General features: G+C 68.8%; 79 protein-coding genes. 37 read left to right on the top strand and 42 right to left on the bottom strand.

Translation table 11 applies throughout. The features are described from left to right. Nucleotides 1-156: 156 nt before the first annotated feature. From PUT80_RS30275 to PUT80_RS30255, 5 genes are read right to left on the bottom strand one after another with little or no spacing between them, the layout of a single operon-like run. Entirely contained in the window at nucleotides 157-2646 is a 2490-nt protein-coding gene (locus tag PUT80_RS30275) for a LamG-like jellyroll fold domain-containing protein (protein ID WP_275294232.1), read from the bottom strand. Between the two features lie 52 nt (nucleotides 2647-2698). Continuing rightward, nucleotides 2699-3682 carry an ABC transporter permease gene (locus PUT80_RS30270; protein WP_275294231.1) on the bottom strand — a complete coding sequence of 328 codons (984 nt, stop codon included), beginning with the start codon at nucleotides 3680-3682 and terminating at the stop codon, nucleotides 2699-2701. Beyond that, complete coding sequence (locus PUT80_RS30265) at nucleotides 3679-4638, bottom strand: ABC transporter permease (RefSeq protein ID WP_037818333.1); 960 nt, start codon at nucleotides 4636-4638, stop codon at nucleotides 3679-3681. The genes PUT80_RS30270 and PUT80_RS30265 overlap by 4 nt, the downstream gene beginning before the upstream one ends. Further along, complete coding sequence (locus tag PUT80_RS30260) at nucleotides 4610-6187, bottom strand: sugar ABC transporter ATP-binding protein (protein ID WP_275294230.1); 1578 nt, start codon at nucleotides 6185-6187, stop codon at nucleotides 4610-4612. The genes PUT80_RS30265 and PUT80_RS30260 overlap by 29 nt, the downstream gene beginning before the upstream one ends. After that, nucleotides 6187-7263 (bottom strand): ABC transporter substrate-binding protein, encoded by a 1077-nt coding sequence (locus tag PUT80_RS30255; protein ID WP_037818335.1) that lies wholly within the window; start codon nucleotides 7261-7263, stop codon nucleotides 6187-6189. The genes PUT80_RS30260 and PUT80_RS30255 overlap by 1 nt, the downstream gene beginning before the upstream one ends. Nucleotides 7264-7466: 203 nt before the next feature. Here PUT80_RS30255 and PUT80_RS30250 point away from each other — a divergent pair, with 203 nt between their 5' ends. Further along, the gene (locus PUT80_RS30250; RefSeq protein WP_043839563.1) at nucleotides 7467-8471 is read left to right on the top strand and encodes a LacI family DNA-binding transcriptional regulator; all 1005 of its coding nucleotides are present in this window, start codon (nucleotides 7467-7469) and stop codon (nucleotides 8469-8471) included. On the opposite strand, the gene PUT80_RS30245 is transcribed toward PUT80_RS30250, so the two are convergent. After that, complete coding sequence (locus tag PUT80_RS30245; RefSeq protein WP_275294229.1) at nucleotides 8468-9064, bottom strand: LysE family transporter; 597 nt, start codon at nucleotides 9062-9064, stop codon at nucleotides 8468-8470. The two genes, PUT80_RS30250 and PUT80_RS30245, sit on opposite strands and share 4 nt — an antisense overlap. A gap of 161 nt (nucleotides 9065-9225) precedes the next feature. On the opposite strand from PUT80_RS30245, the gene PUT80_RS30240 reads away from it, so the two are divergent. Continuing rightward, nucleotides 9226-9555 (top strand): hypothetical protein, encoded by a 330-nt coding sequence (locus PUT80_RS30240; RefSeq protein WP_275294228.1) that lies wholly within the window; start codon nucleotides 9226-9228, stop codon nucleotides 9553-9555. 3 nt (nucleotides 9556-9558) lie between these two features. Here the strand turns inward: PUT80_RS30240 and PUT80_RS30235 are convergent, their stop codons facing one another. The 3 genes from PUT80_RS30235 to PUT80_RS30225 form a co-directional block, all read right to left on the bottom strand. Next, the gene (locus tag PUT80_RS30235; protein ID WP_275294227.1) at nucleotides 9559-10242 is read right to left on the bottom strand and encodes an alpha/beta hydrolase; all 684 of its coding nucleotides are present in this window, start codon (nucleotides 10240-10242) and stop codon (nucleotides 9559-9561) included. Nucleotides 10243-10424: 182 nt separating this feature from the next. Continuing rightward, nucleotides 10425-10985: a snapalysin family zinc-dependent metalloprotease gene (locus PUT80_RS30230; RefSeq protein WP_037818340.1), complete on the bottom strand. Its 561-nt coding sequence runs from the start codon at nucleotides 10983-10985 to the stop codon at nucleotides 10425-10427. Between the two features lie 147 nt (nucleotides 10986-11132). Continuing rightward, on the bottom strand, nucleotides 11133-11744 hold the full coding sequence (locus PUT80_RS30225) for a YbaB/EbfC family nucleoid-associated protein (RefSeq protein WP_275294226.1): 612 nt from the start codon (nucleotides 11742-11744) through the stop codon (nucleotides 11133-11135). Nucleotides 11745-11869: 125 nt separating this feature from the next. Between PUT80_RS30225 and PUT80_RS30220 the strand changes: the two genes are divergently transcribed. From PUT80_RS30220 to PUT80_RS30205, 4 genes are all read left to right on the top strand, one after another. Next, nucleotides 11870-12487 (top strand): TetR/AcrR family transcriptional regulator, encoded by a 618-nt coding sequence (locus PUT80_RS30220; RefSeq protein ID WP_107051187.1) that lies wholly within the window; start codon nucleotides 11870-11872, stop codon nucleotides 12485-12487. Between the two features lie 151 nt (nucleotides 12488-12638). Beyond that, a complete protein-coding gene (locus tag PUT80_RS30215) occupies nucleotides 12639-13847 on the top strand; it encodes a cytochrome P450 (RefSeq protein ID WP_275294225.1) in 1209 nt (402 codons plus the stop codon). A 13-nt stretch (nucleotides 13848-13860) separates the two neighbouring features. Further along, a complete protein-coding gene (locus PUT80_RS30210; protein ID WP_037818343.1) occupies nucleotides 13861-14055 on the top strand; it encodes a ferredoxin in 195 nt (64 codons plus the stop codon). 49 nt (nucleotides 14056-14104) lie between these two features. Beyond that, nucleotides 14105-14905 carry a TetR/AcrR family transcriptional regulator gene (locus PUT80_RS30205; protein WP_275294224.1) on the top strand — a complete coding sequence of 267 codons (801 nt, stop codon included), beginning with the start codon at nucleotides 14105-14107 and terminating at the stop codon, nucleotides 14903-14905. Here the strand turns inward: PUT80_RS30205 and PUT80_RS30200 are convergent. The 9 genes from PUT80_RS30200 to PUT80_RS30160 all read right to left on the bottom strand — a co-directional run bounded on the left by PUT80_RS30200 (nucleotide 14871) and on the right by PUT80_RS30160 (nucleotide 23511). Beyond that, nucleotides 14871-15623: a class I SAM-dependent methyltransferase gene (locus PUT80_RS30200; protein WP_275294223.1), complete on the bottom strand. Its 753-nt coding sequence runs from the start codon at nucleotides 15621-15623 to the stop codon at nucleotides 14871-14873. The two genes, PUT80_RS30205 and PUT80_RS30200, sit on opposite strands and share 35 nt — an antisense overlap. A gap of 10 nt (nucleotides 15624-15633) precedes the next feature. After that, a complete protein-coding gene (locus PUT80_RS30195) occupies nucleotides 15634-16095 on the bottom strand; it encodes a hypothetical protein (RefSeq protein ID WP_275294222.1) in 462 nt (153 codons plus the stop codon). A gap of 14 nt (nucleotides 16096-16109) precedes the next feature. After that, the gene (locus PUT80_RS30190) at nucleotides 16110-16610 is read right to left on the bottom strand and encodes a MarR family winged helix-turn-helix transcriptional regulator (protein ID WP_158714556.1); all 501 of its coding nucleotides are present in this window, start codon (nucleotides 16608-16610) and stop codon (nucleotides 16110-16112) included. A gap of 27 nt (nucleotides 16611-16637) precedes the next feature. After that, nucleotides 16638-16841 (bottom strand): hypothetical protein, encoded by a 204-nt coding sequence (locus PUT80_RS30185; RefSeq protein ID WP_037818347.1) that lies wholly within the window; start codon nucleotides 16839-16841, stop codon nucleotides 16638-16640. Further along, nucleotides 16838-17077: a glutaredoxin domain-containing protein gene (locus PUT80_RS30180; RefSeq protein ID WP_037818348.1), complete on the bottom strand. Its 240-nt coding sequence runs from the start codon at nucleotides 17075-17077 to the stop codon at nucleotides 16838-16840. The genes PUT80_RS30185 and PUT80_RS30180 overlap by 4 nt, the downstream gene beginning before the upstream one ends. After that, entirely contained in the window at nucleotides 17074-19194 is a 2121-nt protein-coding gene (locus PUT80_RS30175; protein ID WP_275294221.1) for a phage holin family protein, read from the bottom strand. The genes PUT80_RS30180 and PUT80_RS30175 overlap by 4 nt, the downstream gene beginning before the upstream one ends. Beyond that, nucleotides 19191-19778, bottom strand: coding sequence for a DedA family protein (locus tag PUT80_RS30170; RefSeq protein WP_037818351.1), 588 nt, complete (start codon nucleotides 19776-19778; stop codon nucleotides 19191-19193). Before PUT80_RS30170 ends, PUT80_RS30175 begins: the two co-directional genes overlap by 4 nt. Next, the gene (locus tag PUT80_RS30165; protein WP_134732744.1) at nucleotides 19775-20566 is read right to left on the bottom strand and encodes an MBL fold metallo-hydrolase; all 792 of its coding nucleotides are present in this window, start codon (nucleotides 20564-20566) and stop codon (nucleotides 19775-19777) included. Before PUT80_RS30165 ends, PUT80_RS30170 begins: the two co-directional genes overlap by 4 nt. Nucleotides 20567-21210: 644 nt before the next feature. After that, nucleotides 21211-23511, bottom strand: a complete 2301-nt coding sequence (locus PUT80_RS30160) for a germacradienol/geosmin synthase (protein WP_275294220.1) — start codon at nucleotides 23509-23511, stop codon at nucleotides 21211-21213. Nucleotides 23512-23918: 407 nt separating this feature from the next. On the opposite strand from PUT80_RS30160, the gene PUT80_RS30155 reads away from it, so the two are divergent. Further along, nucleotides 23919-25571, top strand: coding sequence for a ricin-type beta-trefoil lectin domain protein (locus PUT80_RS30155; RefSeq protein ID WP_275294219.1), 1653 nt, complete (start codon nucleotides 23919-23921; stop codon nucleotides 25569-25571). Nucleotides 25572-25618: 47 nt separating this feature from the next. On the opposite strand, the gene PUT80_RS30150 is transcribed toward PUT80_RS30155, so the two are convergent. The 4 genes from PUT80_RS30150 to PUT80_RS30135 are packed head-to-tail and all read right to left on the bottom strand — an operon-like array spanning nucleotide 25619 to nucleotide 30888. Beyond that, nucleotides 25619-27673, bottom strand: coding sequence for a glycoside hydrolase family 2 TIM barrel-domain containing protein (locus PUT80_RS30150; protein WP_275294218.1), 2055 nt, complete (start codon nucleotides 27671-27673; stop codon nucleotides 25619-25621). Between the two features lie 5 nt (nucleotides 27674-27678). Further along, nucleotides 27679-28554 carry a carbohydrate ABC transporter permease gene (locus PUT80_RS30145; protein ID WP_037818355.1) on the bottom strand — a complete coding sequence of 292 codons (876 nt, stop codon included), beginning with the start codon at nucleotides 28552-28554 and terminating at the stop codon, nucleotides 27679-27681. A gap of 1 nt (nucleotide 28555) precedes the next feature. Continuing rightward, a complete protein-coding gene (locus PUT80_RS30140; protein ID WP_037818356.1) occupies nucleotides 28556-29506 on the bottom strand; it encodes a sugar ABC transporter permease in 951 nt (316 codons plus the stop codon). Further along, on the bottom strand, nucleotides 29503-30888 hold the full coding sequence (locus tag PUT80_RS30135; RefSeq protein ID WP_037818357.1) for an extracellular solute-binding protein: 1386 nt from the start codon (nucleotides 30886-30888) through the stop codon (nucleotides 29503-29505). The genes PUT80_RS30140 and PUT80_RS30135 overlap by 4 nt, the downstream gene beginning before the upstream one ends. Nucleotides 30889-31017: 129 nt before the next feature. On the opposite strand from PUT80_RS30135, the gene PUT80_RS30130 reads away from it, so the two are divergent. From PUT80_RS30130 to PUT80_RS30110, 5 genes are all read left to right on the top strand, one after another. Further along, complete coding sequence (locus PUT80_RS30130; protein WP_275294217.1) at nucleotides 31018-32049, top strand: LacI family DNA-binding transcriptional regulator; 1032 nt, start codon at nucleotides 31018-31020, stop codon at nucleotides 32047-32049. Between the two features lie 10 nt (nucleotides 32050-32059). Next, entirely contained in the window at nucleotides 32060-32359 is a 300-nt protein-coding gene (locus PUT80_RS30125; protein ID WP_238608122.1) for a GNAT family N-acetyltransferase, read from the top strand. A gap of 186 nt (nucleotides 32360-32545) precedes the next feature. Next, entirely contained in the window at nucleotides 32546-33562 is a 1017-nt protein-coding gene (locus PUT80_RS30120; protein WP_134663354.1) for a S1 family peptidase, read from the top strand. Nucleotides 33563-33659: 97 nt separating this feature from the next. Next, entirely contained in the window at nucleotides 33660-34502 is an 843-nt protein-coding gene (locus PUT80_RS30115) for a hypothetical protein (RefSeq protein ID WP_275294216.1), read from the top strand. Nucleotides 34503-34570: 68 nt separating this feature from the next. After that, a complete protein-coding gene (locus PUT80_RS30110) occupies nucleotides 34571-35326 on the top strand; it encodes an SDR family oxidoreductase (protein ID WP_275294215.1) in 756 nt (251 codons plus the stop codon). 185 nt (nucleotides 35327-35511) lie between these two features. Here PUT80_RS30110 and PUT80_RS30105 read toward each other — a convergent pair whose 3' ends face one another. From PUT80_RS30105 to PUT80_RS30095, 3 genes are all read right to left on the bottom strand, one after another. Then, nucleotides 35512-35928: a VOC family protein gene (locus PUT80_RS30105; RefSeq protein ID WP_134663351.1), complete on the bottom strand. Its 417-nt coding sequence runs from the start codon at nucleotides 35926-35928 to the stop codon at nucleotides 35512-35514. 33 nt (nucleotides 35929-35961) lie between these two features. Further along, nucleotides 35962-37248, bottom strand: coding sequence for a GGDEF domain-containing protein (locus PUT80_RS30100; protein WP_199818059.1), 1287 nt, complete (start codon nucleotides 37246-37248; stop codon nucleotides 35962-35964). Between the two features lie 1229 nt (nucleotides 37249-38477). Then, nucleotides 38478-39728 (bottom strand): MFS transporter, encoded by a 1251-nt coding sequence (locus PUT80_RS30095; RefSeq protein WP_275294214.1) that lies wholly within the window; start codon nucleotides 39726-39728, stop codon nucleotides 38478-38480. Between the two features lie 136 nt (nucleotides 39729-39864). Here PUT80_RS30095 and PUT80_RS30090 point away from each other — a divergent pair, with 136 nt between their 5' ends. Next, nucleotides 39865-41364 (top strand): serine/threonine-protein kinase, encoded by a 1500-nt coding sequence (locus PUT80_RS30090; protein ID WP_275294213.1) that lies wholly within the window; start codon nucleotides 39865-39867, stop codon nucleotides 41362-41364. Here PUT80_RS30090 and PUT80_RS30085 read toward each other — a convergent pair. Beyond that, nucleotides 41361-41939 carry an HAD family hydrolase gene (locus tag PUT80_RS30085; RefSeq protein ID WP_134732755.1) on the bottom strand — a complete coding sequence of 193 codons (579 nt, stop codon included), beginning with the start codon at nucleotides 41937-41939 and terminating at the stop codon, nucleotides 41361-41363. The genes PUT80_RS30090 and PUT80_RS30085 overlap by 4 nt on opposite strands. A 98-nt stretch (nucleotides 41940-42037) precedes the next feature. On the opposite strand from PUT80_RS30085, the gene dinB reads away from it, so the two are divergent. Beyond that, the gene (dinB, locus tag PUT80_RS30080; RefSeq protein ID WP_134663346.1) at nucleotides 42038-43255 is read left to right on the top strand and encodes a DNA polymerase IV; all 1218 of its coding nucleotides are present in this window, start codon (nucleotides 42038-42040) and stop codon (nucleotides 43253-43255) included. 870 nt (nucleotides 43256-44125) lie between these two features. Here dinB and PUT80_RS30075 read toward each other — a convergent pair. Together PUT80_RS30075 and PUT80_RS30070 are read right to left on the bottom strand one after the other, a co-directional pair. After that, entirely contained in the window at nucleotides 44126-45010 is an 885-nt protein-coding gene (locus PUT80_RS30075; protein ID WP_275294212.1) for an NAD(P)-binding domain-containing protein, read from the bottom strand. A 123-nt stretch (nucleotides 45011-45133) separates the two neighbouring features. Further along, nucleotides 45134-46072 (bottom strand): alpha/beta hydrolase, encoded by a 939-nt coding sequence (locus PUT80_RS30070; RefSeq protein WP_275294211.1) that lies wholly within the window; start codon nucleotides 46070-46072, stop codon nucleotides 45134-45136. Nucleotides 46073-46201: 129 nt separating this feature from the next. Between PUT80_RS30070 and PUT80_RS30065 the strand changes: the two genes are divergently transcribed. Further along, complete coding sequence (locus PUT80_RS30065; RefSeq protein WP_275294210.1) at nucleotides 46202-46855, top strand: helix-turn-helix domain-containing protein; 654 nt, start codon at nucleotides 46202-46204, stop codon at nucleotides 46853-46855. Between the two features lie 210 nt (nucleotides 46856-47065). Here PUT80_RS30065 and PUT80_RS30060 read toward each other — a convergent pair whose 3' ends face one another. Both PUT80_RS30060 and PUT80_RS30055 read right to left on the bottom strand, forming a co-directional pair. After that, complete coding sequence (locus PUT80_RS30060; RefSeq protein ID WP_275294209.1) at nucleotides 47066-47623, bottom strand: hypothetical protein; 558 nt, start codon at nucleotides 47621-47623, stop codon at nucleotides 47066-47068. Between the two features lie 316 nt (nucleotides 47624-47939). After that, a complete protein-coding gene (locus PUT80_RS30055) occupies nucleotides 47940-48932 on the bottom strand; it encodes a LysR family transcriptional regulator (RefSeq protein WP_275294208.1) in 993 nt (330 codons plus the stop codon). Nucleotides 48933-48942: 10 nt separating this feature from the next. Here PUT80_RS30055 and PUT80_RS30050 point away from each other — a divergent pair, with 10 nt between their 5' ends. Next, nucleotides 48943-49782: an EamA family transporter gene (locus PUT80_RS30050; RefSeq protein WP_275294207.1), complete on the top strand. Its 840-nt coding sequence runs from the start codon at nucleotides 48943-48945 to the stop codon at nucleotides 49780-49782. On the opposite strand, the gene PUT80_RS30045 is transcribed toward PUT80_RS30050, so the two are convergent. Next, nucleotides 49763-50533: a TetR/AcrR family transcriptional regulator gene (locus PUT80_RS30045; RefSeq protein ID WP_037818373.1), complete on the bottom strand. Its 771-nt coding sequence runs from the start codon at nucleotides 50531-50533 to the stop codon at nucleotides 49763-49765. The two genes, PUT80_RS30050 and PUT80_RS30045, sit on opposite strands and share 20 nt — an antisense overlap. Before the next feature lie 61 nt (nucleotides 50534-50594). On the opposite strand from PUT80_RS30045, the gene PUT80_RS30040 reads away from it, so the two are divergent. Together PUT80_RS30040 and PUT80_RS30035 are read left to right on the top strand one after the other, a co-directional pair. After that, complete coding sequence (locus PUT80_RS30040; protein ID WP_275294206.1) at nucleotides 50595-51374, top strand: ATP-binding cassette domain-containing protein; 780 nt, start codon at nucleotides 50595-50597, stop codon at nucleotides 51372-51374. Next, on the top strand, nucleotides 51371-52171 hold the full coding sequence (locus tag PUT80_RS30035) for an ABC transporter permease (RefSeq protein WP_275294205.1): 801 nt from the start codon (nucleotides 51371-51373) through the stop codon (nucleotides 52169-52171). Before PUT80_RS30040 ends, PUT80_RS30035 begins: the two co-directional genes overlap by 4 nt. Before the next feature lie 60 nt (nucleotides 52172-52231). Here the strand turns inward: PUT80_RS30035 and PUT80_RS30030 are convergent, their stop codons facing one another. Further along, nucleotides 52232-53623 (bottom strand): sugar porter family MFS transporter, encoded by a 1392-nt coding sequence (locus PUT80_RS30030; protein ID WP_078870702.1) that lies wholly within the window; start codon nucleotides 53621-53623, stop codon nucleotides 52232-52234. Between the two features lie 22 nt (nucleotides 53624-53645). Here PUT80_RS30030 and PUT80_RS30025 point away from each other — a divergent pair, with 22 nt between their 5' ends. From PUT80_RS30025 to PUT80_RS30005, 5 genes are all read left to right on the top strand, one after another. Further along, nucleotides 53646-53870, top strand: coding sequence for a hypothetical protein (locus tag PUT80_RS30025; RefSeq protein WP_275294204.1), 225 nt, complete (start codon nucleotides 53646-53648; stop codon nucleotides 53868-53870). Between the two features lie 183 nt (nucleotides 53871-54053). Then, nucleotides 54054-54347: a hypothetical protein gene (locus PUT80_RS30020; RefSeq protein WP_275294203.1), complete on the top strand. Its 294-nt coding sequence runs from the start codon at nucleotides 54054-54056 to the stop codon at nucleotides 54345-54347. After that, a complete protein-coding gene (locus tag PUT80_RS30015; protein WP_275294202.1) occupies nucleotides 54344-55843 on the top strand; it encodes an alpha/beta hydrolase in 1500 nt (499 codons plus the stop codon). Before PUT80_RS30020 ends, PUT80_RS30015 begins: the two co-directional genes overlap by 4 nt. A 71-nt stretch (nucleotides 55844-55914) precedes the next feature. Further along, entirely contained in the window at nucleotides 55915-56457 is a 543-nt protein-coding gene (locus tag PUT80_RS30010) for a hypothetical protein (protein ID WP_037818378.1), read from the top strand. Between the two features lie 47 nt (nucleotides 56458-56504). Beyond that, complete coding sequence (locus PUT80_RS30005) at nucleotides 56505-57092, top strand: TetR/AcrR family transcriptional regulator (RefSeq protein ID WP_275294201.1); 588 nt, start codon at nucleotides 56505-56507, stop codon at nucleotides 57090-57092. 72 nt (nucleotides 57093-57164) lie between these two features. Here the strand turns inward: PUT80_RS30005 and PUT80_RS30000 are convergent, their stop codons facing one another. Continuing rightward, a complete protein-coding gene (locus PUT80_RS30000) occupies nucleotides 57165-57722 on the bottom strand; it encodes a YceI family protein (protein ID WP_037818380.1) in 558 nt (185 codons plus the stop codon). Nucleotides 57723-57818: 96 nt separating this feature from the next. Between PUT80_RS30000 and PUT80_RS29995 the strand changes: the two genes are divergently transcribed. After that, on the top strand, nucleotides 57819-58307 hold the full coding sequence (locus PUT80_RS29995) for a MarR family transcriptional regulator (RefSeq protein ID WP_134663340.1): 489 nt from the start codon (nucleotides 57819-57821) through the stop codon (nucleotides 58305-58307). Nucleotides 58308-58328: 21 nt separating this feature from the next. Then, nucleotides 58329-59315 carry a glutathione S-transferase C-terminal domain-containing protein gene (locus PUT80_RS29990; protein WP_238608104.1) on the top strand — a complete coding sequence of 329 codons (987 nt, stop codon included), beginning with the start codon at nucleotides 58329-58331 and terminating at the stop codon, nucleotides 59313-59315. A 15-nt stretch (nucleotides 59316-59330) separates the two neighbouring features. On the opposite strand, the gene PUT80_RS29985 is transcribed toward PUT80_RS29990, so the two are convergent. Then, nucleotides 59331-59873, bottom strand: coding sequence for a CGNR zinc finger domain-containing protein (locus PUT80_RS29985; RefSeq protein WP_238608103.1), 543 nt, complete (start codon nucleotides 59871-59873; stop codon nucleotides 59331-59333). 37 nt (nucleotides 59874-59910) lie between these two features. Here PUT80_RS29985 and PUT80_RS29980 point away from each other — a divergent pair, with 37 nt between their 5' ends. Together PUT80_RS29980 and PUT80_RS29975 are read left to right on the top strand one after the other, a co-directional pair. Then, nucleotides 59911-61305, top strand: coding sequence for an MFS transporter (locus PUT80_RS29980; protein ID WP_238608102.1), 1395 nt, complete (start codon nucleotides 59911-59913; stop codon nucleotides 61303-61305). Further along, the gene (locus tag PUT80_RS29975; RefSeq protein ID WP_037818385.1) at nucleotides 61271-62392 is read left to right on the top strand and encodes an epoxide hydrolase family protein; all 1122 of its coding nucleotides are present in this window, start codon (nucleotides 61271-61273) and stop codon (nucleotides 62390-62392) included. The genes PUT80_RS29980 and PUT80_RS29975 overlap by 35 nt, the downstream gene beginning before the upstream one ends. 7 nt (nucleotides 62393-62399) lie before the next feature. Here the strand turns inward: PUT80_RS29975 and PUT80_RS29970 are convergent, their stop codons facing one another. Genes PUT80_RS29970 through PUT80_RS29960 form a run of 3 tightly spaced genes read right to left on the bottom strand, consistent with a single transcriptional unit; the run spans nucleotide 62400 to nucleotide 65845 of the window. Next, complete coding sequence (locus tag PUT80_RS29970) at nucleotides 62400-64661, bottom strand: hypothetical protein (RefSeq protein ID WP_275294200.1); 2262 nt, start codon at nucleotides 64659-64661, stop codon at nucleotides 62400-62402. Next, nucleotides 64658-64954 carry a hypothetical protein gene (locus tag PUT80_RS29965; RefSeq protein ID WP_275294199.1) on the bottom strand — a complete coding sequence of 99 codons (297 nt, stop codon included), beginning with the start codon at nucleotides 64952-64954 and terminating at the stop codon, nucleotides 64658-64660. Before PUT80_RS29965 ends, PUT80_RS29970 begins: the two co-directional genes overlap by 4 nt. A gap of 51 nt (nucleotides 64955-65005) precedes the next feature. Further along, on the bottom strand, nucleotides 65006-65845 hold the full coding sequence (locus PUT80_RS29960; protein ID WP_275294198.1) for a helix-turn-helix transcriptional regulator: 840 nt from the start codon (nucleotides 65843-65845) through the stop codon (nucleotides 65006-65008). Nucleotides 65846-65948: 103 nt separating this feature from the next. Here PUT80_RS29960 and PUT80_RS29955 point away from each other — a divergent pair, with 103 nt between their 5' ends. Beyond that, nucleotides 65949-67364 (top strand): MFS transporter, encoded by a 1416-nt coding sequence (locus PUT80_RS29955; protein WP_275294197.1) that lies wholly within the window; start codon nucleotides 65949-65951, stop codon nucleotides 67362-67364. On the opposite strand, the gene PUT80_RS29950 is transcribed toward PUT80_RS29955, so the two are convergent. Then, a complete protein-coding gene (locus PUT80_RS29950; protein WP_275294196.1) occupies nucleotides 67314-70376 on the bottom strand; it encodes a BTAD domain-containing putative transcriptional regulator in 3063 nt (1020 codons plus the stop codon). The two genes, PUT80_RS29955 and PUT80_RS29950, sit on opposite strands and share 51 nt — an antisense overlap. A 117-nt stretch (nucleotides 70377-70493) precedes the next feature. On the opposite strand from PUT80_RS29950, the gene PUT80_RS29945 reads away from it, so the two are divergent. Next, complete coding sequence (locus PUT80_RS29945; RefSeq protein WP_275294195.1) at nucleotides 70494-71129, top strand: TetR/AcrR family transcriptional regulator; 636 nt, start codon at nucleotides 70494-70496, stop codon at nucleotides 71127-71129. Nucleotide 71130: 1 nt separating this feature from the next. After that, nucleotides 71131-71430, top strand: a complete 300-nt coding sequence (locus PUT80_RS29940; RefSeq protein ID WP_275294194.1) for a DUF6204 family protein — start codon at nucleotides 71131-71133, stop codon at nucleotides 71428-71430. Here PUT80_RS29940 and kynU read toward each other — a convergent pair. After that, nucleotides 71402-72700, bottom strand: coding sequence for a kynureninase (kynU, locus tag PUT80_RS29935; protein WP_275294193.1), 1299 nt, complete (start codon nucleotides 72698-72700; stop codon nucleotides 71402-71404). The genes PUT80_RS29940 and kynU overlap by 29 nt on opposite strands. 176 nt (nucleotides 72701-72876) lie before the next feature. Here kynU and PUT80_RS29930 point away from each other — a divergent pair, with 176 nt between their 5' ends. The 4 genes from PUT80_RS29930 to PUT80_RS29915 all read left to right on the top strand — a co-directional run bounded on the left by PUT80_RS29930 (nucleotide 72877) and on the right by PUT80_RS29915 (nucleotide 76693). After that, nucleotides 72877-74244, top strand: a complete 1368-nt coding sequence (locus tag PUT80_RS29930; protein WP_158714557.1) for an APC family permease — start codon at nucleotides 72877-72879, stop codon at nucleotides 74242-74244. Continuing rightward, nucleotides 74241-75080, top strand: a complete 840-nt coding sequence (locus PUT80_RS29925) for an MBL fold metallo-hydrolase (RefSeq protein WP_134732768.1) — start codon at nucleotides 74241-74243, stop codon at nucleotides 75078-75080. The genes PUT80_RS29930 and PUT80_RS29925 overlap by 4 nt, the downstream gene beginning before the upstream one ends. Nucleotides 75081-75143: 63 nt before the next feature. Further along, the gene (locus PUT80_RS29920; RefSeq protein WP_134732769.1) at nucleotides 75144-75707 is read left to right on the top strand and encodes a hypothetical protein; all 564 of its coding nucleotides are present in this window, start codon (nucleotides 75144-75146) and stop codon (nucleotides 75705-75707) included. Beyond that, on the top strand, nucleotides 75704-76693 hold the full coding sequence (locus tag PUT80_RS29915) for a hypothetical protein (protein ID WP_134732770.1): 990 nt from the start codon (nucleotides 75704-75706) through the stop codon (nucleotides 76691-76693). Before PUT80_RS29920 ends, PUT80_RS29915 begins: the two co-directional genes overlap by 4 nt. Here PUT80_RS29915 and PUT80_RS29910 read toward each other — a convergent pair. Continuing rightward, nucleotides 76690-77205 carry a GNAT family N-acetyltransferase gene (locus PUT80_RS29910; protein WP_275294192.1) on the bottom strand — a complete coding sequence of 172 codons (516 nt, stop codon included), beginning with the start codon at nucleotides 77203-77205 and terminating at the stop codon, nucleotides 76690-76692. The genes PUT80_RS29915 and PUT80_RS29910 overlap by 4 nt on opposite strands. Nucleotides 77206-77247: 42 nt before the next feature. Between PUT80_RS29910 and PUT80_RS29905 the strand changes: the two genes are divergently transcribed. After that, entirely contained in the window at nucleotides 77248-77808 is a 561-nt protein-coding gene (locus tag PUT80_RS29905) for an XRE family transcriptional regulator (protein ID WP_275294191.1), read from the top strand. Nucleotides 77809-77820: 12 nt separating this feature from the next. Continuing rightward, nucleotides 77821-79290 carry an MFS transporter gene (locus PUT80_RS29900; protein ID WP_343076908.1) on the top strand — a complete coding sequence of 490 codons (1470 nt, stop codon included), beginning with the start codon at nucleotides 77821-77823 and terminating at the stop codon, nucleotides 79288-79290. Here the strand turns inward: PUT80_RS29900 and PUT80_RS29895 are convergent. Further along, on the bottom strand, nucleotides 79181-80770 hold the full coding sequence (locus tag PUT80_RS29895; protein WP_275294190.1) for a DNA polymerase ligase N-terminal domain-containing protein: 1590 nt from the start codon (nucleotides 80768-80770) through the stop codon (nucleotides 79181-79183). The two genes, PUT80_RS29900 and PUT80_RS29895, sit on opposite strands and share 110 nt — an antisense overlap. A 15-nt stretch (nucleotides 80771-80785) precedes the next feature. After that, nucleotides 80786-81265: a MarR family winged helix-turn-helix transcriptional regulator gene (locus PUT80_RS29890; protein WP_037818398.1), complete on the bottom strand. Its 480-nt coding sequence runs from the start codon at nucleotides 81263-81265 to the stop codon at nucleotides 80786-80788. 84 nt (nucleotides 81266-81349) lie between these two features. Here PUT80_RS29890 and PUT80_RS29885 point away from each other — a divergent pair, with 84 nt between their 5' ends. Then, entirely contained in the window at nucleotides 81350-81982 is a 633-nt protein-coding gene (locus tag PUT80_RS29885; protein WP_275294189.1) for an NAD(P)H-dependent oxidoreductase, read from the top strand. Nucleotides 81983-82344: the final 362 nt, after the last annotated feature.

Below are 82344 nucleotides of genomic sequence, written 5' to 3'. Positions count from 1 at the left end.
GCATCCAGCAGGTGCCCTCTCCCTCGGTGACAATTGCTCTGTCGCAAGAACAATCATCCCAGGCCAGAGGGCACCTGCCCGACCGGACACGACCCACAACACCAATTCACACCGGTGGATCCAGGTCAGATTCCCTCAAGGAGCCCTTCACGGACATCAGGACGCGTACAGCTTCGCCACCTCCGCAGCCGACAACGCCCGGTCGTACAGATGCACCTGGTCCACCGCCCCGTTGAGGAAGTCGACCGGGTTGCCGCCGTACTTGCCGCGGCCGATCACGGTGTGGCCGGTCGACGCCTCGCCTAGGCAGACGCTCTTCGACGCCGCCAGTTGACCGTCCACGTACAGCGCGAGCTGTCCGGTAGCGGCATCCCTAACCCCGACCAGGTGGTACCAGCGGCCGGGTTCCGGGGTGAGCGGGGCGAGTGCCCGCGTGCCCACGAAGCTGAACGCCAGCTTGTGGTCCGCGCCGGAGTACTGCAGGAAGAACGCACTGTGGTCGTTTCCGTCCTGGCTCACCACGGTCTGGAAACCGTCGCCGACCGCGTTGAACTTGACCCACGCGGCGACGCTGTAGCTCAGGTCGGTCTTCACCAGCGGTGCCCCGGTGTCCGCGTACTGGCCGGAGCCGTTCACCGCCAGTGCCGAACCGCTGTGTCCCGCGGTCCAGGAAGCGCCGCCGACGAGCGTGGCGTCGTGCTGGCCCACGGTGTCCGCTGCCGTGGTGCCGCTGTTCTCGTCGAACGGATACGCGGCGATTCCGTCGATGCCCGGGGTGCCTGGCGGGATCACTGGACCCTGTTGCGGCGAGCCGTCGACGCCGTTGATCACCGACAGGTTCGCGGCTCGGACGGCGGCGAAGTCCATCTTCTTCACCTGCCGGTCGTAGGTGAAGAAGCCGTTGACCTCCTTCTCCACGTCGGTGGTCTGCGTGTACACGCCTGCCGACACTCCGCATTGCCGTCCGGCGAGCAGCAAGCGTTGCTGGAGTTCGGCGTAGCGGCGCGTGAGCGTGGCGCTGTCCGGTTCCATCTCGTAGGCGAAACTGCCGGCCGGGTCGAACTGGTGTCCGTCGACCTTCAGGCCCAGGCCGCCGTATTCGCCGTCGACCGCGGCGCGGGTGGCGTCTGGCACGGGGGTTCCGGGGCCGGTGTACGTGTGGTCGTCGTAGATGTCGCCGCGGCCGCTGTCCGGTTCGGAACGGCAGCAGTTGACGCCGGACTCCGCGTCCACGAGCCGCGTCGGGTCCCAGGCCTTGACCTGGTCGGCGATCCGGCCGACGGCGTAGTCGCCCCAGCCTTCGTTGAACGGGACCCACGTGACGATCGACGGGAAACTGCGGTGCTGGTCGATCATCCGGTGCAGTTCGGATTCGAAGTTCGCCTGCGACGCGGGCGTGGCCTCGATGTCGTCCTTCATCGCGGGCATGTCCTGCCACACCAGGAGCCCGAGCTTGTCCGCGTAGTAGTACCAGCGATCAGGCTCGACCTTGATGTGCTTGCGCACCATGTTGAACCCGAGCGCCTTTTCCTGCTCCAGATCGAACTTCAGCGCCGCGTCGGTGGGCGCGGTGTAGATGCCGTCCGGCCAGAAACCCTGGTCCAGCGGGCCGAGTTGCATCACGAACTTGCCGTTGAGCATCATCCGTTGCTTGCCGTCGGCGGTCTTCCCGATGGAAACCGACCGGAGGCCGAAGTACGAGCCGACACTGTCCCCGGAGGTCAGTGAGACCCGCAGGTCGTACAGGAACGGATCGTCCGGCGTCCAGAGGTGCGGCTTGTTCACCTTGAGTTTCAACGGGGTGTTCGCCGGTCCGGACGCGAAGCCGACGACGCGGCCGTGGTCGTAGGCGATGGCTTGCACACGTTGTTTAGTCGGTCCGCCCACCACGGCGTTGACGGTGACCGAGCCGCTGGCGACGTCCGGCGTGGTGTCGACCCGCGAGATGTAGGCCGGGGTCACCGGTTCCATCCAGACGGTCTGCCAGATGCCGGACGTCGGGGTGTAGAAGATTCCGTCGCCGGGTTTGCGCTGTTTGCCGAGCGGTTGTCCGCCCGCGTCGTTGGGGTCCGTAACGCCGACGACGACTTCCTGGTCTTTCCCGGTGGTCAACGCGTTGGTGACGTCCGCGGAAAACGCGTCGTACCCGCCGGTGTGGCGGGCGACTTGATGGCCGTTGACCCACACGGTGGTGTCATAGTCGACCGCCTGGAAGTGCAGGATGAGTCGCTCGCCCCGGCCGCCGACGTGCCAGTTCTTCGGCACCTGGAACGTCCGCCGGTACCACATCGACGTTTCGTGCCGCATGATTCCCGACAACGCCGATTCGACCGGATACGGCACGAGGATGCGTTCGTCGAGACTGCGTTTGATCGGCGGGGAATCGCCCGGTTTGGCGGCGGAGAATTCCCAGACGCCGTTGAGGTTCTGCCAGTTGTCGCGGGTCATTTGCGGCCGCGGGTATTCGGGAAGGGCGTTGTCCGGCGAGACCTGGCCGGTCCACGGGGTGGTCAGGGGAGGGGTGAGGCGGTGCCACTGCGGCGGATCGGCCGCGGCGGCGGGGACACTCGACAACCCGGACACGGCCACGGCGAGCGCGGCGGCCGCCGTGGCCAAACGGCCGGGTCTGCGGGCAGGACGGACCATCGTCGAACCTCCTACTAACAGGTGGATCTCCTGCGAAGGGGGACTGCGCGGATCAGGATCGGCGGGAGCGGGCCAGCAGTCGCTGGATCACGACGACGACCAGCAGGAACGCGCCGCTGACCACCGTCTGGTAGTTGGAATCGAGGGTGCCGACCTGGTTGATGACGTTCTGGATCAGCGTCTTCAGCAGCACGCCGACGAGCGTGCCGATGACGGTTCCCGCGCCGCCGGTGAGCAGCGTTCCGCCGATGACCACGACGGAAATCGCGTCCAGTTCCGTGCCGACGCCGAGCACGGTGACGCCTGATTGCAGGTACGCCGCGGTGAGCACGCCGGCGAATCCGGCGAGCGTGCCGCTGAGCGTGTAGAGGGTGATTTTGGTGCGGGCCACCGAAAGACCCATCAGCAGCGCGGACTGTTCCGAGCCGCCGAGTGCGAAAATCGACTGGCCGAACCGGGTCCGGCGCAGCAGCAGACCGCCGAGTCCGAAAAGGACCAGAGCGAGATACACCGGTACGCCGATGCCGAAGATCTTGCCCTGTCCCAGCCAGAGCAACGCCGAACCTGGCTCTACTTTGTACGTCGTCGCGCCCTCGTTGGTCAATGCCAGCAGGAGACCGCGAGCGAACAACAGCGAGGCGAGCGTGACGATGAACGGCGCCATCTTCGTGCGAGCGATGAGAAGCCCGTTGATGAAGCCGATCAGTCCGCAAACGACTAATGGCAGCAGGATCGCCACGACTAGGCCGTATTGGGAACCGTACGCGGCCAGCACGCCGCCGAGCGCGTACACCGAGCCGACGGACAGATCGATCCCGCCGGAAATGATCACGAACGTCATGCCCAGCGCGATCACTGCCAGGAAAGAACTTTGCAACGCGAGGTCGCGCAGGTTGTCGGCGGACCCGAAGCGGGGGAAGGCAAACCAAGCGGCAGCCACGCCGAGCACCAGCACTACGGCCGCGCCTTGGCGTTGCAGGACTGCCGCGAACGCCGCGCCGCGTTCCGACGGCGGGGCGGCGGTGGTCGCGATCATCGCGTGCTCCGTTCCCGGGCGACGTACACCGCGGCGACGATGATGGCGGCCTGCACCATTTGCGCGGCGGAATCGGGCAGGTTGTGCTTGATCAGCGTCGCGTGCACCAATTGCATGAGCAGCGCGCCGAATACCGTGCCGAGCACGCGCACGCGGCCGCCGGTAAGTGGAGTCCCGCCGACCACCACCGCGGTGATCGCGGACAGTTCCATCAGCAGACCGAGGTCGTTGGGATCGCTCGCGGCGAGCCGTGCGGTGGACAGCACGCCCGCGATTGCCGCCAGCGCGCCGGACATGGCGTACACGCCGATCAGGACGCGTTTCACCGGCAGTCCGGCGAGTGTCGCAGCGGGACGGTTGCCGCCGACCGCGACTAGGTGCCGGCCGAAAGTGGTGCGCCGCACCAGCAATCCGGCCAGTACCGAGAGGACTGCGGCCACCAGGACCATGATCGGCACGCCGAGCACGTCGCCGGTGCCGAGCGCGAGGAAGTCCGGGTTGTGCAGCTGCACCAGCTGCCCGTGCGCGATCACGAGCGCCAGCCCGCGACCGCCGACGAGCAAGGCCAGGGTCGCGATGATCGGCTGAATGCCCAGCTGGGCCACCAGGAATCCGCTGAACAGCCCGGAAGCGACCCCGGCGATCAGCGCGACCACGATCACCATGACCGGCCCGGCCCCGAGATACAGCGGGACGAGCGCCGCGGCGACCGACATCACCGAGCCCACCGACAGGTCGATGCCCTCGGTGCCGATCACCAGCGCCATGCCGAGCGCGACGATGCACACCGGCGCGGCCTGCACCAACTGCGTGCGGAAGTTGGCCGCGGAGAGGAAGTTCTGCGTGAACGCGATGTTGAACAGCAGCAGCACGACCACGGCCAGGTACACGCCGTAGTTCTGCAGCCAGCTCGTGACGCGGGCGCGGTCAGGTCTCGTCAGTGTCGCGGTCGACATCGTTGTCACCCCCTGCAGCTATCGCCGCCAGCACGTTGTCTTCGGTGACCGCGTCGCCGGCCAATTCGGTGGCGACGCTGCCGTCGCGCAGGACGACCACCCGGTCCGCGCCGTCGAGAATCTCTTCCAGTTCGGACGAAATCAGCAGCACGCCGAGCCCGTCCTGCGCCAGTTCGTCGATCAGCGCCTGCACCTCGGCCTTCGCTCCGACGTCGATACCGCGCGTCGGCTCGTCCAGCAGCAGCACTTTCGGTCCGGTGGCGAGCCAGCGCGCCAGCAAGACCTTCTGCTGGTTTCCGCCGGACAGTTCCGACACCTTCTGCTCCGGACTGGAGGCCTTGATCCGCAACCGTTCCATGAACGTCTTCACCACTCGGTCCTGTTTGGACCGGCTGACAAAGCCGAAAGTGGACAGTCGCGGCAACGCGGCGAGCACGATGTTCTCTCGCACGGACAGGTTCGGAATGATCCCGTCCGCCTTGCGGTCCTCCGCCAGCAGCGCGATCCCGGCCCGCATCGCCGCGGAGATCTTCCCGCGTTTCAACGGTTTCCCGGCCAGCAGCACAGTACCGCCGTCGAGCGGGAACGCCCCGACGACAGCCCGCGCGGTCTCGCTCCGACCGGACCCGAGAAGTCCGGCCAGCCCGACGACCTCGCCCGGCCGCACGCTCACCGAAACGTCGTGCAGTTTGTTGCCACCGGAAAGATTCGAAGCCTGCAGCAACGGTTCCTTCTCCGCATGATGCTCCTCGCCGAACGCTGTGACGCCCTCAGCGCGAATCTGCCGGATCTCCCGGCCGAGCATCATCGACACCAGTTCGATGCGCGGCAACGGCTTCAGCGGTCCACTGTGGACCACGCGGCCGTCGCGCAACACGGTGACGCTGTCGCACACCCGGTACAGCTCGTCCAACCGGTGGCTCACATAAAGCACCGCGATGTCGTCCGCGTGCAACCGGGCCAGTACCTCGAACAAGGTGTCCACTTCGCGCGGTTCGAGCGACGACGTCGGCTCGTCCATCACGACCACACCGGCCTTTGTGGACACCGCACGAGCCAGCGCGACCATCTGCTGCGCACCGACGGCGAGCGTGTGCAGCGGACGCCGCACGTCGGTGTCGATTCCGTACCCGCTGAGCAGTTCGCGGGCCTGCTCGTTCATCGCGGACCAGTCGATCAATCCGGTGCGGGTGCGCGGTTCTCGGCCGAGGAAGACGTTGCTCGCCACGCTCATCAGCGGGACGAGGTTCACCTCCTGGTAGATGGTGGAGATCCCGGCGCGCTGCGCGTCGATCGGCCTGCGGAACTCGACCGGTTCGCCGAGATGGCGCACCTGTCCCTCGTCCGGCCGGTACACGCCGGTGAGGACCTTGATCAAAGTGGACTTGCCCGCGCCGTTTTCCCCGACCAGCGCGTGGACTTCGCCGCGGCGCAGGCTGAAGGAGACGTTGTCGAGGGCCACGGTGCCGGGGAACCGTTTGGTCACCCCGGTCACCTCGAGCACCGGTGCGGTCATGGTCGCCACCTGGGTGTCGGCCGTGCTCGTCATCAGTACGCGTTCCCGACCTTCTGGGCCGCGTTCGATTCGTCGTACGAGTCGTCGGTGATGACGATGCTCGGCGGGATCGGCTTGCCGTCCTCGAACTGCTGCAGCGTCTGGAACGCCAGCTGCCCGAACCGCGGGTTGGACTCGATGACCGCGTTGTAGCTGCCGTCGACGATCAGCTGCACCGCGTTGCGGGTGCCGTCCACGGACACGACCTTCACGTCCTTGCCGGGGTTCTTGCCCGCGGTCTTGAGGGCGTTGACCGCGCCGATGCCCATCTCGTCGTTCTCCGCGTACACCGCGGTGAGGTCCGGATGGCTCTGGATCAGCTGTTCCATCACCGACTGGCCCTTGGACCGGTCGAACTCGCCGGTCTGCTCGGCGACCACGGTGAGGCCTGGCGTCTTCGCCAGCTCGTCCTTGAACCCCTTGGTGCGGTCGGTGGTCACGTTGTTGCCTGAGGAACCGAGCAGGATCGCGACCTTGCCGTTGCCGCCGGTGGACTTCGCCAGCGCGGCGGCCGCGCGGTGGCCCTGTTCGATGAAGTTGGAGCCGATGAAGGTGAGGTAGTCGGTGCACGGCTTCGACGTGACCTGCCGGTCGATGGTGACGACCGGGACCTTCTTCGCCTTCGCCGCGTCGAGCGCGGGCTGCAGCCCGTCGGAGTTCAGCGGGGCCACGATGAGCAGCTGCGCACCCCGGTCCAGCAGCGATTTGATGTCCGAGATCTGCTTGTTGAGGTCACTCTGCGCGTTCGTGGTGAGCAGGTGGTCGGCCGGGATGCCGAGCTTGCCCGCCTCGGTGCGGATGGACTGCGTCTCGGCGATCCGGAACGGGTTCGCCTCCTTCTCCGACTGGGAGAAGCCGACGATCGCGGTCTTCGGGTCGAGTTTCGGGTACCCGGTCTTGTCGAGGGTGCAGCCGTCGGCGGCCGGCGCGGCGGACGCGGCCGAGGCGGCGGGGCCGGAGCCATTGCTTTGCGCGGCCGGGGTTTCCTCGCGGCTGGTGCAGCCGGCGAGCACGAGTGCCGTGGCGGCCCCGGCGACGAGGGCGAAGCGGGCAGGGACGGACGGGGACACGGCGGACTCCTCGCAGCCGACGACTGGGGCAACCCGCTCGGCGGAGTGACGGCCGTCACCCCGCTGAGCTCCGGCTATTTTTACATCGTTGGAACAACGTTGTAAACAGGCAAAACGTCGCTACACTACGTGGTCGTCGGGGCTGGTGCGGAGAGCTTCGCGGGCTCGTGATGGGCTCTGGGCGAACGAGATGAGGAGTCAGCGTGGCCGTGACCCTGAAGGACGTCGCGACGCTGGCGGGCGTTTCGGTGAAAACCGTGTCGAACGTGGTGAACGGCTACGCGTTCGTGAAGCCCGAGAACCGGCGGCGCGTGGAAGAGGCACTGGCCGCGACCGGGTACCGGCCGAACGTCGGCGCGCGCAACCTGCGCCGCGGGCGGACCGGGTTCCTGGCGTTGATGGTGCCGGAGCTGAGCATTCCGTACTTCGGCGAAATGGCCGGGCTGGTGATCACCGCCGCGCAGCGCCGCGGGTGGAGCGTGCTGATCGAGCAGACGCAAGGGACTCGCGACCGGGAACGGGCCACTGTGGACTCATTGGGTCCGCATCTGGTCGACGGCGCCCTCGTGCATCCCGAAGCGCTCGAAGCGGACGATTTCCCCGACGCGGAAGGGAAAATCCCGCTGGTGCTCCTGGGTGAGCACGCGGTGGACGTCGCGCTGGACCGGGTGGCGATCGACAACGTGCGGGCCGCGCACGTCGCGGTGTCGCACCTGGTGTCGCTCGGCCGCCGGCGGATCGCGGCGATCGGCGCGAACCCCCAGCGCGGGACGTCGTCGCTGCGGCTCGCCGGCTACCGGGCCGCGTTGGCGGACGCTGGGTTGCGGTCGGCGGATTCCCTGGTGGAACCGGTGGCGAAGTACCACCGCGCCGAGGGAGCGGCGGCGATGAAACGGTTGCTGGCACAGGAAGAACCGCCGGACGCGGTGTTCTGCTTCAACGACCTGCTGGCCGTCGGCGCCTTGCGCTCGGCGGCGGAGCACGGGCTTCGGGTCCCCGAGGACATCGCGATCGTCGGCTTCGACAACACCGAGGAGAGCGCGTTCAGCCTCCCCGCGCTCACCACGATCTCGCCGGACAAGGCGGCTATCGCCGAGGCCGCGATCGACCTGATCGACAGCCGCCTCGCCGGTACGGAGAGTGCTGCGCCGCGCTCGGTGCAGCCGCCGTTTTCCCTGGAGGTAAGGGAAAGCACGGTCGTTTCCTAAAGGAGCCGCACCGCCAGCACGAGGATTACCGCGCTGGACAGCAAAGCGGTGCCGAGCCGTCCGCGCGGACCGGTGAGGCCGCGTCCGAGCAACGCTCCGCCGACGGCCAGCACCAGTTGCCAGCTGGCCGAAGCGGCGAACGCGGCGGCCGCGAACACGGTGCCGTTGGCCGGTCGGTCGCCGAGGACGAGCGCGGTGAAGTAGATGATGGTGGACGGGTTCAGCAGGGTCAGGCCGAGCAGCGTCGCGTACGCCCGCAGCGGATGCGGTTCCGTTGCCAGCAAAGGAGTTTCCGGGGAACGATAACGCCGGATCGCCCGGACCGCGGTCCACGCGGCGAGCAGGAACAACGCGACGGCGGAGGTCAGGCGCAGGGGAGTGGTGATCGGGGCGAGCAGCGGGGCCAGCGCGGCTCCGCCGGTGGTGGCGAGAACGGCGTAGACGCCGTCCGCGGTAGCCACGCCCATCGCCGCGGCCGCTCCGACCCGCCACGACGTGCGAGCGGTGAGTTCGACCAGGTAGACGCCGATCGCGCCGACCGGCATGGCGATCCCGTACCCGGCGACGAGCCCCGCGACGAGCGCGGCGCTCATCGCACTGCCTGGCGGATCCCTTCCTGCGCCGTCTGCTGCTTGCCGCGCGCGGCGAGACAGCGGGACGGGCAACGACGGGCGGGTTCGGTGGTCATGACCGGAATACTCGGCTGCCTGGGCGGGACTGCGCAACTGAATTTCCGCCGTGCCAGGATGGGCGGATGCCGGTTGAACTGCCTGTGCCGCTTGTGGTCCGGTACCGCGCGGTGGATCGCGAAACGGTGGGCTCCGCGCTGGTGGACACTCCGAGCCACCTCGACGCCCTCGCCGAGGACATCGCGCGGAACGGAATCCGGACGCCGTTGCGGCTCGGATTTTGCGAAGACTTCGGCACGCTCGACGGCAATCACCGGATCCCCGTCGCACTGCGGCTCGGCCTGACCACGGTGCCGGTCACCGTGGTCAGGGAGCCGAGCACTCCGCGCCCCGCGCACGCGCGACCGATGCGGGCAGCCGATTTCGCGGTGCTCGCGGCCGCGGCGGGCGAGTAGCCGCTACTTGCCGCGCGCCGCCACCTTGTCGATCACCGTCGCCACCGCGTCCGGTTGGGACCACAGCGAATAGTGACTGGCCGCCAACTCGACACAGTCCGCCCCAGCCCGCTCGGCGAGCCAGCGTTGCAAGTCCGGGTTGAGGATCCGGTCCTCTGTGGACACTGCGTAAGCGGTCGGCAGGTCGTGCCAGGCGCCAGGACCCGCGGGCACGGCGAAGCACTCGGCACGCGCACGGCGTTGCACCGCGGCCAGTGCGGTGGCTCGTTCGGGAGCCACGTCGGCGGCGAAGGCGCAGTGGAAGCGGTCCGGGTCGGGCGACGACCAGCCGTCCTCGGTGAACACCATCGCGTCGTTGCCGGGCGAGTCCGGGAACTTGCCGTTCAGCGCAGGCACGTTCTCGCCTTCGTCCGGGACATACGCCGCGAAGTAAGCCAGGGCGTTGACCTGCGGATTGTTCTTCGCCGCACCGGAAATTACTGCGCCGCCGTAGGAATGGCCGGCCAGCACGACCGGGCCATCGAAAGCGGCGGCTTCCCGGCGAACCTCGGCGATGTCGTCCGCGAGCGAGGTCATCGGCAGGTGCGCGGCACGGACCCGGTGTCCTTGCCGGTGCAGCGCGGGGATCACCTCCAGCCACGCCGACCCGTCGCTCCAAGCGCCGTGAACCAGAACGATCTCCGCCATGAATGCCTCCCCTTCGTCTGAAGGCAAGCCAACCACGGGCGGTGTCCGGGGATTCCCGGTCCCGGCGGAAAGAGGAGGATTCCGACCTCAACCCGGGCCCGAACGGCGCTATCCGACTCGGCGCCCTTGACAGCGAAGCGGCGGCCGGGACGTGCCCGGCCGCCGCTTCGCTCAGCTGTGCGTCAGCCGACCGGCGAGTGGTCGTAAATCCGCTGCTGCGGTCCGGAGACCGCGCTGAGCCCGTTGGCCCACAACCGCTGCACGCGGGAGGCTTCCTGGGAATTCGGGTTGGCGTTGTGGCAGGACGGGCCGGGGCCGCCGCCCGACATCAGTTCGGAGCACGGGCCCGAGTAGTGGTCCGGCAGGCCGAGCGCGTGGCCGGTCTCGTGCGCGGTGATCCGCGTGTTGTCGTATTGGCGGGCCTGGGTGTAGTCGATGAAGATGGTGCCGTGGCCGTGCCCGTCGGTCTGCGCGTACGAGCCGCGCGGGTCGTTGCCCTCGACGTACCGCAGCGTGGCCCCGGACGAACGCTCGACCAGCTTCACGTTGGTGACCGCGCGGTTCCAGTTCGCCGCGCCCGCGTTGATCGCGGCCCGGAACGACGGTGCGCCGGACGTCGAGTAGTAGACCGTGGCGGACGCGACGGCGGAAGGAGCCGGAGCGGCGACCGCCACGGCGCCCGAAAGCGGGGCGGCGGCCAGCGCGAGCGCCACCGCGCCGGACAGCACGAACTTCCTGGACATAAGAAAGCTCCTGGGGGGATCGGGGAGTTTTGCCGGTTTTGCGCGCGCTCAACCCAAAGTAGGCAGAAGCTCCCGGTCTGTGACCCCCCATTCGTACGGTCCGGCAACTGGTGATTTCCCAACACTAACGACGGGTTGACAATCCGGTCACCACGGCTGCATCTCGTCGTCGTCCTCGCCGGCGGCGCGCCTGCGATGCGGACCGGACGTCGGCCGGGGCGGTTCGGGCGCGGCCGGGGGCGGCGGCGGGGTGGTGCCGGGAGGCGGCACCGGCGGACGGCTGTGCGTCGCGCCGCCCGGCGGCGGCATCGGGCGTCCGTAGGCCGCGCTGCCCGGCGGGGTGGTGCTGCCCGGCGGAGGTCCCGCGTAACGGGCGGGCGGTTCGGGCCGCGGCGGCTCGGCCGGAGGTTCCGGCTCTTCCTCGGGCTCCGGCAGGTACGACTTGACCACGTTCATCATCTCGCTGTCGCCGGCGATCGGCTCGAACGCGTCGATGACGTCGCGCGACACCTGGCGCTGCGCCTTCCCGTAGGCGTCCATGATCGCCGCGGTCAGCCGGGCGCCGCCGTGCCGCAGGGCGCGGTCGTCGATCTCGAGGTTCTTGAGTGCGCCGTTCGGGGTCACCGCGACCGACACCAGCCCGTCGCCCGACTTGGCGCGGCCCTCCGCGGTGCTCAAGGTTTCCTGCAGGGCAACGCTTTTCGCCTGCATCTCGTCAATCCGCCGCTGGAAGTCGTCCAGCCACCCCTGATCGTCCACCGGCGAACGCTATCGGCCGCCCGCGCCCAGCCGGTGAACCTCGGATGGCTGACGGGCTACGAAACGACCGACATCCGCGGCGGGCCGGAGCGGTGCGGGGCAGCGCGAGCGGTAACAATGGGCAAGTGTCCGAAGAAGTCCAGGCCCGCACGCGCAACCGCTGGGGCGAGGGCGAGCGGCTGCGCGGGGAAATCCTCGCCGCGGCCAGCAGGCTCCTGTCGGAACTCGACGGCGAGGACGCGCTCACCATCCGCGGCGTCGCCCGCGCCGTCGGCATCGCCCCGGCCAGCATCTACCAGCACTTCAGCGACCGGGCCGCGCTCGTCACCGGACTCGCCGAGCACGAGTTCGGCCGGCTGCGGCTCGCGATGGAAGCCGCCGAATCCCAGGTGCCCGCCGACGACGCGGTGGGCAGGCTGCGTGCGCTGCTGCACGCGTACTGCCGGTTCGCGATGGACAACCCCGGCCATTACCGGCTGATGACCGCCAACGGGTCGAGCCGCACCTCGCCGGACGTCCGGCCGCACGGTCCGACGATCGATTTCGTCGACCAGATCAGCGCCGCGTTCGCCCGCTGCGCCGAGGCCGGGGCCGCGCTCCGGGTGCCCGCCGACCGGGCCGGGGTGATCGCGTTCGTCGGCGCGCACGGCCGCGTCGCGCTGTTCCATTCGTCCGGGAGGCAGCCGGGCGAGGACGCCGTGGTGAGCTTCGCCGACGAGCTGCTGGCGCTCATTTTCGCTTGAGCCACGGGCGGTTTCGCCCGCTTTCCCCCTCTTGTCCACGGCCATCCCGGTGATCTTTGGACCCGAGTCTGGGCAATTGTTCACGAAGTCGCCTAACATCTGTTCGGTAAGTATCCGAACACTCGTTTGGTGACTTTTCCAGGAGGCTGTGATGGCCGACGCCCGGCCCGTAGAGCAGTTCCCGATGTCGCGCGGGCGCTGCCCGTTCGACCCGCCGCCCGATCTCGACCGCAAGCTGCGCGACGAACCGGTGTCGCGCGTGCGGATCTGGGACGGCAGCGAACCGTGGCTGTTCACCCGCTACGAAGACGTCCGCGCGATGCTCACCGACCCGCGGGTGAGCGCCGATCCCGGCCGCGCCGGCTATCCGTCGCAGACGCCGGGGCTCAAGGTGCGGCGCAGCCGGTTCAAGTCGTTCATCGGCATGGACGATCCGGAGCACGCCGCCCAGCGACGGCTGCTCACCGGCGATTTCATGGTGAAGAAGGTCCAGCGGATGCGGCCGCGGATCCAGCAGATCGTCGACGAGCTGCTCGACGAGATGCTGGCCGGTCCGAAGCCCGCCGACCTCGTGCAGGCGTTCGCGCTGCCGGTGCCTTCGCTGGTGATCTGCGAGCTGCTCGGCGTGCCGTACGAGGATCGCGACTTCTTCCACCGCTGCAGCAAGATACTGGTCTCGCGGGAAGCGACCGCGGAACAGTCGCTCGCCACGGCGGAGGAACTGCTCGACTACCTCGGGCGGCTGGTGGAGAAGAAGATCGACGACCCGGCTGACGACGTGTTCAGCCGCCTCGCGACCGGTCAGGTCGCCACCGGCGCGATGACCGTCCGGGAAGCGGCTTCGATGGGGCAGCTGCTGCTGGTCGCCGGGCACGAGACCACGGCGAACATGATCGCGCTCGGCACGGTCGCGCTGCTGGAGAACCCGGACCAGCTCGCCGCGGTCCGCGACGGCGACGACGCCTTGCTGGCCAACGCGGTCGAGGAGCTGCTGCGCTACCTGACGATCGTCCACTCCGGACGCCGCCGCGTCGCGCTCGAAGACCTGGAGATCGGCGGGCAGACCGTGCGCGAGGGCGAGGGCATGGTCGCGGCCACCGACATCGCCAACCGCGACGCGACGCAGTTCCCCGAGCCGGACAAGCTCGACGTCACCCGCAAGGCACGCCACCACGTCGCGTTCGGCTACGGCGTGCACCAATGCCTCGGCCAGCCGCTCGCGCGGGTCGAACTGCAGGTGGCCTACCGGACGCTTTACCGGAGGATTCCGACGCTCCGGCTGGCGAAGCCGCTGGAGGAGCTGAAGTTCAAGCACGACATGGTCGTCTACGGGGTGCACGAACTCCCCGTGACCTGGTGAAAGGAGCCGCGAAATGAAGGTGGTCGTGGACCAGTCCCGCTGTGTCGGGGCCGGGCAGTGCGTGCTCGTCGCGCCCGAGGTGTTCGATCAGCGCGACGAGGACGGGATCGTGGTGCTGCTGCAGGAAAACCCGCCCGCGGAACTGCAGGCGCAGGCCAAGGAGGCGGCGCAGCTCTGCCCGGCGCTCGCGATCGAGGTGGACGGCTGAGCCGGCGGCCCCGGCGGTCCTTTATCCTGTAAGGGGAAAGGGGTCGCCGGTGGTCGTGTTCGCGGGGCAGGGCGACGCCCGCCGTTCGATGGAACTGCTGTGGCGCGCGGGCAGCGAACCGCGCAGCGCGCCGGGGCCGAAACCCGCGCTGAGCGTGGACCTCATCGTGAACGCGGCGATCGAGCTCGCCGATGCCGAGGGCATGGCGGCGTTGTCGATGCGCGCGGTCGGGGAGCGGCTCGGGCGCACGGCGATGGCGTTGTACACGTACGTGCCGAGCAAGACCGAGCTGATCGACTTGATGTGCGACCAGGTGTTCGGCGATCTGCGCGACGACCACGAGCTGTCCGGCGGCTGGCGGCCCGCGTTGCTCGAACTGGCCGGCGACCTGTGGGACTTCCATCTGCGTCACCCGTGGCTGCTGCAGGTGTCCTACGCGCGGCCGGTGCTCGGTCCGGGGGAGTTCCGGATGCAGGAAACGGTGCTGCGGGTGCTGTTCGCGACCGGTCTGCCCGCCGGCCAGGTGCGGCGGCTGGTGGGCGCACTGCTCAACGTCGTGCGCGGCGCGGTGCAGATCGCCGCCGAATCGCGGTTGGCGCTGAAGGAAACCGGACTGTCCGATGAGGACTGGTGGCGCGCGCGGACGTCCGCGCTCGGCGAGCTGGCCCCGGATCTGGCGGAGCGATACCCGAACGTCGCGCGGCTGGGCGAGGAGAATTCGCCGCCACCGCCCGCCGGAGTGTCCTATTTGGAGCACGAAGCCCGGTTGAGCTTCGACGCCGGCGTGGCGGTGCTGGCGGACGGGATCGAGGCGGCTATCGCTTGCGCGCCTCGATCAGATACCGAGTAGTCGTCGCGACGAACGGGCCGTTCTGAAGTTCCTCGTGCAGCTCGCGCAGGCGCGGCAGGTATTCGTCCACAGTGAACCCCGGCACCATCCAGATCACCTTGCGCAGGAAGTAAATCACCGCGCCGATGTCGTGGAATTCAGTGCGGAGTTCCTCGAAGCGCAGGTCCACTACCTCGAGCCCGGCCCGCTCCGCTGCGGCTTTGGCGTGGTCTGGATGCCGGCCGTTGCGTACTTCCGGCGGCTGCGGTCCGAGGAAGTACTCGACCAGCTCGAACACGCTCCACGGCCCGACCTGTTGCGACAGATAGCGGCCGCCGGGCTTGAGGACGCGCTTGATCTCGTCCCACCACACCGTGACCGGGTGCCTGCTGACGACCATTTCGAATGTGTTGTCCTGAAACGGAAGCGGCGGCTCGTCCGTGTCCGCGACGACGGTCGCGCCGCGGGGTTCCAGCAACGCGGCCGCCTTCTCGAGATTCGGCGGCCACGATTCGGTGGCGACGGTGAGCGGGGGCAGGACCGGCACACCGGCCAGCACTTCGCCGCCGCCGGTCTGGATGTCCACAACGGACTGGACGTCCCGCAGTCGTTCGCCGAGCAGCCGCTGATATCCCCAGGACGGCCGCTGCTCGCTGGCCCGGCCGTCGAGCCAGGAGAAATCCCAGCCGTCGACCGACACCGACGCGGCCTCGTCCACCAGTTCGTCGAAGGTGCGCATCCGGTGATCGTCACAAATTCGGCGCGGGCGAGCCACTCGATTTTTGCCGCTGCCCGTCGAAGAACTCCCGCGCGGACAGGGGTGCCCACAGCAGGGCAACGATGACGAGCTGCACCGCGCCGACGACCGGGACGACCGCGTGGAACATCGGCGAGGACGACCAGGAGACGGCGCTGAACACCACGGACAACAGCTGGGAGACCGTCGTGAGACGGCGGGTCCACCGTCGCGCGGTGGCCAGCTTCCAGACCAGCAGCGCGCACAGCATCAGCAGGACGCCGTGGAACACCGCGCCGGAAACCACCGCGACATCGACGGACCGGTCGATCTCCGCCGCGGCGAACTCGGGGTGCTGGGACGCGATCTGCACACGCAAGGTGTCCCGGCTCGACCACATCACCACGGGCACTACCAGATGAGTGATCGCCACGACGGCCAGCAGCGCCCGCGCCCACTGCACTGGCGTCGGCACTGGTCGCTCCCGGATCACTGCTCCTCCTCGCTTTCCCGCACGTGCCGCGCGCGGCGCCAGCGAGGACCGGTTCCGGGCGGGCTCGTGACCGTGCCGCCGCGTTCCGCCCACGCCTGGTTGAGCCGGGTGACCAGCTCCAGCGCGGTGGTCACGTCCCGGTCCGGCCAGTCGGCGATGACCTCCGAGAAGACGGCGGCACCCGCCTCGATCGTGGTGGCGATCTCCGCACGGCCCTCGTCGGTCTGCCGGACGAGGAACGTGCGGGAATCGCTGGGATCGGGCTCCGCGACGACCTGCCCCGCCCGTTCGAGCGCGGCGAGGTGGCGGCTGGTCGCCGAGGCGGTGAGCCCGAGTTCGGCGGCGATCGCGGCGGGCCGGACGGGTTCCCGGGCGGCGACGGTCCCGAGCACCTGGATCCGGGTCAGGTCCAGGCGCCGGGAGAGCTGGCGGTGGCCCCGGTCGATGAGTTCCATGACCGCGCGGGCCAGGTCCGCAGAGTCGTTTCGTTGCGACACGAAACGACTTTATCAGAAGACGGAGGTCTACCGCCGCTGCGGAGCTGGCGGCACGGGTTTGGCGGCGACCACCGCGGCCAGCGGAACGACGACCAGGCCGCGTTTGGTCTCGACGGTGCAGGTGTCGGCGTCGCGGGCACGCAACGGACCGAGGGCGTCGGTGAACCCGCCCTCGATCCGGTATCGCACGACAACCCGCGTGCCCAGCGGGAGTTCCGTCAGCGGAGTCACTGCGCGAGGTGCGCGTTCAGCTCGTCGTCGCTCGGCTCGACGAGGTGGCTGCCGTCCGCGAAGACGATGGTCGGGATGCGGCGAGCGCCGTCCTGCAGTTCGCGTACGCGGGCTTCGGCGGCGGGGTCGGCCTCGACGTCGACGTAGTCGTACTCGACGCCCTTCGCGTCGAGCAGCGCGCGGCTGCGCTTGACGTCCGGGCACCAGCTCGCGCCGTAGACGATGGGGTTGCTCATGACACTACCTCCGAGGGGACGACAGCGGGTTTGTCTTCGGCCGCACCGGGTTCCGGGTGGCCGAGGAAGGTGAGCCAGTCGCGGAACACGCGGTGCACGGCTTCCGCGCCGACGGGTTCGCCGGGTGCCGGGAATTCTCGCGGATGCAGCAGGAAGCCGCGCTGCTGCGGTCCGCCGAGCCCGCCGTGCGAGCCGACGTGCCGTTCGAACGGCGAGGACTGGTCGGAGTCCGCGTCGTACCGGCTGTTGATCATGATGTCCGCGCAATGCGGGAAACTGTCGACGCGCTGGACCAGGTCGGCGGCGTACGGACCGTAGTCGGCCAGCGGGTCTTCGCCGATCACGACCCCGGTGGCCAGCCGCTTCAAACCGTCGCGACCGAGCACCACTGGACCGAATTCGCGGCTGCGGACCAGCAGGAACCCGACGCCGTCGTGGTCGACCAGCGTCGGCAGCAGGTCCGGGTACTCGCGTTCGATCGTCTCCAGCTCGACCCGGCCCTCGTGCTCAGTGAACGACACCATCGCCAGATGCCCGGACACGACCGCGACGACCCCGGGAGCCACCCGCGTGACCTGCCCCGGCGAGCCAGTCGCGGTGCGCGGCCGGTTGTCGGATCCTTCCGCGCCTTCGACCCGGGCCCGCAACCGTCGCGCGATCAAGCCGCCGGTCGCGGTCGCTTCGGCGAGTGCCGCGTTGACCTGCCAGCTTTCCGCCTGTCGCCGCTTTCCTTGCTCGGCAACGGGTTCGCCGCCGCAGAGCCGTCCGACGAGCGCCTCAATGGTTTCGCCGAACCGGTCGACGAACGCCTGGCCTTGGGTTTGCCCGTGGTCGGACAGCCCGACGATGTGGTACTTCCGCGGCGAGAGCCGACCGGCCCGCAGCAGCCGCGCGAATTGCTGGTCGATTGACCGCAGCACCTCCAGCGTGTCGAACCGTTCGATGCCGGAATGGTGCGCGACCTCGTCGTAGCCGAGGAAATCGGCGTACACCACCGGCCGTCCGGCGAGCATGTCGCCGATGATCGCGGACACCACGACGTCGCGTGCGATCACCGTCGTGCCCGGCCGGGCGAGCGGGTAGACGCCGCCGCGCGGAATCCGCGGCAGCACTCCCGCGCGCCGCTGTTTGGCCGCCGCGGACAGTTCACGGACGACGTCGGCGAGCGCGACCCCGAAGGTGCGCAACACGTTGACCGGATTGGCGAAGTAGGCACGGTACCCAGCGCCGACCCGGTCCCGGCGACGCTTGCGCGGCGTGAGCACCGGAACCGAACTCATGGTCAGGCTGACGTGCGGGGCGTCGCCGGAGAAGAGGTTGCCGTGGCTCGCGCCGCCGATCGACAGCAGGCCGCGCCCGTCGCTGTGCCGCCGCTCGATCTCCGCCGCGTCGGACGGATGCGCGCACGCCATGACGTGGTCGCGGTCCTTTTCGTACCAGCGGAAACCGAGGATGTCGTGGTTGGAACCGTGCAGGATCCCGCAGACGCTCGCGCCGGTCTGCGAACTCCAGTCGGTGTGCCAGCGGGTGAGCGAATGCGTGCCCTCGGACAGCCACTTGGCGAAGGTCGGCATGTCCCCGTCCCGCACGGCGCGGCGGACGGTGTCGTAACCGAGCCCGTCGATCTGCAGGAAGACCACGCCGGGCGGTTGGTCGGCGAAGTCGGTGCGGTGCTTCGCTTTCCGCAGGCGGCGAGCGGCGCGCCGGAAGAAGATCTCGTCCTCGTCGACGGCCAGCACGCTGGAGATCACCGCGCCCACCGCGGACATCGCGACGGTGATGACGACCGCCGTCGAGAACCCGTGCAGCTCAACGCCGGGTACGGCCTGGAGGATCGCCAGTGCCGCGGCGCTGAGCAGGATGTACGTGCCGACGCCGAGGGTGAAGTACGCGATCGGCCACGCCACCCGCACCACGAGCGGCCACACCACCGAGACGAGCAGTCCGAGGATCAGCGCGCACACCGTCGGCTGCCACCACGACTGCATCGTGAAGCCGTCGAGCCACGCGTCGAGCAGCCGCAACGCCCCGGTGACCGCCACCCAGACCAGCAGGACCCGCGCGACGACCCGGCCGCCGCGCAGCAACCGGCCCTTCGCCGGAGCAGGTGTCGTCATCGATGTCCTCCCGTCTGATGGGCCGCCCGTTTCTTGGAGATCAGCGTGGTCAGCACGGTCACCAGCAGCACCAGGACGGTCGCGAGCAGCGTCGCGATCAGCGGCGAGTCGAAGATGCCGCCGCTGAGGATGCCCAGCAGCGAGTACGCCACCGCCCACAACACGCAGGCCAGCAGGCCGGACGGGAGGAACTTGCGCCAGGGATAGCCGAGCGTGCCCGCGGCGAGCAGCACCGGGATGCGTCCGGCGGGCACCAGGCGGCCGATCACCACGAGCTGCCAGCCGCGTCTCGCGAACTGCTCGCGGCCTTTCGCGAGGCGTTCGGCTTGTTGTCGTCGTTCCACGAAACGCAGGAGGGGTTCACTGCCGAATCTCGGGACGGCGAAGGTGATCACGTCGCCCAGGTACGCGCCCGCGACCGCCAGCAGGATCACCAGCGGGAGCGAGAGGTGGTCGGTGGTCATCGCGACCGCGGCCGCCGCGCCGACGAGCGCGCCGGTCGGGACGATGGGGATCACGGAGCCGAGCAGTACTCCGCCGAACAGCGCCGGGTAGCCGATCGCTGACGGGTCTGTCCAATTCACCCGCGCTCCTCGCGAGTGGGGAGCAGGACGTCGGAGCCGGGGCGGGTGTGCAGGACCTCGGTGTCCAGGCCTAGACAGCGGACGTGGTGCGCGAAGGTGCGCGGGGGTTCCACGAGGAGCTGGCGCATCTTGGCGGTGCGGTGGATGCCGGGGACGGCGAGCGTGCCCCAGTGGACCGGGACCGCCGTGCGGGCCTGGAGGAGAGCGGCGGCTTCGGCGGCTCGTTCCGGGGTGAGGTGGCCTGGGCCGAGGTTCGGGCCCCAGCCCCAGACGGGGAGGAGAGCTACGTCTACCGGGCCCAGGTCGGCCATGCCGGGGAAGAGGTCGGTGTCGCCTGCGGAGTAGATCCGCTGGTTATCGGCCTCGAGGAGGTGGCCGAGGGCGGGGCTTTGCGGGCCGTGGGTGAGGCGAGGGCCCCAGCGGTGGCCGGAGTGGACCGCTTCGGTGGCGGTGATGTTCATCGGGCCGCTGGTGATGGTTTGGCCTGGGGAGAGTTCTTCCACCTCGGTGAAGCCTCGTTTGGCCAGCCAGGAGCCTGCGCCTCGGGGGACGACGATTCTCGTGTGCTTGCCGAGGAGTTTCAGGGAGGGGAGGTGGAGGTGGTCGCCGTGGAGGTGGGAGATGAGGACGACGTCTACTGCGGTCCAGGCGGAGACGTCGGGTTTGGGGGCTACTCGGGTTAGCGGGCCTACCCAGCGGGTGAGGACTGGGTCGGTGAGGGCGACCTGGCCGGCTAGTTCCACGCGGGTGGACGCGTGGCCTAGGAAGTGGAGGTTCGGGCTGGTCACGGGTTCGAGTATTGCTGGATGTGCGGCTGGATGCTCGGTGGAGTGGTGGGGGGCACCCTTTGGGGCTGTTGGTTTGCTTGGCGGCTCGTCGCCTGGCGGCGACATCGCTTGGTGGTTGCGTGGGGCACCCCGAAGCTTGATTGTGCTGACGGGCGGTGGGTGCTTGTCAAGGCGGGAAAGATGCCTTGACAAGCACCCACCGACCGCAGGGAGGCTTCGTATCGGGGTGCGGGGGAGGGGCTGGGTGCCTCGCTCGTTGGGTGCATCTGCTGCGGTTGGTTGTCTCGCTCGTTGGGTGCATCGGCTGCGGTTGGTTGTCTCGATCGTTGGGTGCGCCGGGTGGGGTTGGGTGCCTTGATGGTTGGGTGCGCCGGGTGCGGGTGGGCTGGGTGTCTCGATAGCGTGCGCACCGGCTGCGGCTGGGTCCTTCGATGCATGGGTGCATCGGTGCGGCTGGGTGGGGGTGGGGGCTTGCGCCCCAATGTGGCATTGGGTGCGTCAGATGCACCCAATGTGGCGTTCGGTGCGTGGGATGCACCCAATGCCGCATTGGGCGCATCCCGGGCGCGGTGGCGGGCTGGTCGTGGGTCGTGAGGGGAACCCTCACGGAATCAGAGTTCCTCAGGGTTCCCCTCACGTACTCGTCAGTGTGGCGTTGGGCTGGATGGGGCGGGGATGTGCAGGGATTTGGTGCCTAGGCCCGTTGCGTTCAGGTGGAAGCGCGGGGTTGCGCCGAGCGGGACGTGGGGGGTGCCGGTGCAGCCTGGGTGTTGCATGGGGTTAGCAGCGGGTGGGGTCGGTTCGGCGGTGAGCTGTGCGGCGCGGACTCGGTCCAGTTCTTCGTCTGTGTACCGAGCGGATTCGTGGTGCCAGTTCGCGATGCCGGTCATCAGGTTCTTCAGCAGGTCCGCGTAAGCGGTGAGTGTGTCGCGTGCTTTTGTGTCCAGGCCGTAGTCGGCGAAGAGGCCTGGCAGGCCTACGTCTGCTGCGTGGCGGAACTCGGCGAGTCTGGCTTCCGCCAGATCGGCGACGATGCGGATGGCTCGGTCTTGCTCGACTTCCAGGAAGGACCGTACTACCAGCACCGCGTTGTGCAGGGTGCCTTCGTACTCGATTTCCTTGCGGTAGGAGAACAAATCGTTGATCAGCCAGGCGTAGTCGGCGGCGGAGTCTTCCAGTGCTTCGATGACTCGGTTCCGGTGGATTTCCTCGGGGACGGTGCGGCTGTTGGTCAGCCTGCTGACACTCACCACCAGGTCGGAACCGAAGGTGCGGCGGCGCATCTCGACGTAGTCGATGGGGTCGGGGATGCGGTTTTGGGCTTGCGTGGCCGCTTCCCATACCCAGGCGTCGATCATCGACTCGACCGTGGCGCGGAAGGTTTCGCGTTCCGTGGGGCTCAGGGGGCCGGTGGTGCGTTGCCAGAGGTCTGCTAGACCGGTTTCCAGCGCGGTTTGCGGTGGGGGTGGCGGGTCGCCGTTGGTGGGCATGAAGAGTTTGAGGCGTTCGGTGGTCAGTCTGGTGGCGGACAGGTCCGGCGAGAGGACTTCTGTGTAGTAGTCGTCGGCGTAGGTGCCCCAGGTGAGCCAGTCGTTGGTGAGGGACATCTGCTCCGGAGGCGCATCGGGGCAGATGCCTGCGGTGGCCAGGGGCACGTCGGACGCGCGCAGGCGGGCGGTGTCCCAGGCTCCCTCGGACAGGAGACCTATGCGGCGTGGCCAATCGGCGATTTTCTTGCGTTCCGCGGAGAGGTGCGGGCTGAGTCGCAGGGGGAAGGGCAGGGGCAGGGCGGGCAGAGTGACTGGGCCCAGTTGTTCGTGAGGGTGGTGCGCGAAAGATCGTGCGCGTTGCGGGGCGGTGGTGGCGACGGAGCGGAAGATGCGGGCGGCGGAGGTGCCTAGTCCGGAAGGGCCGCCTAGCAACTCTGGGCCGCCTCGGGCCTCTAGGGCGCCTTCGTTCATGTAGCGGCTCGAGCGCAGATGCCATTCGTGTCCGCCGGATTGCCAGTCTTGCAGGCCTTTGACGTACGCGAAGGTTTCGGCTCGTCCGGCTGGTTCTACGCCGTGTTCGTCGAAGAGGGCGGGGACTTCGGTGAGGGCGGTGTGTTCGAATTGGTGCAAGCGCGAGGTTAGCAAGTCGTTTACCGCGTCCGCGGCCTCTTGAGTGGTGCAGCCCAGGAACTTTTCGAAGACCAGGACGCTGTTGGAAAGTTCGCCTTCGTCCTCGACTTCGCGCTGGTAGGAGAAGAGGTCGTTGCGGAGGTGCACGGCGTCGGCGAAGCAGTCGCGCAGGACTTCCATCGGGCGTTTCGCCGCGATTTCGTCCGGGACCTCGGCGTTCAGGGAGTGTTCGATCAGGTTCGCCGACCAGGGGGCGCCGCCGACTTTGCGGCGCATGGCGACGTATTCGATCGGGTTCGCGACCCGGCTTTCGTTGATGTTGGCCAGTTCCCAGAGGGATTCGTCGAGGAGGTTGCGGGTGCTTTCGCGGAAGCGTCGCCGCCAGGCCGCGGACCGGTGCGGGACAGTGCGGTTCCACAGATCGGTCAGGCCGCGTTCGACGGGGTTTTCCGGGGTTTCGGTGATTTCGCCTTCGGCGGGCATGAAACGAGCGATCCGGTCCAAATAACCGCGGGCGTGTTCGATGTCGCCGGTGCGTTTGAACAGTTCCAGGAAATGGTCGTCGAAATAGAATACCCAGACGTACCAGTCCGTGACGAGGTCGAGTTCCTGTGGGGTGGCGTCGGGATGGGTGTAGGAACACAAGAGCGCGTAGTCGTGGGAGTCGAGGTCGTGCTCGTTCCAGATGACGGTGCCGTGCTGGGGCACGTCGATCATGTCCATCGTGTACGCCCATGCCTTGCTGTGCTTCCGCGCGCCGTCCAGGTGCGGGTTCAGCCGGGCCGGGTACGACAGATAGAACTCGGGCAGGACGAACGGCTGCACGCGGGCTCCCCTCGCGGTCGCGGGTACCGACACCACGAGGCAAACAGACCGCACCGGCGCGGCGGAAGGCCCGCCACTCCGGCGAACCGGGCGGTCGCCCGGGCGGCCTAGCGGGGGCTGGCGCGGGATCGCCCCTGAGTGCTGTCGCGTCGCTCGTCGGTGCGGGGCGCGCCGACATCCGGGTAGGGACGCGGTAACCGGTGCGAACGACCGCACGGGCGGCCCGAACAGCTTATTGCAACGTGTGCAAACTGGAGTATTCTCAGTTTTTCACACGATGGCAAAGCGGCCCGGATCCCCGTGGCGGCCCTCTTCGAGACGACTCGGCACGGCGGCGAGAGAAGGCCGCACGCGTGGGCCGTCGTGCCCAGGGGCCGCGGCGCTGTCCCGTCCTAGGAGTGACGCTCATGTCGCCTGGTCCCCTGGCTTCTCGTTCTGGTCCACGACGGTGCGGCGCGCTGGTCGCGGCCGTAGTGCTCGTCGCGGCCGCGCTCCCGCAAGGCGTCGCCGTCGCGGCGACGACGTCTGGCGGAGTGCTGTACCGGCCCAGCACCGCGAGTGGTTCCACCGAAGACGCGAGCTATCCGCGGGTCATCCGCCTCGAACACAACGGCGGCGCCAACGGCACGCTGCTCGCGACGTTCTCCCATTCCGGCACCGGCGTCGGAAAGGCGAACTTCCCGATCTACCGCTCGACCGACAACGGCGTGACGTGGACTTCCTCGCCGATCAGCACGGTCACCGACACCCAGCACGGCTGGGACCTCGACGGCCCGACGCTCTACGAACTGCCGCGCGCCGAAGGGTCGCTGCCAGCCGGCACCCTGCTCGCCGCGGGCACCGCGTGGAACCACGGCGACTACACGCAGCAGGCGGTGGAAGTGTTCGCGTCCACCGACCAGGGAGCGAGCTGGACCTACCGCAGTTCGTGCGCGGCCGAGTCCGGCATGGCCAACACGATCGGGCATGGCATCTGGGAGCCGGAGTTCGAGACCACCAGCCACGGTCTCGTCTGCTACTTCTCCGACGAACGCCCGTCCTCGAACGGGTACGCCCAGGTGCTTGCGCACACCGTCTCCGCCGACGGCGGCCTGACCTGGGGCAGCGAGGTCTACGACGTCGCGGTGCAAAACGGTGTCGACCGGCCGGGGATGGCCACCGTCGTCCCGTTGCCCAACGGCTCCTACGCGATGACCTACGAGGACTGCAAAGCCGGTGCCGATCCGGACCAGGCCTGCGACGTCTACATCAAGACCTCGGCGGATGCCGAATCGTGGAACCCCGGCAGCCTCGGCACCCGGATCGAAACCGCTGACCACCGCTTCCTGCTGCACACGCCGTACCTGACGTGGTCGCCCGCCGGCGGCGCGAACGGGACACTCGTCGCGTCCGGACAGCGGGTCGTCGCGGGCACCGACGGATCGCTGTCCGTGCAGCCGGAAGACGGGCACGTGCTGTTCGTGAACCGGAACCTCGGATCCGGTGCCTGGCAGGAGATCACCACGCCGGTGACGACCGCTCCGACCGGCGGCTACGACGCGGGCGAGACGGCGTGCGCCGGGTACAGCTCCCCGTTGCTCGGCGCGTCGTCGGGCAACACCTTCCTGATGCTCGCGGGCACCCACCTGTCCACCGGCAAATGCGAAACCGCCTTCGGCACGGCGACGCTGCCGAACGCGCAGGGCCAGATCACCGGCCCCGCGGGCAAATGCGTTGACGTGAACACCAACACGTCCGTCAACGGCAACGCGGTGCAGCTCTACACCTGCGGCATCGCGACCGGTCAGCAGTGGTCTCTGGAAACCGACGGCACGATCCGCGCCTTCGACAAATGCCTCAACATCGTCGGCGGCAGCACTGCCAACTTCGCCAAGGTAGAGCTGCGCGACTGCCTTGGCACGCCTGCACAGCAGTGGCAGGCACGGGCCGACGGATCGATCTACAACCCGCCATCGGGCCGCTGCCTGGACGATCCGCAGGCCCAGACGGCGGACGGCACGCAGCTGCAGATCTATGACTGCAATGGGCTGTTCACTCAGTCCTGGCACATTCCTGCTTGAGAGGAAAGGGCGGTCAGCTCAAGCTGGCCGCCCTTTCCCACGAACGGTCACTCCCGCGCGCCGCGCCGGTTCAATTCCTCCACCACAGCCGCGTCGACGAAGGTCCGCGCTGCCGTCCGGCCTTCGACCTCCAGCCACAGATGCAGCCGCGCCGGGCCGCCCGGTGCCGGGACAGTCAGCGGGAACGCGTCGCTGAGCCGGAACGGTTTCGCTTGCGCGGCAACGGAATCCATCGACTCCGGGAGAGTGCGCGAGCCAGCCGCTCCCCACCCCGCGTGCAGTGTTCCCGCGATCGGTTCCGTCCCGGTGTGCGACACGTGCACGTCCAGGGTCAGCGGCTCCGCGGGAACCGGCAGGTCCGCGCCCGCGTGCGCCGGGACCAGGTCGACTACCAGCGTCGTCGGCGCGAACGCGTCGGCCGGGTCGAGCCCGCCCCAGTCCTTGGGCCGCCGGTGTGCGTCCAGCAGGCCCGCCATTTCGTGTTCCACGTCGGTCAGTTCGGTGTAGATGTAGCCGGAAAACCGGTCGTGCCTGCGGATTTCCTGCGTCTGCCAGCGCACGTGCCACGCTCGTTCCAGGCTGGTGAATCCCGCGCCGTATTCGCTGTTCAGCACCGGCACTCCGGAGCGCGGGAAGCTGGCCGAGCCGTAGAACGATTTGTCGACAAGGAAGTCCGCCCGAAGCTTGACCTCGAAGGACTCCCGTTCGCCGGACGCGAGCGCGGCGAGGTTGTCCGCCCAGCGGCGCGGGTCTTCGTCGTAGTAGTGCCAGTCGACCAGATCCGTCTTCACGTGCGCCCAGCCGGAGTTCTCCACGATCGGGCGGGTGTCGTCGAGCGAGCGCAGGAGGTCGTAAGCGTGCGTTGCCGCGGCGGCGCGCTCGGGGCTGCCCGGGATGTCCCAGTCCAAGCCCCATTCTTCGTTGTACAGCCCCCAGATGACGATCGAGGGATGGTTGCCGTCGCGGCGCACGAGGCCCGGCAGCTGTGCCTCGAAAGCGGCGGCCGCGGCCGGGCTGAACCGGCTGGGGGCGGGCGGTTCGGCCCACACCAGCATCCCCATCCGGTCCGCGTGGTGCAGCCAGCGCGGCTCCTCGGGCTTGAGATGCTTGCGCACCAGGGAAAAACCGAGTTCCCGGGCCAGTTCGAGGTCGCGGACCAGCGCTTCGTCGTCCGGTGCGGTGAGCCCGCTCTCCGGCCAGTATCCCTGGTCGAGCACCCCGCGCACGTACAGCCGTTCCCCGTTGAGATACAGCGCTTCGCCGCGGGTTTCGATCCGGCGCAGCCCGCCGGTCACGGTCAGCCGGTCGGCGTCGTCGCCCTCGCCGACGGTCAGCGCGATGGAGTACAGATGCGGTGATTCCGGGCTCCACAGCTCAGGGGCGGGAACGTCCAACCTGCCGGAGAACCGACCGTCGCGCACTGGGAGTACGGTCTCGCGGCCTTCGAGTTGAGCGACCACGACCGCAGTCTCCGGAGCGTCGCCAGCGAGGTCACCGGTGATGTCGAAGCCGGTCAGTGAATCGCCGCGCACGGAAACTTCAACGGCGTACGTGCGCCCGCGGGCCTCCAGCCAGACGCTCTGCCAGATCCCGGACGTCGGCGTGAACGAAACGCCGTCGTAGTCGTCCCGCGGGATCGAACGCTGTTTGCCGTGCGGAATTTCGCGTTTGTCCGCCGGTGCCTCGACTTCCACGGTCAGCTCGGCGGGGCGGCCGGGTTCGAGCACCTCGGTGACGTCGAACTCGAACGAGTTGTACCCGCCGACGTGCGAGCCGATGGGCACGCCGTCGATCGAGACGGCCGCCCGGTGATGCACGGCGCCGAAACACAGCACCACGCGGCGTCCGCTCCACTCCGGCGGAACCGTGACCGTACGGGCATAGAGCGCGCGCGGCAGCCAGGTCCGCTGCACGCCGGAAGCAGCGGTCTCCCAGGCGAACGGGACGATGATCGACTCGGGAGCCCCGTCGTCGGCGATGAACCGCCAGCGGCCGTTGAGGCTCAGCCACCGCGCGGACCGGTCCCGGTCGGGGCGCGGGTATCCGGGCCGGGGAACCGCCTCTTCGCTGCGCGGGTCGGCGGCGTTCTCGGCAATCGTCATGTGTGTCAGCCCTTTACGCTTCCGGCGAGGATGCCGTTGATGAAATGCTTCTGCAGCACGATGAACAGGATCAGGAGCGGAACGAGCGCGATCGACGCGGCGGCGAGCAGTTCGCCGGTGACGGTCGCGTAATCCGATCCCACGCGGTTGCCCGAGATGTTCTGGGCGAGCGTCGAGAGAACGACCTGGAGCGTGGCCATCCGGCTGGAGCTGGCCGCCACCACCGGCCAGACGAAATCGTTGTAGATGTTCATGATCGTCAGCACGCCCAGTCCGGCCAGCCCCGGCCGGATCGCCGGGACGACCACCCGCCAGAAGATGCCGAACTCGCCGCAGCCGTCCACCCTGGCCGCGTCGAGCAGTTCGTCCGGCACCGCCGCGATCACCTGGCGCATCCAGAAAATCGCGAACGCGTCGACCGAACCGGGCAGGATCAGCGCCTGGTAGGTGTTGACCCAGCCGAGTTCCTTCATCTCCAGCAGCAGCGGGATGACGAGCACGATCGTCGGCAGCATCAAGGTGAGCAGCACCGCGCCGAAGATCAGGTTCCGGCCCGCGAAGCGGTACTTCGCGAACGCGTAGGCCGCCAGCGGCGCGCAGAACATCGTGATCGCGCCCTTCGCCGCGAGCACGACGGCGGTGTTGAGAAAGCCGCTGCCGATCGGGACGTCCTGGAACATCCCGCGGAAATTGGCGAGGGTGAACGTCGCCGGGTCGAATCCGAGCGGATTCCGGATGATCTCGCCCGCCGGTTTGAACGAGGACAGGATCGCCCACACCACGGGCGCGAGCAGCGCGACGGTGAGCACGAGCAGGAACGCGTGCGAGCCGAGCAGCGGGCGGGCGGACTTCCGCCGCTCCCGGACGTCGAGGGTGGTCATGTCAGTCCTCCGCTCGCAGCAGCCGCACGAAAAGCAGCGACACCGCCATCACGATGATCACCAGGAGGAACGAGTTCGCCGCTCCGGTGCCGAGATCCGCGTGGGTGATGTGGTTGTAGAGGTAGAGCCCGGCCGTGGTGGTCGAGGTGTACGGCCCGCCCTGCGTCACCACGTACGGCTCGGCGAACATCTGGAACACCGCCAGGGTCTGCAGCACGACGCTGAACATCAGCGACCGGCGCAGCAGCGGAACGGTGATCGACCACAGTTGCCGCATCCGGCCCGCCCCGTCGAGCGAGGCCGCTTCGTACAGCCCGCGGTCGATCTGCTGGAGTCCGGAAAGGACGATCAGCACGACGAACCCGGTGGTCTTCCAGAGAAACAGCAGCGCCAGCGTCGGCTTCGCCCATCCGCTCGTGACGAGCCAGCCGACCGGCGGCAGCCCGACCGCGCCGAGCACCGCGTTCACCGCGCCGTTGTTCTGGTCGAACAGCACGATCCAGATCTGCGCGACCGCGACCAGCGGGGTCACGAACGGCACGACGAACGCCACGCGGTAGAACCCGCGCAGCCGTTTGATCGCGTTGAGCAGCACTGCCACGAGCACCGCCAGCACGATCTGCGCCGGGACGATCAGCAGCCACAGCACCCCGGAATTGCCCAGCGACGACCAGAAGCCGTTGCTGGTCAGCAGATACCGGTAGTTGTCGAAACCGATCCAGTGCGCGGCGCCGGAACCGTGCCAGTCAGTGAAGCTCAGGCGCAGCGTGAAGAACAACGGGTAGACGCTGAAAGCCAGGAACACCAGCACGAACGGCAGCACGAACAGGTAGGGGGCGAGGCGGCGGCGCCACGCGAAGGCGCGCCGCCGCGGTTTTCCGGCCCGCGGTCCGACGGACGGAGACGGTTCCCGGAAAACCTTCGCCTCGGCAGTAACGGAGCGGGTGGTCATTTGCGGTCGATCAGGTTGGTCTGGATGTCTTTGCTCGCCTTGTCGATCACCTGCTGCGGAGTCAGGGCGCCGTCCAGCATCTTCTGCAGATCAGTGCCGAGGTAGTCGACCGCGCCCGACCACCAGGCCGGGATCGGCGCTCCGCCGGGGATTTCCCGGCCCGCTTCGACGGCGGTCTTCCAGACGTCCTGGCCGCCCATCGCGTCGATCGGCCGGAACAGCGGCTTCGCCGGATCGGCCGCGGGCAGGTAGGCGGGGACCGACGTGTTCAGCCCGCCCGGATAGACCGCGTTCGGACCGTAGACCGCGGTGTAGCCCGCCTGGTCGAACATCAGGAAGCGGTAGAACAGCCAGGACAGCTTCGGGTTCTTGGCGTCCTTGGGGATGACGAACGACGAACCGCCCATCGCACCGCTGCGTGCGCCGCCGGCGTTCCACGCGGGCAGCGGCATCGCCCGCCAGTCGCCCTTCGTCGCGGTCAATTGCTGCTGCGGGGCGAAGTCGAACCAGATCGCCCACGGGTAGAAGACCTCGTCGCCGGAGTCCAGCGCGCTCACGTCGCTGGGCTTGAGGTACTCCGCGCGGGTGCCGAGCCCTTCCTTGCGCACGGTGTCGAGCCAGGTCAGGATCTGGTGGTACGGCGGGGAATTCAGCCGCAGCTTGCCGTCCGGGCCGGCGAGGCCGGTGCCCAGCTGGCTGGCGAACATCTCCAGCTGGAGCTGGCTGTTGAAGGCGTTCTGTTCCAGGTGGATCGGCTTCGCGCCCGGCTTGAACTGCTGGTACTTCTTCGCCGCGGCGAGCAGATCGGCGTAGGTCTTGATGCCGTTCGGGTCGATTCCGGCGGCGCTCAGCGCTTTCGCGTTGTAGAACAGCAGCCCGGGGTCGAGGTCGAACGGAACGCCGTAGATGCCGCCGTTGACGGTGTTGACGTCGACCTTCTGCTTGGCGATGTCCTTGGTGTAGGGCGCGAGCACGTCTTTGAGGTTCCACAGGTGGCTGACGTAGCCGCCGACCTTGGCGTCGTCGAGGAACACCCCGTCGGGCACGTCGGTGCCGGTGATCAGCGTGTTCTGGAGCTTGCCGTCGATGTCGACGGCCTCGTGCTTGACCGTGACGCCGGGGTATTTCGCGGTGAACTTCTTGATCGCGGCGTCGAAGACCTTGTACAGATCGCCCGAGCGGTCCCAGATCGTGATTTCGCCTTTCGGCGCGTCTTCGGACGGCGCCTGCAGCACGGCGTTGTCCGCTGCCGAACCGCCGGAGCTGATGTCCGGGCCGCAGCCGGTCAGCCCGGCGGTGAGCAGGGCCGCGGCGGCGACGGCGCCGGCCCGGCGGGCGAGGAGGCGGGCTGTCCGTCCGCTCCGTCGGAGAGTGGGGTTCATGGCACTCCTTTGTGCGGGACGGTGGCAACGCGGCGAGGCGCGCCGCGGATTTGCCAACGTAGGCAAACTGTACGACATGCTTGCACACGTTGCAAAAGGTAGGATGACTTTCCGGGCGGAAGGAGTTTCATGGCGGCGACGTTGCGGGACGTGGCGGACCGGGCGCGGGTTTCCGTGCGGACGGTGTCGAACGTCGTCAGCGGGTACGAGCATGTCAGCGAGAAGATGCGCCAGCGCGTGCTGAGTGCCATCGACGAACTCGGCTACATCCCGAATCCGGTCGCCCGCACGCTGCGCACCGGCAAGACCGGCTTGCTCTCGCTGGTGGTGCCCGAGATCGACGTGCCGTACTTCAGCCAGCTCGCCCGCGAGGTCATCGACGCCGCCGCGAGCCTCGGTTTCCAGGTGATGATCGACCAGACCGGGCACGACCACGAGCGGGAACGCCAGCTGCTGCGCGGCGGAGGCAGGCGGAACCTGTTCGACGGGATGCTGTTCGCGCCGCTCGCGACCAGCGAAGAACTGCGCGACGTGGACCCGGCCCGCTCGTCGCCGCTGATCCTTCTCGGCGAGCACGTCTTCGACAACCGCTTCGACCACGTGGCGATCGACAACGTCGTCGCGGCGCACGACGCGACGACGCATCTGCTCGACCGCGGCCGTACGCGCATCGCGGCGATCGGCGCCCAGCCGAAGGAGACATACTCGACGCCGTTGCAGCGCACCGAGGGATTCCGCAAAGCGCTCGACGAGCACGGACTCGAGCCGGTGAACGCGTTGCAGGCCACCGCGGCCCATTACGGGCGGGCCGACGGATACGCGGCGACGGCGTCCCTGCTTCGCGAATCCCCTTGCCCGGACGCGATTTTCTGCTATTCCGACCTGCTCGCGATGGGCGCGATCCGAGCGGTGTTCGACGCGGGCCTGCGGGTCCCGGAGGACGTCGCGATCATCGGCATCGACGATATCGAGGAGGGCCGCTATTCCCGCCCGTCGTTGAGCACCGTCTCGCTGGACACTCCGTTCATCGCCCGGACCGCGGTGTCCCGTCTCGCCGCCCGGATCGAGAACCCGGAGCTGCCTGCCGAGGAGTTCGTCGCGCCGCACACGGTGCTTGCCAGGGAGAGCACGGAATCGGGCCCGGCCGGCGGCGGTGTGTGAAGATGCGGGAATGAGCGAAGAGACCAGCGTTTCCCGCAACGACAGCGAAAACCGCTACGAAGTGTATGCGGACGGCAAGCTCGCCGGCTTCGCCGAGTTCACCCCGAAGGACACCGAAACCGTCTTCACGCACACGGAGATCGGCGACGAGTTCGGCGGCCGCGGGCTCGGCAAGGTGCTGGCGAAGGCCGCGCTGGACGACGTCGTCGCGCGGGGCGGCGTGATCGTTCCGGTGTGCCCGTTCATCGCCGGGTACCTGCGCAAGAACGAGGGCTACGCCGAGCATGTCCGGTGGCCCGGACAGCATTGATCCAGGTCGCGACGCAGGTCAGCGGCGCCGTTCGGGGTATTCCAGGTGGCCCGAACGGCGCAACGGTGTCCGATTGGTCCGCATTTTTTGGTTATTAACCAACCTTCGTCGGTTTCGCGTTGGTTGCCGGGCAACAAAAGTGTGGGGCGTCCCACCGGTCGGTTCAGCCCACCTGGAGGAAGATCCATGACTTCCCGGAAGACGCTCGTCGCGGGATTCACCGCTCTGTCGGCCGCGGCCTTGACCGCGGGCATGTGCGTGAACGCCGCCTCGGCAAGCCCGATGGCGTTCGCCCAGATGCAGGCACAGGCGATCACCCAGGCGACGCAGGTCGCCGACACGCTCGGCGCCGGAAACGGCGGCATCTACCTCGAACGCGGCAAGGCGGTCCTGAACGTCACCGACGCCGCGGCGCAGGAGAAGGCCGAGGCCGCGGGCTTCGCGACGAAGCTCGTCAAGCACAGCTTCACCGCCCTCACCGGCGCGAAGAACCAGATGGACACCGTTAAGAACGTGCCGCAGACGTCGTGGGGCATCGACACCAAGACCAACCAGGTCGTGGTGAAGATCTACGACTCGGCGTCCCAGGCCACGAAGGACAAGGTCGCGGCGGCCGCGGCGAAGCTGGGCGACGCGGCGCGCGTCGAGCACCGCTCGGGCAAGCTGGCCACCTACATCGCGGACGGCGACTCGATCAACAACGGCCAGTTCACCTGCTCCCTCGGCTTCAACGTGACCAAGGGCGGCCAGCCGTACATGCTGACCGCGGGCCACTGCACCAACGAGGGCGGCACCTGGTCCGGCGGCGACGTTTCCGGCGCGCAGGTCGTCGAAAGCGACTGCCCCGGAGCCGACTCCGGCCTGCTGACCCGCCCGAACGGCTCCGGCCCCGGCGCGATCAACACCGGCCAGCAGATCACCAGCGCGGGCACGCCGACCGTCGGCGAGCAGATCCAGAAGATGGGCCAGACGACCGGCGGCGGCAGCGGCGAGGTCACCTCGGTGGACGAGTCGGTCAACTTCGACGTCGGCGTCCTGAACCACGAGTTCGGCACCACCGCCCACACCGACCACGGCGACTCGGGCGGCCCGGCGTACGACGGCGAGAAGGGCCTCGGCACCCTCTCCGGCGGCGACACCCAGACCAGCTACTTCTACCCGCTGACTCTGGAACTGCAGTCCTACGGCCTCGAGCTCGCCTGAGGCTTATCAGTTCCACGGCCCGCCGTCCCCCTTCCGGGGCGGCGGGCTTCTTTCTGTGCGGCGTTTTTTGTCGTACCCGGGGCTTAGAGTTTTCCGCATGAAGCCGAACCCGGCCCGAAACCTCTGGACCGCCATCGAACCCCTCCACGCAGTCGTCTACTTCGCCCCGGAACCCGCCGCGGCGGCGAAGGACGTCGGCTTGCGCGGCTGGTGGATGGGCTACTTCGCGGGCCGGGCGGCGCCACTCGGCCCGATCGGCCCGGAACCGGTCACGTCGATGTTCTTCGGGTTCGCGCCGCGGATGGTCGAGCGAGCGCTGCCGGACGCGTGGACATTCGCTTCTCCCGCCGATGTTGTGCGCACGCGGGTGGAAGCGGTCGAAGTGGCGTTGACGCGGCTGCTCGGTCCGTCCACTGTGGACGAACTGGTCACGCTGCTGGAACAAGCCATCGCCGCCTGCCAGTTCGACGCTCGGCCACTCGCCGCGGCCTGGTCCGCGGTGCCTCGCCCGGACCGGCCGCTGGCCCGGCTGTGGCTCGCTACTGCCGTCCTGCGCGAACATCGCGGTGACGGCCACGTCCTGGCCGCAGTCGCGTCCGGGCTGACCGGGCTGGAAACCACCCTCACCCACATCGCCACCGGAGCCACCAGCCGCGAGCAAGTCCAGCGCGCCCGAGGGTGGACCGACGAGGAATGGTCCGAGGCAACGGCAAACCTGGTCGATCACGGTCTGCTCGACGCTGGCGGGTTGACCCCAGCGGGTGCGGAAGTCCGCCGGACCATCGAGGAAACCACCGACCGCCTGGCCGCTGCTCCGCTCGAAGCCTTGGGCCCGGAAGGCGTCGACCGGCTGCTGGACCTGGCAGTCCCGTTAAGCCGACGGATCATTGACGACGGAGGTGTGCCTATTCCGAATCCGATGGGTGCGGAACGTCCCTGAGAACGGTGTCGATTTCCCGGTTCCCCGCTCGACGCACTGGTGACAGGCACGAGAAGGGAGCCCGGAAGATGCTGCTCGAAGGCAAAAACGCGGTCGTGTACGGCGCTGGCGGAGGAATCGGCGGTGCGTTCGCGCGAGCGTTCGCGGAGGAAGGCGCGCGAGTCTTCCTGGCCGGACGTACTCGCGAGAAGCTGGACCGAGTCGCCAGGGAGATCCGCGCTGCTGGCGGGCGCGCCGACGTCGCCGTAGTCGACGCGCTCGACGAGAAATCTGTCGACGCGCATGCCGATGCGGTAGTCGAGGCCGCGGGCAGTCTCGACATCTCGGTGAACGTGATCAGCCACGGCGATGTCCAGGGGACTCCGATGGTCGAGATGTCCTTGGCCGACTACGAGCAACCGGTGGTCAACGGCGTGCGCACCACCTTCCTGACGATGCGTGCAGCGGGTCGGCACATGAAACGCCAAGGCACCGGCGTAGTCCTCCTCTTCGGCGGCGACGGCGACCCGGTGCGCAACCACGCGGTCGGCGGTCTGCAAGTCGGCTTCTCCGCGCTGGAAGCGATGCGTCGACAACTCGCCGCCGAACTCGGCCGCTACGGCGTCCGCACCGTGACCCTTCGGACCGGCGGTGTCCCGGAAACGATCCCCGCGGACTTCCCCGGTGCCGAGGAACTGAGTGCGGAACTCGCCGAGCCGACCATGCTCGGCCGCACCGCAACGCTGGCCGATGTCGGTGCGGTGGCGGCATTTGTCGCGTCCGATCGCGCCCGCACGATGACGGCCGCGACGGTGAACGTCAGCTGCGGTGCGCTGGTGGACTAGGCCGGTTCGACACGGGCGGTTGCCGTGGTCGAGGGTGAGTTCTTGGCGCGGGCGGAGATCTGTTGGACGGCCCAGCTCTTGCTATCGGGGCCGGCGAAGTGGCCGCACCGGGACGCTGGCCGATGTCGGTGCGGCTTTTGTCGCGTCCGATCGCGCCCGGACGATGACGGCTGCGACGGTGAACGTCAGCTCTTGGCGCGGGCGGAGATCTGCTGGACGGCCCAGCTGTTGCCGTCGGGGTCGGCGAAGTGGATGAACCCGATGTTGTCGAGGTCTTCGAGCGCGCCGGTGCCCGGGTCTGAGCCGTAGACCTGGAGTTCGCCGACGTCGACGCCGCGTGCGACCAGTTCCTCGCGAGCTTTCCGGACGTCGGCGACGACGAGCTGCAGGCCCTTCAGCGACCCCGGCGGCATGTCCGGGACCATGCCCTTGCCCAGCACGATCGAACAGCCCGATCCGGGCGGCGTCAGCTGCACCAGGCGCTGGCCCGGTCCGGGGTTGATGTCGTGGTCGAGGCGGAAGCCGACCTGGTCGACGTAGAACGCTTTCGCCCGGTCCACATCGGTTACTGGAACGACGACGACCTCGAGAGTCCAGTCCATGAAACGAGTTTTAGCGGTGGCCTGAGCAGGCGGTCAAGCGCTGGCCAGCTCGACGCGGTTGCGGCCCGCCTGCTTGGCGCGGTACAGCGCGGCGTCGGCGGCCACCAGCACGTCGTCGACGCTGGCGAGGTGCTTCGCCGGGTACAGCGCGCAGCCGATCGAGACGGTCAGGTCGCTGATCACCGAATCCTGGTCCGGCAGCGCGACGACCACCTGCGGGATCCGCCGCCGGATGCGGTCGGCGATGTGGCCGAGGTGTTCGGCGCTCGGGATGTCCGGCAGCGCGATCGCGAACTCCTCGCCGCCCCAGCGGCCGCACACGTCCTGCTCGCGGACCTCGTCGCGCAGCGACAGCGCGATCTCCCGCAGCACCAGGTCGCCGGTGGGGTGGCCGTAGGTGTCGTTGATCGCCTTGAAGTGGTCGAGGTCCAGCAGCAGCACGCCGACGCTGTCCTGGTTCGCCCGCGCGCGCTCGAGGTAGCGCTCGGCGACTGTGCGCCACCAGCGTTTGGTGGCGAGCCCGGTGGTGACGTCGGTGCGCGCGTCGCGCTGGAACTGGGTGAGCAGCAGCCCGCGATGCAATGCCACGAGCGCGATCACGACGCCCGCCAGGATCAACGGGTTCGCCAGCAGCAGGAGCGCAGCGGTGACCAGGCCGAGGCCGATCGCGCCCGCTTCGAGGAGCTGGTCGCCGAAACCGGAGAACAGGTCGGCGAACGACCGCGGCGGGCTCGACAGCGCGATCGCGACCATGACGAGCGCGGTGTTGATCGCCCAGCGCAGCCCGGCGGCGAGCACGAAGACGATCAGGTCGACCAGGCCGGGCCCGAAGCCGTGGGCGAGCACCCCGGGGTACTCGTGCATCCCGAGCGCGAGCACCGCGACGGCGGCTTGCGTCCCGCACAGGACGGACGCGCAGGAGAAAATCCAGCGGTGCGGCAGGACCGGCCGTTCGCGCGGCCAGATCCGCCACCAGGCGACGGCGTAGGTGAGCACGACCATCGCCGACGCGAGGATCGCCGGCAGCGCCACTACGGCGGCGATGCTCCACACGGCCTTGGTGTCGACGTACGCGACTGTGGGTGCTCGGCTGTACTCGCGCTGCCGTTCGATGTGCCGGGTCGCCTCGATCGCGAGCGCCGCGCACACGGCGAGAACCCCGAAGCGGACCAGGTCGATCTGACGCACCGGCGCGAGCCACGCGGTGGCGAGGGTGGTGCCCACCGCCACGACGTTCACCAGCAGCACATACATGCGGACGTGAGAGGGCAGCCGCCATAGGCGCCAGCCTGTGAACCACCCGGCAACTCGTCCGCGCACTCTTCACCTCACCCGATTGGCTTCTACGGTAAACGACGAGGCGCGTTGTGTGCTGCCTGTCGTCCGGACTCTGGGAAGCCCCGGGGCGATTTCGCCCGGTCAGCCCAGCGCCAGACGGCCGGCGAGGGGAGGTGGCCACTGTGAGTAGTGACCAGCTGCTCCGAATCCGGGCCGGACCAGGGGATCCACAAGGGTCCCATTTGGCCCCCCATGGCCACATTCGGTGACCAGCCGACCGGCGATGACGTGCGAAAACCGCCGAAGGCGCGACTCTGAAACGGAGGTGACAACAGTGCGCGACAACAACTGGACGGCTCTTCGGTGACCTCGGTCTCCCTCACGGTCTCGACTCGAGGTCGAGACTTCGGTCTTCGCAGATGAGAGGAGGTGCCCACAGTGCGGGACAACAACTGGTGAATGGGTCGGAGAAGGGAATCCGGGATGCGGAAAGGAGGGCTCTCGATGCGCGACAACAACTGGACTCGGTGAGACGGCTGAAACCACTGCACGAAATGTGCGCGGAGGAGGTGAACAACTGCCATGCGCGACAACAACTGGACTCGCTGAACGTGCTGAGTGCTGACCGTCGATCCGAAGGGAGCTGCCGTCGTGCGCGACAACAACTGGACCCGCTGAATCCCTCGACCACCGACCGCCTAGCCACGAAAGGAGCCGCCGCCGTGCGTGACAACAACTGGACTCGCTGAGTCCCGCCGACCATCGCCCGTCGAGCCGCGAAGGGAGCCGCCCGCGATGCGTGACAACAACTGGACTCGCTGAACCCCGCAACCACCGCCCGCCGAGACAGGAAAGGAGCCGCCGCGATGCGTGACAACAACTGGACCCGCTGAATCCCGCGACCACTGACCGCTCAACCGCGAAAGGAACCGCCTCGTGCGTGACAACAACTGGTCCCGCTGAGCCCGTAACCACCACCCGTCGAGACAGGAAGGGAGCCGCCCGCGATGCGCGACAACAACTGGACCCGCTGAATCTCGCGACCACCGACCGCCCGACCGCGAAAGGAGCCGCCCCCATGCGTGACAACAACTGGTCCCGCTGACCCCCGCAACCACCGCCCCTCAAGCCAAGAAAGGAGCCCCGCCGTGCGCGACAACAACTGGACCCGCTGAACCGCCCCAAGCCCGCCCCACGAGGAGGTGAGAGGGCATGCGTGACAACAACTGGACGTGACCGAAGCCAGTCCCGCGGCGCACCCGTCCCGCGGATTACGGCGCGGGAGGTGGGGTGGCCCCGTCGAGGGGAGTTCGGCGGGGCCGCACCGCGCGGTCCGCTCGCACCGCCCGCGTCCAGGCGATCCCGGCCAGAGCGGCGCATCCCGCCCCGGCGACGGCGGCGATCGCGACCACCGTCGTCGACGCGAAGGCCAGTGCCAGCGCGCCCGCGGCCGCGATCGTCAGGCCTTGCGCCGCCCGCAACGCCGCGATCGCGACCCCGATCACCTGGCCGCGCTGTTCCGGCGGCGCGGCGAGGCTGTACTGCACCTGGGTGATCAAGTCGTGCGCGGAGAACATCCCGGACACCGTCCAGACCGCGACGACCACCGGCAACGCGGGCGTCCAGCCGGTCGGCAGCAGGACAAGACTGCTCGCCACCGCGAGCGGGCCCAGCCACCGCACCTGCCGTGCCCGCGGCAACCGGCTGATCAGCAGCGCGCCGAGCAGCGTCCCGACCGGGTTCGCGACCAGCAGCCAGCCGAGCACGCCCGTGCCGCCGAGTTGCGCGGCCACGGGCACCGCCAAGCCCTCCGGCACCACGTAAAACCCGCAGCAGCACGCGATCGCCAGCAGCGACCGCAGTTTCCGGTCCCGCGCGACCAGCCGGCAACCAGCCTTCAGCGACGCCCATTGCGGCACGTGCGCGGTCACCTTCGAAACCGGGTACAGCCGCAATCCCCAGCGCAGCGCGGCTGCCGAGACCGCGAACGTCACGGCGTCGGCCCACAGCGCGCCCGAAACCCCGAGCCACGCGACCACCGCGGCGCCCGCGCCGAAGCCGATCACCAGCGCGGCCTGGTACGTCGAGGAGAGAATCGCTTGACCGGTCGCCAGTTTCTCCTCGCCGAGCATGTCCGGCAGGACCGCTTGCCGAGCCGCCTGAAACGGTCCGGCCGCGAGTTGCACGATCACGAGCAGTCCCGCGGCGACCGGCCAAGGCATGCCGGGGATCGCCATCAACGCGACCAGCAATGCGCGCACGACATCCGCGACCACGAGCACGGTCCGGCGCGGGAACCGGTCGGCGAGCCCGCCGAGTGCACCGCCGAGGAGGTCCGGCAAATAGGTGAGCGCGTACGTCCCGGCGGCCCAACCCGCGGACGCCGTTCGGTTGAACACCAACACAGTCAGCGCGACTCGTGCTAGTTGATCACCTGCCACCGACAATACGTGCGCGAGCCAGAGCGCACGAAATTCGCCCATCCGGAACACACTCCGGAAAGACGGCGCTGTCGTGGTCATGTGCTCACCCTGTCGTGACTCGGCCACCCGGAGCAACCCCGGCCTGGCGCGGGTGGGTCGCGGATCCGGCTCCGGCCGTCCGTGGAAAACTGGGTGATCGCCGTCCGTGGATGATGTCGCACCGAAGGGTTTTCCGTTGACCGAGGAGAGCCGGCAGGTCGCCGGTCGCTACGAGCTCGTCGAACTGATCGGCAGCGGCGCGATGGGGATGGTCTGGCGCGGGGAGGACAAGATCCTCGGCCGCGTCGTCGCGGTGAAGGAACTCCTCATGCCCGTGAACCAGGGCGAGGACAAGGTCGAGGAAGCCCGCAACCGCGCCATGCGCGAGGCCCGCATCGCCGCCCGGCTGCAGCATCCGAACGCCATTTCGGTCTTCAACGTGGTCGAGCACGAGGACCGTCCGTGGCTGATCATGGAGTACCTGCCGTCGCGCAGCCTCGCGGTGAAACTGCGCGAGGACGGCCCGCTGACCGTCGACGAGGCGATCCCGTTCGCGGTGCAGCTGGCGGGCGTGCTCGCCGCCGCGCACCGGGCGGGCATCGTGCACCGCGACGTCAAACCGGGCAACGTCCTGCTCGGCGACGACGGCAGCACGGTCAAGGTGACCGACTTCGGCATTTCCCGCGCGGTCGGCGACGTCACGCTCACCGCGACCGGCGAAATCTCCGGCACGCCCGCGTTCCTCGCGCCCGAGGTCGCCCGCGGCGAGGAAGCGACGTTCGCCTCCGACGTGTTCGCCCTCGGCGCGACGCTGTACATGGCGGTGGAGGGCGACCCGCCGTTCGGCACCGCGGACAACGCGATCGCCTTGCTGTACCGGGTTTCCAGCGGTTCGATCAACCCGCCGAAACAGGCCGGGAAGCTGGAGCCGCTGCTGCTGAAGCTGCTGGAGCTCAAGCCGGAGGACCGGCCGTCGATGGCCGAGGTCGTCACGGAACTGCGCAAACTCGACGGCGGCGTCACCCCGGTCGTGGCGGTCCCGGAACCGCCGACCCTTCCGGACGCCAAACCGCCGGTCGTGCCCACCACGGTCGCGGTTCCGGCCGCGGGCGCCGCCGCCGCGCCGCCCGCGGGTTCGGACCGAAGACGCCGCGGGATGATCTTCGCCGGGGCGGGCGCGCTGCTTGTCGTGATCGCCGTGATCGTCACTGTCGTCCTCACTCGCAACCACGGGGGCGAAAACCCCTCCGCGAACCCGCCGCCCGCCGCCGAGAGTTCCGCGGCTTCCAACGCTCCGGCGACCTCGTCCGCGTCGCAGCCGTCACCGTCGACGCAGCCGTCGGCGCCGTCCTCGTCGAGCAGCCCTCCGTCCTCCAGTTCCGCGGCGAACTCGCCCGAGGCGATGGCTTCCGCGCTGCGTGCCTACTTCTCGTACCTGCCGAGCAATCTGGAAGCCGGCTGGGCGATGATCAGCGACAAGTTCCGTGCCGCGCACAAAAATCAGACTTTCGACGAGTACAAGGCGTGGTGGAGCCGGTTCAGTTCGGTGACCGCGAACGACGTGAAGGTCACCGGTGAGAACACGCTCACCGCGGTGATCACCTATCACCGCGCCGGCGGCGGCCCGACGACCGAGACGCACCGCTACACGATGTCGCAGCGCAACGGCACCTGGCAGATCGACGTGGAGAACTAGCTCTCGAGCAGCAGCGCGATCGCGGCGGCGGGTTCGCGGTCCGGGCCGACTCGCACGGTGCGCAATCCGGCGGACCGGGCGGGTCCGACGTCCGCGCCGACGAACCAGGCGTCGTCCAGCGTGGTCTCGCAGCGTTCGGCGACGAGCCCGTACAGCTTCGGGTCCGATGTGGACAGTCCGTCCGGCCCGGCGAGCGCCCAGCCGTCCACGAGTCCGGCGATTCCGGTGCACAGCAGCGTGGACAGCTGCGGTTCGCCCTCGCCGAGGACGCCGATCCGCCAGCCCGCCGCGCGCAGCCGGGGCAATCCGGCCAGCACGCCTGGCGCGGCCGGGACGAGGGCGGGATGGCGTTCGCGGTAGGCGTCTTCGAGATCGGGTTCTTGCAGGTCGAAGCGCTCGCGAAGGTTTTTGAAGAACGTCGCCCGGTCGGCGCGCCCGCGGTCGTCGGCGGTGATGAGCCACGCGGCGTCCGCGTCGGCGAGCCGGTGTTCCGCGCAGAACTCCCACGCCCAGCGGCGGAATCCCTCCGCGCGATCGACGAGCGTGGTGTCGAGGTCGAACAGGACGAGCCGCACGGGGGAGAGGTTAGCGCGTTCCGTCCGGGCTTCGGGAGATTTTCCTACTCCGTTCGAGTGAACGGATCGCGGTTTTTGTCGGTGTTCGATGCGAACATATGTTCGTGACGAGCGAAGGACCGATCCTCCACGCCGATCTCGACGCGTTCTACGCCTCGGTCGAGCAGCGCGACGATCCCCGGCTGCGCGGCAGGCCGGTGATCGTGGGCGGTGGCGTGGTGCTGGCCGCGAGCTACGAGGCCAAGGCGTTGGGCGTGCGCACCGCGATGGGCGGGGCGCAGGCCAGGCGGTTGTGCCCGCATGCCGTGGTGGTGCCGCCGCGGATGCCGGTCTACAGCGCGGCGAGCAAGGCGGTGTTCGAGGTGTTCCGGCAGACGACGCCGGCGGTGGAAGGAGTGTCGATCGACGAAGCTTTCTTGGACGTCGGCGGTCTGCGGCGGATTGCCGGACGTCCGTCGGAGATCGCGGTACGCCTGCGCGCGGAGGTGCTGGCGCAGGTCGGGCTGCCGATCACGGTAGGGGTGGCGCGCACGAAGTTCCTGGCGAAGGTGGCGAGCGGCGTCGCGAAACCGGACGGTTTGCTGGTGGTGCCGCCAGATCAGGAGCTGGAATTCCTGCACCCGCTGCCGGTGGAGCGGTTGTGGGGAGTGGGAAAGGTGACGTCGGCGAAGCTGCGGGAACGCGGCGTCCGCACCGTGCGCCAGGTCGCCGAACTGCCCGAGGCCGCGCTGGTCTCCATGCTGGGCCCAGGTTCGGGCCGTCACCTGCACGCCTTGGCACACGGCCGCGACCCGCGCGCGGTTCAACCAGGAAAACGTCGCCGCTCAATCGGCTCGCAACGCGCGCTGGGCCGCCGCTCCCGCTCTCCGGCCGAACTGGACGAGATCGTGGTGTCTATTGTGGACCGATTGGCCCGTCGGCTGCGCGGCGCGTCGCGGGTATGCCGGACGGTGGTGCTGCGAATGCGCTTCGCGGACTTCACCCGCGCCACGAGGTCGCACACGCTCGCCGACAGCACCGACCACACGGAAACCCTGCTCTGCGCCGCCCGCGGCCTGCTGTCCGCGGCGCAACCGCTGGTGTACGACCGGGGTTTGACGTTGCTGGGCCTGTCGTTCTCGAACCTCGACAGCCACGGCGCGGTGCAGTTGGCGCTGCCGCTGGATCAACCGTCCAGCCCAGCGCTGTCCGCGGAGGCGACTGCGCTGGACTCAGCAGTGGACGCGCTACGAGACCGCTTCGGCGCGGCCGCGCTGACCCGAGCGGCGCTGCTGAGCCATGAGGCGGGGATGGAGATGCCTATGCTGCCGGACTAATCGAACGCGGTGGTCCCGCGGGTACTTCGCCGTGGGTCCGGACGACTTTGCGCGACAGCACGCTCCGCGTGTGAGAGTGCGGGAGGTCGTTGCCCGGCATCCGGAATGGATGCCTGTGCTGCCGGATCTAGTGAGCGTGGTGATTCCGCGAGGGCTGGTACCCGAACCGGGCGGGTAATCCCGGGACAGCTGGATGCTGGGCGGAATTTTGGCTGGCCGGGATCTGAGTGCGGTGGCTTGCGCCGACCCGATATGGCTGCACTTGGCCGTAGTCGGAGACCGCGCTCCGGGCGGCCGTTCTTCGGATCCGGTATGGACTGGCTCGGTTTCGGCGGCGCCACCGAAACCGGTGCCGAGTCCAGCCGCCGCTCTGCAGCCGCCGGGCCAAGGTGACGCGGCACCTGGAGGAGGTGCTGTGCGGCCTTGGGAGTCCGGTGTTGTGGGTGCTGGGCGGGGCGGCTGCCGGAGGGCGAGGTCCTGTGTGGCTCCGGGGATCCGGTGCTGCGGGTGCTCGGTCAGCGGCTCCTGGAAAACCAGGTGCCGAGTACCACCGGGGAATCCTGTTGCTGCGGGCAGCGAGTGGGGCGACGACTGGACGAACAGGTGCGGCGTGCCCCAGAAACACGAGCAGGTGCGGCGTGCCTCACGAAACCCGGAGCTGCGGCTGCTGGGCCGGTGCGGTTCCGGTGAGCTGATCTTGTTCAGGCTCAACGTCGTTGACCGCAGTCGTCACCCGCGGGCGTCCGTGGTCCGTTCCGGTCATCGCACGCGCGGACGGGGGAGTGCCGAGGCACAATCCCCCGCCCGGCAAGATCCATGCGAGGGACAGGCCGTTCCAGGGCACGGAAACAGGTCTTCGCCCGGAAGCCGCTATTTCAGGTCAGCGAGCAGACCGTCCAGGGCTGTGGCGAGGGCCTCTGCGTTGGCTGGCGCGAACCACGTCGTGCGGATTCGTTCGTTGTTTCCCTGAGGTGTCTCGTGGTCGGCGGCAAGCTGATCCAGCGAGCGGCTCTTGTCCTCCAGTGCGCGGCCGACGTTCTGGAAGAGACCGCGCACGTACCGTTCGGCGACCTCGGTTGCGATGCCGTGCTCGCCAGCCCAGGCGGTGAGCGTGGCGAGGTAGGCGTAGTGGGCGGTGAGAGTCCCGGTCAGGGCGGAGAAGACGTTGAAGGCGTCCTCGTCCGCGACGGGCAACGACCCGCCCAACTGGTCGAAGAGAGCGTCCACCGCTGGATGCGGAGGTGTGGTCACGGTGACGGACCGGCGTACGCGCACGGAGGGCAGCGGGATGGCGCGGACGATCGGGGCGTCGGTGCCGAGGGTTTGGCGCAGAGCGTCGATGCCGACCCCGGCCATCAGGGTGACCACGATCTTCTCGTCGGCCACCTTGAGCCCGCCCAGCGCCTCGTGGCGGTCTTGGCGGCGCACGGCGATGATCACCAGGTCCGCGCGGTCCACGACCTCCTGGTTGTCGGCGCACACCTGGACGCCCTCGAAACGTTCGGACAGTTCGGCGGCGGTGCGGGCTCCTCGCGGGGAGAGGAAGATTTCCGCTGCCGCACCGTTTTCGTGCCGTATGCCTTCGACGAGAGCCTTGCCGATCTCGCCGACGCCGACGATGCCGATTTTCCGCATGTTGTTGTCCTCCAGGGAATGCTGGGTCGCGTCGGTCGCCTGGCGCTCAACGGCGAGGCGACTGCGAGATGGTCGCGAGGTGATCGTTGTGCTGTCGGCGCGATGACGCTTCGCAGGCATGCCGCAGATCGTCGGGCGAACCGGCGGGCACCAGGCCGTGGCAGTGCGCCGGACACCCGTGGGGCCAGACAACGCTCATGGAGCCCAGACCGAGCCGGGCGTTGTTGTGCACCTGTCCCTCCGTCACTTCGCCAAAGCCGCGCCGAGGAACGCGAGGATTTCCGCCTGTGCGGCTTCGGCCTGCGGTTCCACGCCGGGCAACGTGAGGAACGCGTGTTTCGCGCCCGGGTACTCGGAGAGCTGCACAGGGCTTCCGGCCTCGCGCAGCCGCTCGGCGTAGCGGCGGCCGTGGTCGGCGACCGCGTCCTGGGTGGGCACCACCACGAGTGCTGGAACCAGCCCGCTCAGATCGTTGGCGTGCAACGGGGAGACAGCAGCGGCGTCGGCACCAGGCGGGATGGCGAGTCGCTGGAAGAGCTTCAACAGCGACAGGGCTGGGCTCGGGCGGTACGCGTATTCGGCGACGGAGGGGTAGTCGAACATCGTGCCGGTCACGTCGGCGACCGGGTTGACCAGCACCTGCGCCTTGAGCTCGAGGCCGGCTTCCCTGGCGCGGACGGCATCAAGTGCGCTGATAAGGGCACCACAGCTCTCGCCGAAAACCGCCACGCGCGCGGGGTCGATGCCCCACTCCGCGGAGTGCTGGACCAGGTGCCAGAGCACGTTCCAGCCGTCGTCCGCGGCGTTCGCGAGCGGGCTGTCGGGCGCGAGCAGGCGGTGTTCCACCGAGACGACGACTGCGGGAAGCCGCGCGGCGAGACGGCTGTTGGTCCAGTCGCACTGCGCCGCCGTGCCCACGAAGCCGCCTCCGTGGACCTGGACCACCAACGGCAGTGTGGCTTCTAGCCTCGGCCGGTAGACCCGGACCGGCAGGTCGCGGCCGGGCAGAGCGATCTCGCGCCACTCGATCTCGGCGTCGGGGCTCGGCTCTCCGATGATCGGGTACGCCGCGCTGGAAGCCCGGAAGCGGTTCTCCGCCTCGCGGTAGACGTGCAGTTCCTCGGGCGTGATCACCGAGTAGTCCGGCTCCGGCGGTCTCGTCGGGGCAGCGGGTTCTCCCATGGTTCCTTCTTTCCTCCCGGCGGAAAGCCGGGTGCGTCGTGGTGTCCCCAGTGACTTGTCCTCATTATGCACACACTGTGTGCATTGCCAAGTGCATAGGTTATGCTGGGCCGGACGAGAGGGGCCGAGATGACCGGTCGCAGGCGATGGTCGACCGACGAGATCCTGGACACCGCGGAAGACCTGCTGCGCACGAGCGACGCGGAGTCGTTCAGCGTGCGAAAACTCGCCGCCGCGCTCGGGACCGATCCCTCCAGCCTTTACCGGCACTTCCGCAACAAGACCGAACTGCTGCGTGCCGTCGCGGACCGGATCCTGCTGGCCGCCATGGACGGCTACCGTCCGGACGGCACTTGGAAGCAGCGCATCACCGCACTGGCGCTGTGCCTGCGCGAGGCTTTCGGAGAGCAGCCTCAACTCGCCACCGTGTGGGGCCGCTACGCATCCGGCGGCACCGGATCCCGGTTGGTCATGGAGGAATTGCTGCAGGCCCTGCGCGCGGCCGGGGTTCCCGACGAGCAGATTCCGGTGCTGTACCACCGCCTCGTGGTCCTCATCGCCGCCCTGATCGCCGCCGAGGCTGGCGTCAGCAGCATCACCGCCGAGGAGTACGAGCAGGGTCTGGAGCAGTTCCGCGTCGCAGTGCTCGGCGCCGATCCCGAACGCTTCCCCGCGTTGGCGTTCTTCGCCCGCGAAGTCCGTCCCCTCGGGGCGGATCGCCGTGCGGCGTTTGAAGAAATCGTCGCCGGTCACTTGGCCCAGATTGAGGCTCAGATTCCTTGATGCGCCGGGTCAATCGGGTGTCGAGGCAACATCGAAGGATGCCTACCGCAGGGCTGAGCCACGAGATGGCGATGGACTGATCGAACGCGAGCTTTCCCCGCTGACCTGCCAAATCCGGCGAGGGCGCCGCTTGCTGGGTTGAGCGTGGTTCCGCGGTGCGGGAGCTTGGCTCTTCACCGGGCCTGGAGTCGGCGGCCGGTTAGGGGATCGTCACCGCGGTTGCGCGGCGGTGTACAGCGCCTGGGCCATCTTGCGGAGCGGCGTGCGGCAGGACTCGGGATTTCCGCCCGGGGTGGCCGCTGTGTAATGGATCTGAAAAACGGCGTTGCGGTCGAGGAAGATCAGTCCGCACTCGGCTTGGCTTTTCTCGGGGAGCCAGTGAGCCTTCTCGCCGAAGGGCAGGCCGACAGGGCTGCCGTCGTTGCTCACGGCGGAGGCACCGGTGAAATTGGTGCTGGCGCGTTCGCTGCCGGACTGTGCGGCAGTTGTCGCGAACCAGCTTGCTTGCAGCTCCACGAGTGGTCGTTGTTGATCCTTGGGGGTGAAGCTGCAGAGAAGGGTGCCGTCCTTGCTGATTTCGGGATACCAAGTGCGGGCCACTTCGGAAGCGTCCCGCGGAATTTCCTGGTTCCGGGCCGTGAAGTCGGTGCAGGCGGCGAAATCGGTGTCGCGGTACTTGTCCGGCGTAGCGTCTGAGGTTTTGTGGTCGGCGCCCCAGAGGAATGAGCCGAGGCCTGCCGCCCAGAAAACTGCTAGTGCGGTCGCCACGACGGCTACGCATACCCCGGACCACAGCGCGACCCGGTGGCTCGTCTTCATTTTTTGCCGCGCCGGAGGCTGTGGCGTCGGTGCGGTCGGCGGGTGGTTCGGTCGCACAATCACGCTCCAGCCGAGTGGACGGCTTGCGGCCACCGAGACGCGGGAAGCGCCTTTTCGTTCATCCAGCTGTTCAGATCTCGAATGCGGCCGAGTGTTTCCATGAAACGGTTCGCGATTTCTGCCAGTAGGTTGAGGCCGTCGAGACGGCAGACTTCAACCACGTTGTACGCCTCCCCTGCGTAGCTTCGGAGCGAAGCGTAGCAGTTCAGAGCCAGGATACCGGTACTGGGAGAGCCTCCCCGGCCGAGGCAATGTCGCGCAGTGCGACAAGGCCTGCGCTGACCAGAGGATGCCCACTGCTGCCACGTCGTACCGCGGTCAGCAATTGGCGGGTAGGAATAGACGTGCCCAGCAAAGGAATCCGCTTAACCGCGTGCTCCGGCAACGGCACGATCCTCGGCATCAGGCACACGCCGAGCCCTTCCGCGACGAGGGCGGAAACTGCGTACCACTCCTTGACTTCATGCACGATCCGAGGCGTGAAACCGGCGGCGGCGCAGGCTGCGGTCACCAAGGGATAAGTGTCGTTGTTGTGTTTCTTGACGATCCACGGCTGATCAGCCGCCTCCGCGAGTTGGATTCCCTTGCGGCGCGCCAGGGGGTGGGTGGCGGCGACGAGCAGGTCTTGGCGGTCGGTCGTCAACGGGGTCTGTTCGAAGCGGGAATCGGTGACCGGCGGTGCTTCCGGGCCGGGCAGGACTAAGGCGATGTCGGCTTCGTCGGCGAGGAGGAGGCGGTAGCAGTCGGCGCTTTCCTCTTCGGTGATTTGCGTTTCTATCAACGGATGCGTCCGGCGCAGGCTGGCGACGGCGGGGGCGGCGAGCGTCGCCAGCGCGGAGGAGACGCCGCACAGGCGCAGTGCGCCGCGGAGTTCAGTGGCCTCCGCGGCGAGTTCCGCGCGGGCTGCTTCCCATTGCAGGCGTAGGGCGTCGGCGTGTCGGAGCACGATGTGTGCGGCGGGGGTCAGTTGCACTCGACGGCCTTGCGGTACCAGGAGTTCCACCTCCAGATCCCGGGCCAGCAAACGCAATTGCTGCGAGACGGCAGAGGGGGTCAGGTGCAGTGCGGCGGCGGTCGCGGTCACGGTTTCGTACTCGGCGAGGGTTCGCAGGACGTGCAACCGGTGGTCAATCATGTAGTCCAGACTAAACGGTTTCGTGCGGAAAGATTCGTTGGACGTGCACGCTTCCAGAGACAAGCCTGGAGGGATGAGGAATGCGCCTGCGCTGATGGTGGGGAGTGTGCTGAGCGTCCAGTTCGGGCAGGCGTTCGGGAAGCAGCTGTCCGAGGACGTCGGTGCGTCCGGTGTGGTGGCGTTGCGGCTTGGGCTGGCTGCGGCGGCTCTGCTGACCCTGTACCGGCCTGCGGTGCCGCGCAGTTGGGCGGAAAGGAGGGTGATCCTTGGCTTCGGCACGGCCATCGCGGGGATGAATTTGATCTATCCCGCGCTGACCATCTTGCCGTTGGGGTTGGCGAGCGCGCTGCAGCTGTTGGGGCCGATTTCCTTGGCATTGTTCACTTCGCGACGTCTCCGCGACGTGGCCTGTGCGGTCGTGGCCGGAGTCGGGGTGTGGTTGTTCTACGCTCCGCGCGAGGTCAGTTTTCCGCTCGCCGGTGTGGCTCTCGCGTTGGCTTCTGGCGCGTGCATGGCTGCTTACTTCCTGCTCAGCAAACGCGCGGGCGCAAGCAGCGTGGGAGGGGGTCCGCTTGCGCTGGCGTTGGCGTGGGCTGCCGTGCTTTCGGTGCCGTTGGGGGTGATCGACCAAGGTGTGCGGCTGGTGACGCCTCGGGTGTTGCTGGTCGGCGTTGTGGTGGCCGCGTTATCGGCGGTGGTGCCGTATTCCTTGGAGCTGGCGGCTTTGCGACGGCTTCCTGCCCGGACGGTCGGGGTGCTGGCCAGTCTCGAGCCGGCGAGTGCGGGGCTGGCCGGGGTGCTGGTTCTCGGCGAGCACTTGCGCGCGGTGCAGTGGGTGGCGCTCGCCTGTGTGGGGCTCGCGAGCGCGGGGGCGGTGCTGGGGCGGAAGGACGCTACTCAGCGGGTCGGTTGACCAGCGCGGCAATGCCTTCGATCAGGCGGTCCAAGCCGAACGCGTACTCGTGGTCGAGGCTGTACGGAGCCTGGTGCGTTTGCCCGGCGGCGGCGCCTACCCGGTCCGCGACCGGGAAGCGGCGCGGTTCGTAGACCTCCGCCAGTGCGGGGGCGGTCGCGGCCCACCATTGCTGGTCGGTCATCCCGGTTTGCCGCACCACGCGCGCGGCTTCGACCTTGCGGCGCGCCAAGCCTTCCACGTGGGTGGTCACCAGCGTGATCGTCGAGTCCATTTCGAGGTCCGACAGGCCGATCCCGTCGACGACCGCCAGTTCCAGGTCGTACTTCGCGATCGCGTTGGGACCGAGCGTCGGACGGCCGGTGAAGACTTGCAGCAGCCACGGATGCCGCAGGTGCATCGCCCAGTTGACGGCGGCGACGCGGCGGAGGCCGTCGCGCCAGTCGTCGGCGTCTATTTCGGACAGTTCGGCTACTGCCTCGCCGTACACCGCGTCGACCATCGCTTCGACCAGTTCCGCGCGCGACGAAACGTAGGTGTAGAGCGACATCGTCCCGACGCCCAGCGATTCGGCGACCCGGCGCATCGACAGTGTCGCCAGGTCCTGTTCGGTGTCCGCGACCTCGACCGCGGCGTCGACGATCCGGGCCGGGGTCAGTCCGTGCTTCGGGCCGCGCTTCGGCAGCTGGCGGGTGCCCCACAGCAGCGCGATCGTCGCGGCGGGGTCGCCGGGGTTGCCGTCAGTCGTCACGTGACCAGCATAGGAACTTAACTCCGTAGGGAATACGGAGTGATGTGCTAGCCTTCTGCGTATGGCATACGGAGTAGATGGCCTGCTGGCGCGCGGGGTGCAGAAGCGGTATGGCGAACGGGCCGCGCTGGACGGGCTTGACCTGCGGGTTGAGCCGGGAACGGTGTGCGGGCTGCTCGGTCCCAACGGTGCGGGCAAGACGACGGCGGTCCGGATTCTGACCACGTTGCTGCGGCCGGACGCGGGCGAGGTGCGGGTGGCCGGTTTCGACGCGGTCGCCGAGCCGGACGAGGTGCGGCGGCGGATCGGGCTGGTCGGGCAGAACGCCTCGGTGGACGAGATCCTGACCGGCAGGCAGAACCTCGAACTGTTCGGCAGGCTCGGCGGACTGCCCTCGCGGGCGGCGCGGGCGCGAGCGACGGAGCTGCTGGACCGGTTCGGTCTCGCCGAAGCCGCGGGCCGGGCCGTCTCCGGCTACTCCGGCGGCATGCGGCGCAAGCTGGACCTGGCCGCCGGGCTCCTGCTGAACCCGGCGGTGCTGTTTCTCGACGAGCCGACGACCGGGCTCGACCCGGCTGCCCGCATCGACGTCTGGGCGGACGTCCGCGCGCTGGCCGGCACCGGCACCACGGTGCTGCTGACCACGCAGTACCTGGAGGAGGCAGATCAGCTCGCCGACCGGATCGCGGTTCTCGACGCCGGGCGGGTCGTCGCCGCGGGCACGCCGGACGAGCTGAAGGCGAAGGTCGGGCCGGACCGGGTCGAGACGGTCGTCCGGAAGCCGACGCTCGACGAGGTTTTCCTGCTCCTGACCGGCAACGCGACTGAGGAGGCGCGATGACCATCCCCGCCACCGCACCCGGACACGTGTCCTGGCCGACGCACACCGCCGTCCTGACCCGGCGGATCCTGGTGCACTGGAAGCAACGTCCGGTCTCGATCGCGGTCACGCTGCTGTTCCCGGTCCTGATCGTGGTGATGTTCGGCCAGCTTTTCGGCGGCGCGATGGACATCCGGGACGGCGCGTACATCGACTTCCTCATCCCCGGCATGCTCGCGATGACCATGCTGTTCGGGCTGGAATCCACTGTCCTCGCGGTGACTTCCGACGCCGCGAAGGGCGTCACCGAGCGGATCCGCGCGATGCCGGTCAGCGGGCTCGCCGTGCTGACCGGACGGTGTCTCGCCGACTTGATCAGCGCGGTCGCCGGGCTGGTCGTGATGATGGGAGCGGGGCTGGCGCTGGGCTGGCGGCCGCACCAGGTGTCCGTGCTGGGCGCGGTCGGGCTGCTGTTGTGGCTGCGGTTCGCCTTCGTCTGGATCGGGATCTATCTCGGACTGCTGCTGAAGACCCCGGAATCGGCGGTTTCGGTGCAGGTGCTGGTGTGGCCGGTCGGATTCCTGTCCGGCGTTTTCGTTTCCCCGGACACCATGCCTGCCTGGCTGAGCGCGGTCGCGACCTGGAATCCGCTCACCGCAACGGCTTCCGCGGTGCGCGAACTGGCGGGCAATCCGGCGTGGGCCGCGAATGGCTGGGCGGCGGAGCATTCCGTGCTGCTCGCGATGGCGTGGCCCGCGGTGCTGACGGCGGTCTTCCTGCCGCTCGCCACCCGGCAGTACCGGATGCTCGGGCGGTAAAAAAACAGCCGGGCGGCAAGGGAAATCCCCTGCCGCCCGGCTGCACCCCGAGAGGGAAAATCAGGCGCGTGCCTTCGCGTGCGTCCGTCCGCGCAGGTCGAGTTCGATTTCCTCCAGCGACCGCCCCTTGGTTTCCGGGACGAGCCACTTCGTGAGGAAGAACAGGACCACGTTGATGCCCGCGAACAGGAACATCGAGCCGCCGAGGCCGAGTGCGCCCGGGTCGGAGATGATCGGGAACACGGCGCTGATGATGCCGGTCGCGGCCCACAGCACGACGCTGCTCACGCCCATGCCCGCGGCGCGCACCTTCAGCGGGAACACCTCGGCCATCATGACCCACACGACCGCGCCCCAGCCGAGTTCGTAGCCGACCAGGTAGAGCACCATCGCGACGAGCATCAGGATGCCCTTGGTCGCGGTGTCGTGGACTTCCAGCACGATGAATCCGGCCCCGACCAGGGTGATCACCATCAGCACGTTGCCGATCAGCAGCAGCGGCTTGCGGCCCCACCGGTCGACCACGAACACCACCCACGCGGTGAACAGGAACTTGGTCACGCCGAGCAGCACACCGGACAGCAGGGCCGCCTGGGTCGCGAAACCGAGGCCGATCAGCATCGTCGGGAAGTACGCGTTCACCGCGTTCACGCCGCTGAACTGCTGGCCGATCGCGAGCAGCAGGGCCACCACGAGCATCGGCCGGACGGTCGGCGTCAGCAGGTCGCGGAGCCGGGTCTTCGCCGATTCCGAGTCGAGCCGGATCACCTCGCGGATCGTGCCGATCTCCTCGTCGACGTTCACGCCGCCGCCGTGCGAGCTGAGAAGGACCGCGCGGGCCTGTTCCTCGTGGCCGTTCGCGACGAGCCAGCGCGGCGTTTCGGGCAGGAACACCAGGCCCGCCAGCAGGATCACCGCGGGCACGATCGCGCCGGCGAACATCAGCCGCCAGTTGCCCGAGCTGCCGAGCCCGTAGCTGACCAGGAACGCGATCAGGATGCCGAGCACGATGAAGATCTGGTTCAGCGCGCCCATCGCCCCGCGCAGCCGGGCCGGGGCGAGTTCCGACAGGTACGTCGGGACCGTCGAGGACGAAAGGCCGATGCCGACGCCGATCACCAGCCGGGAAATGATCAGCAACGCGAACGTCGGCGAAAACGTGGCCGCGAGCGTGCCGATGATGACGACGACCGCGGCCACCATGATCGTGCGGCGGCGGCCGAGCCTTTCGTTGAGCCGGGAGGAGAAACTCGCGCCGACGATCGCACCGATCGAAATGCTCGCGGTGATGACGCCTTTGTCCCAGCCGGACAGGCCCCAGAGTTTCCCGATGAACGGCAACACCCCGGAAATGACGCCGAGGTCGTAACCGAACAGGATGCCGCCGAGGGCACCGAAGAAGTACAGCGTCGTTCTGCCGATGGGCCGCCGCGCCGCGGCTGTCTGTGTCATTGCCGAGCCGTCTCTTTCCGGGATGGCCGGCCGGTCCTGGTCCGCTGCCCGCGAGGTCAGCGCCGTCCTGGCCGGACGAATGGGGGTCGAGGGGACAAGGACTGCCGGACTGGTCCAGCACTGCGGAACGGCCGGATCCGCCGTCGCGCAGCGCCTTTCCACGCTGTTCGCCTGCCCGGCTCGCTCCCGTTCGAACTTCGCCGTACACAGTCACACGCTGGTCACCGGCGGGCAAGACGCGGGCTGATAACTATTCAGTCACGTGACTAGCGTTCACATATGTGGACAAGGTAGGCGGGCGTTTTCGCAGGTCAACGCCGTGGCAGGGAGATCTTGTCAAGAGTTTCCGCGAACGTCGAACTGTGGGGAACCGGCTGCCGGGGACGTCCGTCGTACCGGGCGTCCGGTCGCCGCGGTGGGGGAGATGCGCATGGGAACGGGTTTCGAGGTCGCTCCGAGGGAGGTCGCGACCGCGGCCGGACGGGCGCACCAGGCGGCGGCGACCGTGCGGACGGTCGACCTCGCGGGCGCGCTCGCCGGGGTCGGGCTGTCCGGCGGCACGAGCGTGGCGGCGGCGGATCGGCTGTCCGACACCTGGGGCCGCGTTGTTCCGAAGTGGACCGCCGACACCGAGGCTTATGCGGAGAACCTCGACCAGGCCGCGGCCGGCTACCGCGACAGCGACCAGAACGCGGCCGGCGAGATCGCGGCGGCGGGCCGATGATCACCTGGGGAGACGTCCGGCGCTGGAACCCGGCTGACCTCGCCGCGGCGGTCGACGCGCTCGGCGCCCGGGCCGCGCGGCTCACCGCGGCGAACGACGACGCCGACGCCATGACGAAGTTCGGTGCCTGGCAAGGCGACGCGGCAGACGCGGCGACCGCCAAAGGCACTGCGCTCACGGCGGAATTGAGGCAGCTGACCACCGACGTGTCGGCGGTCCGGCGCGGGGTGCACGACGCGCAGCTGGCGGTCGAGCGGATCAGCTCGGCGGTACGCGACGTCGACGATTTCGCTTCACGCAACGGAATGCGGATCGACGACGGCGGCGGAGTCAGCGGAGAACCCGAGCGGCAAGCCGAGGTCGCCGACCGCGTCGGCCAGATTCTCCGCGACGCCACCGCGGTCGACGCGGACCTCACCGTCGTGCTCGATCGCGCGGCGAAGGGCGAAAGCGGCGGGACGGGCGTCGTCGCGCTGGCGATGGCGACCAGTAGCCAGCCGAAACCGAACGGCACCCCGGCGGAGAACCGGGCGTGGTGGGACAGTCTGTCCGACTCCGCGCAGTCCTCGATCCTGCGCGACAACCCGGACCTGATCCGCAACCTCGACGGCATCCCGGTGGTCGATCGCGACGCGGCGAATCGTGTTGTGCTGCAACAGGAAATCGACAAGCGCAAGGGCGACGACGCGCAACTTCGCGGCCTCACCGCGATCCGCGACCGGCTCGCGGCGACCGGTGACGGCAAACCGCCCGCCTTCCTGATCTCGCTCGACGTCAGCGGCGACGGCACCGCGGTGGTCGCGGCCGGAAACCCGGACACCGCGGCGAATGTCGCGACCTACGTGCCCGGCACCGGCAGCGAACTGGCCAAGATCGGCGGCGACCTCGGCCGGTCGGACAAGATGTGGCAGTCGGCGACGATGGCGGGCTCGCCGTCGACCTCGGTGATCACCTGGGTCGGCTACGACGCGCCGGACGAGCTCGTGAACGCCGCCAGCGAGAAATACGCCGACGGCGGCAAAGAGGCGTTGTCGAAATTCGAGGACGGCCTGCGGGCATCGCACGAAGGCGCGCCGTCGCACAACACCGTGCTGGGCCACAGCTATGGCACGACGGTGATAGGCCACGCGGCTCGCGACGGCGGCCTCAATGCCGACGACCTGATCTTCGCCGGCAGCCCCGGTGTCGGCGTCGAGCACGCGAACCAACTGCACCTCGACGGCGTCCCGCAGGATCAAGTCGCCCAGCACGTGCACTCGACGGTCGCGGAACACGACCTCATCAAGATCACCAACATCGGCGTCGGCGGCCATGACCCGCTCGGTCCGAGCCCGACCGGCGACGGATTCGGCGGCCAGGTCTTCGAGTCCGCGCCGGGCGACAAGGGCCCGTGGTACGAGGGCGGCCTGTCCGGGGCCGCGCACAGCCAATACTGGGAGGACAACAACCCGTCGCTGCGCAGCTTCGGCCGGATCATCGCCGGGTTGCCGGCGTGACGGCGCGCCGCACCGCGCTGGCCTGCCTCGCCGTCCTTCCTCTCGTAGCCTGCTCCCCAGGAGGTGAAGCCATGACCACCACGATCACCGAAACCGAAGCCCGCGACCGGGTCGAGGGCTATGTACGCGCCGTGTTCGCGGTGCTGCCCGCGCCTGCCGCGCGGGAACTGTTCTCCCGCAACCGGTCCGAATGCACCGACCCGACCGACAACGGTCCGGCGGGGCGGTACGAAATCTCCGCCACCTACGAGGTGACCGGCCTCGAACCGGACACCTTCACCGCGCAGTTCGACGCCGTCGTGGATTGGTGGCAGGGGCACGGCTTCACGGTGCTGACCGACCGGCGGCCGACCGACCAGTACGTCTTCGCCCGCAACGAGCGGGACGGCTTCGACATGTCGTTGCAGGCAAACGAACTCGGGAAGCTTTACCTCGGCGCGACGTCGCCGTGCGTCTGGCCGAAGGGCACTCCCGAGGCCGCGCCCGAAGCGGTCGTAGAAGAAGAGGAAGTCGCGGAAGCTCCGGAGCCCGAGCGTCCGCGACCGCGCCGCGCGCCGGTGGACGACGAGGACTTCGGCCAGACGTCCTGGTCGGACGGAGGCGCCGCGTTCTGATCACTCGCGGGTAGAGTGGACTCGCAGGTCCAATCAGGAGGCAGGCGATGACGCTCACGCGCAAGGGCGAGGCCACGCGACAGCGGATCGTGGAGGGCGCGGCCGAGGTGATCCGCGAGCGCGGCGTGCTCGCGACGACGCTCGACGACGTCCGCGCGCAGACCAGGACCAGCAAAAGCCAGCTGTTCCACTACTTCCCGGACGGCAAGGAAGAACTGCTGCTGGCGGTCGCGCGCTGGGAGGCGGACCGGGTGCTGGAGGTCCAGCAGCCGTCGCTCGGCGCGCTGCGCACCTGGGACGACTTCCGGACCTGGCAGCAGGTGGTGCTCGGGCACTACACCGAGCAGGGCAGGCATTGCCCGCTGAACGTGGTGATGTCGCAGATCGGCCGCAACACGCCGGGCGCGCAGGCGGTGGTGACGCAGCTGATAGAGCGCTGGCTGTGCGAGCTGACCGCGGGGATCGAGAACCTGCGGGCGGCGGGGGAGACGCGGCCAGGGCTGGATCCGAAGCGGGCCGCGTCGGCGCTGCTGGCCGGGGTGCAAGGCGGGGTGCTGATGCTGCTGACCACGGGGGAACCGCAACACCTCGAAGCCGCGCTCGAAGTCGGTATCGCCGGGTTGCGCGCCGCTTAGCCGAAGTGCGTGAAGGGCTCCTTGCGGGAATCAGATTCCGGCAAGGAGCCCTTCACGGACAGCTGGGGTGGTTCAGGCGTTCTTGATCGCGGAGATCTCGAACTCGAGGGTGATCTTGTCCGAGACCAGCACGCCGCCGGTCTCGAGCGCGGCGTTGAAGGTGACGCCGTAGTCGCTGCGGTTGATCGAGGTCGAGCCCTCGAAGCCGACGCGGTCGTTGCCGAACGGGTCCTTCGCCGAGCCGCCGAACTCGAACGGGATGGTGACCTGCTTGGTGACGTCCTTGACGGTCAGGTCGCCGGTCACGTCGAAGGTGTCCTCGCCGGTCTGCGCGATCCCGGTGGAGGTGAAGGTGATGGTCGGGAACTGGTCGCAGGACAGGAAGTCGTTGTTGCGCAGGTGACCGTCGCGGTCGGCGTTGCGGGTGTCGACGCTCTTCGTCTGGATGGTGACGTTCGCGCTCGAGTTGGCCGGGTTCTCGCCGTCCAGGGTGAACGAGCCCTCGAACTCGTTGAAGGAGCCGCGGACCTTGGTGACCATGGCGTGGCGGGCGACGAAGCCGATCCGGCTGTGCGAGCCGTCGATCGTGTAGGTGCCGGTCAGGTGGGAGTAGGTGGTCGCGCTGGTCATGAGTTCCGTTCCTTCGGTCCTTGGTTGAGTGTTCAACTAGCACTGTAGCCCACAATAACTGATTGCGCGAGCAAGTGTCGGATATACTCCTCGTCTGTGGTGAACAGAACCCCGCTGACCAGCGAAGAAGAGGCAGTGTGGCGTCCGTTGATGCGGGTCGTCACAGTGCTGCCGAGGGCTCTCGAGGACCAGTTCGCGCACGACACCGGCGTCTCGCTGACGGATTACACCGTGCTCGTGTCGCTCTCGGAAGCGCCCGAAGGCAGGCTGCGGCTCACCGATCTGGCGGAGTCCGCGGCGCTGTCGCTGAGCCGGATCAGCCGGGTCGTCGAGGCCATGGTGCGCCGCGGCCTGGTCCAGAAGGTGAAATGCCCGCAGGACCGCCGGGCCGCGCACGCGACGCTCACCGAACTGGGGCGGGCGAAGCTCGCCGCCGCGTACCCCGGGCATCTCGAGCGCGTGCGGTCGTACCTGTTCGACCACCTCTCGCCCGAGGAGGTCCGCGCCGCGGGCCCGATCCTCGCCCGGCTGGCCGCCGCGCTGGAGCCGCCGGACTGTCCCGCCTGCCCGGACGATCAGACCTGACTCCGCGACGAAAGGGTTCCGATGCCCGACCAGGGTGAGTTCAAGCGCGACACGAACTACATCTCCGACCGCATCACCGCCGACGGCCGCGACGGCTGGCCGGTGGAGCCCGGCCGCTACCGCCTGGTGATCGCGCGCGCGTGCCCGTGGGCGAACCGCGCGTCGATCGTGCGGAGGCTGCTCGGCCTCGAAGAGGCGCTGTCGATGGGTCTGTGCGGTCCGACGCACGACGAGCGCAGCTGGACCTTCGACCTCGACCCCGGCGGCCGCGACCCGGTGCTCGGCATCGAACGGCTGCAGGAGGCGTTTTTCGCGCGGTACCCGGACTATCCGCGCGGGATCACTGTTCCGTCCATTGTGGATGTCCCAAGTGGACAGGTGGTGACCAACGACTTCAAGCAGATCACCATTGATCTGTCGCTGGAATGGGGCGCCTACCACCGCGACGGCGCGCCCGAGCTGTATCCGGAACGGCTGCGCGACGAGATCGAGGACGTCGCGGAGAAGGTCTTCCGGGACGTGAACAACGGCGTGTACAAGGCGGGTTTCGCCACTTCGCAGGAGGCTTACGAAGAGGCGTACCGCGCGTTGTTCTCCCGGCTGGACTGGCTGTCCGAGCGGCTGGCCGGCCAGCGGTACCTGGTGGGCGACACGATCACTGAGGCGGACGTGCGGCTGTTCACGACGCTGGTCCGCTTCGACGCGGTGTACCACGGGCATTTCAAGTGCAACCGGCAGAAGCTCGCGGAGATGCCGGTGCTGTGGGCGTACGCGCGGGATCTGTTCCAGACGCCCGGTTTCGGGGACACGATCGATTTCGGGCAGATCAAGGAGCATTACTACGTGGTGCACCGGAACGTGAACCCGACCGGGATCGTGCCGCTGGGGCCGGACCTGTCGGGATGGCTGACGCCGCACGGGCGGGAGGAGCTGGGCGGGCGTCCGTTCGGCGACGGGACGCCGCCCGGGCCGCCGCCGGCGGGGGAGCGGGTGCCTGAACTGGGGTAGTGAGAACCCCGCGGGTCAGTCCGCGTTTTGTCGACTCCGGTAGGCCGCGACGCTGGCCCGGTGCGCGCAATTCCGGGTGCAGTACTGCTTCGAGCCGTTGCGCGACAGGTCCACGAAAGTAGCTCGGCAGTTCAGTCCTGAGCAGACGCCGAGGCGCGACGGACCGTGGGTGGCGATCACGGAGGCCAGCGCGCTGAGCGTGGTCGCCGCCAGATGTGCTGAGCAGCGGTCGGTGTCGGAAGTCACCTCGGTCCACCAGCGGTCGTCCTCGTGCCGCAGTTCCGGGGTGGCTCGGCTGTCCCGTAGCCCGGCATTGATCAGGGCCGCGGCTCCGACCGCGTCGGTGCTCGCTCGTTCCAGCACGGCGCGCACGGTTTCGCGCAACTCGCGGACTTCTGCCAGGTCAGCGCGGGTGAGACGGCGTGAAGGCGCGGCCACCGGATGGTCGGCGAGGAAGTCGCGGAGCTGCTCCACGGTCTCGAGCGCGTCCTCTCCCTTGACCGGCCGCAAAGTGTTGGCGAGGTCGACGGCCGTCTGCACGTGATACGCATCCAGCATTTGACGTGTCTCCTCGTGTCTTCGTACTGTGACACCCATGGGTGCGTTCGCGTGTCACAGGATACCTGCGGCGGAAGCTACGAGCGCGGACGGGCGGCGGCTGGGGCTGACGCTGGGGATGCTGGTGCTGCCGATGTACGTGGCGCTGGGCGCGCCGTCGGTGGCGCTGCCTGCCATCGGCCGCGCGCTCGCGGTGCCGTTCGGGGCCACGGCCTGGATTCTCGCCGCGTGGTCGCTGACCTCCGCGCTCGCGATGCCGGTCGCGGGCCGGTTGATGGCCCGGTGGAGTCCGCTGCGGGTGCTCGTCGCCGGAGTCGTGGTGCTCGCCGCGGGTTCGGTGCTCGCCGGGGTGGGTCCGACGCTGCCGGTGGTGATCGCCGGTCGGCTGATCGGCGGCGCGGGGGCGGGTGCGACCGTGATCGCCGTCTTCGCCGCGGCCACTGCTCTTCCTGAGCGGGAACGGATTCGCGCGCTGGGAATCATCGCGGCAGCCAGCGCGACGGCGTCGGCGTGCGGAACCCTGCTGGGCGGGGCAGTCACTGCATGGCTGGGGTGGCGTGCCGTGCTCGCGCTCCCGGCCCTCGCGCTGCCCTTGCTGCTGGTTGTGGTGGCGCGCAGGTACACGTTCACGCGGACCGACGGCGGTAAGCCGGACGGGCGGCTCGACGTTGTCGGCGCGGCCGTGCTCTCGGTGCTCGCTGGCTCCTTGATCGCGTTGCTGCAAGCGCGTTCGGTCGGCCTGCCCGCTCCGGTCACTGTCATCGTGGCTGTCGCCGGTGTGCTCGCCGCAGCGGGACTGTGGCGGCGCGTGCGGCGCATGCCCGACGGGTTCGTGCCTCGCCGGGTGATCGCAGCACACGGCTTCCTGCCAGCCGGTCTCATCGGCGGGACGGTCTTCGCCGGTTACTACGGGGTGCTGTTCGTCGCCCCGTCCCTGATCGAACAGGCCACCGGCGGCGGTGCCCTTGAAGCAGGCGCGATCTTGGTCCCGGCCGCCGCCTGCTCGGTGCTGGCCGGGCGACTGGTCGGTGCCGTGCACGACCGGTTCACCAGTTGGCAGGTGGCGACCGGACTCGCGGGACTCACTGTCGTCGGGGTCCTCGTGGTCGCGGTCTTCGACGGGCCGGTCGCGGTGGTCATCGGCGCGGCGCTGACCGTGTGCGGGTTCGCCGGTTCCCAGGCGGTACTTGTCGGCCTCGCGCCGGAACTGGTCGCCGCGGATGATCGCGACACCGCACAGGGCCTGTTCAACTTCATGACCGCTTTGGGCGGCGGAATCGGTCCGGCCGTGGTCGCGGGTCTGTCCGGCCTCGTGCCGATGCCGGCGGCCCTCGCGCTGCTCGCGGCCCTCCCGCTGGCCGGAGTCGTTCTCAGCCTGTACCGGAAAGGAGCCCGCCGTGGCCGCCGAGCCATTCAAGGTCAGCGTCAGTGAAGCCGAGATCGCGGATCTGCGTCAACGATTGCGCCGGACGCGATGGCCCGAGCCCGAGCCGGTGGACGACTGGTCGCAGGGGTTGCCGCTGGCTTATGCGCAGGAACTGTGCCGCAGTTGGGCGGAGGACTACGACTTCGGGTTCGCCGAGCGGCTGAACGCTTTCCCGCAGTACCGCGAGACGATCGACGGGCTGGGCATCCACTTCCTGCACGTCCGCTCGCCGGAGCCGGACGCGTTCCCGCTCGTGCTCACCCACGGATGGCCGGGTTCGGTGCTGGAGTTCCTGGATGTCCTCGGCCCGCTGACTGATCCGCGCGCACACGGCGGGGATCCGGCGGACGCGTTCCACGTGGTCGCGCCGTCGTTGCCCGGGTACGGCTGGAGTGACAAGCCGTCGAGGACCGGTTGGGGCGTCACCCGAATCGCGCGCGCCTGGGACACGTTGATGGTCTCGCTGGGCTACGAACGGTACGGCGCGCAGGGCGGCGACTGGGGTTCAGCAGTGTCCGGCGCGCTGGGCGAGGTGGCACCTGAGCGGGTTGCAGGCGTCCACCTGAACCTGGGGTCCGTGGCGGCGGGCACGTTCGATGACCCGACACCCGCGGAGCTGGCGAATCTTGAGGCAGAGAAGGAATTCCAGCGCACTGGCCGCGGGTACTCGGCGCTCCAGGCGACCCGGCCGCAGACCCTCGGCTACGGCCTCACCGACTCCCCGGCGGGTCAAGCCGCCTGGATCGCCGAGAAGTTCTGGGCCTGGACGGACAACGACGGCCACCCCGAGGACGCGTTGTCGCGGCAGAAGATCCTCGACGAAATCTCGGTTTACTGGTTCACCGCGTCGGCCACGTCGTCGGCGCGGCTGTACTGGGAGAGCTTCGCCCACTTCCGGGACAAGGTCACCGCGCCGTCCGGACTGTCGGTCTATCCGCGCGACATAACGCGTCCGTCGCGGCGCGAGGCCGAACTGCGGTTCACCGACCTGCGCTGGTTCGAGGAACTGCCGCGTGGCGGTCACTTCGCCGCGCTGGAGCAGCCGGAATCGCTGGTCGAGCAGGTGCGGGGGTTCTTCCGTCTCTTCCGCTGACCGTCCGTTATTCGCGCCCGGGCAGCGGAAGGTCGTGTGCTTTGCGGAAGTCGTTCAGCGCGGCCCATGCGAGGTGCGGATCCAGCGCGAGACGGCGTCGAGCGACGGCCAGTTCGTGCAGGCTCGGCGTGAGGCGGGACTGGGTGAGCGCGTCGGTGAACACGTCCATAACGGTGGCGCAGAAGAGGACGAACGCGCTGCTGTGCAACCGCAATCGGTTGACCGCGTCGGCGAGGTCCGGGGTCGCGCCTTCGTGCAATTCGGCGGCGAGTTCGGCGAGTTCCACCGCTTCGCGGGTGTCGGGGATGCGGAGGAGTTTCGGCCACAGTTCGGTCAGCTCCGGCGTCTGCGCGAGCCCTCGAGCTTGTCCGGTGAAACCGCTCGCTTTGGCGGTCAGGTCGGCGCGGACCAGGATGCCGGTGACCGTCGACAGCGACGGTTCGTAGTGCTCGATCGTCACGTCCACCATGTCGATCGTGGTGCGGCGCAGGTCGCGGGGAAGGCCGCCGGAGAGGCAGTGGCCGAGGTAGCAGAACTGCTCCGGGACGCCGGGCAGCCGTTGCGCGATCCACAGCCTGCTTTCGTCCAGCGTGAACGATTCCAGGCGCACCACCTCGGAAAACGCGCTGTCGAACGCGTCGCGCACGGCCAGTCCGCGTTGCTCGAAGCTGAGCACCGCGTCGTCGGACACCGCCACGAAGTACAGGCAGCCGGGCACGCCGAAGATGCCCTTGATGTCGTTCACCAACTGCTGGGCCTTGTCCTGCTCGCCGATCTTGTCGAGTTCGTCGATGGCGACCACGACCCGGTCGGTGATTCCCTCCTCGCGCAAGGAGTCGGCGGTCAGCTGGGCGAACGCGCGGAACTCGTCGACGACCTCCGGATGCGTCAACTGCTGTTCGGCCCGTTGCGTGGTGCGGGTGCGGCCCAGCTCGCCGCCGGCCGGGACGGCGAGCTTGCCGGACCAGCCGGTGGTGTAGGTCAGGAGGTACTGGATCCGGAGCAGCTGCCGCCGTGCTTCGGCTTCGAGGGCGCGCGGTCCGGCGGACGATTTCCGGCGCAGGAAGAGGATTACCGCGGCGATCGCGGTCGCGAGAAGTTTCCACAGCCAGCGGAGCACGAGGACCGCGACCACGGCCAGGGCGATTCGGTTGCTCACTGGCTGGTTAGTCCACAGTGGACCGAGCAGATTCGGGAACCGCACTGTGCTGACGGTCTGCCACAGGTCGGCGGGGAACCGGGTGAATTTTCCGTTCCACAGCAGACCGCCGATCGCCCAGCCGAGCGCGGCCGAGAGGACGAGGTCGGCCGATCCGCGCCAGAGCCGGCGGGCCCACCACCGCAAGCCGAGTTCCGGACCCAGCGTCTGCCGGATCCGGGCGAGGACAGCGTGGCACAGCAGTTTGTGCAGGTGCAGCACGAAATCGCGGGCGTCGTAGGTGGCCGGGGCGGAGGCGACCACGACCAGTGGCGCGGGGTTTTCGCTGCCGTGCAGCAGCCCTCGCTGCATGGAACGGATTGCGGTGGTTTTGCCGGACCCGCGTTGTCCGCCGAGCGCGACCGCGCCGGAACCCGCGCGTTCGAGGACGCGCCGGATCCGTTTCGCCGCGGCGGTCGGCACGATCCGGCTGCTGTCCTCCTCGCCGAGGTCGTGCTGCTGGTCGAAAACCAGCGTCGTGCCGAAATGCAGCCGCCGGTGCGCGGAAATGACGTCGCGGACCTCGGGCAGCACGATCTCGCGCGCGGCGAACGAACGCCGCGGCCCGAGACCGAGTTGCTCCTCGTGGAACTGCATGGCGTCCGGACTCATCCACTCGCGCAACGCGGTGACTTTGCGGACCGCGAGCACGCCGGTGGCGAACAGGACGCACGGCATCATGACGCCGGCGAAAACCCGGAAGAACAGGGGAAGCTGACTCCACGCTGCGCTCATCAAGCTGAGGTAGACGAGCCCGAGCAGCACCGCGACGACCAGCCAGACCACCTCGCCCGGAGACACCGCCCGGTTTCGCGGCCGGAACCCGCGGTCGCCTTCGGCCATGACCTGGTCCTGCAGCGTGCGGATCTTGGCGAGCAGTGTCTCGTTGCGGAACAGTTCCTCGCGGACGACTTCGGTGCGCAGTGATTCGCGGGCGAGCAGGCGGGTGACTTCGTGGGAGCTGAGCGTTTCGTCGATGAGGGAGGCGAGTGCGGCTTGGGCGGTCCAGGAGTCGAAGTCTTCGAGGTCTTCTTCCTCGAGGAGATGGGGGTCGGTCCGCTCGCCGGTCACCGGCGGATGATGCCATATGCGGTGCTTCGGGCAGGGCGGTTTCGGTGATCGTTAGCGCTAAGTGAGCAGCCGCAGTGCGTCCTCCGGATCTTGGCGAGCAGCGTCTCGTTGCCGAACAGTTCCTCGCGGACGACTTCGGTGCGCAGTGATTCGCGGGCGAGCAGGCGGGTGACTTCGTGGGAGCTGAGCGTTTCGTCGATGAGGGAGGCGAGTGCGGCTTGGGCGGTCCAGGAGTCGAAGTCTTCGAGGTCTTCTTCCTCGAGGAGATGGGGGTCGGTCCGCTCGCCGGTCACCGGCGGATGATGCCATATGCGGTGCTTCGGGCAGGGCGGTTTCGGTGATCGTTAGCGCGAAGCGAGCAGCCGCAGCGCGTCTCGGGATGCGGTGTCGCGCGGGGTGTAGGCCTCGAGCCGGTGGTCGGGGCTGTCGGGTTGGAGCCAGACCTGGTAGTCGACGTCCACGTGGCCCAGCGTCGGGTGGCGCAGGTTCATCGGTCCGCTCGTGCAGTCCGCGACGTCGCCGGTCGCCCACAGCTCGGCGAATTCCGGGCTGCCCATCGCGAGTTCGCCGATCAGCTCCGCGAGCCGGGCGTCGGTCGGGTGCCGGCCGGAGGTCAGGCGCAGGTAGCCGATGTGGATGCGGGCGAGGTCGGACCAGTTGCGGTAGAGGTCGCGGTGCAGCGGGTCGAGGAAGAACATCCGCGGGATCGACGGCCGGGTTTCGGGGGAGTCCGGCGCGGTGTAGTCGACGTGTTCGGCCAGCAGCAGGTGGCCGGTGCGGTTCCAGCCCAGTACGTCGCCGCGGCGGCCGAGGATGATTGCCGGGACGCTGTCGCTCAGCGCGTGCAGCAGGGTCGCGACCCGCGGGTCCAGCGTTTCCGCCGCGGGGCGCACCAGGCGGGAGACGCCGGGGCGTTGCGCGAGGTTGTGCAGGTGGCTCGATTCGGCGTCGTCGAGGCCGAGCACCCGTGCCAGCGCGTCGAGCACTTGCGGCGACGCGGTGCCGGACTGGTCCTGCTCCAATCGCGTGTAGTAGCCGACGCTGACGCCCGCCAGCTGGGCGAGTTCCTCCCGGCGCAGTCCGGGCACCCGGCGGAGCGTGCCGTACGTCCGCAGCCCAGCGGCCTCCGGCGGCACGCGGTCGCGGCGGGTTTTGAGGAACACGCCGAGGGTTTCGGTCTGCATGACCTCGATGGTAGGCAGCCGCGCGCGTCGCTGCCTGCACCTGCGAGGGGTACTCATCGCAGGTGCTGGCCGAGGCGGTTCGCGCGTTTCCAGGATCGGGGGCATGACGGAAACTCGCCGCGCCTGGCTCGGGCTGCTCGTGGTGCTCGGACCGGTCCTGCTGGTCTCGATGGACGGTTCGATCCTGTTCCTGGCCATGCCGACCATCACGCACGCCCTCGCGCCGACGCCGGACCAAGCCCTGTGGATCCTCGACAGCTACGGCTTCGCGGTCGGCTCGCTGCTCATCGCCTTCGGCAGCCTCGGCGACCGGTACGGGCGGCTCAAACTGCTGATGATCGGCGCCGCGGTGTTCGGGGCGGGCTCGGCGGGCGCCGCGTTCGCGACCGGGCCGGAGTGGCTCATCGGCTGTCGCGTGCTGATGGGGCTCGGCGGCGCGACGTTGCTGCCGTCGGGGCTCGCGGTGCTCAGCGAGGTGTTCCCCGAGCCGCGGCGGCGGGCCCGCGCGATCGGGATTTTCGCTGCGACGTTCGCCGCCGGCTTCGCGATCGGGCCGATCCTCGGCGGGGTGCTGCTGAGCCGGTTCGGGTGGGGGTCGGTGTTTCTGGTCAACCTGCCGGTGGTCGCGGTTTTCCTCGCTGCCGCGCCCGTGGTGCTCCGGGAAGTCAAGACAACCCGGCCGGGCAAGGTCGATCTGCTCAGCATCGTCTTGTCCGCGGGCGGTTTGCTGCTGACGGTCTACGCGGTCAAGAACTTCGCTGCCTACGGTCTGTCCTGGTCGGCGATCTTCGGGGTGTTCGGAGCGGCGGTGCTCACGCGGTTTCTGCGGCGGCAGCGGAAGTTGGCGTATCCGCTCCTCGACGTGACCTTGTTCCGCGAGAAGGTCTTCACCGTCGCGGTGATCACCGGAGTGTTGTCGCTGTTCGCCTGGTCAGCTGCGGCATTTCTGACCGGGATGTATCTCCAGTCGGTGCTGGGAGTGTCCGTGCTCGCCGCCGCGTTGCTCGCGCTTCCGGGCGCTGCCGCGCTTACCGCGGTCTGTGTCCTCACCCCGGCGTTCTCCCTGAAGATCGGGAACCGGGCGGCCTTGGTGACGTGTCATTTCGCGATGGCGCTCGGATTGGCGTTGCTGCTGGCGACCACTGCCACCGGCGGAATCGGCTGGTTCATCGCCTCCTCGGTGGTGGCCGGGGTCGGCTACGGGATCTCGTTCTCCCTCGTCGCGGACACCGCGGTCGGCGCGGTCCCGGCTGACCGCGCGGGTTCGGCGGGTGCGATCGCGGAGACGTCCAACGAGATCGGCAACGCGCTGGGCATCGCGGTGCTCGGTTCGGTCGCGGCGTTCGTCGTCCGGTCGAAAGGGACCGCGGAGGCGCACGTGACTGGGCTGCATGTCGCCATGGGCATCGCGGCCGTGCTCTGCGCGGGGCTGGGAGTGCTTGCGTTGCGGTGGCTTCCGAAGGATTCGTCAGCTGAGGACGTCGTAAGCGAGAGCGACTGGGTCGTCGACCGTGCCTGACGGCTGGGCCTGGACAGCGGCCGCAGCGGCAGTCGCGTCGGGAAGGGCCAGGTGGGGGCCGCCGCGGAGATGGTCTGCTGCGGCCAGCAGGTCAGCGGCGGCGACTGGGCGGTCCATGCGCACGGCGTGGTCGGCGATGCCCACGAGGACGATCGACAGATACAGCACCTCACCGGATTCCGCGGCCAAGGCCAGTGCTTCGCGGCGGCGGTCCCGGGCTGTGGGCAGGTCGCCGGCTTGCGCGTCCAGGTAGGCGTGCGAATGCTGGATCATCGCGCAGAACAACGGATGTGGCGAGACTTCGCTCAGCAACGCTTCGGCCCGGTTCAGTTCCTCCCGGGCTTCCGTGAGGTCTCCGCGCCAGCGCGCCAGATCCGCTTTCGTCTGGGCCAGAAACGCGAGCGAGTCAGGGAACGGCACGGTCCGCGCGTCGCGTTCGGCGGCGGCTATCGCGGTCGCTGCTGCTGCCGCGTCGCCGAGTTGCCAGAACAGGTGCGCTTGCCGTCCTCGCGCGAAGAGAACGTCTTCGGCCGAACCGATTTCCGACACGACCTGGATGGATTCCTCGTAGCACGCAACGGCTTCCTCTAGTTCGCCGCGACGGCCGACGACCTCGGCGAGGCTGTTCAGCGCCAGCGACATGCCCCAGCGTTCCCCGCTCTGCCGGAACAGCCGGACGGCCTCGCGGGTGTCGGCTTCCTGCGCGGCCGAGTCGTACCAGCGGTTCAGCTGTATCCGCGCGCGGTGCAGCCGGGCATGGGCGCGCAGCCACGGGTCCTCATCGGACAGTAAATCGTCCAATGTGGACTCCATGACGCTGGGATCCCCGCTTTGCGTGAATACCGGAATAATGGAGCGCAGCAAGGCATTCTTGCTGTCGCGGCTGAGTTCGAGCGCTTTGCGGCCCAGCGCGTCGGCGGTGGTTTCGGAGGACATCCCGATGGTCAGCAACAACGCGGCCATCGCGTAGCCCATCGCGCGCAGTTCGCGATCCACCTCGCCGGGTAGCGCCAACGCCGCCTCGATCACTTCCTGTGCCTCGGTTTTGTGCCCGGTCAGCATCCAGAACCACGCGCACGACGTCGCCAGCCGCAGCGCCGTCGCGGCGTCGCCCGCGGCAATGGCACCGCGCGTGGCGGAAATCAGATTGCCGTGCTCGGCGGCGAAACGCGCCAGCCATTCGATCTGTTCTGCCTGGCGAAGGTACTTGTCGCCGGTCTCGGCGAAGGAGGCGAACCATTCGGCGTGTGCTTGGCGCATTGCCTCGCGTTCGTCGGCCGCAGTGAGCTGCTCCAGCCCGTACGCCTTGATCGTCTCGAGCATCCGGTAGCGCGGCTCGGCGTCCGCGGAGACAGTCAGTAACGATTTGTCGACTAACGCGCTGAGCAGCTCCGAAGTGCCGCCGCAGACCGCTTCCGCGGCTTCCGCGGTCGCGCCGCCGGAGAACACCGCCAACCGGCGCAGCAGCTGCCGTTCGTCCGGTTCCAGCAGATCCCAGCTCCAGTCGACGACCGCGCGGAGCGTGCGGTGTCGCGGCAGTGCGGTCCGGCTGCCCGCGGTGAGCAGGCGGAACCGGTCGTCGAGCCGGGCCGCCAGTTGCGACACGGTCATCGACCGCAACCGGGCCGCGGCGAGCTCGACCGCGAGCGGCATTCCGTCGAGCGCCCGGCAGATCCGCACCACTTCGTCCACTGTGGACTCGTCAACGACGAACCCTGGCCGCACCGCAGCGGCACGGTCGGCCAGCAGCCGTACCGAAGCGCACGACATCGCTTCGACGGACGTCGCGCCTTCTGCGGGCAGCGTCAGCGGTTCGACCGGCCAGAGCGCTTCGCCGGTCAGCGCCAACGGTTCCCGGCTGGTCGCGAGGATGCGCAGCCGCGGGCACTCGCCGAGCAGGTGGTCGGCCAGTTCCGCGGCGGCTTCGATGACGTGCTCGCAATTGTCGAGCACCAGCACCGCGTCCCGGTCGCGCAACGCTCTTGTCGCCCGCTCGCGCGGAGTGCCGCTGACGAGCGATCCCTTGTATATCTGCTCGCGAAGGCCCAGTGCGTCGAGCACGGCCTGCGGAACGTCCGCGCCGTCCCCGATCGGGGCCAGTTCGGCGAACCACACGCCGCCGCGTTCGGCCAGCAGATGCCGTCCGGTTTCCGTGGCCAGCCGCGTCTTTCCGGCCCCGCCGGGCCCGGTCAGCGTGGTGAGCCGGTACTCGCCGACCAGCTTGGCCACGCGCGCGACCTCGGTGTTCCGGCCGACGAAACTGGTCAACCCGGCCCGCAGGTTCGTGCGCGCGACGTCCTCGTCGGCGACCGTCTCGCGGAGGATTTTGGTGTGCGCGGCGGCCAGCTCAGCGGCCGGGTCGGCACCGAGTTCGTCCGCGAGCGCCATCCGGATCCGCGCGAACACCTGTAGCGCTTCGGCTGGTCGTCCCGCGGCTTGGAGCGAGAGCATCAACGCCGCGGCCAGCCGTTCGCGCAATGGATGTTCGGCGAGCACCCTCGACAGTTCTTCGGTCAGATCCGCACCGTGGCCCAGCCGGAGCGCGGCTTCGGCGTACTCCTCGGTGGCGGACAGCCGTAGCTCGTTCAGGCGCGCGATGTGGCCTTGGAAGAACTGCGCGTCCGAGACGTCGCCGAGCGCCGGGCCGCGCCACAGGTTGAGCGCCTCGCGCAGCAGCACGACGCGCTTCTCGTCAGACGCGGTCCGGGCGGCGGTGACCAGCTCCTCGAAATGGGCCGCGTCGACGGTCGCCTCGGGCAGCCGGTAGCCGGACGGGGTGGAATCGAGCCGCGTGCCGACCCGGCGCAGCCGCGAGACGAGCGCCTGCAACGCGTTGGCCGTGGCCGGCGGACGCGTCCCCCAGACGGCGTCGACCAGCTGCCCGGCCGAGACGACCCGGCCGGGCTCCAGCGCGAGGGCGCTCAGCAGCGTCCGCAATCGGGCGCCGGTGATCTCGACCGCGGCACCGTCGTCGTTCCGGACCTCCAGCGGGCCCAGCAAGCCGATCCGCACCTGGTCGATGATGCCGCGCCGGCCCCCGTCCCGTCCTCCGGGATCTCCCCGATATCCAGGAGGTTCAGGCAATAAATGCAGTCGACACCAAGTTTGCAGTCTGTTTCACTTTCCGGCGTGGGACTTCGAGAGCGGAAGAAGCAGGAGACCGTGCGGCGCATCGCGGAAACCGCGCTGCGGATGTTCGTCGACCGCGGATTCGAGGCGGTGACGATCGCCGAGGTGGCCGAGGCCGCCGACGTCGCGGTCAACACCGTCTACAACCACTTCCGCGTCAAGGAAGACCTGGTGCTGCCGCCGTCGGAGGCGTCGGCGGGACGGCTGGCCGGGATCGTGCAGGCGCGCGAGCCGGGAGTGTCCGCGGCGCGCGCGGTGCTGGACCGCCTGCGCGGCGAGATCGAGCAGCGCTCGCGGACGATCGGGCTCAGCCCGGGGTTCGGCCGGGTGCTGCCGATGATGCTGGCCGCGCCCACGCTCGCCGCCCGGTTGCGGGAACTCGGCGAGCAGATGGTCGCCGAACTCGCCGACCTGCTGGTCGCGGAAACCGGTGCGGCGCAGGGGGATCCGGTGCCCCGCCTGGTCGCCGCACAGATCGGGTGGGTGCACAGCCTGCTGTACGGCGAGATCGGCAAACGCACCGTCGCCGGCGAGTGGCCGGACGACATCGCGGAGGCGGCGCTCACGCTCCTCGACGCGGTGGAAGGCCTGCTCAGCGAACAAGTTCTGACTTATGCGACCCGGAAGGACACCTGACATGGACGCGTTCCGCGTAATCATCCGCGGCAAATTCGACTCTCTCGACGAGGCCGCCCGGACTTCGCTCGAGGACAAAACCGACGTCGCCTTCACCGAGGAAGGCACCTTCACACACGACGTCAACGCGACGGCGTTCACCTTCCGCTGCCAGGTCCCGGCCGGTCCAGACGACGACGAACGTGCGGCCAAAGACGGCGCGACCGCCGCGTTGGCCGCGCACGGCCTCCCGTACCGGGACCTGAACTACGCGGTCACCGACCTGCGGACGATCAAGATCCGGCGCAAGAACCGCCAGTGACCTCCGCCAGTGCGGTCGCCGCGCGCCAGCAGTCGTGGAAGGTGGAGTACATCGGCACCGGCGCGAGGCGGATGACGTCCGGACGGCGTGCGTCCGCGATAACGCCGTGCTGGTTCCGCAACGCGGCGCTGACGTCGTCGGCGTCCAACCCGTGCAGGCGGACGGAAAGCTGCGCACCCCGACGGTCCGGGTCGCGGGGTGTGAGCACCTCCAGCGGACGTCCCGCGCAGACCTCGTCGAGCAGCGTTTCGAGGTAACCGGTCAGCCGGATGCTCTTGGCGCGCAACGCAGTCATGCCCACCGCGTCGAACATCTCCAGCGAGGCGCGCACCGGGGCCATCGCGAGGATCGGCGGGTTCGACAGCTGCCACGAGTCGGCGGTGTCGACCGGCGTGACGGTCGGCTGCATCCGGAACCGCACGTCCGGGTCGGTGCTCCACCAGCCGGCCAGCTTCGGCAGCGAACGGTCCGCGAGATGCCGTTCGTGCACGAAGGCTCCGGCGATCGCACCCGGTCCGCTGTTGAGGTATTTGTAGGTGCACCAAGCGGCCCAGTCGACGGCCCAGTCGTGCAGCCGCAGCGGCACATTGCCCGCCGCGTGCGCGAGATCCCAGCCGACGATCGCTCCGGCGGCGTGCCCGGCGCGGGTGATCGCCGGGATGTCGAGCAGTTCCCCGCTGTAGTAATTGACCCCGCCGAGCAGGACGAGCGCGACCCGATGTCCGTGCTCGGCGAGCCAGCCGGCGACGTCCTCGCTGCGCAACGTCGATTCCCCGGGACGCGGTGAAAGCCGGATGACGGCTTCGTCCGGGTCGTAGCCGTGGAACGCGACCTGGCTGCGCACCGCGTAGCTGTCGGAGGGAAAGGCGGTGTTCTCGATGACGATCGCGTGCCGCTCCGGAGTCGGCCGGTAGAAGCTGACCATCATCAGGTGCAGGTTGACCGTCAGCGAGTTCATCATCACGACCTCGGCCGGGCGCGCGCCGACGAGCCGCGCGGCTGGCTCGCGCAGCTGCTGGTGGTAGGAGACCCACGGACGCGCTGCCTCGACGTGGCCCTCGACGCCCAGCCGGGCCCAGTCGGCGAGTTCCGCGTCCAGTGCGGCGCGGGTCGCGGTCGGCTGCAGGCCGAGGGAATTCCCGGCGAAGTAGGCCGTCTCGGGGTAGCCGCCGCCGGTCGCGGGCGGAACGTGGAACTGCGCCCGCGACGTCGGCAACGGATCCTGGGCGTCGAGGTCGCGGGCGGCCGCTTCGGCGAGGGCCACGGTCATGGGAACTCCACAAAGTCGGCGAAGGAACGCTTCTCATCGTTCTTGCCGGACGCCATGCCCGTCCAATGCCTGATTTGCTCGTTCCCATGCCTGCCCGGCTATCCCGAGGTATTCCCGAACGGCTATGTCCGGGCGGGCATTCGGTATTTCCGAAGCGTCGCGGATTGGGTCACGCTGTGCCGACCGACAACGGCCAGCAGGAGGCAGTGATCACGATGCCGACCGAAGCAGAAGCGAACCTCAAGCGAAGCATCTCCCTCTTCCAAGCCGTCGGAGTCTCGTTCCACCAGGTAGTGGGCGGCGGGGTCGTCGCGTTGATGGGCACCGCCATCGCGCTGACCGGGGCCGGCGCGCCGATCGCCTTCGCCATCGCGGCGCTCGCGGTGATCGTCTATTCGCTGCCGATCGCGTCGCTCGGCAGCGCGATGCCGGTCACCGGCGGCCGCTACACCTACGCCGCGCGGCTGGTCTCGCCTGGTGCCGGATTCGCGTCGATGTGGCTGTCCGCCGTGTCGGTCATCCAGCTCAGCCTGATGGCGCTGGCCGGGGCGAACTACGTCAGCGCGCTCGTGCCGGGCGTTCCGGTGCGGCCGCTGGCGATCGCGCTGATCACGGTGTTCTTCCTGACTAACCTGGCGGGCGCGACGTTCTCCAGCCGGGTCGGCATCGTGCTCGCGGTCGTCATGCTCGCCGCCTTCCTGCTGTACGGGATCGCCGGAATCGGGCAGGTGCGCCTGAGCGAGTTCGCGAACCTGACCCCGCACGGCATCAGCGGCCTGCTCAACGCGGCGGCCATGCTCACCTTCGCCACCACCGGTGCGTTCCTGATCGCCGACATCGGCGGCGAGATGAAGCGGCCGGGACGCGACATCCCGCTGTCCGTCGTCGGCGGCACTCTCGTCGCGGCGGTGATCTACGTGGTCGTGGCGATCCCGTCGGTGGGCGTGCTCGGCGCGGCGGCGTCGGCGGGCAAGCCGATGTCGGACGTCGCCCGCCACATCCTTTCCCCGGGCGGTTTCGCGTTCTTCATCCTCGGCGGCGCGATGGCGTCGGTGATCGGACACATCAATTCGCTGCTGCTGGCCGCGACGAAACCCGTGCTGGCCGCGACCGGCGACGGCTGGCTGCCCGCCGGGCTCGGCGCGGTGAACCGCCGGTTCGGCACCCCGCACTGGCTGCTGGCGATCCTCTACCTGATCGGCGTGGTCCCGGTGCTCGCCGGCTTCAGCGTCGCGAACATCGCGGCCATGACGTCGATCGTCACCGGGCCGTTGCTCACCCTGCTGATCATCGCGTCGTGGCGGGTGCGCCGGCAGCGTCCGGAACTGCACGCGGCGGCCCCGTTCCGGATGCGCCGGACGTCGCACGCCGTGCTGTCCGTGCTCGGCGTCGCGATCCTCGGGGTGCAGACTTGGTTGCTGCTCAAGCAGATCACCCTGCCGGCGCTGCTCGCGCTGGCAGCCTGGAGCGTGCTGGGGCTCGTCGTGTGGCTGGCGCGCCGGTCGCGAACTGTTTCCTTCAACCTCGAAAGCGAGTACGCATGACCACGCAGCTCATCCTCCTGGGCACGGCGGGCGGTCCCGCTCCGAAACGCACCCGGAGCGCTCCCGCGCAGGCGATCGTCGTCAACGGAGCCGCTTACGTGATCGACTGTGGCAACGGCGTGGCCCGGCAGCTGGTGCACGCGGGCATCCCGCTCGACTCGCTGCGCGCGGTCGGCATCACGCACCACCACTCCGACCACAACGCCGATTACGGCAACCTCTACCTGCTGGCCTGGGCCGCCAACCTGGAACGGCGGGTCCCGGCGTTCGGCCCGCCGCCGCTCGCCGAGATGACCCGGCATTTCCTGGCACTGAACCGCTTCGACATCGACACGCGGGTCGGCGACGAGGGTCTGCGCCCGTTGGATGAACTGCTCGACCCGCACGAGGTCACCGGGGACGGCGTGGTCTTCGAGGACGAGAACGTCCGGATCACCGCGGCCCGCGTGGATCACCCGCCGATCGTGGACGCGTTCGCCTACCGCGTGGACACAGCGGACCGGTCAATCGTGATTTCCGGCGACACCGCACCGTGCGAGAACCTGGTGCGGTTGGCAGCTGGTGCGGATGTGCTGGTGCATGAGGTCATGTACGTGCCCGCGGTGGACGCCATGGTGAGCCGCTACAACGGCACGACGCTGCGGGATCACCTGCTGGCGAGCCACACGAGTGTCGAGCGAGTCGGTGCGTTGGCCAAGGAAGCGGGCGTCGGGACGCTCGTGCTGTCGCATTTCGTCCCGACCGACGCCGACATCGCCGACGAGGTGTGGCACGACCACGCCGCTGCCGGGTTCGACGGCGAGGTCGTCGTCGGGAAAGACCTGCTGCGCCTCTGACCGGATCGGGCCGAAGTCGCGTCGTTCCCCGGGTTCAGCACGCTTCGTACCTACAGTGGCCAGGTGACTACGCCTGCCGAGGACCAGCGCGACCACGTGATGGCGCGCGCGTCCGCGCTCCGCCGCGAGCTTCGTGCGGGTCTGGCGCAGCTGCCGGACCAGGCGGAAGACGAACGCACGCAGACGCTCGACGCCTTGGTCGAGCGGGCGGAGGCGCTGCTGAGCACCGAGAAGGAGGTCGACGCGGCCGTCGAGCAGGTGCGGCTCGCCCGGCTGGAGGCGAAGCGCGGGAAGGTGCAGCGGACGACGCTGTACCTGGCGGTCGCGCCGGTCGCGGTCGGGATGGTGAGCGGGGCGATGATGCTGTTCGGCGCGCTCAACGCGGTCTGGCTGCTGCTCGCGTTGCCGCTGCTGGGCGCCGGATTGCGGATCGCGTTCGGGCCGCTCGGGCCGACGCCGCTGATGGTCAACCGGCGGCAGCGGGCCGCGTACAGCGGGGCGCTGGCCGCGATCTTCACCGCGGCCGCGCTCATCGGGACCGGGCCGACGGCCCAGCCGATCGTGGTCGTCCTGGCCGCGCTCACCACGGTGGCGACCGTGGCGTTTCTGGTGCAGGAGGCGCGGTGACCTACTCCGAGTACTACCGCGACACCGAGTACTACCCCGCCGAGGAGGGGCCAGAAGCCGATCCGGAACTGGTCGCCCTCACCGACACCGTCGGCGGGATGCAGGAGACCGTCGACGATCTGGAAAACCGCACCGTCCGCGAGCTTTCCGAACTGCGCGAGACGGTCGAGTCGTTCACCGAAACCCATTCCCGGCACGAAACTCGGCTGGACCACACGGCCCGGCAGCTCGAACGGCTCCGCCAGCGGTTGCTGGTGCTCGAACGCGCGGTCCGGGTGTCGGAGAAGGTGCCGGTGGTCGACCTGGACGACGTCGGCCCGCGGCTGCGGCAGCTCGCCGCGGAGGCGGAGCGGCGGCACAGTCTGGCCGCGCAGCTGCTCACGCCGAGCCAGCGCCGGCCGTACGAAGAGGACGTCGCGCGGCTGCCGCAGGCACGGGAAGTGCTGGCGCAGAGCGAGGAAGCGCTGATCGCCGTACTGGAGGTGCTGGCGAAAGCCGAGCGTGGCACGCCGGAACGGGACGACGCGGAGTCGCGACTGTCCGAAGTGGTCGCTCGACGACGCGGTGTGCTGGATCGCCAGCTGCCCGCCGCGCAGCAGGATGCCGAAGCGGCGCACCAGGTTCTGGCCGCGGACGAGGTGACGCGGACCCGGGTGCTGCCGCAGATCGAGAAGTGCGAGCGGGATTGGGAAGAACTGCATTCCCGGCTGCGCGAGCGGATCACCGACGCGATCGGGTCGAGCGCGTTGCTGCCGGTGTGGTTCACGCACGCGTTCGGAGTCGCGCCGCCGTCCGGTGCGGCGGGCGACAAGTGGATCCGCGCGGCGACGTCCGCGCTGGCCTACCGGGTGACGCACGGCGTGGTCGATCCCGCGCTGCCGCTGGGCGAGCCGCCGCCGTCGGACACCGACTGGACGGAACCGAAGTGGTCCTGGCGCGCCCGGCTGGAGAACGACATCGAGGAACTCGACCTCGGCGTGGATTAACGCGGTTCTTCCGGTGTGTCGTCGGAGGCGGGGACGAGTTCTCGCTGCATCCAGGTGACATCGCGCCAGGCCCCGTGTTTCCAGCCGATCCGTCGCCAGGTCCCGATGAGTTCGAAGCCCATCGCCTTGTGCAGTCCGACGCTGGGTTCGTTCGGCTGGGTCATCCCGGCCACCGCCATCCGGAAGCCGCGTTCGGCGAGCCGGGCGAAAAGGGCTTCGTACAAGGCTTTCCCGCCACCCGCGCGCCGACGATCCTGCGCCAGGTAGACGCTGACCTCGCACGACCAACGGTAGGCGGCGCGCTCCTTGTACGGGCTGCCGTACGCGTACCCGACCACCTCGCCGTCGATTTCCAGCACCAGCCACGCGTACGACTTCGTCGCCTTCGCGATCCGGGCGGCCATCTCCGTCGGCGGTTCGGCCTCGAAGCTGATCGTGGTGTCCCGGACGTACGGCGCGTAGATCGCCGCGCACGCCTCGGCGTCCCGTTCTTCGGCAGGTCGGATCAACATGTCCCCGATAGTAGACATGATCCGCTGCTATAGTCGACCACTGTGACCGATCCCCTCTCCGCCTCGCTCGCCGCGGCGGTGCGCGAAGCCCGGCAGGACCGTGCGCTGTCCGCGGGTGTGCTCGCCGAACGTTCCGGAGTTTCCCGTGCCATGATCGGGAAAATCGAACGTGGCGAAGCGCAGCCGACGGCGGTGCTGCTGAGCCGGCTCGCCACCGCGCTCGGGCTCACGCTGTCCGAGCTCATCGCCCGCGCGGAGGGCGACGACGACCGTCGCCTCGCGCGTCGTGAGGATCAGCCGACCTGGCAGGACCCGGTCACCGGCTACGTGCGCCGCGCGGTCTCGCCGCCCGGGCACGGGGCTACCGAGCTGGTGGAAATCGAGCTGCCGCCCGGCGCGAAAGCCGGATTTCCGGCCAGCTCCTACGCCTTCGCCGAGCACCAGGTCTGGGTGCTGTCCGGCCAGCTGCGGTTCCACGAAGGCGACGTCGTGCACGAACTCGCCGCGGGCGACTGCCTCCAGCTTGGCCGACCGGTCGACTGCGCGTACGAGAACCCCGGCGCTGAGCCGTGCCGCTACCTGGTGGTGCTCACCAAAGTGTGACCCAGTTAACGCCTGATTTGTCTGATTACCGGGGTCTCCCGCCCGGACATGATGCGACCGCACAGCATCCGGGAGGAGAAGCAAGTGGGTTCGTGGCGCGAATTGAGAGTGCATTTCAGCACCGCGGTCGTGCTGGCCGGCGGCGTACTGGTCGGCGCGGTCAACATCTATGTGGCAGCAAGCCTTTTGCCGACCGCGGTCGCCGACATCGGCGGGGAGCGGCTTTACGCGTGGAACATGACGGCGTTCCTGGTCGCGCAGGTCGTCGCGACGATGTTCGTCAGCCGGGCGCTCGCGCGGCTCGGCAACGCGACGGCGTACTACCTCGGGTTCGGCGTTTTCGCGGCGGGCTCGGTGGTGTGCGCGGTGAGCCCGGCGATGCCGGTGCTGCTGGCCGGACGCGGAGTGCAGGGTTTGGGCGCCGGATTGCTGACCGGACTGGGGTTCGCGGTGATTCACTCGGCGCTGCCACGGCATTTGTGGGCGCGGGGGAGTGCGTTGATCTCGGCGATGTTCGGCGTCGGCAACCTCGTCGGCCCGGCGCTCGGCGGGTTGTTCGCGCAATTCGGTTCGTGGCGGGCGGCGTTCGTCGTGCTGGCCGGTGCGGCGGTCGTGATCGCGGCCTTGGTGCCGCGGGCGCTCCCGCGCAGCGAACGAAGCGGCGACTCGACTCCGGTGCCGACCTTCGCATTGGTAGCCGTCATGGGTGCGGTCGGAGCGGTGAGCGTCGCCGGAATCTTGACCAACGTCGTCGCGATGGCCGCGTTCATCGTGCTGGGATTCGGTTTCGTGGCGGCGTTTCTGCTTGTCGAGAAGCGCGCCGCGGTACGGGTGCTGCCCGCTGAGACCTATTCCGGCTCGCCGCTGCGATGGATCTACCTGACCATCATGTGCCTCGCCGCCGGAGTTTCGGTCGAGTCGTTCCTGCCGCTGTTCGGCCAGCATCTCGGCGGATTGCCGCCTGCCGCAGCGGGCTTCTTTTCCGCCGCCCTGTCGTTCGGCTGGTCCGCCGGGCAGATCGTCAGCTCCTCGGCCCGTCGCGTCCGGCTGCTCTGCCTGGCCGGACCGACGCTGCTGGCGGCCGCGTTCGTCGTACTTGCCTTGTTGCAGCAGGAAAACGCGTCGGTGCTGGCTTGGCTGGTCGTCCTTCTCGCCGGTGGCACCGGGATCGGCATCGCCATGCCGCACCTGTCGGTCGCCGCGATGGCCAGCGGTCAGCAAGCGGCAGCGGCGATCGCGACCGTGCTCACGATGGCGACCGCGTTCGGTGCGTCGATCGCGGGTCTGCTGGTGAACCTGGGCGCGCCGTCGATGGTGACGTCCGCGCGCTACCTGCTGATCGGCTTCGCCGTCGTGGCCGCGGCCGGGATTTTCACGACAGCTGCGGCAGGCGTTGGTGCACGTCAAGCAGTTGCGCGAACGGATCTCCCGCCTTCGCCACGCGATCGAGCACCGTCCGGATCGTCCACCGATCCGGAGTGAGGTCGGGGTCGTCGAGTTCGTCCCACTCCAGCGGGACGGACACCGGCGCCCCCGGCTTCGGCCGCACGCTGTAAGGCGCGACGAGGGTTTTGTTCAGCACGTTCTGCGTGTAGTCGAGCCGCGCCAGCCCGCCGCGGCGGTCCTTGTGCCACGCCCAGCTCACCAGGTCCGGCACGATCTTGCCGATCGACTTCGACACGGTTTCCGCCCACGACCGGGTCTCGGCGTACGTATATCGCGGCTCGATCGGCACCCAAATCTGGATCCCGCGCTGCCCGGTCGTCTTCGGCCGTCCGATCAGCCCGAAGTGATCGAGCGCGGTGCGGTGCAGCCGGGCGAGCGCGAGCACGTCGTCGAACGAGGTTTCCGAACCGGGGTCGATGTCGAACAGCAGCCAGGTCGGATGCTCGACGTCGGACGTGCGCGACGTCCAGGCGTGCAGTTCCAGCGCGGCGAAATTGGCCAGCCAGGCCAGATCCGCGACGCCGGAGGGCACGAGGTACTGCTGCACGTCGCCGGGGTCGGCTGCCTCGTAATGCCAGCGGTGCAGCCATTCCGGCGCGTGGTCGGGGACTTCCTTGTGCCAGAACCCGGGTTTGCCGACCCCGCCGGGGAACCGGTTGGTGTTGAGCGCGCGGCCGGCGAGGTAGGGGAGCATCGTCGGCGCGATCCGGGTGTAGTACTCGATCAGTTCCCGTTTGGTGATCGGCGCTTCGCCGTCGCGTCCGGGGATCAACGTCTTGTCGAGATTGGTGACCTTCAACTGCCGCCCGGCGACCGTCCACGTGCCCTGCTTGCCCAGCTCGCTCAGCGCTTCGAGTTCATCCTCGGATGCTGGCTCGAACACTGCGTGCAACGGCACTTCCGCCTCGGTCGCGGGCAGATCGCTCCGCCACAACGCAGGCGGAGCGGCCGCGATCTCGTCATTGGTGAGCCCGCTTTTCACCGACTTCGGATGGTCCTCGGCGTCCCAGCCCGAGGTGGCGTGGTCGTCCTGCTTGTGCAGCAGGAACCACTGTTTCCCGTCGTCGTCCTTCTTCGGACGGATCAGCACGAAGCGCCCGGCCAGTTTCTCGCCGTAGAGGTCGAAGTGCAGGTTCCCGTCCGCGAGCGCCTGCTCGGGATCGTCGGTGTCGACCGGTTCCCAGCGTCCGCGATCCCACACGATCACGTCGCCGCCGCCGTACTCGCCGCGCGGGATGACGCCCTCGAAATCGGCGTACTCCAGCGGATGGTCCTCGACGTGCACGGCCATCCGCCGCGCCTTCGGATCGAGCGTCGGCCCCTTCGGCACCGCCCAGCTGACCAGCACGCCACCGAGCTCGAGCCGGAAATCGTAGTGCTTCCGCCGCGCGCGATGCCGCTGCACGACGAACCGGTAGCCGGGTTCCCTCGGGGCATTCGCACCAGCTGGCTCGTCGGTCTTCGCGAAGTTGCGCATGGCGCGGTACTTCGCCAGCCGCTCGGCGGCACCGTCCATTCGCTGCCCCTCCCGTCAGCAGGTCGGCGGAGGCTCCTCGGTGCAGGAGCTGCTGTCGACCGTCCCGGAAGCCGCTTGCAACAGCAAGTTGTAGAGCTGCTCGCGCTGATCCGGATCGAGCGCCGCGAAGACCTCGTCCTCGACCGCCGCGAGCGCCGCCTCGGCCCGGGCCAGCTCCTTCGCACCCCGGTCGGTCAGCACGACGACGTGCCGCCTGCGGTCCTCCGGCGAACGGCGCCGCTCGATCAGCTGGTCGGCCTCGAGGTCGTTGAGCAGGCCGACGACGTTGGTGCTGTCCATCTCGAGGATCTGCGCGAGTGACTGCTGGGTGCTGGAACCGCGGGTCTGCAGGACGGTCAGGGCGATCAAATGCCGAGGCCGCAGCCCGAACGGAGCGAGCACGCTCTCCGCGCGCAGCCGGATCCGGCGCGCGAAGTGCTCGAGCAACGCACCAGACCTGCGCGGAGCCTGGGCGACGAGCGGCAGCGGAGCCATGTGTCCAGTCTACGAGACAGTCCAGGTAGCTGCCGTGCTATAAATGGTTTGTCTTACACAAACTATCTACGGACGGTCATCGACATGGCACACCTGCTGCACCTCGACTCCAGCATCAACGGCGACCGCTCGGTGAGCCGCAAACTCAGCGCACGCGCGGCTCAGGCCTGGCAGGCCGCCCACCCAGACGGAACGGTGACCTACCGAGATCTGGGCGCGAACCCCATCCCGCACCTGGACCCGCTGGCCTGGGAAGCGCGCATCACCCCCGCGTCCGAACACACCGCAGCCCACCGCGAAGCCGCCCGAATCGGCGAAGAGCTGGCCGCAGAAGTACTGGCCGCAGACACCGTGCTGCTGGGCCTCCCGCTCTACAACTACGGCGCCCCCAGCTCAGTGAAAGCGTGGGTAGACCGCATGATCGCCGCGGCAGGAGAGGACCCGTCAGTCCTGGGCGGCCGAGAACTCCTGGTCCTGGCAAGCCGCGGCGGAGGTTACGGCGAAGGCACCCCAAGGCACGGCTGGGACCACGCAGAAGGCTGGCTACCGCACGGCCTTTCCCTGACCGGCCTGGAACCGCGCTTCATCACGGCAGAATTCACCATGGCAGACGTCAACCCCGCTTTGGCGGAATTCCGCCCGCATGCCGAAGAAAGCCTTTCCGCAGCAGAACGAGAAATCGACGCCCTCTGGACCCCCGCCACCGCAACCCGCTGACGCTCCAACGCGTGAAGGGCCCCTTCAGGGAATCTAAGTCCCTCAAGGAGCCCTTCACGCCTTTTCCGGTACGTGAGGGCCACCCTCATTGACTCTGATTCCCTCAGGGTTCCCCTCACGGCCTTCAACTCGTTCGCCGCGCGCCCGCTTGGGATGCCGCCACGGTGCGTCGCATGCACCCAATGCCACATTGGGGCGCAAGCCCCGCCGCCAACGAAACCGCCACCGATGCACCCAGCTCGAAGTGCACCCACACTTCCCCCGCACCCCGATACGAAGCTCTCCTGCGGTCTGGGGTGGCTTGTCAAGGCATCTTTCCCGCCTTGACAAGCCACCCCAGACCGTCAGCACAATCAAGCTTC

The sequence above is a fragment of the Amycolatopsis sp. La24 genome, from assembly GCF_029087445.1.
GTDB classification, from domain to species: Bacteria; Actinomycetota; Actinomycetes; order Mycobacteriales; family Pseudonocardiaceae; genus Amycolatopsis; species Amycolatopsis nivea.
This window is presented reverse-complemented; position numbering and strand designations above follow the sequence as displayed.

What these genes read in the sequence shown, in the direction of transcription:
- PUT80_RS30275 (WP_275294232.1), bottom strand. Translation starts at nt 2,646, where the DNA reads ATGGTCCGTCCTGCCCGCAGACCCGGCCGTTTGGCCACGGCGGCCGCC.
- PUT80_RS30270 (WP_275294231.1), bottom strand. Translation starts at nt 3,682, where the DNA reads ATGATCGCGACCACCGCCGCCCCGCCGTCGGAACGCGGCGCGGCGTTC.
- PUT80_RS30265 (WP_037818333.1), bottom strand. Translation starts at nt 4,638, where the DNA reads ATGTCGACCGCGACACTGACGAGACCTGACCGCGCCCGCGTCACGAGC.
- PUT80_RS30260 (WP_275294230.1), bottom strand. Translation starts at nt 6,187, where the DNA reads ATGACGAGCACGGCCGACACCCAGGTGGCGACCATGACCGCACCGGTG.
- PUT80_RS30245 (WP_275294229.1), bottom strand. Translation starts at nt 9,064, where the DNA reads ATGAGCGCCGCGCTCGTCGCGGGGCTCGTCGCCGGGTACGGGATCGCC.
- PUT80_RS30240 (WP_275294228.1), top strand. Translation starts at nt 9,226, where the DNA reads ATGCCGGTTGAACTGCCTGTGCCGCTTGTGGTCCGGTACCGCGCGGTG.
- PUT80_RS30235 (WP_275294227.1), bottom strand. Translation starts at nt 10,242, where the DNA reads ATGGCGGAGATCGTTCTGGTTCACGGCGCTTGGAGCGACGGGTCGGCG.
- PUT80_RS30230 (WP_037818340.1), bottom strand. Translation starts at nt 10,985, where the DNA reads ATGTCCAGGAAGTTCGTGCTGTCCGGCGCGGTGGCGCTCGCGCTGGCC.
- PUT80_RS30215 (WP_275294225.1), top strand. Translation starts at nt 12,639, where the DNA reads ATGGCCGACGCCCGGCCCGTAGAGCAGTTCCCGATGTCGCGCGGGCGC.
- PUT80_RS30210 (WP_037818343.1), top strand. Translation starts at nt 13,861, where the DNA reads ATGAAGGTGGTCGTGGACCAGTCCCGCTGTGTCGGGGCCGGGCAGTGC.
- PUT80_RS30200 (WP_275294223.1), bottom strand. Translation starts at nt 15,623, where the DNA reads ATGCGCACCTTCGACGAACTGGTGGACGAGGCCGCGTCGGTGTCGGTC.
- PUT80_RS30180 (WP_037818348.1), bottom strand. Translation starts at nt 17,077, where the DNA reads ATGAGCAACCCCATCGTCTACGGCGCGAGCTGGTGCCCGGACGTCAAG.
- PUT80_RS30175 (WP_275294221.1), bottom strand. Translation starts at nt 19,194, where the DNA reads ATGACGACACCTGCTCCGGCGAAGGGCCGGTTGCTGCGCGGCGGCCGG.
- PUT80_RS30155 (WP_275294219.1), top strand. Translation starts at nt 23,919, where the DNA reads ATGTCGCCTGGTCCCCTGGCTTCTCGTTCTGGTCCACGACGGTGCGGC.
- PUT80_RS30150 (WP_275294218.1), bottom strand. Translation starts at nt 27,673, where the DNA reads ATGACGATTGCCGAGAACGCCGCCGACCCGCGCAGCGAAGAGGCGGTT.
- PUT80_RS30145 (WP_037818355.1), bottom strand. Translation starts at nt 28,554, where the DNA reads ATGACCACCCTCGACGTCCGGGAGCGGCGGAAGTCCGCCCGCCCGCTG.
- PUT80_RS30140 (WP_037818356.1), bottom strand. Translation starts at nt 29,506, where the DNA reads ATGACCACCCGCTCCGTTACTGCCGAGGCGAAGGTTTTCCGGGAACCG.
- PUT80_RS30135 (WP_037818357.1), bottom strand. Translation starts at nt 30,888, where the DNA reads ATGAACCCCACTCTCCGACGGAGCGGACGGACAGCCCGCCTCCTCGCC.
- PUT80_RS30130 (WP_275294217.1), top strand. Translation starts at nt 31,018, where the DNA reads ATGGCGGCGACGTTGCGGGACGTGGCGGACCGGGCGCGGGTTTCCGTG.
- PUT80_RS30125 (WP_238608122.1), top strand. Translation starts at nt 32,060, where the DNA reads ATGAGCGAAGAGACCAGCGTTTCCCGCAACGACAGCGAAAACCGCTAC.
- PUT80_RS30120 (WP_134663354.1), top strand. Translation starts at nt 32,546, where the DNA reads ATGACTTCCCGGAAGACGCTCGTCGCGGGATTCACCGCTCTGTCGGCC.
- PUT80_RS30115 (WP_275294216.1), top strand. Translation starts at nt 33,660, where the DNA reads ATGAAGCCGAACCCGGCCCGAAACCTCTGGACCGCCATCGAACCCCTC.
- PUT80_RS30110 (WP_275294215.1), top strand. Translation starts at nt 34,571, where the DNA reads ATGCTGCTCGAAGGCAAAAACGCGGTCGTGTACGGCGCTGGCGGAGGA.
- PUT80_RS30105 (WP_134663351.1), bottom strand. Translation starts at nt 35,928, where the DNA reads ATGGACTGGACTCTCGAGGTCGTCGTCGTTCCAGTAACCGATGTGGAC.
- PUT80_RS30095 (WP_275294214.1), bottom strand. Translation starts at nt 39,728, where the DNA reads ATGACCACGACAGCGCCGTCTTTCCGGAGTGTGTTCCGGATGGGCGAA.
- dinB (WP_134663346.1), top strand. Translation starts at nt 42,038, where the DNA reads ATGTTCGTGACGAGCGAAGGACCGATCCTCCACGCCGATCTCGACGCG.
- PUT80_RS30075 (WP_275294212.1), bottom strand. Translation starts at nt 45,010, where the DNA reads ATGCCTGCGAAGCGTCATCGCGCCGACAGCACAACGATCACCTCGCGA.
- PUT80_RS30070 (WP_275294211.1), bottom strand. Translation starts at nt 46,072, where the DNA reads ATGGGAGAACCCGCTGCCCCGACGAGACCGCCGGAGCCGGACTACTCG.
- PUT80_RS30065 (WP_275294210.1), top strand. Translation starts at nt 46,202, where the DNA reads ATGACCGGTCGCAGGCGATGGTCGACCGACGAGATCCTGGACACCGCG.
- PUT80_RS30050 (WP_275294207.1), top strand. Translation starts at nt 48,943, where the DNA reads ATGAGGAATGCGCCTGCGCTGATGGTGGGGAGTGTGCTGAGCGTCCAG.
- PUT80_RS30040 (WP_275294206.1), top strand. Translation starts at nt 50,595, where the DNA reads ATGGCATACGGAGTAGATGGCCTGCTGGCGCGCGGGGTGCAGAAGCGG.
- PUT80_RS30035 (WP_275294205.1), top strand. Translation starts at nt 51,371, where the DNA reads ATGACCATCCCCGCCACCGCACCCGGACACGTGTCCTGGCCGACGCAC.
- PUT80_RS30030 (WP_078870702.1), bottom strand. Translation starts at nt 53,623, where the DNA reads ATGACACAGACAGCCGCGGCGCGGCGGCCCATCGGCAGAACGACGCTG.
- PUT80_RS30025 (WP_275294204.1), top strand. Translation starts at nt 53,646, where the DNA reads ATGGCCGGCCGGTCCTGGTCCGCTGCCCGCGAGGTCAGCGCCGTCCTG.
- PUT80_RS30020 (WP_275294203.1), top strand. Translation starts at nt 54,054, where the DNA reads ATGGGAACGGGTTTCGAGGTCGCTCCGAGGGAGGTCGCGACCGCGGCC.
- PUT80_RS30015 (WP_275294202.1), top strand. Translation starts at nt 54,344, where the DNA reads ATGATCACCTGGGGAGACGTCCGGCGCTGGAACCCGGCTGACCTCGCC.
- PUT80_RS30010 (WP_037818378.1), top strand. Translation starts at nt 55,915, where the DNA reads ATGACCACCACGATCACCGAAACCGAAGCCCGCGACCGGGTCGAGGGC.
- PUT80_RS30005 (WP_275294201.1), top strand. Translation starts at nt 56,505, where the DNA reads ATGACGCTCACGCGCAAGGGCGAGGCCACGCGACAGCGGATCGTGGAG.
- PUT80_RS30000 (WP_037818380.1), bottom strand. Translation starts at nt 57,722, where the DNA reads ATGACCAGCGCGACCACCTACTCCCACCTGACCGGCACCTACACGATC.
- PUT80_RS29990 (WP_238608104.1), top strand. Translation starts at nt 58,329, where the DNA reads ATGCCCGACCAGGGTGAGTTCAAGCGCGACACGAACTACATCTCCGAC.
- PUT80_RS29985 (WP_238608103.1), bottom strand. Translation starts at nt 59,873, where the DNA reads ATGCTGGATGCGTATCACGTGCAGACGGCCGTCGACCTCGCCAACACT.
- PUT80_RS29980 (WP_238608102.1), top strand. Translation starts at nt 59,911, where the DNA reads ATGGGTGCGTTCGCGTGTCACAGGATACCTGCGGCGGAAGCTACGAGC.
- PUT80_RS29960 (WP_275294198.1), bottom strand. Translation starts at nt 65,845, where the DNA reads ATGCAGACCGAAACCCTCGGCGTGTTCCTCAAAACCCGCCGCGACCGC.
- PUT80_RS29955 (WP_275294197.1), top strand. Translation starts at nt 65,949, where the DNA reads ATGACGGAAACTCGCCGCGCCTGGCTCGGGCTGCTCGTGGTGCTCGGA.
- PUT80_RS29940 (WP_275294194.1), top strand. Translation starts at nt 71,131, where the DNA reads ATGGACGCGTTCCGCGTAATCATCCGCGGCAAATTCGACTCTCTCGAC.
- kynU (WP_275294193.1), bottom strand. Translation starts at nt 72,700, where the DNA reads ATGACCGTGGCCCTCGCCGAAGCGGCCGCCCGCGACCTCGACGCCCAG.
- PUT80_RS29925 (WP_134732768.1), top strand. Translation starts at nt 74,241, where the DNA reads ATGACCACGCAGCTCATCCTCCTGGGCACGGCGGGCGGTCCCGCTCCG.
- PUT80_RS29910 (WP_275294192.1), bottom strand. Translation starts at nt 77,205, where the DNA reads ATGTTGATCCGACCTGCCGAAGAACGGGACGCCGAGGCGTGCGCGGCG.
- PUT80_RS29895 (WP_275294190.1), bottom strand. Translation starts at nt 80,770, where the DNA reads ATGGACGGTGCCGCCGAGCGGCTGGCGAAGTACCGCGCCATGCGCAAC.
- PUT80_RS29890 (WP_037818398.1), bottom strand. Translation starts at nt 81,265, where the DNA reads ATGGCTCCGCTGCCGCTCGTCGCCCAGGCTCCGCGCAGGTCTGGTGCG.
- PUT80_RS29885 (WP_275294189.1), top strand. Translation starts at nt 81,350, where the DNA reads ATGGCACACCTGCTGCACCTCGACTCCAGCATCAACGGCGACCGCTCG.